Source organism: Flavobacterium piscisymbiosum (assembly GCF_020905295.1).
GTDB classification, from domain to species: Bacteria; Bacteroidota; Bacteroidia; order Flavobacteriales; family Flavobacteriaceae; genus Flavobacterium; species Flavobacterium piscisymbiosum.
The window spans coordinates 3,921,054-4,036,396 of the sequence record NZ_JAJJMM010000001.1 but is presented as its reverse complement, the minus strand read 5'-3'; the positions used below and the strand labels follow the sequence as shown (position 1 = coordinate 4,036,396).

The following is a 115,343-nucleotide window of genomic DNA, read 5'->3' as shown; positions in this document are numbered from 1 at the left end:
TTTCGTTCATAAATATCCACTTCAAAATTAGATTTTCCGGATTCAACCAATCTTTTATACATAAACAGTCCGCTTGGTCCTCCGCCTAAAATTGCAATTCGCTTTTTCATTATTTCCGTTTTCATTTTCGTTCTGTTATCATTATAATTTCGGTATCTTTTATAGTACAATTAGAGATTGCCATTTTTATTGTTTTTAGTAATATCTAAGTCGTTATTTGTTTAGCTTTTATTTAGAAATAAATGTACTTCTGCCCGACTAAATAAATTTACATCCAATCTGTAAATTATTTCAAAATTACAAGTCGATTACTGGGTTAAAATCATTAATAATATATAGTTGTCTTTTCAATATAATTACGATTTAAAGAATCATTTAATTTCCGTATAAAGTAGTTTAGAATATTTAGAAAACTGATAATTAAACAACTCTTGACTATAAATGATATAAACATTTTTAGGTGTTGCCTTATTAAATTTGAATTAGAACATCGTAACTAAAAACCTAATAATATGATAACTACTCACTATAATAATTACCATCAGCAACTATCAATATCTTCAGAATCAAAAATGTTTATGGAAAAACATGAACGCAATCATCTGGAACAGAGCTATGAATTCGTAAACGAACCATTATCCTGCTTTGGTAAAGAATCAAATTATCTTGATAGTGAATTTTGTAATACACTTGAAAAAATGGGGCATGGTGATTTTCTCTTATAAAGATCCTAATCAATGCTATTTTCAATTGATTTCTTACCTAAAAACATTTAGAAAGTTTTCAGGTTTATTTTAAGATGAAAATTTGATAATCCTTCCTGAAAATTGTATAAGTTTTCCTGTGATATAAATTTTAATTTTAAAATATTCTAATGAGGAAAACTTAGATCATTAATACGCTATTAATTTTAAAACTACTATATATGAATTCCGAAAATTACTCTTATATGTCTGATGAATCTTCAGATGATATAACAAATTATGAAGAACAGCTTTTATTAAATTATGATGATTATCTGGACGCTTTTGAAGCAAAATTGAGTGCCGGTAACCATTACAACTTAGAGCTTGGAGACCTGGAAGAAGATCTTGAGGAAGACCTTGATTCAGAATATGATGAAAATGACTGGGAAGAAATAGAATCTGATAATAACATCAGATAATACGATATGAAAAACAAATCAAATCTGGATGAACAGATCTTAAAGTCGATGAATGCTTCATCGGCTTTTTTTATATCAAATCTCGATAACAAAAGCTGTTAATTCAGTCATTTTACCATCGTGAAATCTCCATACATCACTATAATGGTAATCGATCTTTTTTTCTCCTTCAGCATTAAGACTGATCTTGCCAATTGCTGTGACAAAATCACCTTCGGCGATTAGATGATCGACCATAAATTTTGGCGGTTCCAAATATTCTTTTGCCATATATTCGCGAACTGCTTGTTTACCTTCCAAGGTTTTATCTCCTACAAATGTCCATTTTGTATCTTCGGTACAAAACGATAGAAATCCTTCGTTATCTCCTGCAGTAACAGCGGCATTTGCCTTTTCTAATATTTCTTTATTACTCAAACTCATAAACTACTTAGTTTTATTTATTCTTTATAATACTCTAATTCCTTCAATACGCTTTTTTTTATACGAAAAAAGCACCTACCAACGGCAGGTGCTTTATATTCTTTTTCTCAGTAGTTTTAAGCTACAACTACGTTTACAGCGTTCGGTCCTTTTTTACCTTCTGCTATATCGTAACGTACTTCATCGTTCTCACGAATATTTTCTGACAAACCTGAAACGTGAACAAAAATTTCACTTCCACCGTTCTTTGGAGTAATAAATCCAAACCCTTTTTCTTCATTGAAGAATTTTACTGTACCTTCTTGCATCTTAATAATTATTTATTGACAGTAAATATATTAAAATTTATGTCATAATATTGAAATCCAATATTTTAAATTAAAATAAAATTGTAAACTGCTCTTATTTATACTGTTAATTAATAGTTAGTTGTGAAAAATGGAGTACTATATTTCTTATATCAGAAAGCCCTCTAACTAAAATTAGAGGGCTTTTTGTAGTATTTTCAATAAGTTTAACGCCAACCCAGCTCTGGAGCAATGTATTTTAGTATAGAAGATAATATGTGTACATTATACTCAACGCCTAATGTATTGGGTATTGTAAGTAAAACGGTATCAGCTTCCTGAATAGCTTCATCCTGAGCCAGTTCTGCGATAAGCTTATCTGGTTCAGCTGCGTAACTTTTCCCAAAGATTGCGCGTTTATCAGTTTCTATATTACCAAAACTATCAGAACCTTTGCCCTGATCTCCAAAATAATATTTGTCCTGATCATTTACCAGTGCAAAAATAGAACGGCTTACAGAAACTCTTGGCTCACGCTGATGTCCTGCTTTCTTCCAGGCTTCTTTATACAACCTGATTTGCTCTGCCTGTTGAATATGGAAAGGTTTTCCGTTTTCATCGTACTTTAAGGTAGAACTTTGCAGGTGCATTCCGTTTTCAGCTGCCCAAATAGCAGTTGCATTAGATGCTGCTCCCCACCAGATTCTATCTCTCAATCCTTCAGAATGAGGTTCAAGTCGCAATAAACCAGGCGGATTAGGAAACATAGGATATGGGTTTGGTTCTGCAAATCCCTCTCCTTTAAGTTTATCCAAAAATTCTAAAGCTTTTTTGCGTCCCATATCGGCATCGGTTTCGCCGGGCAACGGTTCATAACCAAAAGAGCGCCAGCCGTCAATAACCTGTTCCGGTGATCCTCTACTAATTCCTAGTTGCAGACGTCCTTCTGAAATTAAGTCTGCAGCACCGGCATCTTCGACCATATAGAGAGGGTTTTCATAACGCATATCGATCACTCCGGTACCAATCTCTATTTTACTCGTCTTAGCGCCAATGGCCGAAAGTAAAGGAAAAGGTGATGCCAACTGTCGTGCAAAATGATGTACTCTAAAATAAGCGCCATCCAAGCCAATTTCCTCAGCAGCAACAGCCAAATCTATCGACTGAAGCAGTGTATCGCTTGCGGTACGAGCTTTGTAAGAAGGATGATCAGCCCAATGCCCAAACGATAAAAATCCTATTTTCTTCATAGATAGCATTATTATGATTTACAAACCCAAATATACGCATCATTTTCGAGTGAGTTTGCAGGGTTTGTATAGAAAATCTTTATTATTGAATTTGCATTTCTCTTAGTTTAAATATTACTAAGATTAATTTTATTTCTTATCTAAATGCTCAACTCATTCTGGTTATAACCGTTGCTGTTCTTCGGTTTGAGATTCTTCTTTCTTTTTGTTAACCAGACTCTGATTTCCAAAATTATAACGAAATCCTAATCGAATACTCTGGCTATCTCCATAAGACTTAAAATAATTATACTGGTTAGCATAATCTGTAACGACTTTTTCTTTTTCGCCACGATAAATATCCGAAATGATCGCGTATACTTCCCCATTGCCTTCCCATATTTTCTTGCGAATCGACGCAGAAAGGTTTGAGGTCTGACTGTAAACAAAAGTTCCTTGTACTGATGAAGAATTGTATTGAAAATTTAATTCTGCATTTAGGGTTTTCTTTTTGTTGAGCACAAAACGGTTGCTGATACTGGTATTATAAGTAGGTTTTCCGTTTTTGTACAAGTTGCCATCTCTTCCCTGAAAACGATCTTCGACATAGCTCAATCCTGCCTGTATTCCGGATTCCCAGAAATCATACAAAGTAAGGTTGGTATTGAACTCAAGTCCAAAGGCAAAATCTTTTTTAATATTTGTAAAATGATATACCAGCATTTTAGTGTCGTATTCCTGATAAGAAATTTCCATCGAAGGATCTTTCTCCAGACGGTAAAAAAGATCAAAATTGTATTTATTTTTTAGGGTATAAAGTAAATTAATATTATGACTAATGGTAGGCAATAATTTGGGATCACCCATAAAATAAGAATACGAATTATAATAAGAACGAAACGGATTCAGCCTGCTGTATTGCGGTCTTGTAATTCTCTTGCCGTAAGAAATCCCAATTTCATGACCTTCTGCTGCTTTATAAAGACCATAAAAAGTTGGAAAAAGCTTGAAATAATGCTGCTCGTTAACTTCAGCCGTTGTAACTGAATTTCCTTTCAGGGCTGTATATTCTCCTCGTAATCCGGCCTTTAAACTCCATTTCCCAAATTCTTTGTTGTAACTTCCGTAACCTGCCAATATAGATTCATCATAAAGAAAAAGGCTGGTTCTATTGGGATTATTTACCAGATTGCCATCGATTTCGTCTTTGTAGTCGAGACTGCTTTCGGCTTTTACGTTACCAAATTTTAATCCTGCTTCAAGTGTTCCGTTCTTTTCATTCGAATAATCGGCCTGAGCTGAAAAAAGCTGAATATCCTGTACATTATCACTTATAAAGCGCCCGTTACGATACGGATTTTCATCAGGAAGCGAAAATTCAGAACTAATATCCTGACGCTCCTGACGCCAATATTGGGTATAATCTGCCGCTACAGATACCTTTTCTTTTTCGCTAAACAAATGTTCGTATAACATATTGTACGCATTATTTGTCATAGGATTTGTGCGGTTGTTTCGGGTTACATAAAGCGAATCAAGCGCTCCATTATCTCCATAAATAAGGGTTGGTACTGTAAAGTTTCCTTTCTGTTGTTTTGCGATAAATCCGGTTCCTCCAACAGCAATTGTATTGAGGGAATCAATTTCATAAGAAGCCTGAAGGCGATAAGAATGCTGTGCAAGCGACTTTGACTTGCGTCTCATGATACTTTCCCAGCGGGAATCGACCGAACCATTTTCCTTTAAATAATCGACAACATCAACTCCTTCATTGACATATACACCAGAACCAAAACCATATCTTCCTTCCAGAGATAATTTTTTTCCTTTATAAAACTGGTTTATGGATGCAATTCCTTTTGGGTAAATCGATTGTATGTAAGCTGTGTTTACAGATCCTTTATAGCCTAATACTAAACTCTTTTTTAATTTAATGTTTAAAACTGCACTCCCCTGCGCTTCGTATTTTGCAGGCGGGTTGGTGATAACTTCTATCGATTTTACTTCTTCACCACCGGTATTTTCTAAAAACTGTTTTAATTCTTCCCCGGTAAGATATACCTTCTTGTCATTGATGGTGACCAAAATACTCTGGCTGCCACGAATACTTATTGCTCCTCCTGAACTGGTGATGACACCTGGCGTTTTACCTAAAATTTCCCAGGCATTGTTTGATGCTAGAGATGAATTTTCTACTGCAAACTCAAGCCTGTCAACCTGACGTTTTACAATGGGTCTTTTTGAAGTAATGGTTACATTATCAAGATTGTTTGCTATTTCTTTTAAAGAAAGCACACCCAAAATCGTATCTTTTTCAAGTTTTATCGTCTTGTAATACTCTTCAAAACCTATTGTTTTTATTTTAATGATATAATGGCCTTTCGCTACAGCGGCAAAATTAAAATCTCCGGACTCGTTTGTCTGTGTTGTTTTATAAATTAAAGAATCCTTTGTTTGCAAAAGCAGCGCATCTGCAAAAGGTACGGCTTGATTAGAGCCGTCAACTACCTTTCCAGAAAGGGAAATCTCCTGCGAATATCCCGCAAAAGAACCCAACAACAGTAACATGATTAATTTTTTCATTGATGATTTTTTGATGATTTATCTGGTGCAAATCTCTACAAATCATTTTCCGAAAATGGTTAACAGAGGGTTAACGAAGGGTTAAACACCAAAAGCTGAAAAGTAGATTGTAAACACAAAAAACTTTTGGCAAAAGACTTTTTGCTCCTGACGTGCTTTTGCCTGAATTATTGTTTCTAAATTTGGTTAACGTAGGGTTAACGATAACATTTTTAAATAGAGAAAGCCCGAAATACAATAGCTTTGTCCTCAACAAAACAAACCGGTAGCTTTGTAAATTAAAACTTTAAGTACAGATGAAAAGAAAAATAATGCTCCTGATTGGTGCCTGTATCTTTACAGTAATAGCCCTGACCTCTATACAAGGCTATTTTATCTACAACACCTATCAGTTAAATGAAAAGGAAATAAATACTGCGATTAAAAAACAAATCGCACGTCTGGAAGATACCGAAGAATGGGAAAATCTAAACAATACCTGGGCAGCACGTTCAAAAGAATACTCAAAACAATATCTTAAAGGAGACGTAACAAAGCAAAATTTCATTCAATATCTTAGTTCTAATAAAGATTCGCTTTCTGCGGCCATGAATACTTATATGAAAAAAATGGCGGAACCAGAAGATTATGATATTGATTATTCTATTTATCTCAATTCGATAATAGTCATCAATAATAAAAAAACAGATACTTTATTTAAAGGCAAAGCACTCATATTAGCCAATGACACTTTAAAGAAAAACCAAATCCTCTCTTCTATAGGACGTTGGGAAATTCAAGATAGTGATACCGAACTTTCTATGATTGTAAAAAGCGAACGTTATTATGGTTTTGATAAATTGCAGCAAACCATTATATCTAAGATGGCCGGTTTATTGCTTTTTTCAGTGGTACTGATGGTTTTTGTAGTTTTCTTGTATTATATGTCACTAAAAAATCTGATTACACAAAAGCGAATTGCCGATATCAAGACAGATTTTGTTAATAATATCACGCACGAATTTCAAACGCCACTCGCTACGATGGATATTGCTATAAAAACATTACAGCGAAAGGACAAACAAATGAGTCCGGAACATTATACAAATACTCTCTCGATGATTGCCAGGCAAAATGAAAGGCTTCAAAAATTGTTTCGACAGGTAACGGAAGCTTCTGTGATGCCCATTGCGAATAAAGACATTATTCAGGTTACAGATGAAGAAATTAAGGACATGATTGATGATTTTAAACTTTCAAAACCAAATGCAGTTATTGAATTCAGCTGCCAAAAAGAAGCTTTTAGTATTCCGATGGATCGTTTTCATTTCAATACTATTCTGATCAATCTTTTAGATAATGCCGTGAAATATGGTGCTGACAAAATTGAAACTGATTTAAAAATAACAGACAAAAGTATTATTCTTTCTGTAAAAGACAACGGAAAAGGCATTTCGACTCAGGAACAGGTTTCTATTTTTGATAAATTCTACCGGGTCGAAAAAGGAAATATCCACAATAGCAAAGGTCTTGGTCTTGGTTTATTTTATATTAAACAGTTGGTCGAAACCTATAGCGGAAACATCAGGGTGGTAAGTGCAGAAGCCAAAGGATCTCTATTCATTATTACAATTCCAGTATGAAACAGCACATTTTATTAGCAGAAGACGATTTTGATTATGCTTCTATATTAAAACAATATCTTGAATTTTCAGGTTTCACGGTAACGTGGGCAAAAGATGGCAAGGAAGCCTTAAAGATTTTTTCGGATATAAAACCTGATATCTGCGTTCTGGATGTCATGATGCCGCACATGGATGGTTTTACCCTGGCCGAAAATATTATTGATACGTATCCGGAAACGCCTTTTATTTTTCTCACTGCAAAAAGCCTGAAAGAAGACAAGATTAAAGGACTTAGACTTGGTGCCGATGATTATGTCGTAAAACCTTTTGAAGTGGAAGAACTCATTTTGCGAATTCAAAATATTCTGAAACGAAGTCAAAAACCTGTTGCCGGAATTGCTCAGGAAGCTTTGGTATTTTCTATTGGTACGTATGTTTTTGATGGTGAAAATTATACGCTTTCGCATGAAGAAATTACACATCGAATTACCGAAAAAGATGCGCACCTGATTCGGTTTTTATATGCCAATAAAAATAGGCTTGTCAAGCGGGAAGATATTTTGAAAGAAATCTGGGGCAATGATGACTTTTTTTCCGGCCGAAGCATGGATGTATTTATCAGCCGACTTCGCAAATATTTTAGCAAAGATCCGAATATCTCTATCCCAAGCATACGAGGTTTGGGGTTTCAATTTAACAGCAAAGACGAATAAAAACTTAAAACTTTTACTTATGAAAATCATTTTATTTCTTACCCTGCTCATCTGTAGCACTTTAGCTCAGGCACAAACAGCCGTTGCTACTTCAGGAAATACCACGGCGGTTGCAAAAGCTCCGTCGAAACAATCAAAAACGACAAAGACATCAGTATCTATTTCTAATTCTGATAACTATTATTCATTATTAGCAAACTTTGATGGATGGAAAACCAAAAAACTGGAGAAATTATTGGCTGATAACTTAGACAGCAATTTATTATCAACTGAGGCCGGTACCAAAATTTGGAAAAAAGACAACAATGGCGAAACGGCTTATTCTTTTATATTAAAGGAAGAAAAATTAAAAGTAAGCATCGACAAAGAATTAGTTTCTAATGAAACTTTTGAGAAATTAAAAGCTTTAGGAGAAAAAATTTCTGAAACACTTTCAGAAAAATAAGTTTTACTTTTTGAATTAGTAGAACAAAAAACAGCCTGAGATTTTTTTCCGGCTGTTTTCATCATTTACAGGAAAAAAATTAGAATTAATGATTGTCCGGTAAATATCTACCAAAAATAAGAAATCCCATTCACTATGTAAATGGGATTTCTTTATTCCTTTTTTTTTAATAAGGCTTATTTCACATCAAACCATAGTTTCGTCGTCAGTAAATCTTTTCCCTGCGCGTCTACTGCGGCTTTATAACTAGCTCCATTCAGCGATTGCTCTGTACCAGGATAAAAGAAACGCGAAGGAATTTTTCCTTCCAAAAGCGAATTTGGACCAGCAACCAAAACTGGATAGTCAAGTCTTCTCCACTCTGCAAAAGCATCAAGACCTTGCCCGTAAAACGTAATCCATTTTTGAGTACCTATCGATTTAGCATAGTTGGTCGCATCGTATTTTACAGTTACCTGATTAAGATAAGTAGAAATAACCGCCGCATCTGTAATACCAAATTGGTTGAATGATGCTGTAATAGCACTTTTATATAACGCTTCTGCATCTCCGGCAATGTAACCACGTGCAACTGCTTCTGCAACATTAAACAATGTTTCTGAATAAGAAGCAAATACAGCCGGCGATTGAGAAGTCAGGAAGTAAGTACCTGGCCTTGATGTTTTAGCAAGTCCCTGCGCATTGGCTGCAGCAGCTGATAACCCGTTACCGCCTCCAACATATTTTCCTACGGTTGCATCTGTTGGTAATTGAGCATAAATGGGCAAACGCGGATCTGATAACTCATATAACTTATCTACCATTGTTTTCGAAATACGGTAATCATCACGTGTTTCGAACCAGGCCGAAGCCGGATTTTGCTGTGGTGAACTGATATAAGTAAACTTAAAAATATCATTGGTACTGCTAATTAATCCTCCGGCATCTGTTGTTGCCTCAATAGCAGTTTGTTTAGCCAATGCAGGCTCCCTGTCTGAAATTCTCAACGCTATACGCAAACGAAGAGAATTTACCAGTTTTTTCCATTTTGTAATGTCTCCTTTATAAGACAAATCACCAGTTACAGCTCCGTTTGCTGTACCTAACAAAGACTGAGCTTGTTTCAAATCTTCTAATAATCCTGTATATATTTCTTTTTGAGTATTATACGCCGGATTTACTTTTAGGCCTACTTCTTTATAAGGAACACTTCCGTAAGCATCGGTCAACAATAAAAAAGTCCATGAACGCAAAGCAAGTGCAATTCCTTTATAATTAGAATTTGCCTGAGCATCCGGAAAATTAATAATCGTATTTAAATCCGTAATTAAAGTCGAGTACCCCGTATTCCATAAAGTTACAAAAGAACTGTTTGATAAATTAAACACGTCCGGTTCTGTATATTGGATTTTTGCCCAATGCTGAACAAATAATAATGAGGAGTCAAAGTTATTTGTTGAACCCCAATATAAATCCGCACCCTGCTTTAGTGATCCTGTCAACAGGTAAGGCGCCAATGGAGTTTCGGTAGCATTTGGATTTTTATTTATATCATCCAATGTATCGCTGCAAGAACTAAATGTCAATGCAAAAAGCGTTATATAGGCTATTTTTTTTAGCATGAGTTTGTGTTTTAAAATTTAAGATTAACATTAAGGCTGAAATTTCTCGTAGATGGTAAAGAATACTGTTCCAATCCTTGTGCATTTCCGGTATTGTAAGCCGTTTCAGGATCAATATTTGGTACCTCTTTATAGATAAAAAACAAGTTACGACCTGCTGCAGTAATACTTGCTGATTGTAATCCCAGTTTTCTTACTAAGCTTTTGTTTACATTATAAGTCAACTTAATTTCTCTCATTTTTACAAAAGTAGAACTGTAGATATAAGCTTCACTAATATTGTATGACGCTTTGTAATATTCCTGCGCACTAAGCACAGTAGTATTTGGAGTTCCGTTTGCATATACTCCTTTAAAAATCATTCCATCATCATATATTGGTAATCCGGCCGGAGCATTTCCTCCTGATACCAAATTTTTCACATCTTTTCCGTCACTGCCGGTCGTTACGTAGTAATTTAATCCGCCATTTGCTGCATCACGACCTGGAAGAGTCTGAGCCAGTACACCAGTATAATTACCTATTCTGTTCGTTCCTGAAAAAAGTTCTCCACCTACACTGGCATCAACAAGAAACGAAAGTTCAAGATTTTTATAGGTTAATGTATTTGTAATACCTGCTATATAATCCGGAGTATAATGTCCTAATACCTTTTTATCCGTTGCAGCTTGTGGCAATCCATTAGAACCTACTACGATATTTCCATTGGCATCGCGCTGATAAGCTACTCCATAAAGAGCTCCGTACGCTTGTCCTACAGATGCCAAAACATCAACACCACCAGAAGAACCAATTGTATAATTTTGAATCTGTTTATCATAATCAAGAATATCTACTTTACTTGTATTCTTTGAATAATTTCCTGCAATATTCCACTTGAAATTTTCAGTTTGAACAGGAGTTCCATCCAATTGAATTTCGATACCTCGATTGTTTATTTTACCTGCGTTGATCAATTGCGATGTATAACCACTTCCCGCAGTTGTTTTGATTTCCAGAATCTGGTCGAAACTATTCGTATTATAATAAGCAACATCAAAATGAAGTCTGTTTTTAAAGAAAGTAGCTTCTAAACCAACTTCGGTAGAACGAGTTGTTTCCGGTTTCAAATTCTCATTAAGTTTTCTCTTAGAAGAAGTTTGAATTGGATTTCCGTCGAATGCAGTTTGAAAATCGTAAACTGTATTCAATTGATAAGGATCTGCATCATTACCCACTTCAGACCATCCACCACGAAGCTTTAAAAAATCAAGTGTGTTACCTTTTAGATTAAGTAGTTCGGATAAAATCAAACTACCATTAAAGGAAGGGTAAAAATAAGAGCGGTTGCTGCTTGGCAATGTCGATGACCAGTCATTACGAGCGGTAACGTTTAAATAAGCATAATTTTTATAACCAAATTGCGCTGAAGCATAAGCACTATATACTCTTAATCTTGATAATGTATTTGATGAAGTTAACGGATCTCTTGAATTCGTCAATGTATATAAATCAGGCACAGCCAAACGCGGTGCTTTTTGATAATTGTTTGCGTCGCTATGGTTACGAATATTGAATCCGGCAAGAGCATCTACAGTAAAATCATCGTTTATTTTTTTAGTATACGTAAAAATACCCTCTGTATTTTGTTCGTTTACCGTATAAGCATCTTCAGCATACGATCCAAAAGGAGTTCCGTTTGTACCATATTTTATCGTGTATTTTCTGCGGTCGTTATAATTGTCAACTGAAGTACGGAATCTAAAATTAAGGTCATCTGTAAGTTTTACATCCAAATGGATATCTCCTATTAAACGGTTACGCTGCTGACTTGTAGTATTATAATAAGCAGTCCAATACGGATTGCTGTAATAACTGTTGTTCCAGTTGTTATCTCTGTTATTTCTAAGCGCATTCATATCGACCTGGCGTCCAAACCACGTAAACTGAAGCATCACGCCCGCAGCACGATTACCTGCTGGTCCTCCAGGTAATGTTGGAGCATCTGTAACAATATAATTCCCTGTTACACCTACCTTAACCCTGTCTGATAATTTGTAATTGGCATTTACACTAAAGTTTGTCTTGGTCACTTCACTATTAGGAACTGTCCCTAATTGTTTTTGATTGTTTACTCCCAAACGGAAATCTGATTTTTCATCTGATTTTGCTACAGAAATACTATTATCATAAGTAAGACCAGTATTAAAATAGTCTTTTACATTATTTGGATGAGCCACAAAAGGCACTGCTACACCATTTGAATTAAATTGAGGAATAAGACGTCCGTCCATTTTAGGGCCCCAGCTTTCATCCGTTTGATCATTAATACCGCCACCTTTACCATCAACATAGCTGAATTTTCCGTTTGAACCTTGTCCAAATGTATTTTGATAAGTAGGTAACAGCGAAGCTTCAGTAACTGTTATACCAGAATTCACGGTTACACCTAAACCTTGCTGACCTTTTCCTGATTTTGTAGTAATAAGAACAACTCCATGTGCAGCACGTGATCCGTAAAGCGCGGCAGCATTAGGTCCTTTTAATACATTTATTGATTCAATATCCTGTGGATTCAAATCGGCAATCGCATTTTTGAAATCACGTGTAGCCCCACCAACACTTCCTAACTGCGAGTTATCTACCGGAATTCCGTCTACCACAAATAGCGGCTGGTTATTTCCGGCAATAGATGTTTCACCACGAATAACGATACGTGAAGACCCCATATCTCCTTGTGAATTGGTGATACGAACTCCTGCTAATTTACCACTAAGACCGTTTAGAAAATTGGTTTCCTTTGTAGTTTCCAGATCCTTGCCTTTAACAGACTGGGTAGTATATCCTAAAGATTTTTTTTCCTTAGTAATACCAAGTGCAGTCACTACTACTTCTGACAATGCATTCTGTTCCTGAGTAATACTAACCGTAACAGGATTTGAAGTAACTACAACTTCTGTTCTTTTATACCCCATATAACTTACTACAAGTGTATAAGGAAATTTTTGTCCTGTCTGGAAATAAAACTTTCCATCAAAATCTGTTACAGCTCCGTGTGTAGTACCTTTTATATTTATCGAAGCACCAATTACGGGTTCTTTTGTAACCGCATCTACTACTATTCCTTCAAGTTTAGATTGAATTAATGGCTTAGTTTCTTGAGCTTTAACCCCTATGGAAATCAACAAAATGCATAACCATGCATATCTATTTAATTTTTTTTTCATTACTTTGTTTTAGTTTAATAAATAAGGTGAACCCAAAAAAGGATTTACTCCTTTCTTGCTTTCCTTATAGAGATGAACAATTTCTTTAAGCTTCACCATTTCTGCTGCAACAGGAATGGTTTTTTTTTACCTGCATTGCATTCGTTTTTTCATTTTCATGTATTTTGGATTACTATTATTTTTAATTTATACTTACAAGATCTCTTCTCCTAAAAATTAAGGATTCATCTTATTTAAAATTATATGATGTGAGAGATTGAAGATTTTTAAGGAGCAACAACTTCAAAACAAAATTTATCACAAGGCTCTTCCTGATCAAAAATGTTCTGTGTTTGCTGGGCTTGATTGTTTTATTCTTTAACTATTTTTTAAACTCTACCAATTTGATAGAACAAAGGTAAATTAAAAATATTGTTTCAAAAATTTTAACTGCTTTTTTTGCAAAAAAAATGTTAATTAAAATAATTACAAACTTTAAACTGCTAAAAATAAGATAATTAACACTTAATCAAGTTTTTTTATTGTGTAGGAATTTTTCTAAACCAACAGCATTAAATTAGAATTCTAAAACGTTTTAATAATCTTTTACTGGTAAAGAAATCGCATTATTGTCGAGCAAAACCCCAAAAAAAGGCCAAGAAATGCTTATTTGGCTTAAAATTTAGATCTAATTACGCAGCAAAAAGGCATAAAAAAATCCCCTTTCGGTATGAAAGAGGATCTAATATTTATGGTTGTTTTTTACCCAAAAAGACAAATACGGCTCTATGCAGAAACCGTATTTGTCCAACTAACTAATTCAACTTACTTTTTATAAACTTGCTTTTACCTGGCCGCAAGTCAACATGTTTTTTGGATAATACGGATTTTTGATTTCCTTACTGTCACTTGCCCATACCGCACTCGTCATTGGGCAAACCTGTAGGTACAATGCCGTATCAGCAGCTTTGAATTTAGGTGCCAGCTCCCAAAATTTAACCGACAATGATTCAAATATTTTACGTTGTTTATTGATGTTTTTAGTTGCGCCAACCTCAGCTGCAAGATCTATAACTTCCTTTCTTTTTTTGGTAGCCTCATTCATTTGTTCCAGGTTTAAATGTTTAAACCTGAAGTTCTTTAACGAATTTTGCAAAGCAGCTGCATTTTTGGCCACAGCCACACTATCTGAAATTATAAGGTTATTTTTTAAAATCAGGTAATTGTTTGTAATTTCCTTTTTTTGTGCCTCACGTTTTTCTACTAATTCCGGTGCAACTTCTTCTTTTGATGTTAATTGGGCTTGCGCCAAAGTGCTGAAGCAAATGAATGCTATAACGAATAATTTTCTCATATATCGGTTTTATTTAGTTTTGAAAGGATTTTATCTATTTCTAATAAAATACTTTCGAAATGTTCTTTGTTTAATCCTGTTGCTGTGTTCATTAACTTTGTAACATCTGCTCTTAATTTCACAATATGCTGTTTTGCATACAATCTTACATCGCTTCGTTGTGCTGTATTTAAAGCTTTACCCGGCTCTACTTCTTTCGGTAACAACAACATACTCAGCTTATCAACATAACTGCGCTGTAAACTGCGTCTGTAAAAATCCTGTTTTTCGTTTCCACTAAAGTTTACCCATACAGTTTGTTGTAAATCGTTTAGAAATTCAGGAACCGTATAAGCTCCTTCAAACTGCATCGATTTCAGGTTAATATTGTAAAGCATACCAGAACTCAGCAGCATATTTAAAACCTGATTTTGCTGGTCTGAGATTTCATCTGCAGTTTTTAAAGGAATGAGTTGACCAATTTCCTGCGGATACATCCATAATGGAGCAACAAATAATTGTCTGCCCACATAATCGACAGCTGCTTTTACTTTTGCTTTTGGAATTGGCTGATATACCATACCTTTTTCATCAACCGTTCTTTTGGTTACGTAATTATTGCCAATATATTTTAGTACATGATACAAATACAAACCGTATTGTCTTACCACTGCTTTATGCATATCTGATAAATTATCATAAGCATCGTTAGGCTGATATGTCCATGCAATAAGATTTGGCACTACACGCTTCAGATTTTTAATTCCGTAGTCACTGGCAAGCGCTGCATCATCACCAAGATCTTCTGTCTGGCTGCGGGGATCTTCTTCTTTTCCTTCGCCTCCAAACCATAATTTAGGATTAGCGGCCAAACTATCGGTAGTCATCTTACTGAGTATTTTTTCTTCTTCAAACTCATCTTCGGTTTTTGGAAAATAACGATACCCCCATTCAACGGCCCATTTGTCGTAGATACCAATACGCGGATAAATTCCCTCCGGACTAATATTATCTTCTGGCTGTGCCACATAATTAAGACGTGCATAATCCATTATAGAAACGGTATGGCCATTTGCTTCGACCCATTTTTTATCTCGCAATTTTTCTACCGGAGTAGCACTACTCGCTCCCATATTGTGACGTAAACCAATAGTATGCCCAATTTCATGAGAAGAAACAAAACGGATCAATTGCCCCATTACCTCATCATCTAAATGCATTTTTCTGGCTCTTGGATCTAAAGGCCCAACCTGAATCATGTACCATTTTTGCACTAATTTCATCACATTATGATACCAGCCTACATGACTTTCGATGATTTCTCCACTTCTTGGATCGCTCACTCTTGGTCCGTAAGCATTAGGTGTTTCTGACGCATAATATCTTACTACAGAATATCTCGCATCTTCAAGGCTCATGGTTTTATCATCTTCCGGCCATTCTTTACCCACAATAGCATTTTTAAAACCTGCTGCTTCAAAAGCTTTTTGCCAATCGTTGATTCCTGCAATTAAATACGGTCTCCATTTTTTGGGTGTTGCCGGATCGATATAATAAACGATTTGTTTTTTGGGTTCTACCAATTGACCGCTTAGATATTTTTTTATGTCTTTGTCTTTTGGTTCCAGACGATAACGCTGAATAATATATTTGGTTTGAGCACGTTGTTCATCGTCATCAAACAAAACATATTTATTAGCAAAATATCCTACTCTTTCGTCGGCAAAACGTTTGCGCATTGGAGTTTTGGGAAGCAGAACAATTGAAGTATTTAGTCTTAGGGTTATGCTTCCGCTACTTGCTGTAGTACTTGTGTAGGTTTTTGTCGTTTTTACCTCAATATTTATAGGATACGTATCTATAGTTTCTATAAACGATTTATCATCAGCAAGAGAAGTCAGTTTTTTTTCTGTTTTTTCCTGATTGGCCAAAGAAAACATCGCATTATCTTTTTTGAAAGCATCCGTTACTTCAATGACAACGCTTCCTGTAACAGGATTGATTGTTTTTATGGGAAAAGCAGCAACAATTGGATTTTCGTTACTTCCGGCTAATGCTTTTGCCAACATCGAATCGGCGTTGCGCACATCTTGTCTGTATTGCAATGACCTTAGATAAACAGTATTGTTTGCCCCTTTTTCAAAATAAATAGTCTGCTCATTGGCTTTCTCTCCTCCAAAACGACCAAAACCTTCCGGAGTAGCAAGATATCTGGTAATTACAATCATGTATCTGTTGAACAAACTGTCAGGAATTTGAAAGTAAAATTTAGTCTCTACCTGATTAATAGTAAAGAGACCTGATTTACTTTTAGCCCCCTCTTTGATTATTTTATCATAGGGTTGCAAACCTTTGGGTTGTGTGCTGGTACTGTCGGCTTTTTTTTCGACCGGAGTTTGTGCAAAACCATGCTGATGCAAGACCAGCATGATTGTTAATATTAGTAATTTTTTCATTAGAATTAAAATGGAACTTTTTCGTTGGTGTTTAATGTAAGCTTTGGATTTTTTGACAGAATAGATAAAGGAAATGGTATTATATATAACCTTGAATTAGGTTGTAACGTATACGTTTTTTGCGGAACTGTTTTGTTTACTATAGGAAAAACTCTTGTAATGGTTTTTGCATAATCTGTTTCGTTGTTTAATCTTTTTAGATCGAAAAAACGATTAAAACCCAAAAGCAATTCTTTTCTGCGTTCGTTTATAACAAGCGTCATAGTCTCTTTTCTGGTTGTTGGAACCTCTAAATTTATAGTACCTGATAAAATACGTTTTGCTCTGATTTTATTTAAAACATCAACCGCATCAGCAAATTTGTCTTCTCTGGCATAACATTCGGCCAGCATTAAATAAACCTCGGTAGTTTTCATTCCTACTGTAGAATAAAAAAACTTTGTATATACAGTTGCCCAATATGCCGTATTTGACCCCTGATCCAGATTTGTTGTACTGGTAGAATTGAAAAACAAATTAAAACGGGCATCATTAGTACCAAATAAAGTTCTTAGCTCCGGGCTTATAATATAGCTTTGGGCAAAGTTCATTTCATTATAACCTGTCATGTATTGATAACTCAATACCTCTACATTATTTGATGCCGGTACCGCTACTACGTTTGGTCCGCCTTGTGTGTTGTAGGCAACCATATCAAATATTTGATTGTTATAACTTAGTGATTTTTCTGCAGCTGCCTGAGCACTCGCGATTTCGCGCTTAAACAAGTGAACTTTAGCTTTAAACGCATAAGCAAATGCTAATGAAGGATGATAAACATCAAGTGGTTTTTCCTGAAGATACGGCAACGCCTCCTCAATATCCTTCTGAATAAAATCGTAAACCTGCGCTACTGTAGATTTTGATGGCTGAGCTTCCAGATCATATTTGTCCATGATACAAATACCTCCATCAGTAGCGGCAGTTTGCGGATCAAAAGCTTTTGCATAAGTGTTTATTAACAAAAAATGATCGTATGCTCTGTTAATTTTAGCTTCAGCTTTAGCTAATTGTTTGGTACTTTCGTCTCCTTTACTATTATCGACTAATGTAATAATCGTATTCCATCTGTTGATGTAGTTATACGCCTGATTGTAAAAGCTTGAACCTGTTAATAAGGAAACCCGGTCTGTAGCTTCATCAAAAGTAAAATTGATAATATCGATGTTTGGAGTTCTTCCTACTACGTTGGCTTCTCTCATCCATTGATCGTCTGACAAATACTGAAAGTTATTGATTGGATACCCTCTGTTTGGCAATGATACCATTTCGTAAAATTGTGCAGCGGTTTCGATAACCAAAGCGCCTTTTGGCGTTACGTCTGTGTATTCTTCGCAAGATGTTACAGTTAACATCATTAGCGACAGCACTATAATATATATATGTTTCATTTTTTTAAAGAGTAAGATTAAATCCTAATAAATACGTTTTAGGCAATGGTAAATTACGTGTCCCTGAGTTAGCCGAATAAACCTCTGGATCAATATGATTTCCGGCTGCACTCCAATACCAGATATTATTCATTTGAAGCGTAAACTTAGCAGAAGCAATTTTCATTTTACCGGCAATATTTTTTGGCAAATTATAGCTTAAAGAAATGTTTCTTAGTTTGATATAATCACCATCTACAACATTTACATCCGAATTTCTCCATTGAGAACTGATAGTTCCTGCATAATTTCTAACACTTTCGTCAAAATCTACATACAAACGAGTGTTACCATTTTGATTTGAATCTGTATAACGATCTGCAATACCGGAAAGATTTACAGCATCAGAACTCATATCTATTGTTTCTTTACGCATTACATTTCCGCCTGAGAAAACAAACAACATATTGAAATCAAATTGTCTATAAGAAAATTTTTGAGATAACGAACCTGTGTAAGTTGGTGTAAGGCTTCCCATGTTTACCAAAGCATCAGGGCTATTTATTGTTTTTATACTAGTTGCTACCGGATTACCATTAGTATCAAAAGTAACTGACGGATTTCCGTTTTCATCTAAAACAAAAGGATATCCGTTAACTGTTCCTCCATATTTGTAAGCGTATACGCTATTGTAAACTTCGTTTTCTAAAAAGTAATCGATTGGCGAACTAACATATACTGAAGCAGTCGATTGCGCTCTGGTTACTTTTTTAACCGTAGTTTTATTCAATCCAAAAATTACATTCGATGCAATTTTGAAATTACCATTATTGTACCATTCAGAACCTACACTAAACTCGGCACCTTTATTTTGCAAAGCTCCGGCGTTAATTCTTCTGGTTAAGGCCCCAACGGTAGGATCCAAATCGGTTGTAGCTAATAAATCTGAACTGTATTTACGATACACATCCATACTACCATTTAGTTTTCCACGAAACAAACTATAATCTACACCAAAATTGGTACTCTGTGTTTTTTCCCATCTCAACATCGGATTTGGCTGTGCTGTGATATTGATGTATTGTAAAGATTGGTATAAGACATCATTTTTTCTTGTAGCGGTAACGTACGGAGTTGTAGACTGATCTATATTTCCGTTAATTCCGTAAGTTGCTCTAAGTTTTAACGAAGTAACCCATTTTATTTCTTTCATAAAATCTTCGTTACTTATATTCCATCCTAAACCTGCAGACCATAAAGGGCGGTTTTTATATTTAGGATCTACTCCAAACAAATCTGCTCTGTCTACTCTGTAACTTCCCGTTACATTATATTTAGACAAAAAGGTGTAATTTAAAGTACTAAAAAACGAAAAATAGCGGTGTAAAACCTCAGTCTGTGCTCTGGATACTGTTCCTAAAGTTTTGTTGTTTCCGTATATATAACTTGCAACTCCTGTTTGACTAAGTGCAAGGTTATTGATTACCGCAGAAGTAAGCGTAACGGGATCGTAACCGTATCTTAACTGCTCGATATTACGAGGAACATTGGTTTCTCTCATTTCGAAACCAGCTGCCGCATTGATAGAATGTTTTCCTTCACTAAATTCCTGAGTGTAATCTAATTGGTTTCTAAAAGTATAACTACTTACCTGACTGCTAAGTTGTTTGTATCTTCCTCCGGTAGAAAAACCATCTACATAAGTATAGGCATTTGTAGCTGGATTATATCCTGTTAAGGAATTAATAGCATAACGCATTTTATAAGAATTGATATCGTTAAATTGTTCGTTATCATTTCTTTTTACTTCGTATTGAAATTGTGTATTATAGCTTAAGCCTCTCCACAACTTGGCTTTTATGTTTGCAAAAGCTCTTAAGCTTAGCGATTTTTGTTGTAAAATTCCTTCCTGAAGTGAATTTAAAACATTAAAAGTAACCGGTTTAAAACCACTTAAACTATTTATTTTTGCCGCTACAGCCGGATTAATAACACCTCCGGAAGTAAATCCATCGCTAATACCAACAAATGGCGATATTACAAGATTACCGTTGTCATCAGTAATACGCTCGTATCTTTTTTGAATATCATAATTACCATAACTGGCATCTGTAACATCTTGATTACTTAAAGTTCCATTGATTCCAACGGTTGCTTCTAACCAGTTATTGACCTGGAAACTGCTTTTTGCATAAAGATTAAATGTATTGTTTGTGTTGTATTTGATACGACCTTTTGAATCATCATAATTTAATGAGACATACGTATTTTGTTTTCTTGTACTTCCTGAAAACGTAATATTGTAACGTTGTCTAAATTCATCCTGCCAAACATTATCGCGATAATCTTTATTATAATCGTTCTTTCTCCATTGAGCGATAGTACTGCTGTAATCTGTATTGCTGATTTTCCCGTCCTCCAAATCTCTGTTGAGTTGGTAAAGCGGACTATAATATTTCATGCTGCTGTTTCCAATATCGCCGTAGCTGCTAAACATATTCGCCGTATTGGTAAATCTTGCTCTTTCTCTATTATAAACAGATTGCTCTAAATCGATCAAATCACTTGTCGAAGCATAATTCATATCTCTTAAATTGGGTTTTGTAGAGATAAAAAAATCAGAATTGATGGTCACTTTTAAAGCACCGTTTCCTTTTTTAGTAACCAAAACAATAATACCATTTGCAGCTCTTGAACCATATATAGAAGCTGCCGCTGCATCTTTAAGAACATTTACACTTTCGATATCATAAGGATTAATCTCATCCAGAGTCAATTCTGTAGGAAGACCATCTATTACAATAAGCGGACTATAACCTACTGTATTAGAAAAAGTTCCCATACCTCGTAAAATAGGTTTATCTGCTGCTGAACCGGTTACATTTTTTTGAAACATTAATCCTGCCACACGGCCTTCCAGCGCGCCTGATAAATTACCGTTGATGTTTTCGTTTAAGACTTTTTCACTAACCTGAGCGATTGCCCCCGTAGATTGTACTCTTGACAGCGTTTGATAACCAGTTACTACAACTTCTTTCATTGCCGCTATTTTATCCTCAACAATTAAGGATAAAATATTACGTCCGCCAATGGCAAAAGATTTTTTCTCAATTGTCAATCCAAATACTTCAATGATACCTTCGGCGGGTACATCATGAAAAGAAAAACTTCCATCAAAATCGGTTACAGTTGTTTTGTTTGTACCTGTAATGTTAACAGTTACTCCGGGATAGGGTTCGCCTTTGTTATTTATTACTTTTCCGATTATATCGGTTAATCCGTTTCCCAAGCTCTCCGCCTTTTCTTTTACTGCAGTAACCACAATGGTTTGGTTGGTAATCGTGTACTTTAAATTCTGAGCATTAAAAATCTGATTCAGCGTTTCTTTTACATTCGCATTCTTAACATTAATAGTGACAGGTTTTGAATCTTTTAGCAATTTCTGCGTGTAAAAAACTTCGTAGTTGGCCTGTTTTGCCACTTCTTTCAGTACCGTTTCAAGTGGTGCGCCTTTAAAATTAATTGTAACATTTTGTGCCTGACCTGTAAAACTGCAAAACAGCATAATCACGACACTAAACACTCCTAAATAATGAGAAAAATTAAGTCCCGGAGTTTTCCCCCTAAGTCTCTTGTAAGGTTTTTTTGGTTGTAAATTAAATTTCATACATTTACGTTTGGTTATGGTTAAACAATGGTGAACAACTTATATTGGCTATTAACTATTTTAACAACCAGAGGCATCGCAACTGCTTCTGGTTTTTTAGTTTATAGTCTCAACATAATCGGATAAATATAAAATCAGGGATATACAATAATCGTTTTTCCTTCGACCTTAAATTTTATATTGCTAAGCTCAAGTACTTTAAGCACTTCAGATAAATTTTTATTCATAAACGTACCGCCGTTAAACCTTACATCCGAAACATCGCCGCGGTATTCTGCTTTTACACCATACCAGCGTTCTAATTGTCTCATTACTGTTTTTAAATCGGCATTATCAAATTTAAAACGGCCATTTTTCCAGGCAATAGTTGCTTCTGTATCAACATCCCGAATTGCTATTCTGGCATTTTTTTCAGATACATTCGATTGTTGTCCCGGTTTTAAAATTGCTTTTTGATTTTTATACGTTACCACTACACTACCTTCTAATAAGGTCGTTTTTACCACCGATTCATTATCATACGCATGCACGTTAAAATGAGTTCCTAAAACTTCTATATCCTGCTCGCCTGATTTTACAATAAATGGTTTGTTTTTATTTTTGGCCACTTCAAAATAAGCTTCTCCGTCCAGCTCTACGATTCTTTGATCTCCATTAAACTGTGTTGGATATTTAATAGATGAAACTGCATTTAGATATACTTTGGTTCCATCTGCCAAAACAATATTGTATTGTCCTCCGGTTGGCGTAGAAAGCGTATTAAATGCGTTTGAATTTTCTTTTGAGGCATTGGCATTTGGGTTGATGATATACGTGATCACTCCATTGGCACTCACCTTAATGGTTACTTCTTCTTTCTCCCCTTCTTTGGCAATGGTATCTTTTGCCGAAATATCAGACAGCACAATTTGTTTTCCGTTAGAAAGTGTCAAAATACCGCGGTTTCCTCCGGGAGCAATTTCCTGTGGTTTCTCGGCAACCTGAATAATTTCTGCTTTGGGTTTTGAAAAATAAAATATTCCCGTACCCAGCAATAAAGCTATAGATGCAGCAATTGCGTACTTGTAATAAGGTTTTTTATTTCTTTGTGGAGTTATCTTTTTATTAATGACATTCCATGCAGCATCAAGATCAACATCTTCAATAGTTGTTTCAAAATTGTTTTGTACCTGCTCAAAATACTTCCTGTTAGAAGCAGATTCATTGTACCATGTATCAAAAATTGATTCTTCTTCTGGGGAAAGAGTATCGTTTATTTTCTTTATGATCAGTTTAAATTCCATTTGTAGAATCTCTTTAAATTAACAATTACCTGATGTAATTTATAACTAAGACAAGCGAAACAGAATAATGGGTGACAAAAGATTAAGAAAAAATAAAGAAATAATTAAAAAAATAATATTTAATAAAATGTTTCTTATAAACGATCAAAAAACAAGAGCAATAAAAGCGGGATTGCTTCATTAATTCTAATTCTTGCTCTTTTAAGTTGTGTTTTTACTGTATTAACAGAGATGTCCAATTCATCAGCAATCTCGTTGTACTTATAATTTTCGATAAATTTAAGTTTGAAAATTTGCTTCATACTTTCCGGAAAAGTTTCTATGACTTTTAAAATCTGAACGTACACAATGTTTTTTTCTTCTTCAGAAATAATATCAAGATCGTCTTCTAAAGTTAGTACCGAGTTGAGATCAATTAAATTAAGATCATCCGTAATTTTAATTGATTTAAGGTAATTCAAACATTTATTGCGCACCATAGCATACAAATACGCTTTTAAAGATGTCTTTATTTCGATGTTTTTGGCATTTTCCCATAACGAAATAAATACTTCCTGAACTACATCTTCACTGGTTTGCTGATCAAAAAGAAAATTATTGGCATAAACAACAAGCCCTTTATAAAAATGATTAAAAACGTTTTTATAAACAGTTTTGTTTTGATTTTGAAGTTCTTCTAAGACAATGTTGATATCCAAAGTATGTTTTAATTACCTGTATGGCACAAAAAACAAAACTATACAATTTTAATTTATAAGCAAATTTCAATTCGATTTCTCTGAATAATCACAAAAAACACTTCTGTATTAAAACAATATTAAGAATATGATAATTAAACAATATTTTAATTATTATAAAAAAACAATATTAGTAAATATCTTACTGCGAAAAAATGAAGATTTTTTTACTTTAATACTATTTATCTTAAGTGATTTAATGCCAGTACAACGTGCTAATCGTATTTGTTGTTTTTCCCGAACAAAAACATATTTGTATTTTTATAAAAAAACCTCAAAGTCAAAAACTTTGAGGTTTGAATTTTGTAATAGAATTTACAATAAACGTTCTGTATTCTATATTCTATACTCTATACTCCTTCTTCTTTACTCTTTCTTCTTTCTTCTTTCTTCTTTCTTCTTTCTTCTTTCTTCTTTCTTCTTTCTTCTTTCTTCTTTACTCTTTACTCTTTCTTCTTTACTCTTTCTTCTCTACTCTTTCTTCTTTCTTCTTTACTCTTTCTTCTCCTTCTTCTTAATAAATTTAGTAGCCGCAATATAAATCCCAACCAACACCAAAAAATGGATCAGATAAGACTTAGGTTCACCGTCACCGTTTACTACAGAAAAAACGCGGTTCCATCTTACTTTATTAAGGCCTTTACCATCCTTATCCCAACTGAACCAGATAAATACCGGTTTACCTACAACATGATCAAAAGGCACATATCCCCAAAATCTTGCGTCCAGCGAATTCTGGCGATTATCTCCCATCATCCAGTAATAATCTTGTTTAAAAGTATAAGTTGTAGTTGCTTTTCCGTTTATTATAATATCATTACCCTGAATTTTCAAAGTATTCTTTTCGTATTCTGTTATAATGCGTTTGTAAAAAGGAAGTGATTTGAGGTCTAAGTGTATCGTTTTTCCTTTCTGCGGAATATAAATAGGTCCAAAATTATCGACATTCCAACCCAAAGAAGGAATATGAGGAAACACACCTCCATCCTCACCTTTTGGAGATAAATGTTTTTGAACACCTTTTACAACAGGATTATTTGCTATTGCTGCTGCTTCCTTATCAGTTAAAGTCAGGAAATATTGTCCTGTGTTAGTAAGGGCAAAATCTCCATTTTCGTACTTCATACCTTCTCTGGCACCGTATCGATGCACAAGAGCATCCTGACTAATAGTCTGACCTTTGGTATCTACCAGAAAATTGTATTGTGCCTTAGCACTTGCCGGCAATTTGTCTATTTTCCCATTAATATAAATATTTCCATCACGAATTTCTAAAGAATCGCCCGGCATCCCTACACATCGTTTTACCAAATTTGTTTTTTTATCAATAGGCTTATAATAGTTTCTGTCCGGATTAAAATTATCCATATCACGCAAAGTATCTGCAGGCTGATTAAAAACTACAATTTGATTGCGTTTTATTTTTTCTAATGAAGGAAACCTAAAATAAGGCAATTGAAATTTGTTGAGCAGCGATGTTTCCTTTTTCGTAGCATCATCACTAAATAAATATGATTTTTTACCCGTTAAAGGAATGGAGTCATGCACCATAGGCAATGCAACTGTAGTCATTGGGGTTCTGGCACCAAAGTTTATTTTACTTACAAATAAAAAATCTCCGGTATACAATGTTTTTTCTAATGATGATGACGGAATCGTAAAAGGCTGTACAATATAGGTATGCACCAATGTAGCTACAATAATAGCAAACAACAGAGAAGCAATCGTATCTTCGGTATTTGATTTTGGTTTTAAATCTCTATTCTCAATATAGGTTAGCTTTTCAGCAGTATAATTTAAAAAAGTAATATAGAATCCTAATGTTACTAAAACCAAGGCAATATCCAGCTTTGAGTCTTTTCCAAAACTTCTGATCGTTTCTATCCAGACTACTGGAATCATGATCAGGTTAATAATAGGAACGAAAAGAAGGAAAACCCACCAACGCGGACGGTTTATAATCTTCATTAAAATTACCAAATTATAAATGGGTATAAAGGATTCTAAAGGTTTTCTTCCCGCTTTTAGATACAATTTCCAGGTAGATAAACCATGAATAACCTGCATTATTAAAATAAACACAATCCATTCTGATACATTCATTTTTTGAGTTTTTTTATTGTTTTTTTTATAAAATTTTGAGTGCTGTCAAAGCGAATACCTATCAGAAAATAAACTTGACAATTGTTACTGGAAAACCAAACAATCGATGCAGCAAAATCTACACTGATACTTTATATAGGTAGTTTTTTAATTAAATTGTTACAATAGTCAACAAAAAACTTCTTAAGCTTTTATATCTTTTATTAAATGTATTATTAATGATATTCCGGAAAAGTCCTGTATTTGGTGGTCTTAACTTGTTGAAAGCAGCCTTATTTTAATTTTGGATGAAGAAAAAAAACCCGCAAAATCAGAATAATGTTTACGATTTTTACAAAACTCACACACTTCATAATTACAAATCATCATAATAACAAGGCTTTACAGTTGTATTTTATAATTTTTTCAAATTATTATATAAGTACAAATAGCAGTATTCTAAGTAATTTTAAAATAAATTAAAACTTACAAATTATGAAAACAAATAATCAAAATCCAAACAACGGTACAAAAACCGGTTCTGATAATCGAAGTGATACCAGAAAACATCAGTATAAAGATCATGATGAAGTTTTAACAAATGATGAAAACTACGATGTTGACACTCAAAAATTTAAAGGCCAAGAACCTGACTTCGATGATAAACTGAACAATGAAGAGAAAAAATAAAATTGTAATATCTCAAACTTGTGATATTTAACTCGCGCGAATGTCATTGGCTTCGCGCATTTTTTTTATAAAACTTAAAAAAGTTTATCTTTAAATATCTCAAAATCAATAGGCAAAACAAGCGATCCTAACCACTATTTTTACTTATTTTTGTACATTCAAATTATTTCCTATGAAACGTTCCGGTACAGCAGATCTTCCGTTACATTACGGTCAGGTTCCTTTATGGCTTTCTGAACGAATGGCCAAACTGGGTTTTGCCATTGTAGAAACGATTGCCATGGAATTTTCTACTTCGGAGGTAATTAGTAAACTAAGTAATCCTTTCTGGTTTCAGAGTTTTGGTGCTGTAATGGGAATGGACTGGCATTCATCCGGGATAACTACTTCTGTGCTTGGAGCCTTAAAAAAGTCTGTAAACCCGCATTCAAAAGAACTGGGCATTTATATTTGTGGAGGAAAAGGCAAAAATTCGCTTCTTACGCCACAGGAACTTTTATTTGTAGGCGAAAAAACAGGTCTCGACGGTAATAATCTTGCCAATTGCAGCCGACTTACGGCCAAAGTTGATAACACCGCCATTCAGGACGGATTTCAATTGTATCAGCATAATTTTATTGTAGACAATAAAGGACAATGGGCGGTTATTCAGCAAGGCATGAATCCTAATTCTAAAACGGCACGAAGATATCATTGGCATTCACCGGATTTAAAGTCTTTTATAAACGAACCTCATACGTTTATTTATGGCGAAAATCAAGGCACTATTTTAAATCTTACTGCTCAGGCGGCCACGAAATCCAGAGAAGGTATCCTGGAATTATCAAAAGAATCGCCGACCAAAATCATGAAAGAGATGCAATATCTCTCTATGCCCGCACATCATGATGTAAGAATGGAAGATGTAAACATGAAAAGACTTGGCGCAATGCTCTGGACAACGCATGAAAATAAGCCGGAAGATTTTGAAGAACTCTTACTTTTAAAAGGAATGGGACCAAGAGCTTTGCAATCACTGGCATTGGTAAGTGAAATAATTTATGGTACGCCTACCCGATTTGAAGATCCGGCCCGTTTTTCATTTGCGCACGGCGGGAAAGACGGACATCCTTTTCCTGTTCCGGTAAATATCTACGATGAAACAATTGATACCTTGCAAAGAGCCATTAATAGTGCTAAAATAGGCAACAGCGATAAGATACAAGCCATTCAGAAATTATCTGAAATTTCGAGAAAAGCCGAAGAAAGTTTTACACCCAACGAAAACTTTAATGCCCTGATTCAAAGGGAACGTGATGAATCTCACAAATATGGAGGAAGAACCATTTTTGGAGACGCAAAACCTCCTAAAATTAAACCCATAAATCCCAATAATCAGTTGGAGTTATTTTAAACCGATTAAAATTTTAATTGATAGTAATTTCTTAACTAAACTTATAAAATATTGACGTACATTAGTTTACAAATTTAAAATAAGTTGAAATTTCGAAAAACATCATACGTTATATCTTATTTGAGATCAGGTTTTAATGCCAAATTTTATTTCTTAATCTAGATTAACAGACAGATCTTCCCTTCGTCTGTAAGTTTGTATTAGAAATTCGACAACACAAAAAGTACATTAAAAATTTATATTTAATTGCATCCCAAGTTTGACAATTTTCTTTTAAAATTAATCTAAAACCAAAATAAGATGAGTACAATTACAGTAAAAGACGGAACAGAGATTTATTACAAAGATTGGGGAACAGGACAACCAATAGTTTTTCACCACGGATGGCCTTTATCAGGCGATGACTGGGACAACCAAATGATGTTTTTTCTAAAAAAAGGTTACAGAGTTATTGCGCATGACCGTCGTGGGCACGGTCGCTCAGGTCAAAGCTCAGAAGGAAACAATATGGAAACTTATGCTGCAGACGTTGCTGAACTTACCGCTGCCCTTGATTTAAAAAATGCTATACATGTTGGTCACTCAACTGGCGGTGGCGAAGCGATACGCTATGCTGCAAAATACGGAAAAGGACGCGTTGCAAAAGTGGTTATTATTAGCGCCGTAACTCCCATAATGATAAAAAATGAAGCAAATCCTGATGGTGTTCCTTTAGCTATTTTTGATGAAATAAGAGAAGGTACAGGATTCAGCAGAGCGCAATATTTTTATGATTTCCCAATCGCTTTTTACGGATGGAACCGCGAAGGAACGACAATTCAGGAAGGCATTAAACATAATTGGTGGCGTCAGGGAATGATGGGATCCGTATTAGCTCATTATGAAGGAATTAAAGCTTTCTCTGAATCAGATTTTACAGAGGATCTTAAGAGTTTAGAGATTCCGGTTCTTGTGTTGCATGGCGAAGACGATCAGATTGTACCTTACAATCAGGCACCTAAAGCTGCAAAACTTTTGAAAAACGGAAAACTTATATCCTATCCCGGATTTCCTCATGGTATGCCAACCACAGAAGCAGAAACAATCAATAAAGATATTCTGGAGTTTATAAAATAATTATTGATACTATTTGAATCGATAAAATTAAATAAATTACAATATAAAAAAATCCCAATTCAATGGGATTTTTTTGTGCTTTTACTTTTTCATCCTGACCAAAGAAACATCATCAACATAACAAAATGCTTTTGCTTTTCCTTCTGCCAGAAAACCAACTTCGGCCTTTCCTCCTTTTATAGGAATGTTGGTAATAGTGATGGTTTTCCAGGATTCATTTTTTTCTTTGATATTGTATTGTAGTTTTTTTTCGTTACTTAAAACGTACATTTCCAGATTGCTGAAATCAGCACTGTTTTTTATTTTAGCCGTTAAAGTGTACAATCCGTTTTCGAGTTTTACGTAGGGCGAAGAGCTAATGGTTTGGAATGTTTTTCGTTTAAAATTGATTTTATCACTGATATTCAGGCTTTTTTCGCCAATAACCACTTTTCTTTCGTTTTGAGTATTAAAATGATTTAAAACTGGAGAATGAATGCTGTCTAATCCTATCGGGTTTCCTTCAATAACTTCACTTGCCCAACCCGTTAGTTGTATTTGTACCGGTTTTACAGGGCTCGGAATGTGCCTGCGATCCGCTTCGAAACTTCCGTTTTTAATATAATTATTGTCATCAGCTACTTTCCATATACCGGTTTTTTCTTCCAGATTCCAGGAACTTAATGAATTAAAATAAGGCGTTGTACCATCAAAAGAAAGTGGACACCATTGATTGTATCCTAATCCGTTTCCGGCAAAATTGGCCCATCTGTCACCACAGAAAACGATGGTTTCCTGCTTGTTTCCTTTTACAGAAAAGAAAAATCCTGTTTGCGAAACATGCGCAAAATCCTCCGAAGCGCCATTCATCACCAACATTTCATTTGTTGGAAGATATGGCCCTCTAATATCATCAGCCACTAAGTAATAAGCAAATGATCCATCCCAGCCATAAATATTCGAGGCAAACATATAATACTTATTTTGGTACTTGAAAAGGCAATTTCCTTCGCGGCTTTCACCTTTAAAAACTTCGGTACAATCCAGTAAATTGATTTTTTCGTCTTTAATGCCAATTTCCGAAACGTATATTTTGTTTCTGCCTCTTCCGTACGAATAAATAAGGTACGATTTTCCGGTATCTTCATCTGTAAAAATCGTTTGATCGCCCGTATTACTCGTCCCGATCATTTTTTCCATATTTATTTTCTGATGCCATTCGAACTGACCTGTTGGGGTATCTGAAACAGTAATTAAAACTTCTTTATCATGCTGAACAAACATGGCATATTTTTTCCATTCTTTTATATACGCCACTCCCAAACGGCCGACCCACGTTTTACCGTTTTGATTGACTTTTTCTTTCGATAAAACATCTGCTTCAAAAACCCAATTCACCAAATCGACAGAACTATAACACGTAACCGACTGAAAAGTCGCATTAGGCAAAGTTACCGACGGATCATTTCGATACGTATCCGCTTCGGCATAATGAACGCCGTACCAATAATATTTTTGTTTTCCCGTAACAGGATCAGCAAATTTAAATATTCCTCCACCCTGACTATTAATAGGCTGTTCGTCTTTAGTATACCTAAAAACATCATTTTTAATATTTAATAATTGAGCTGAAACCTTATAAATACTGCATAAATTGATCATAAACAAAAAAATCAATATGGCTTTTAGGGAATACTTTCTTTTGATTTTCATTTTTTTTAAGCTTTTTATTAAAATAGAAATTTTAACCCAATCAATTTTTAGCGACAAAATTCACTACATTTTCATGAATGGATTTTTCACCCGAAACCTTATCAGCAGCAACATTTTTAAGGAAAACATTCTCTACCGGAAGTTCTTTTTGCGCCAAAATCCTGGAAACAAACTTGACATTAGTTGCTTTTATATTTTCGAGATAGACGTTTTTTATTGGTGTCAGTCTGCGTTCAATTGTGGGTACTAAATCTCTCCATTGGTACAAAACATCCGTTTCGATTCCCAGAACTCCTTCGTCGATTTTGCCCGATGTTATGTTACTCATATAAATATTATTTACGTAGCCGCCTCTTCGTTCGTTGGTTTTTATAAATAACAAATGATTGAGTTTTGCCCCATCCACGACAGTGCAATTGTCTATAAATACATTTTCTATTCCGCCCGAAAGTTCGCTTCCTATTGCTACTAATTGATGTCCGTTTTTAACGATACAATTGCGCATTACAATATTTTTCGAAGGTGTATTTAATCGCCATGCATCCTGATTACTTCCTGATTTTATAGCAATGGCATCATCTCCCTGATCAAAAACACAGTTTTCTATCAACACATTTTGGCTCATTTCAGGATCAACTCCGTCGTTGTTATGTCCGTGCGCGTAGACTTTTAGGTTTCTAAGCACCACATCTTTAGACAAAAAAGGATGAATCGTCCAGAACGGACTATTGGTAATCGTAATCCCATCCATCAAAATATTTTCGCAACGATTGAACTGAATAAACTGCGGACGAAAATGCGCCGAATCATTCACCATTTGTCTTTCTTTCATTGGTTTGTTGTACGAAGCCAGATAATACAGTCGTTTCAGGTTTTCCATATGCGGTTTTGGGCGGGCAAACCATTCTTTCCAAACGTCCATTTTTGCTTTCAATTCGCCTTCTCCCGTAATCGCAATATTCTTGCATTGGTACGCATAAATCAAAGGTGAATAATTGTAACATTCGTATCCTTCCCAAGTCGAGCGAACGGCTGGCAAATAATCATTTGGATCTTCTGAAAACAGTAATACCGCACCTTTATTGAGATGAAGATTTACATTACTTTTAAAATGGATTTTCTTTGTAAGCCATTCTCCTTCCGGAATCACCACAATTCCGCCGCCTGCTTTATTGGCTTTGGCAATCGTTTTATTAATCGCTTCTGATGTTTTTTCTTTATTGCCTTTAATAGCTCCAAAATCTGTAATCGAAAATTGTTTGCATTTACTAAAATCAGGAATTTTGATCGCCGGCATTTCAAAAGGCGCTTTTACTACGACTTCTGTTTGAGTTACAGAAGTTGCATCTTTTTTGAAGGATAAAAAAATAAGCGAGACTAAAAGGCAATAGCAAAACGTTATTTTTTTCATGATGGAGTTTTATTTTTTTTTAATTAATTTATTCACAATAAAAGAAAAACCATTTTTTTTAAAACACATAGAAACATAGCTTTTGTTTACTAAAAAAGGCATTTCACTTAATAAAAATGCACATAGCTATGTGAAGAAATATATTTCTTTTTGCTTCCTTTTTCTACACATTAAATCTATGTTTCTATGTGTTTAAATGAAGCTATTCACGATAGTATCCTGATAAAGAATTAAACAGATTAAAAAGTAAATCTGCAACCCGAGCGATAGCGAACAGGCGAAGCAAATCTGCGAGAAAAAATTTTTAACGCTTTGCTAAAAAATATAATGCCCGAAGGATATCGGGCATTAGACCACAAAAAACCACTTTTGCTTTAAACAAACTTAAAAACTTAAACAATCTATCTTTAATTGCCTTATTAAATTTCAGACAATATCATTTTCAACAAATGCATTTTATACAGTAGCAATTATGCTTTGTAATTTGCTTTTGTAAAATAATACAATCAAAAAAAGAAAACTATCCTGTACTATCCTTTCTTATTGATCAATTTTATATTAAAAATTAAAGATTTCATTAAACAAATAATCAAATTGCAAAAGTATATCTCAAGAACAGCCATTATAACAAACGATTTCATAATTTTAAAATTCTGATAAACTTTCAAACAAAAAAATAAATACGTTTTCTTTTTAACATCATAGTACAGGATACTTTATCGAAACAGAAATTTTAGATTTGAAAATCAAATAAATTAAAACCCTGAAAAATTGATAAAAATCAGCACCCTTTTATTTTGTTTTTGTATGCCGGCTTTTTTATTTGCCACGCAGCCAAAAGTAAATTCGACAGCTAATGATAAGGACGCAAAATCTTTGTTGTTTTATTTTGGCACTGCCGCAAAAACTTCAAAAGGAACAATAGTTAAGAACGCAGTTGCATATAATTCAAGTTTAGGTTATGGATTTGATTCTAATTCAGTTTCGAATGTCAACATCAACTCAAATTCTTTTTCTACCACAAAACCTACTTACTTTTCGGTAAAAGTTCCTGAAGGCAATTATCAGATCGAAGTAGTTTTAGGAAGCAATGAAACTCCATCAAATGTCACCATAAAAGCCGAATCGCGAAGATTAATGCTAAGGGAATTCCCAATACAAAAAGGTCAAAAAGTAACAAAAACTTTTAATGTGAATGTAAGAAACATTAAAATCGATGATCAAACGAATATCAGCCTGAAAGACAGGGAAAAAGAGATTTTTAATTGGGATGATAAACTAACCCTTGAATTTTTAGGTGAAGTTACTGTTCACAGTATAAAAATCACTCCAAAAGACAATCTTACAGTTGTTTATCTGGCTGGAGATTCAACGGTTACAGATCAGGATGTAGAGCCATGGGCATCGTGGGGACAATTTATTACCAATTATTTTGATGATACTGTTGTGGTGGCCAATTATGCGTATTCAGGATCTTCATTGAGTTCTTTTAAAGGAGCAAATCGCTTAAAAAAGATACTTTCGCAAATTAAAAAAGGAGATTATTTGTTTGTGGAATTTGGGCATAATGACGAAAAAATCAAAGGCGAAGGAAATGGAGCCTGGAGATCTTATTCAGAATTATTGAAGGAATTCGTTCAATCGGCCAAAGATAAAGGAGCGATTCCGGTTTTGGTAACGCCTACGCAAAGAAGGTTCTTTAATGAAAATGGCACTTTAAAAGAAACTCACGGCGAATTTCCTGATGGAATGCGCGCTGTTGCCCAAAAAAACAACATTGCCCTTATCGATATTACCAAAATGACAACTGTATTATACGAAGCCTGGGGCGACGAAGTTTCAAGAAAAGCTTTTGTGCAATATCCTGCGAATACATTTCCGGGACAGGAAAAAGCGCTGGACGATAATACTCATTTTAATAGTTTTGGAGCCAACGAAATTGCACTTTGCGTTCTTAAGGGAATTCGTGAGCTTGATATTCCGTTACAAAAACAAATTAAAAAAGAAACTCCGGATTACAATCCAAATAAACCTAATTTTATTTCCAGCTGGACTCTGCCTATGAGTGCTCGTTTCGAAATTGCGAAACCAGATGGCAACTAACTAACCTACCAAAGAATTCAAACCAATTATGATGCTCAAAAACACCATTCAAAAGTTTAGTATTATTGCTTTTACGCTTTTTATATCCCAAAATAATTCGGCGCAGCAAACAGATAAAATCTATCTTTCGGGAAAAGATTTCGAACATCCCGTACAATGGGATTTTTATTGTACCGGCGGAAATAACAGTAAAGTCTGGTCTAAAATAAATGTTCCTTCGCAATGGGAATTAGAAGGTTTTGGCGAATATACCTACGGAAGATGGTACAAGGAGCTGAACCAAAAAGAACCCAGCAAAGAAGAAGGTTTGTATAAATATGAATTTGAAATTCCTGCCAATTATAAAGACAAAGACGTTGTAATTGCTTTTGGCGGCGCGATGACGGATACCGAAGTAAAAGTAAACGGAAAACTGGCCGGAGCTATTCATCAGGGCGGTTTTTATGAATTTAAATATGATATTTCATCCTTATTAAAATTTGGTTCCAAAAATATATTGGAAGTTCATGTCTGGAAACATTCTGCTAATAAATCTGTAAATGCTGCCGAAAGAAGAGCCGACTGGTGGTTGTTTGGAGGTATTTATCGCCCGGTTTGGCTGGAAGTTTCCCCGAAATCCCATATCGAAAATATCGCTGTAAACCCAAAAATGGACGGTTCAATAACAGTTGACCTGAACCTGAAAAACATCCCAAAAAACACTACTCTCGAAGCTTCGTTAAAAGGCTCGAATGGAGAAAATTTTCAAACTTTTACTTTTCCTGTTAAAGCAAAAAGCACTAAAGAAAGTATTGCAGCACAATGGAATAAAGTAAAACCGTGGGATCCTGAAAATCCTAATTTATACAATCTGGAATTGGTTTTAAAACAAAACGGAACCATTCTGCATCAATACAACAAACGAATTGGTTTTAGAACTTTAGAGTTTAAAAAACAGGACGGGATTTATGTAAACGGCACTAAAATTATCATGAAAGGAATTAATCGTCATTCATTCTGGCCAGAAGGCGGACGAAGTACCAGCAAGCGTATCAGCGAATTAGACGGTAAATTATTAAAAGACATGAATATGAATGCGGTTCGTGGCCATTATCCGCCGGACGATCACTTTCTGGCAGTTTGCGATTCGTTAGGACTTTTTGTTTTGAATGAATTGGCGGGCTGGCAAAACTCGTATGATACAGAGACGGGAACAAAATTGGTGAAGGAAATGGTGACGCGCGATGTCAATCATGCATCGGTAATTATTTGGGACAATGGTAACGAAGGCGGCTGGAACTACGATGTCGATAAAGTTTTTGCTGATAATGATCCTCAAAAAAGAATTGTGATTCATCCGTGGGCTGATTTTAACGGCTGGGATACACACCATTATCCGACTTATTTAACAGGAATGCACCGTTTTAATGCCGGTGAAAATGTATTTTTCCCTACCGAATTCATGCACGGAACGTACGATAACGGACACGGAGCAGCTCTAGAGGACTTCTGGAACCGTTATAAAGAAAGTCCGTTGTTTGCCGGAGGATTTATGTGGGCCATGCTCGATGAAGCCGTAAAACGCTCTGACTGGACGGGCGATGTAAAATTTGATTCGAAAGGTTCGCTTGCCGCCGATGGAATTCTGGGACCGCATCGCGAAAGAGAAGGAAGTTATTATACGGTAAAAGAAGTTTGGGCGCCTATTCAGTTTCAGCCCAAACAAGTTACAGCAACTTTTGACGGTTCTTTTTTAATCAAAAACGATTATCTTTTTAGTAATCTGAATTCCTGCAAAATGGAATTTAAAGTATTAAAATCAGATAATGACGTACTTTATACAAATGGTGTTGCGAAGGAAATTAGTGCGGGTAAAATTGAAATTCCGGGTATTGATCCGGGAGAAACACGTAAAATTCAATTTGCTGTTCCTAACAATTTTGCCGAAGGAGATATTTTGTCTGTAACTGCTTATGATCAATTCAATAAAGAAATTTATACCTGGACATGGCCTATTCATAAAGCAAAATTTTATGCGGATAAGTTTTTAGCTGTTCAAGATACAAAAACCAAAGCTTCAGGAATTAAAACAGGAAACGAAATTACTTTAAAAGGAAACGATATAACGGTTACAATAGATGCTGCAACGGGTGAAATTGTAACAATAAAAAACAAAACAGCAACGATTCCGCTTACCAATGGTCCTCGCCCAATTGGCATGAAAGCGAAATTAAAAGACATTCAGGTTTCTCAGGAAGGTGATAAAGCCGTTTGTAAAGTCAACTATTCAGGCGGATTATCTTCTATAAAATGGATCATGGAGCCGGACGGAAGATTTAAAATGGAATTGGTTGCCTTAAAAAATGCTTCTGGCGGAGAAGGTTTCGATGGTGCTTTTTTTGAAGATAAAATCAACTCTTTCGGAATCACTTTTAGTTTTCCTGAAAAAGAAGTTACAGGTATTAAATGGTTTGGAAGAGGTCCGTACCATGTCTGGAAAAACAGAATAAAAGGAACGACTTACGGCATTTGGGAGAAAGAATACAACAATACTATTACGGGAGAAAGTTTTGAGAACCTTATTTATCCTGAATTCAAAGGATATCACGCCAATTTATTAGGCGCGAACCTAAAAGCCGGAGCTTCATCATTTAAAGTTTTTAGCGAATCTGATAATTTATTTTTAAGATTATTTACTCCAGATTTGCCTAAAAATGCTTTCACCGGAAGTTATCCTCAACCCGCATTTCCGGAAGGCGATATTTCTTTCATGTACGAAATTCCGGCGATGAGAGATTTCAAACCTTTAGAACAACAAGGGCCTCAAAGTCAGCCAACCAACATTCGTATTAAAAGCGGTGATGATGGGATTAAAATGAATTTATGGTTTGATTTTAGAAACTAGCTGTATGTTTATTTAACCGCAAAGAACGCAAGTTTTTTTTGATCATTGTTTTTTATAAAAATGCAAAGTTCGCAAAGCTGTATATTGATATAGCTTTGCGAACTTTGCATTTTTATAAAAAACAACTAAAAAATCTTAGCGAACTTTGCGTAAACCTTTGCGCTCTTTGAGAGTTTAACCGCAAAGAACGCAAGTTTTTTTAACTTTTAGAATTATATATAAACGCAAAGATCGCAAAGCTGTATGTTGATATAGCTTTGCGATCTTTTCATTCTAAACAAAAAACAACTAAAAAATCTTAGCGAACTTTGCGTAAACCTTTGCGCTCTTTGCGGTTAAATTCTCATTTCAAACCCATAACCCATAACTCATAACTAAAACCCTGTCTTATAAACTGCCAATTGATCCAGTACAATTCCGGTTTGGTTGACTTGTATTGTAACGGTATGTTTTCCTTTTGAAACATTCGAAACAGGAAGTTTTACAATCGCACTATTTCGCAATACATTTTCTTTCCAGGTATTCTCTCTGTCTTTTGTATTGGTTTTAAAAAATTGTATTGCATTTCCGTCCAGTTGAATACCTATTTCATGATCGAAATTGTTAGCGTGTGTGGGCAATAAACGAACCTCGATAGTGTAATTATCTTGTTGATCAATTTCAAATTCATAAGAAACATCAGGTTTTTCATTTTTAAAAATATGCTGATCAAACGGAAATAAAGTAATCGCATTATTACTGTATCCCAAACCGTTAATTGGTTTCCACTTGTATTCTTTTGCATCTTGTTTACCACTGAATTTATTCGCCTGAATATCGATTCGATTCGTTGTTTTAATAGCCATTTCTTTTGAAAAAGTATTTTTTTTAACCGAATCAAAAACGGGCAGATTTCTCGGATGCATCGACATCATATAATTCCATTTTCCATCACTTAATTTCGTGTTGTAAAAATCCGTTAATTCCTTGATTTTCTGATAAGATTCCGAAGCTAATAATTCATATTTATTCTTCTGATTTTCATCTGAAGTTGTGGCTTCTAAATTCCAATACAAAAATTTATGATTCATATAAGCGGATCCTTTTACCGGATATTCCACCAACTGAAACCACGCAGCTTTTCTTTCTGCAGGAACAAAAGCCGACAAACTATCTACTTTTTTAATGAGCGCATCATAGGCTTTTATTCTGTTCAGAGATTCTTCCTTTGTAAAATCAGAAAGTTTTATGGGAGTTGTTGGTTCCGTTTGGCTCCAACCCATATATTCCGGTTTTCTTAGTGAGGCCAATCGGTAATATTCCTCAAAAACAATACTCAAATCAGTTGCAATTTCAGGCGTAAATTCTCTTGAAATCCAATCCTTCAAATATTGGCTAAGTCCGTCTGATTTTATACTGTTGATATTCCATGCCAAATCCAGAAAAAGTTCGGTATCATATTCTGCCGGTTTTATATCGCCCACATTTACAATCCACATTTTTTTTGCACCGTTTTCATAGGCTTTAGTCATTTCATACCAGATCAAACCCGGTTGTGTCGTACTTAACCAAAGATAATCATGCGGCCTTCCCCAATAACTTATATGATAATACACACCACTTCCACCCGACCTTTTTTGTTCTTCACGATTACTCAAACGACGTATATAACCGTAATTATCATCGGGCCAAACCAAAGTTATGTCATCAGGAATTTTAAGTCCGTTATCATATAATTCTAAAACTTCTTTGTACGGAACAAAAGCTTGCGGAATATCTGCCAAAGGCTTTTTGAAGGTATTCGAAAGCATTTCACGCTGATTTACAATGATTTTTTCGACCATAGCAATCGATTCTGCTAAATCTTTTGCGCCTTCCATTTTACTATCATGAACGCCTCGCATACCCAATGTCATAATAGTTTCGTTCTGAGCCAGTTTTAATTCATCCAAACGATCCTGCCAGTATTTATCGACCTGTGTTTTATTCGTAAAATAATTATAATCGCCATGAATTTTTGGTTTCCATTCGTCAACATTGTTACGAAGCATAGGTTCTGCATGCGATGATCCGATAACGATATGGTATTTTTGCGCCATTTCCTTATTTCCCGCAATAGTAAAAAAACCTTTTGTAGACGGATGCATCGCCGGCCAAATGGTATTGGCTTTTAATCTCAGCAACAATTGAAATATTTTCTCGTACGTTTTGGGGCCAATATCTCCCGTTTCTTTTTCGAAAGTTTTAGCGGCCCACGGCTGTAATCCCCAATCTTCATCGTTTAAAAAAATGCCGCGGTATTGTACAGATGGCGATGTTATGATTCCCTTTCGGGGAAGTTGTAATGCCAGATTTTCTTTTTTGATCGAATGAACATCTGCCCACCATTTCCAGGGAGAAACACCCAGTCGTTCTGTTATTTCAAAAATAGCATATACAGTTCCCCGAACATCTGATCCGGCGATTAAAAGATTGTCTTTTTCTTTTTGGATGGAGAATTTTTCCCATTGATTTAAAAGTCCTTTCTGAGTTGCTTTCGATTTAAAAAAAGAAGAAGATACCTGCCCAATATAAATACCTTTTTTAGAAATGGTATTCGTCTGAATAATCTCAGGTCGCTTCCCGGTAATATCTTTTACATCATCCGCCAATTCATTTACCGCCCAAATAATCAAAGGATCGGTATTTTTATCGATATAAATGGATGTTACTTTATTAGAATCTGTAATAGAAAAGTCGCTTAGATTCTTATTTTGACTATAAGAACTTAAAGTTGAGATTGTGAAAATTAATACTGCTATTTTCTTCATTTTGAATTATTTTAAAATGGCTCACGGATGGAACGGATTTTTACGGATTTACGCTGTTTTTTTTGCCGCTAAGGTGCTAAGGCACAAAGTTCTTTTTCTTATTGGGTTAATTAATCTCGCAAAGGCGCAGAGTCGCAAAGCTTTTTTATTTTGACCTTTGCAAAATGCTAAGTGACAAAGTTTTTTATTTGAAATACATTAAATCATTTTGTGATTTTATTCTCACCGTTATTAAAAACTTTGCGACTCTGCGCCTTTGCGAGATTATTTATTCATTACCAGAAGACGCACTGCTGTGCGTCTCTACAATCCAATCTTTGAACCTTTGTTGCTTTGTCACTTTGAACCTCCCTCAATACTTATTTGACTTACAGAAATATAATTCCCTGTACTTCCATAATTTGTTTTCTTTTTATCGGACCAATTGGGTCTTTCTTCTGTATTATAAACGGTTAAAATGTAATTTCCTTTTTTTAAAATCGGAGATCGAAATACCGGTCCTTCAATTGAAAATTTACTGTACATATCGATCGTATTTGTTAGTATGTTACGTCCATTTTCATCTGCTAAAACTACTTTTGCATAACCATTTTCAGGCCCTGAAAAGCTATACAATGTAGTCTGTCGTCCGTTAAATTTGATCGAAAAAGAAGCTTCTTTTTCATCTGATTTACTTTCAGAGTCGGTGTGTTTCCAATTTCCTTTGTATTGAATTTGTTTGTCAGTGTTTTTTAGTACTATTCCTTTATTTTCTAAAGCAGAAGCTATTCCAGTTGAAAGATTAATTTGCCATGCTTCCTGATACTTTGGCATTGAAACTGATGTTCCCGAAATTACAAACGGCTGCCAAACATAAGTAGCTGCAGATCCTTGTTTAGGATAAGACCAGCGATCTCCCATAAACATATAATTGGTTTCTTTTGTTCCCTGAATTGGTAAAACAAAGGTCGATTGTGAGTTCCATGTTAATGTTCCCTCCGGTGCGATTAATCCTCTTGATGTCCAAGGGCCTTTTAGTGAATTTGAGGTATAATAATAGTTATCGTTTTTCTCCCAGCTTGTAAGATGTGAACCTATAAAATAATACAAACCATCTTTTTTAAGCATTGTAGGTGATTCAAAACCTGTTGTAATATTTTCGTTTACCTTTTCTGTAACCGATTTATAATCATCACTTAATTTATAAATTTCGCCACCATGAACCAAAACATAACCCGATCCATCATCGTCCTGAAACGTACCCATATCCCATTTTTTTATGGGTTTCCCCTGAAATAAAAGTGGACCTTTGAACTCGTAAGGTCCTTTTATCTTTTTTGAAACCGCATACCCTACGAACTGATCTTTATAAGTCAGAGTATCGGCGTGCATGTACATAACGTATTCTCCTGTTTTGGGGCTTTTCATTACTTTAACCCTTTCTCCAACTCTGTTAGGACCCAATTTACCGGATCTTTGTACAGGAAGTGCAACACTTTCAAATTTCCAGTTATAAAGGTCTTTCGAGGAATAACAATTAAATCCAACAAAAGCGTTGCTGGTATCTGTGTGTGCTTCTCCAAAAAGATAAAATGTATCTTTCTCTTTTATAATATTTGCTCCATGTGCACTTACTATATTTCCGTTTTGATCCAGCCAGGGAACTCCGGAATAAATGGCATTGTTACTTTTATCACTATAAACATAATAGCCTAATTTACTTTGACTGTAGGAAGCTAAAGTGGAAATAGTAAAAATTAATACTGCTATTTTCTTCATTTTGAATTATTTTAAAATGGCCCACAGATGGAACGGATTTTTACGGATTTACGCTGTTTTTTTTGCCGCTAAGGCATAAAGTTTTTTTTCTTATTGGGTTAATTAATCTCGCAAAGGCGCAGAGTCGCAAAGCTTTTTTATTTTGAGCTTTGCAAAATGCTAAGTGACAAAGTTTTTTATTTGAAATACATTAAATCATTTTGTGATTTTATTCTCACCGTTAGTAAAAACTTTGCGACTCTGCGCCTTTGCGAGATTATTTATTCATTACCAGAAGACGCACTGCTGTGCGTCTCTACAATCCAATCTTTGAACCTTTGTTGCTCTAAAACTTTGTTCCTTTGCCCCTTTGCCCCTCAAAAACCACGTTTTAACCATTCTTTAGGCACATTTACAATACAAATATTCATCGTTCGATTGTCTTTAGAAAGCATTGCCGACTGAATCTGAATTTTTGTTCCGTCTCTGTTGAAAGTGGGATGAATATGATCTGCTGCAGTTTCTTTGTGTCCTGTGGTAAGCATCATCATTTCGTTTGTTTTTCGGTCTATTAAATACAAACTTCTTGAAAAATCATCTCCTACCGCCCATCTTCCGTCAGATGAACCGTGTACGTGCCATAAACCGCTGCCGCTTTTGGTTTGTCCTGCAATAATCATTTCTCTGGTTCTAAGGTTTACAATCGCCAGGCCTGTTGGTTTTTCACGCGTTCCTGAATTTCCCCAATTGCTTTCCTGTCCGGGATTTTCAGGATTGCGTACTTCAGTACTAGTTGTAACTTCTACCGGTTTTTCTTTATGAATATCGATTTTGCGATGCCCCATAATCGCCATTGCCACCTCATCTTTAGAAATTACAGCTTCATGCGTTACCCATTCATAATCAGATTCGGGATACAAAGGTCTTAAACCGGAACCGTCGGCCATGACGGTCCAGGTTCTTTGAGGTGATTTTCCTCCTGTTTCCCAACAAAAAACCAGTTCGCCGGGATTCCATATATTCGACTGAATATGTCCCACCTGAAACGGAACTGAAACAACATGTTTGAATTCACCTGTTTTCAAATTCATACTGCTAATTCCGCCTGGTCCTGCGCCCATGTTTCTTGGACCAAAACTCTTTTCGATTTTAATATTCGGATCTAAGTGTTTCGCTGCTTCTTCTTTCCCTATTCTAAAATAAACTCTTTCTTCATCAGCATCCAAAGCCATATCTCCCGAAGCGCCCATTTCAGGATTAGCCGTACCGCAAACACGCTCGTAAGCTGCAATAGTTTTCATTTTTCCGGCCTGACTGTCTTTAAAAACATCGGCTAAATTAACTTCTATAATCTGCATTTTATCTTCTGGTGCTTTACGCATAAAATACAATTTCATCGACTTTTGCGCCATACATAATGTTCCCGTATAACCGCCTTCTGTTACCTGAACCATTACACCTGATTTTTCATTAACCGCGACGGCTTCTCCATTGGCTCTTTTGGTTCTGAAAATCAGCCATTCGCCATCAGATGTCCATTGCGGATGTGTTGGATAGGTTTTAGAATCTCCCGCTGATGTTGTGGTCAAAAAAATTAATTCCTGACCCGTAACGGGGTCTTTGATGATCTTTTTTTCAGAAGGAAATCTTCTCCCAATCTGACTGAAAGCTGTTATTGTACATAACAGGAAAAGTATGTTTATTGTTGGTTTTAATTTCATATGCTGTTGGTTTATTTGCCGCTAAGTCGCTAAGTTTTTTTTAAATTACTTTATCTGTTTTATTATATTAAGTCTATAAGTTTTGTTGATATACTTTGTCGATTAATCGCGCAATCCCGATAGCTATCGGGAGCAAAGACACAAAGTTTTATTATCATTGCTTTTTTAATTATTCCTTGCGACTCTGCTCCCTATAGCTTACGGAATTGCGAGATTAATTCTAACCCGCTTCCAAAAACTCATAACTCATAATTCATAACCCATAACTCATTAACTTATTAACTCCTAACCTTCAATTGTATCGAACTGTCGTTGATTTCAAACTGATTGTTTTTCAGTAACAGAATCATTTCGGCTCCAGCCAATAAAACAGGACCGTAACCGTGTGCAGCATATAGATTTATGGGGCGATAATAATAGAAAGCGGGATCAAACCCCATTCCGGTACCTACGCAGGTTCCTTCGACCTGACCTTTTGCGTTTACTTTTGAAGCTACTGCATTCCACGCTAATAAAACTGCGGGTGTATAAGCCAGTTTGTCGACATAGCCGCGATTGATGGCTCTGGCAATTGAATAGGCATAAATGGCTGTCGCCGAAGTTTCTAAATAAGTATCATTTCGATCTATTAACTGATGCCAAAATCCGGTTCCGTCCTGATATTGTAATAATCCGGCAATGTGCTTTTGCAATTGAGACAAGACCTGAGAATAGCCCGGATGACCTTTAGGTAATACTTCTAATAATTCGACCATTGTCATTACTGCCCAGCCATTTGCCCTTGCCCAATGAAATTGAGGATGGACCTCCATCGACTCAACCCAACCGTGCATATAAAGTCCTTTTTGAGCATTGAACATTCTTTCAGAAAACTGATTAACTTGTTTTACGGCATCATCAAAATATTTGACATCGCCGGTATAATTGCCCATTTGTGCCAAAGCGGGAACGCTCATAAACATATCATCTAACCACAGCGAATTGTCCTGTGGTCTGTTTCTTGCCAGTGTCCCGTCTTGTAAACGATGCTCTTTTTCGCTTATGTATTTGATGAAATTATTGATTACAGGATCGTAAGGCGCATTTGGGTCGTTCTTTTTTGCTTTTATAAATGCTGCACATAATGCGCCTGCATCGTCTAAAGCTTTGGGCTGTAAAACGGTATGCACGGGAGAATCTTTTATATTTTCGGTTTTATAATTGGCTGCAATTTCTGCGATCAATTTTAAACGTTTGTTGGCATATTCTGCATATTCTTTTTTTCCTGTCGCATCGGCTGCCAAGAGCATTCCGGCATAGGTAACGCCCCATTCGTAACTTGTTAATCTAAAAGCACCGGAAGAAAATGCTATTTTTCCTTTGGCTTTTTTAAAATCTTTTACTTCTGAATTATCGCTTACATAAATCGCTTTTGAAGCCGTGTTTTCTTCCAGAAAAGTATAAACTCTGCTCAATACATTTTCGATATTATTTTTTTCCGGAATAATATATGGCGTTATATAATCCGGTTTCATTAAATGCAATGGTGCCGTTACATCGTTTGTCTGGGCTTTTATATTGGTACAAATTCCGATAGCGAAAACGGTTATAATTTTGGTCAGGTTATAATTCATGATAGTAGTTTTTTGTTAATATGAAAAGTGAATTTCAAAGTATTTTTGCTAATTTTACTCAATAGATAATTTCTATAGTTAATTCATAAATAATTAAAAATAAGATATTTAATAAACTTTAGTTAATGTTTTAGATTAATATAAACTGGTTGATCCCGATTGCAGATAATTTCTCCATTTATATACTCTAACTCGGCAACTTGTATCGAACTTCTTTTGGTTTCATAACTATCTATATCTTTATTTTCAGGTGTTCTTCCGGGATGTGTAAAGTAAAAAATATAAGCTCGATCGTTATTCACAATAACATCCAGATGTCCGCCAATTACTTTATCATCCTCTCCGGTTCCGGGAACTTGAAGAATGTTTTTTTCCTGTCGGTTCCAGTTCAGGAAATCCTCTGAAGAATATACATTCAATCCTCTCCATGAATCCGAAATCATCCAGTTTTTTCCTTTCCATTGAAATACTTTTGGACCTTCACCCCTGTCTTTTACAATTTTCTTTCCGCTGTCAACCCAATTATAGAGGTCTTTACTATCTGCATAATAAATTGATTTCCCGTCGTTTTCGTTGTTATAAAACATTCTCCATGAACCGTTTGGCAATTTAAAAACAGCAGCATCAATACATCTTTCCGAAGCCAGCTTCAATTGGGACTCGAATTTCCAGTCGATTAAATTTTTACTGGTTAAATGAATGATGGATCGTGGATGGTACCAATCGTTAAAAATTCCCGGAACGATTGTTAAATACATGTGATACAAGTTTTTATACTGAATTACATCCGGTGCCCAATGCGTTACCTCTTTAATTTTATAATTGATGTTGCAGGTATCTCTGTATTTCCAATTTGCACCATCAAAAGATTCAGCAATGCCAATTCGGGTTCCGTGTACCCAGGTTATTCCTTTTGCTGTGGTATCTTTTGCTCGTCGATTGGTGTAGAACATGAACCATTTTTTTTCTTTATTGTTCCAAATAATCGTTGGATCGGCGGCTCCGTCAAAAATAGGATCCCTATATAAAGGTTTATTGGCAATATGAGATTTCTCTTTTTTCATATCCTTTTGAGAGAAAACGGGCAGAGAAAACAGCAGTAATGCAATGTTCAATAAAAGATATTTGAGATTAGTTTTTGACATTTTTTCTATTTAATTTTCAATTACATGTGACCGATTTTATTCTTTTTCAACGAATACCAGATATTATACTATGAGTTGAAGTGACTCACTTTATATATATTGTAATTCAATATATTAAAAATAAAAAATAACAGTTAAAGATTGACTTTAAAATTAAAACACTAAGACGATATTAGCATCCTGTGCTTTCCTGCCTAAAAGATTACAAAAAGATAAATTCTAAAAAAAACCGTCTCTTTTGAGACGGTTTCAAAAACAAAAAATAAAAATACTAGTATCCAGGATTTTGCCAGTCTTTCTTTTGAGAATCAGATAAATTCGATCCGTCATCATTTAGCAATCCATCAATAAAGGATTGTGGTATTGGACGAAGTTCGTGTTTATTGGCCGTGATATTTGTTGCTGCTTCAGCATTGAATGCTTTTGCACGTTTGATTAACATTCCTGTACGGGAAAGTGTTTCCCAACGCTGCCATTCTCCTAATAGCTCACGTGTATATTCGTTAAGGATAAAGTTTAAGGCACGCTCGTAATCACTTGCCGCTCCAACTTTAGCAATAATAGCTTCATCTTCTGCCGGTAAATTAGCAGGAAATGATGTTAATCTTAAATCAGATGCCACAGTTGTAACCGGTATTGTTGGATTAGACAAATAATAGGTATTCATATCTAAATTTGAAGCTGTAAAGTTTGTCGCCGAAGTTCCTGTGTTCAAAGCATTTGTTTTAAACGCCTGAGAACCATCGTTATAATACGATCTATTTTCACCGCTTTTCCATTGTGCTCTTGCTCTAATCACGTTGATATCCTGCATTGCATTACCATATTGCTGTAAACGGGCATAACATTCTGCACGTATAAGATACGTTTCACCAAGACGTGCCATGATTACATCACGGTGTGCATCTCCTCTTTCTGCAGTTCTTGTACCATCTTCTGTTTTATTGATTCCGGCAAAGAAATTACAAATTGGCTGATTTTTGAATGTAGGTGCTACGTAAGTTCCGTTTTGGTACAAAACTGATGAGTTAGGCACATATTGTCCTTTAACAGCTGAGAGAGTTCCTGCTGTGGCAGTTTGTCTTTTTCCAGTTGTCCATTCTGGTAAACGGCCGTTTGCATCTGTCCAGGTTGGCGCCTGAACGCTTGCTCCAAATTTTGCACCGTTATACGTATTATCATCTTTAGTATTTAATATCATTACAATACCCGGATCCCCAATTTTTACTCCTGCATTGGCAGTAACTACTGTATTGGCTCCGTAAACAGTTCTAAACGTTTTCCACATACGGGCATCATTTACGTGATCGTAAACTGCATAAGCATATTCAGTTGGACGGCAACGTTGAAAGTCCATACTTCCAATCCAAACACCACGTTTTACCCATCCGCCTGAGAAACTGGAAAATTGTGGCGCAAAATAACTATACGTACGGTTTCCAAAACGACCAACTGTAGCAGCGTCTCCGTTATGTCCTGCAGCCATTAAGATTTCGCTTAATTGTTCGTTAGGGCAATCAATTCCAGTCCAATTCGCATAAAGATCACTATAATTAGGAGTTAGTGCGCCACGGGCAGATATTGCATAACTACAAGCTTGAATTGCTTCTTCAAGGTCCTTTGTTTTATACGCTGAATTCCATTTATCATTACGTTCTGAAGCACGGAATAATAGTGCTTTTGCTAAAAAATGAGCTGCAGTAGCTTTTGTCCATGTAATTCCTTTTCCATAAGTAAAAACTTCACCTTCAAAAAGTTCATACGCATTTCTTAAATCAGATATTACCTGTTCCCAACATTGCTCTTCTGTAGCACGTGTAAAATTACGAACTACTCCTGTTGCAGGTACTGTTTGCAATACCACACCACCGTATTGGGCTGTTAAACGGTAATAGTTGTATCCGCGTAAAAAATAAGCATGTGCCAAACAACGATTACGAATTTTTAAATCTTCAATTTTAGTTGGGGCTTTTGCAATGATAGTATTACAAGATGCAATTCCGTAATACATTTCATCCCAAAGTGCCGCAGGATTTGTAGCATTTCCGTTCGCTGCTCCTGTAGCTGCCGTAGCACCAATAGGTCCAAAACGATTGTCATAAGTATTCCACATTTCATTGGTCAAATCGTTTGCGTTTGTAAACTCATCCGTTCCGTACAATGTATTGGCATACGACCATTCGAAACCAAAATGCCAACGGATATTACCATAAAGCGATACTGCCAAAGATTGCAGCCCTTCTGGTGTGTCAAAATAATCAGTCGAATATTGATTGTTCAATTCTTCGTCAAGAAAGTCTTTTGAACAGGAAGAAATCGATAATCCTATCATGATCAAGAAACTGATTCCGATATTTTTTATAGTATTCATTTTTTTACTTTTTTTGTTATACTTAATTCGTTACAACACATTATTATTAAAACCCAACTTCAAGACCCATAACGAAACTGCGATTAGAGTATGTCGAATTTGTATCCAGATCATACCAATCTAATGATTGATAAATATTACCCGGATTTACCGCTTGTACATAAAGTTTAAAATTGGCCAATCCTACTTTTGAAGCCAGATCTTTAGGGAAATTATATCCTAATGAAATATTACGAATTTTTACAAATGAAGCTTTTGGGAAACCAAGAAGCCCTGAGAATTTATCAGCAGAACCCGATGTTGCTTGTCCCAAAATAGGTTTTTGAAACTCAGCTCCTGTATTATCAGGTCTCCAGTAATCAACCTCTCTTTGATTACTATGTGATGTAAGAGCTTCTCCGCCTAAATCAGCCAAATAACCCATACGTCCGTAAATATTGATTCCCAATTCAATTCCTTTATATTCAAAATTGTTATTCCATCCCATCGTCCAGGTTGGGTTACTGTTACCCAAAACTGTACGGTCAGCAACATCCATTTTGTAATCTCCGTTTTGATCTTTAGGACGAACATTTCCCGGAGTAAATCCGTAACCATTAGCATTCCATTTTGCCATTTCAGCCTGATCTTCAGGAGTATCCTGCCACATACCTAAGTTATCAAAACCATAACGAACAGCGATTTGCTCACCAATAAACCATGTATTGTCCGGCATATCATTTTTACCGTATGCTAATTCCAGAATTTCATCTTTCTGCCACGCTGCATTTAGGTTGGTTTCCCATGTAAATCCACCTTTAGTCTGAATTGGAATTAAATTAAGTGTTACCTCAATACCTTTATTACTTGTTTTACCAATATTGGCAAAAGTCGAAGGAAAACCTGTTAACGTTGGGATTTTAACCGCCATCAATAAATCATTTGTAAATGATCTATAAACATCAATAGCACCACTTACTCTATTATTGAAGAAACTAAAATCTACTCCAAGATTGTATTGTGTTGTTTTTTCCCATCCAAGTTCTTTGTTCGCCATTGATAACTGAGTATCTGTATAATAAGGCTCATTAGTCGTATAAGCAATCTGGTTACTCATACCGTTGAACGGAAGAAATATAGAAGAAATACTTCCTTTTGTTTTATAAGGCTCTACCGATGAGTTACCTGTTGTACCAAAACCTAAACGAAGTTTAAGATTTTCGATCCAGTTTACTCCTTTTAAGAATTCTTCATTATTAACTCTCCAGGCCAAAGCGGCTGAAGGAAAGAAATCCCATTTGTGTCCTTCTGCCAATTGCGAAGCACCGTCCCAACGACCGGACACTGTCAATAAGTAACGATTATCGAAACCGTAATTTACACGAGCCATATAAGAGCTTAACTGACGTTCTGTAAGACCTGAACTCATACGACCATTATTAGCAGGATTGGTAAGATCAACTGTTCCCATTGCGTTCCATAAAAAAGATGGTTTTTGGATATTGTTAGCACTCATCGAAGAGTTTTCAATATTCCATGATGAAGCCGTTTGCAATAAAGTCATTCCTACTTTGTGTCTCGCAGCAAAAGTTCTGTCGTATGTAATGATGTTATCTAAAGTCCATGAAATATCTCTACGGTTTTGTAAACGTGCATAATTAGTACCAGCGCTTCCATCTGAATTAACTTTAAGTGATGAAGTTCCATCAACATAAACACCTTCTCTCCAATGACGGAAATCTGGCCCAAAATTGATTTTATAACTAAGTCCTTCTAAAGGCTGGTATAGTTTTCCAATATTAAAATTGGCAGAAAAATTACCTAAAGCACGAAGCGTTTGAGACTGTTGAGTACTTTTGTCCCATTCGTCTATGATCGTGTAAACACCAGATTCTCCACCCGGATTAATAATCATTTTACCATTTGCATCATAAGGAACTGCAATATTATAAATTGATTTTGCTGCTCCAAGAATGGCATTTGGCGATGTTCCGCTTCTTGCCTGTAAAGTAGACATACCGTAATCCTGTGTACTCCATGAAACGTTTAAAGACGCCGTCATACCAAACCAGTCAACAGGGTTTATGTTTGAACTTAATTTAGCCGTGTAACGCTTGTACCATTGCCCTTTTTGAGTTCCTTCATTATCTAAAAATCCAAGCGATGCGTATGTATTGATTTTTTCTGAACCACCACTGGCACTTAATACATGCTCTTTAGTGATTCCTGCCTGAGTTACAAAATCAGTCCAGTCTGTATTGGTTACTTTAGAAGCATCCCAAGTTCCACTTTGCCATCCTTTCAATACATTATCTCTTGAAGTTTGTCCGTCTAATGCGCTGTCAAAAATCAATTTGTCATTCGCCATAGTCGGAGAATTCGGATGTGCATAAAGCGTTGGATTAAGGTTATAAGCAGCCCAACGTCTGAATTGAATAAAATCTTCCGCATTCATTGATGGTGCTCTGTCTACAACACTAGAAGTTGTTAATGTTCCTGCATAGTTTAATGTAAAAACCCCGGCCTTACCTTGTTTGGTTGTAACAATGATAACCCCGTTTGCTCCACGAGAACCGTAAATAGCGGTTGCAGATGCATCCTTAAGAACATCGATCGATGCAATATCCCTCGGGTTCAGTGTTTCTATAGATGAATCCGACATTAAAGGCACACCATCTACTACATAAAGCGGATTATTACTTGCTGTTAATGAACGAGTACCACGAATACGAACCGTACCAATAGAACCCGGACGCTCGTTGCTGGTAATATCAACTCCGGCAGCTTTTCCTTGTAATGCTTCAAGAGCATTCGAAACTGGTCTGTTCATTAATTGCTCCGCGGTTACACTTGCAACAGCACCGGTTACATCAGATTTCTTTTGTGTACCGTAACCTACAACAACCACCTCGTTAAGCTGAGACACATCATCTGCCAGTTTTACATTGATTTCTGAATTTGTTCCCACAGCAATTTCCTGTGTTTTAGAACCTGTCGAGGAAAAAACCAATACCTGTCCCTGAGTTGCATTTACAGAATACTTACCATCAAAATCGGTGGTAGTTCCTGTCTTGGTTCCCTTAACAAGTACATTTGCGCCCGGTATTGGTAACCCAGATATATCTGTAATGGTTCCTTTAACCACTTTGTTCTGCGAATAAGCTGTAGTATGCAATAAGGCAAACAGAGCCAAAATCAGCAAAAAATTAAGCTTGTTTTTCATAAAAGTTAAAATTTGGTTAATTATTTAGTTAATCCAAATTTATCGAGAACCTCCATGCTCTGTATCCTGTAGTATCCTGTTAGCTTTCAATATCTTATATTATTTTTTATATTTATCTTAACAGAAAAAACACACAACAGCTTGATTTACAACCAGTATTTAAAAGAGAAAACATCAAAATATCATATCAAAAAAAATATTTATTTATTTTTTTACTATTCCTATTTATTTATATAAAAAATTATGGATTGAAAAACAAATACTACAATTTACTATGTATTTAATTCTATAAACAGGATGCTACAGGATGGTAATTTGACTCTATGCTGATACTTTTACTTTAATAATTTTTCAGATTTTGAAAAGTTGAAATTGAATTAGTATTCCAACTGATTCAGATTATTATAAATCAACAATCCCAATGAAAAAAGTTTTTATATACTTTACTATATTCCTGTTTAATTCCGTTTTATTCTCGCAGGAATTTAAGAGAGAAAAGTTTAATTTTAATGCCGATTGGAAACTAAAAACAGGAGATTTTAAAGATGCCGGGACTATAAACTTCAATGATAATTCATGGAAAAAAGTAACCCTACCGCATGCCTACAATCAGGAAGAAGCTTTTGAAAAAGACATCGAACATCTCACCACAGGAATTGTCTGGTATCGTAAAAAATTCAAATTGCCTAAAGGAATTAAGGATCGCAAAATTTTTATTGAATTTGAAGGCATCCGACAAGCGGGAGAAATTTATGTAAACGGACAAAAAGTGGGACTTCATGAAAATGGCGTGATGGCTTTTGGCTTTGATATTTCGGATTTAATTAAACCATTCCCTTCAGAAAATACTATTGCACTCCGAATTGATAATGACTGGAAATACAAAGAAAAAGCCACTGGAGCTTCTTATCAATGGAACAATATTAATTTTAATGCTAATTATGGCGGCATTCCTAAAAACGTCTTTTTGCATATTACTAGTAAATTATATCAGACACTTCCACTCTATTCTTTTCTAAAAACTACTGGCGTTTATATTTATCCCTCTAAAATTGATATTCCAGCCGCAAGCGCTGTAATAAATGCCGAAACCGAAATTCGTAATGAATTCAATACATCTAAAACTGTTGAATATGAAGTACTAATTGAAGATATTAACGGAAAACCAATTGCTTCTTTCTCTGGTGAAAAAATGACTGTTTTACCTAACGAAACTAAAACTTTAAAAGCAAATCATCTCGTTGAGAATCTACATTTCTGGAGTTGGGGATACGGTTATTTATATACCGTAAAAACCATTTTGAAAGTGGATGGAAAAACTATTGATGAAGTTTCGACTAAAACCGGATTCAGGAAAACGGAATTTAAAGAAGGACAATTTTGGTTGAATGACAGGGTACTTCAGGTAAAAGGATATGCGCAGAGAACCAGTAATGAATGGCCGGCAATTGGGATGTCGGTTCCGCAATGGTTAAGTGATTTTAGCAATAAATTAATTGTAGAAGGCAATGGAAATTTAGTGCGATGGATGCACGTAACGCCCTGGAAACAGGATATTGAATCCTGCGACAGAGTGGGATTATTACAGGCAATGCCCGCAGGCGACGCCGAAAAAGATGCGCAGGGCGATACCTGGAAACAACGGGTAAATCTGATGCGCGATGCCATTATTTATAACCGAAACAATCCGAGTATTATTTTTTATGAAAGCGGCAACGAATCGATAAGCGAACCGCACATGCATGAAATGAAAAGCCTCAGGGATACGTATGATCCTTTTGGAGGACGCGCGATTGGTTCCCGTGAAATGCTGGACAGTCAGGAAGCTGAATATGGCGGAGAAATGCTTTATATTAATAAAAGCGCCAGAAAACCTTTGTGGGCAACTGAATATTCGAGAGATGAAGGTTTGCGTAAATATTGGGACGAATTCTCCCCTCCGTATCATAAAGAAGGCGACGGTCCTTTGTATCGCGGCAATCCTGCTCAGGATTACAATCACAATCAGGATCGACATGCTATAGAAAATATTGTACGCTGGTATGATTATTATCGTGAAAGACCCGGAACCGGAAAAAGAGTGAATTCAGGCGGTGTAAATATCATATTTTCGGACTCGAATACGCACCATCGCGGGGAGCAAAATTACAGAACAAGCGGCGAAGTCGATGCCATGCGCATTCCCAAAGACGGTTATTGGGCGCATCAGGTGATTTGGGATGGCTGGGTTGATATCGAAAAACACCGCACTCATATTATGGGGCACTGGAATTATACTGATAAAGTTGTCAAAAACATTTACGTAGTTTCGACAGCTTCTAAAGTTGAACTATTTGTAAATGGAGTTTCACAAGGTTTTGGTAAACAAAGCAGCGAATTCTTATTTACTTTCGAAAATATAGCTTGGAAATCCGGAACAATTAAAGCGATTGGCTATGATGAAAAAGGAACCGTTTTTAGCGAAGATTCTAAAATCACGGCTGATGAACCGGCAGCAATTCAACTAAAATTACACACTCAACCTGAAGGAATGCTGGCAGACGGTAATGATGTTGCTCTGATTGATGTTGAAGTGGTTGACAAAAACGGAAACCGTTGCCCGATCAGTAATGATTTGATCACTTTTACTCTTGATGGACCTGCGAACTGGCTTGGAGGAATTGCACAAGGGCCAAACAATTACATTCTTTCAAAAGAAATTCCGGTCGAAAATGGCATCAACAGAGTCATGATTCAATCTTTGGCGAAAGCCGGAAAAATAAAGGTTACCGCTTCCGCGAAAGGACTAAAAGAAGCCGAAATCAATTTTACAACAAAACCTGTAACGGTTGTAAACGGCATTACGAAAGAATTGCCGGGAATAGATCTTCCTTCGAATTTAGAACGCGGCTCAACGCCAAAAATGCCTTCGTATACGCAAAAAAGAATTGCTGTAAATATCCTGAACGCTGTTTCGCCATCGAATAATAATGATACTTATAAAAGTTACGATGATAATGAATTGACAGAATGGCGAAATGACGGAAACCTTAATACAGGATCGATAACATACACGCTTTCGAAACCAACTATAGTAAACGAATGTGTGGTAAAAATGACAGGATGGAGAACCAAAATTTATCCTATTCGTATTTTAGCGGATGGAAAAGAAGTTTTTAAAGGTAATACAACTCAAAGTTTGGGTTATATTACTATCGCTTTGGAGCCTGTTCTTGCTGAAAAAATCACTGTTGAATTAATCGGATCAAGCAAGGAAAAAGACGGTTTTGCTAAAATTGTTGAAGTAGATGCTAGAAAAGAACTAGATTTATATAAAGATAAAACATCAGTAGATGTAACCGGACAATTACGTATTGTTGAAATAGAATTTTATGAAAAAATCAAATAATTTGAAACCGCTAAAAGCCTTATTCTTTTTGATATCCTTTTGGATGATCACTCCATCATTTGCACAAAAAAAGGAAATTCCGTTATGGGATAAAATCCCTGATGAAATTAAATATTCGGCATATTCAGAAATAACAGACCGCAAAGGCGATATTTCCGAAGGAGTTCGACAAGTCACTTTACCTACTCTTACTGCTTATTTTGCCGATGCCGAAAAATCAAACGGAACTTCGGTTATCATTTGTCCGGGCGGTGGTTACGGCATGCTGGCGATTAATAAAGAAGGTTATAAAGTAGCCGAATGGTTCAATAGTTTGGGTATCAATGCTTTTGTATTAAAATACAGATTACCAAGTGATCTGATCATGAAAAACAAAACAGTTGGACCTTTGCAGGATGCTCAGGAAGCGGTTCGATTGGTACGTAAAAATGCTGCAAAATGGAAACTAAACCCGAACAAAATTGGGATTATGGGATTTTCTGCCGGAGGACACTTGGCAGCAACATTAAGCACGCATTATAATGACAAAGTTTACACGCCAATTGATACAACAAGTGCTAAACCTGATTTTTCTCTTTTAATTTATCCTGTTATTTCCATGCAAAACGGAATTACTCATGAGGGTTCAAGGGATAATTTATTAGGCAAAAATGCGGTAAGTGAAGCCATTGATAAATATTCTACTGAAAAACAGATTAATGCTACCACTCCCCGAGCTTTTTTGGTTCACGCTACTGATGATAAAGCGGTTCCGGTTGAAAACAGCATCAATTATTATCTGGCTTTAAAAAAAGAAAAGGTTTCTGCCGAAATGCATTTGTATGAAGATGGCGGTCACGGTTTTGGTTTAGGCGTAAAAGGAACGAATGCATCCTGGCCAAAAGACTGTGAAAAATGGCTTGCTGCTAACAATTATATTCTGAAACCTGAAGGATATGTATTTACTTATTTTAAAGGAAATGGCGAAGACGGACTTCATCTGGCGTATAGCGAAGATGGTTATAAATGGAATACTTTAAAAAATGACACATCGTTTTTGACTCCCGAAGTGGGCAAAGACAAACTGATGAGAGATCCTTGTGTGGTTAAAGGCGGCGACGGATTGTATCATATGGTCTGGACAGTGAGCTGGACGGATAAAGGGATTGGTTATGCTTCATCAAAAGATTTGATTCATTGGTCGAAACAGGAATTTATTCCGTTAATGGCGCATGAGGAAAAAGCCAGAAATACGTGGGCTCCCGAAATTACTTTCGACGAAAAAAATAAAACCTATATGATTTATTGGGCTTCGACAATAGACGGGAAGTTTCCTGAAACAAAATCGGATGAAGAAAAAGGATACAATCACCGCATTTATTATACGACTACGAAGGATTTTAAAAAGTTTGAAAAAACAAAATTATTGTACGAACCCGGCTTTAATGTTATCGATGCTTCGATTGTAAAACAGGATCAGGGATATGTAATGTACCTTAAAGATGAAACGCGTAATCCGGTACAGAAAAATTTAAAAATCGCCATCAGTAAAAAGCTGACAGGTCCTTATAGTAAAGCCAGCGAACCTATTACAGGAAATTATTGGGCCGAAGGACCAACAGCCATTCAAATCGACAATCAATGGACGGTTTACTTTGATAAATATACATTGAAAAAATACGGTGCTGTACAACAAACTTCAAAAGGCTGGCAGGATATTTCAGACAAGGTTAGTTTTCCATCGGGAACGCGACATGGTACGGTGATAAAAGTTTCTGCTGAGGAAATTAGCAATTTGAAGAAGGAGTAATATTTTTGCTTGGTTTGGATATTTTATACATTTAATCTTCTTAAATTTCGCATTATAAAAGCAGAAGAATCGTTTTTAAATTTTAATCGAAATAACCCAAAATACTAAACATGAAGAATATTCAGGATTTAAATATTAAAAATGAAGTATTACCTATTTTCGATTATTCTTTAAATTCTTTTACTAAAAACAAGATTCTGAATTTATTAGAAACTCCTCTAAAATCTGAGGATGCAATCATTGAACGACAAAATATTCTAATAGGTTTTGCTGCGAATTATAAGGTTTTAAAAGATTATTCCTATACGGTTCTTTATCTCAATGAAGTGCATACTTTTCTACATAATTTTAAAGAAAAAGATGCCGAAAGAAAACGGTTTATATTTTCAAACCCTACTGATGATGACATTCTTCTTCATAATAAAATTCATCAATTAGTATTATTTTTTTATCGATTGGAGTCTACTTGTTTCTCAAGAATTAATTTAAAAGATTTTCCTGAAACGTATCGAGCCGATTTAAAAAGAATTTTAGTTTTTCTTTCTTTTTTAGAATTAAGAAAATACGAAGAAATGATTCGGGAGAGAAAGTTCAAATACAAGCATATTAAAGAAATAACAGCTAAAATTTCTAAACTAAAATCAGATAATAAAATAGATCTTTTTTGGGAAGATTTGTTTTTATTTGAATCGTATTTATCTATTAATAAAGCTATAATTACTAAAAAATTTGTTTTTCCTACTTTCGATAAAAAGGCAATAAATCTAACTGAATTTTACCATCCTATACTTAAAAATCCAATCAAAAATGATTTTAGCTCTACCTGTAATGTGATTGTTCTGAATGGGCCAAACATGTCCGGGAAATCGACTTTTCTTAAATCAATAAGTTTATGTATTTATTTAGGAAACTTGGGATTAGGAATTCCAGCTTCTGCGGGAATAATTCCTTTTTGCAATAATTATTCGATTGGAATTAATAAACGAGATGATATTTTAAACGGTTATAGTCATTTTATGACCGAAATTGTAAATCTTAAAAATGTCGTTGTAAACGCTGCCGAAGGAAAAAGATGTTTCGCTGTTTTTGATGAAATTTTTAATGGTACCAATATCGAAGATGCCTTAGAAATATGCAAAACAACGATACAAGGTCTAAGTCAGTATAAGGATTCCTATTTTTTTATCTCTACACACCTTCAGGAATTAAAGAACTTTACCAACAGTAATGTTTCTACTTTTTATTTAGATTGCGAATTGATTGATAGCACACCCACCTTTACTTATAAATTAAAAAAAGGATGGTCTGACATTAAAGTCGGAAGAATTTTATTTGATAAAGAAGGATTAAATAAATTATTGCAACAAAGCCCAATTGATGATGCGGTTTAAATAAAAAAACACCTGACATAATTATTTATATGCCAGATGTATTTACAAATCAACCTCCAATTAAATTCTTATTTTACTGTATACGACATACGGTTTGCTTCACAAAGCCTGAAGTAGCCTAAAGCAAAATTGTTAGCATCAGTAGTATTGATAATATTTCCTCTTATATTGCCCGGTACTGCACCAAAAGGGTTCGAATTTGTTGCTTCTAAAATCAAATTCATGTAATTATAAAAGTTTTTAGAAATACCACGATGTGTGATATCAAGAACTTTCCCTGGCTTTAGATCTTCATCTGTAAATTTTTCATTGATTTCATTTCCATTCAAAAATTCGTCACTTGTCGATGTGTATTCCGGATAAGGCAAAATATCCGTTTTATAATCTGTTAGATAATAATTGACCTGATCAGCAGGATCTTTATAATAAAATGTTACCACAATAAGATCTTCTCCTGTTACATCGGCCATAAATTCCTGGTCTATTCTTTCAACTTTCGGCACAGAAACTAATTTTTCGGTAGCGGTTAGAGTTTGTCCATCAACTTGTACAAATAATTTATATTCCATATCAATTGCAGGAACAAAATTAGTACACTTATATAAACCCGGTTCAGCTTCATTAAATGTGAAAATATCTCCATTACTATTTTCAACTCTTACCTGTGCTCCTGAAACTTTTGGTGTCGTTGGACTGTAATACGAAGCCATTCTGGTAATTTTTATGGTCTGTTCGTTTCCGCTTGTTCCTTTTTCCCAAATGATCTCGGCATCGACTACTATTTTAGGATCTCCAGTTTCCAGATCAAGTTCAACAACCTTGTCACAGGATGAAAGAAGTAAAACAAAAAGAAGACTAAATAAAGTGAATGCTTTACTTTTTAAGTTGTATTTTTTTAATCGCAACATAACTATTAAAATTTAAAATTATAAGAAACTCCAGGTACTAAACCATAAATAGACAACTGTTTTGACTCATTCCCTCCCGTAGTATCATTTTGAGAAAACGTGATCGATGCAGCATTTTGTCTGTTATAAAGATTATAAATACTAAATACCCAATAGCTTTGCCATCCTTGTTTTTTATCTGGTTTAGGCGTATAAGTTGCGCCAATATCCAGGTGATGATATGCAGGAAGCCTGTCCGCATTTCTCAAGGTATAATTAGGTACATTTCTTCCGCCAAATTCATAATAACCGTTTGGATACGTTACCGGCTGACCTGATTGTAAACTAAAATTAGCATTAAAAGACCATTTAGGATTGAACTCGTAATTTGCAGTAACATTTAGATTATGCAATTTATCGTATCCTGATAAATACCAGCCTCCATTGGCAATACCCGGTTCTTCAGGCGTTCTTCCCGGCGTTCTTTGTTCAGCTTTAGACAAAGTATACGCAACCCATCCTGTAAAACGACCTGTATTTTTTCTGAACAATAACTCCATACCGTATGATCTCGCTTCTCCGTTCAGGATATCCTGCTCGATATTATTGTTACCCAATAAATTTGCACCATCAATATAATCGATACGGTTTTTTATTTTTTTATAAAATAATTCTCCTTCAAATGAATACTCACGTTCCTTGAAATTCTTGAAATATCCTACTGCATACTGATTCAGCATTTGTGGTTTTGTAAAAGGTCCGCTTGGTGTCCAGATCGTCATAGGCAACGGAGCGCGGGTATTCGACAACATATGAATGTATTGCGCCATTCTGTTATAACTCGCTTTTACCGAAGTTTCATCATTGAAAGCATAGGACAAGGCCAATCGCGGTTCAAGGTTATCAAACTTACTGATGGTTTTTCCTTTTCCGTAATATTTACTTCCTATTGGGTCTGCTTCTTCATAAATATGATATAACGGATTGTATACTACCGATTGTCCATTTTCATAAGTACTAATAGTTTCTCCGCCTAAACGTAAAAATGTACTGTATCGAAGACCGTAACGAAGATTCAGTTTTTCTGTAACCTGATTTTCGACATCAAGAAAAGCAGAAGTCTCTAAAGCATATTTTTTATCTAACTGACTGTAATTAAACTGCGAATCGACACCATACGGCTGTACAGTTCCCGGATTAAAATCATAATACAAACCATCGATACCATAATTCAGTTTAAAATTGTCTGATATCGTGTGATTCCAATTGTATTTAAGTCCGTAGTTGGTAATTTTACTATCCCATTCAAATTTTTGAAAAGGTATTTGAAGATTAAATTTATAATCACTGTAAAAAACAGAAAGGTTCGTATTTAAATTGTCTGAAAATTTATGTTTCCAGCTAACCGTTCCCATAGTATTACCGTAAGTACTGGCAAAAAAGTTATTAATATCAAATAAATCATTTCCCATATAACCGGAAAAAGCAATTGTATTATTGGCTCCCAAACGGTAATTAAGCTTAGCATTAATATCATAAAACATTACAGAACTCTTGATATCAGTAAGCTTTAAAAATAAATGCGCATAAGAAGCACGTCCTGCAATAATAAACGAACCCACATCTTTTTTAAGAGGCCCCTGCACTAAAAGTCGGCTTGATATTAGACCAATACCTCCATTTACTTTATAATCATTAAGGTCTCCGGTTTGCTGAGTTACATCAAGAACGGAAGAAACACGTCCTCCAAATTTAGACGGAATCCCTCCTTTATATAAATCTAATCCGTTTACAATATCTGCATTAAAAATAGAAAAGAAACCAAACATATGAGAATCTCCATATACCGGAGCACCATCCAAAAGAATTAAATTCTGGTCAGCGGCACCACCACGAACATTAAACCCTGATGAAGCTTCGCCGGCATTGGTAACACCGGGTAAAGTCAATAATGATTTTAAAGGATCCGGCTCACCCATCGCAGTCGGGAGTCTTTTGATCTCGGCCATCGAAAGTTTATTCACACTCATTTGAGTATTCTTTACATCAACTGCCTTGCTTGTTGTGATGACCACCTGCTCTAATTGCTGACTGCCTGATTCCATGTTAAATTTCATTCTTTCATCATCAGAAATCGTAATACGCTTTTCTTTATTTTTCAGACCTACATAACTAATCTCAACAGTATAAGTGCCATTGTCAAGTTCTATCGAAAAATATCCATTCGCATCAGTTGTAGCACCAGTACCAGCTTCTCTTACATAAACATTAGCACCAATAACCGGCTCTCTGTTATCGTCAAGAACCTGACCGGTTAGCTTGTTTTTTTTTTTAGCCGATGCTGCTTTCGTAATTTTTTGCTTTACGAATATATTATTGCCTACTATCGAAAATTGAATTGATGCGCTCTTATTCAGTTCGTTGATCAATTCTTTTATATCGGTATTGGTAAACGTACGTTTTTGGGTAAAATATTTTTGACTTGTATTAATTTGATCTGTAAAGGCAAATTTAAAATCGGTTTGATTTTCTATCTGCTTAAAAAATTCTTTTAATGTTACAGTCTGGTCTACCGTTACGGTTACGTTTTGGGAAAACATACACCAACTGAATAAAAAAAAGCATGCTGAAATTATATGCTTCATGAAATTTTGTATTTTTGAATATTATTAAATAGGATAGCTTCATACTATCTTGACAATGAGGAGGATGTTTAGTTTCGCGGCTAGTGCATCCTTTTCTTTTCTATTGAAAAGTAATCTGTTTTAAATCTTCATTTATTTCAAAGTTTAGGTTATACATTTCTGATAGTAATTCGAGAATCGTTTTTAATTCTTCTTTTTTATTGATGCGTACTGTAATTTTCTGATTAGTATATTCTGCCGGAAGTATTACTTTATAGCCATAATTCGACTCAATATAAGAAGCAACATCAGTTAGTTTTTGATCATCAAAATCCTTAAATCTTTCAAAATCAACTATAGAAACGGTTTCGTTTCCGTAGGTAAATTTTTCGCCGGGTTTCAGGATCCATTTCTTGTCCTGATTTTTTACATTCATTTGTACACTTCCTTCGTAAAGGGCAACCTCTACTCTATTTTTATTGTATCCCGTAACTGTAAAAGAGGTTCCTAAAACTGTAGTTGTCGTTTCGTTACAAACTACCTGAAAAGGATGTTTTTTATCTTTTTTTACTTTGAAATAGGCTTCACCAAAAACTTCCAGTTTTCTGTTTACCGCAAAATTATCAGCATATACAATTTTAGAATTCGGACTCAACTCTACTCTTGAACTATCCGGTAAAGCAATAATTTTGATGATCGAAGTTGTATTTTCAATCGTATTTCCAGCCACATTTAAACTCGTGCTGTTTATTAAAGAAGAACCATTAAAATAAATTCCGGTTCCTAACAGTACAAAAAGTAAAATGGCTGCCGCTGCTGCATAATGACGCCACGAATTATTTTTCTTCTTTTTTGAAGGAAAGGCTTTCGATTGAAATTCTGCCCACGAAGCTTCTTTTTCGCTATCAGAATGCGAAATGGGGGTTTCGTCCCAGATTTTTTTCAATTCTTCTTCTAATTTTTTTTCATCCATTGCTTGGGGCGTTATATTTTTTGACAATAAAATCCTTGTTTATTAAAAACACCGTAAACCATTTCCTTGATATCCCTGTTGGTTTCGATTCTTAGAATATGATTATTATTTTCTAAGTCGAATTTCATGATACAATCAGAAATGATAAACTGCAGAAGCACCACAATAAAGCTTGCATCTTCTTTGGTTGTAACATCTGTTTTATAAGATTCGATATGCATTTTATGTTTCCGTTTTATAGTATAACAAACGAGAACACAAAAGTTCCTAATGCTCTTCGATTTTTTTTCGAATAAATTTACTGGCAAGATAAATATGATTGGCAATTGTCTTTTCAGAAAGGTCTGTAATTGCCGCAATCTCCTTATAGCTAAGGTTTTCCAATTTATGTAAACTAAATATTTTTTGTTGCTGTTCCGGAAGAAGATTGATAAAATTATGTAGTTTTTCTCTTCTTTCTTCAAAAATTATGGTTTCTGTATCCTCAGGTTCCATTTTTTCGAACTCAGGATCAAGCTGAATTATTCTGTTTTCCCTATTAACATGATTGAGAATAATATTCTTGCAGATTGTAAACAATTGTTTATCAAATAAAACCTCTTCGTTTAATAATTCCCTTTTGTTGTACAATCTTAAAAAAGTTTCCTGAACAAAATCCTGCGGAGTCAGCACCGTAAAATCGAAACGTCTGGCAATGTTTATCAGTTTATCATAATAAGTCAGGTAAACTTCTTTGAAAGAAGCCTCATTACCTTTTTTTAAACTTAATATAAACTTCCTGTTGTCCATAAACGTAAATACGATGATTAATCTTAACTTAAAATACCTAATAATATTGTACTTTCAGTTGGTCGCTAAGACTTGGATTTCGTTACTTTTTTTTGATAAAAACTTTAAGTAGCAAAGAACAGAAATTTAATTAATCTTCGTAAACTTTTTTAAGAATTTTAGTTTCCCAATTACAAAAGAATAATTCTAGTGCTTTTATTACGCATAAAAACCCATCCAGAAAATCCTAAATAAAATTGATCGTTAGAGAAAATCAATTCCCTTAATTCTTTTATGTAAGTTTATTCTTTTATTTACATTATTTGGCCTGTTATTTATTTTTAAAATGAGCTTTAAAATCGAAATAACCTGCGCTATCACTCCTTTTTTACCAATTTATTCCAGAATTGGATAATAGTTTTGCTGCATAATTTATTATCCTGTTTTTTTTAGTTTTTCGATAGTGCTTCTTCAAATTTAAAATGCTAATATCTGATTTAAGATCAAATATTTACTGTTTTATTTCTGAAGATTTAAAGCGAACCCTAAGTAGAATTCTTAAATCAATACGGGATCTTAAAATTAGAATCAGACTAATAATTATCTTCCATTCAATGTTACTAAAACTTAAATTTTTACCGTTTTTAGAAAAAATTAAGAATTGCTTATTTTTCAAATTACTATATTTGGCGCACTATCAAATTTATTTCCTGTCTTTTTTAATGAATCCTTTCAGGGGTCGCAGAATTTTGTTCATGAAACACTTTAAGTTTTTTTGTCTTGTTTTATTACTCTCGCTTTCTTTTATAAGAAGCACAGAGCCTAATAGATATCAGCCAGAACTTATTGATTCTTGTACTCTGGATACTGTTTCTGCCGATGAAATTCCGTATTTTCTATCTTCGGATTTTTCATTGTCTAAAAATCTGGAAATTCATTTCATAGTAAAAAATAAAATAAAACACAGGGCTACAACTTCAGATAGCACGATACTAAAAACGCCTTTTTTTTCTAAGCTTTTACATTTTAAAATTTTAGTAAATAAACTAATTTACAGTGTCACTACGTTTTATCAAATTCAGTGTCATAGTCACCTGCACTTATACCAACTTTTCTAGATTTTAATTTATTTTTTGATGTAAAGAACTGCTGTTCGATTGTCTTTTATTTTTTATAAAGGGCACATTACTTATAAAAATATTTCTCAAAAAACACGGCACAGCTCTTAGGGCTTCTGCCGGCACATCTATTATTTTCCAAACATATTCCCTTGTCTTCCTGTCTATTAATGATCAGGGAGAGAACCTATTTATACACTATTTTTTTAAAAATTAATCATGAAAATTAAAAACAGTTCATTTTTTATCGCCATTTTATCGCTATTCGTTTTAGTCTCGTGTGGAGATAAAACCCAAAAGAATTCAGACAAAGTAAAAACATTTCCTGTTTATAAGGTAACTTCAAAAGATACCATCGTTTCCAATCGGTTTGTTGCCGATGTGCATGCCAAAAACAATGTAGAAATTCACGTTCGTATTCCCGGATTACTCGACAAAGTATATGTAAGCGAAGGCCAAAAAGTAAAAAAAGGCCAGCTTTTATTTAAAATAAGCGATGTAGAACTTCAAATACAACTCTTAAAAGCCCAGGCTGTTTACAAAAGCAGTATGGCCGATTTAAGGATCGCAACCGTAGAGCTGGAACAAGCTCAAACTCTTTTCAATAAAAAAGTAATCGCCGATAAAGAATTAGAATTATCTAAGGCAAAACATGATGCGGCTTCTGCCAAAGTAGCTCACGCTTCCGCGGAAAAAAAAGCCATCAATCAGCAGATTATTTTTACCACGATACGTGCACCGTTTGATGGTACAGTTGACCGAATTCCGTTTAAAGAAGGAAGTTTGGTCGAAAACGGATCGCTGCTTACAACGGTTTCACAGTTAGACGATGTTTATGCCTATTTCTCTATTCCTGAAAATACTTATTTCCAGATGATGGAAGACAAAACCCTTCATACACAAGGCGATATTAAACTAGTATTGCCAAATGGAATGGTTTACGACCAAAAAGGAGAATTAAAAACTGCCGATGGAGATATCGACAGACAAACAGGATCTATTCAATATAAAGCTAAGTTTCATAATCCGCAAGGTTTTATCAAGCATGGTACATCAGGAAAACTTATTATTTCTGAACCAAGAACGAATGTGATCGTAATTCCGCAAAAAGCCGTTTTTTCTATTCAGGACAAACAATTTGTATTTGTTGTTAATAAAGAAGGGATTATTAAAATGACAAACGTAACCATCGGGAGTACTCTTGATGATGTATATATTTTAAATAAAGGTTTAAAAAACAATGATTTAATTGTTCAGGAAGGAATTCAATCCTTACGAGATGGCGATAAAATCAACATTCAACAAACTCAAAGTGTAAACCTGTAATTATTATACATCATAAAAAGATTTCAAAATGATCGAAATGTTTATTAAAAGAAAAATATTATCATTAATCATCTCGGCTATGATAGTACTGCTTGGAATATTAGCCTTATTCCAGCTTCCTATAACTCAATTTCCTGATATTGTTCCGCCTTCTGTAACCGTAACGGCTAAATATACAGGAGCAAATGCCGAAGTTTCTGCCGATGCCGTGGCGCTTCCGTTAGAACGTGCCATAAACGGTGTTCCCGGAATGACGTATATGTCGACCGTTACTTCGAATGATGGTTTAACGCTGATTCAGGTATTTTTTGAAGTAGGAACTGATCCCGATTTAGCGGCGGTAAACGTACAGAACCGTGTAACGACCATACTTGATGAACTTCCTGAAGAGGTAATCAGGGCCGGAGTTACTACAGAAAAAGAGGTAAACAGTATGTTGATGTACCTGAATATTACCAGTACAGATGAAACTCAAGATGAACAATTTATCTTCAATTTTACTGATATTAATATTCTGCAGGAACTAAAACGTATTGATGGTGTTGGCCGTGCCGAAATCATGGGGCAGAAAGAATATTCGATGCGTGTATGGCTGGATCCTCAAAAAATGCTTTCGTATAATATTTCGGCAAATGAGGTTATTGGTTCACTTCAAAAACAAAACATCTCTGCTGCTCCGGGTAAAGTTGGTGAAGGATCAGGACAATTAAACAATGAACTTCAGTATGTTATAAAATACGGAGGAAAATTTTTCGAGCCTAAACAATACGAAGAGATTCCGCTTAGAGCAAATTCTGACGGAACAATTTTAAGATTAAAAGATATTTCGAATATTGAATTCGGTTCGATGAGTTACGGAATGGTTTCTAAAACCGACGGAAAACCCTCAGCTTCAATCATGTTGAAACAGCGCCCAGGCTCTAATGCATCTGAAGTTATTGCCAGCGTAAAGGAAAAAATGGCAGAACTTAAAGGCACTTCTTTTCCTCCGGGAATGAATTTTAACATTGCGTATGATGTATCCCGTTTTCTTGATGCCTCCATCGATGAAGTTATAAAAACCCTTATAGAAGCCTTTATTCTGGTTGCTTTTGTTGTTTTTATTTTTCTTCAGGACTGGCGTTCTACTCTAATTCCTGTTCTCGCTGTGCCTGTAGCACTTATTGGTTCGTTTACCTTTATGTCGATGATGGGATTCTCTATCAACTTGCTAACTCTTTTTGCTTTGGTTCTTTCTATCGGAATTGTAGTTGATAATGCCATTGTCGTCGTCGAGGCCGTTCACGTAAAAATTTCCGAAGAACATATGGATCCGCTCCCCGCCACTATTAGCGCTATGAAAGAAATTACCGGAGCCGTTATTGCTATTACCATTGTTATGGCTGCCGTATTTATTCCCGTAGCTTTCCTTAGCGGTCCGGTTGGGGTTTTCTATAGGCAATTCTCCTTAACTATGGCGATTAGTATTGTGATTTCAGGTATTAATGCTCTTACTCTTACCCCAGCTTTATGTGCGATTATGCTTAAGGCACATGATCCAAATAAAAAGAAAACTTCTTTACTGGATCGTTTTTTCAACGTATTCAATAAATGGTTTGACAATGTTACTTCTAAATACATTAAAGTACTTGTAAAATTTGCAGATCGTACGGTAGTTACCGTTGGTTTACTGGTTTTGTTTTGTTTCTTAACCTGGGGAACAAGCAAGTTTTTACCTTCCGGATTTATTCCTTCTGAAGATCAGGGAATGGTGTATGTAAATGTAACAACACCTCAGGGAGCGACGGTAGAACGTACCGAAAAAGCCCTTGATGAAGTAACCCGTCTTGCCAAAGGAATAAAGGGTGTCGACAACGTTACTACCCTTGCAGGATATAGTATCGTTACCGAAATCGCCGGAGCGTCTTACGGAATGGGAATGATTAATTTGAAAGACTGGAAGGAACGTGATATTTCTGTGAATGAATTTATTGCGCTACTAACTGAGAAAACAAAAGGCATTACAGATGCACAGATCGAAATTTTTGCTCCGCCAACAGTTCCGGGATTTGGAAATACGAGCGGTTTTGAAATGCGTTTACTGGATAAATCCGGCGGAACGATAAGCAATACAGATGAAGTCACTAAAAACTTTATAAAAGAATTAAATGCTTCACCTGAAATTCAGAATTCGTTTACCAGTTTCGATGCGACTTTTCCTCAATATCTAATTCATGTTGATTATGATCTGGCCGCTAAAAAAGGAATTTCGGTAGACAATGCCATGGCAACTTTACAGACCATGCTGGGTTCATTTTATGCGACCAACTTTATTCGTTTTTCTCAAATGTACAAAGTAATGGTTCAGGCCAGTCCGCAGTTTAGAAAAAATCCTGAAAGTATTCTTGATATGTATCTAAAAAATGATGCCGGCGAAATGGTTCCGTTTTCTACCTTCATAAAACTGGAACGTGTGTATGGTCCGGAGGTTTTAACGCGATATAATATGTATATGTCGGCAATGATCAACGGTGAACCTGCCGAAGGTTACAGCTCAGGAGAAGCCATTGCAGCAGTAGAGAAAATTGCAGCAGAAAAACTCCCAAGCCGTTTTGAACTGCAATGGTCTGGTATGACTCGCGAGGAAATCCTGTCCGGAAATCAAACCATTTACATTTTTGCTTTATGTATTTTGTTTGTTTATCTCCTTCTTGCCGCTCAGTACGAAAGTTTATTATTGCCGTTTCCAGTACTTTTAAGTTTGCCGGTGGGAGTATTTGGTTCTTATCTCGCTCTTTTAATGGTTGGTTTAGACAACAACATTTATGCTCAGGTCGCACTCGTCATGCTGATTGGTCTGCTCGCCAAAAATGCCATTTTAATTGTCGAATTTGCCATGGCTCAAAATAAATTAGGACGCGAAATTACACAGGCAGCAATCGAAGGAGCGAGACTTCGTTTCAGGCCAATTCTTATGACCTCATTTGCTTTTATATCCGGACTGATTCCGTTGTGTATTGCAACCGGAGCCGGAGCTGTTGGTAACCGTTCTATTGGTACTGCGGCCGCTGGAGGAATGCTTATAGGAACTGTTTTTGGACTGGTAATAATTCCGGGACTTTACATTTTGTTTGCCAAATTAGAAAAAGCAATGAATAAAAAATAAAACATGAAACAACAAATAAATCGATATATAATCTTTGGCGGTGTTTTGCTTCTTACAGCTTGCTCCGCTCCAAAAATCAATGATAATCTGGCAGCGAAACAGCTGCCGGAAAATTTTGACCTGAAAAGAAAAAAGGCAACTGATAGTCTGCAAAATTTTATTCCTTTAAAAACAGAAACCTATTTTAAAGATGCCAAATTGGAAAATCTTTTAAAGAAAGCTATTGCTCAAAATCCTGACTATTTAATTGTGCAGGAAAGAATTTTAATTGCCAATTCTCATTTAAAAGTAGCAAAACTGGCTTTGCTCCCATCTTTAGATCTTGTTGCAGATGCCTCTGGAACACATTACGGGAAATATACTATGGATGGTGTAGGGAATTTTGATACTAATTTTTCCCAAAACATTAATGAGAAACAAAGAATAAATGAAAGTGTCTCTCCTAACCTCTTTTTAGGCGGAAAAGTTTCCTGGGAAGCTGATATCTGGGGGAAACTGAGCAATCGTAAAAAAGCCGCTCGCGAACGTTTTTTTGCTTCTCAACAAGGAATGCGTTTACTGCAAACCCGATTGTTAAGTGATGTCGCTGATTTGTATTATAAACTCATTGCGGTGGATAAACAGGCTGAGATTTACAAAAAGAACCTTAAAACCCAGCAGAGAGCGCTTGATATTATTTCGGCGCAGCGATCTGTGGGTAAAGCGACGGAATTGGCTGTTCAGCAGTTTAATGCACAGAACAACAATATTTTGGCGGAAGCCGAGCAACTTAATTTAAGTATTGATCAAACCGAAAAAGCGTTATTAAATCTTTTAGGTGAATACGGCGGAAAAATCGAAAGAAGTGCTGATTTCCTTTCCGGTCATCTCGAGGTTTTAAATCAAAAAATAAGCGTTGATTCTATCATTCATAAAAGACCTGATGTCGCTGAAGCCTATCATGAACTGCGTGCCACAAATGCTGATGCAAAAGCTGCACGTGCGGCCTTTTTCCCGACTTTAAACCTGGGAGGTTATGCTGGTTTTAATTCGTTTTCTTTCTCCACATTTTTTGATAACGGATCGTTTGCCTGGCAATTGCTTGGTGGTTTAACAGCTCCGGTATTTAATAAAGGTCAAATTAAGCAGGAATTTTTTGTATCTAATAGAAGACAGCAAATTTCTTTTCTGCAATATCAAAATACGATTACAACTGCATATAATGAGCTGAGTGCTTTACTGCACAGAACAGAATCATTTGTTGGTGTTTTAAAATACAAATCGAAGGAAATTGAGCATCTCGAAATTGCCGTAAACGTTTCGAATGATTTGTATTTGAGCGGTTATGCCAATTATCTGGAAATTATAAATGCGCAAAAAAACAAACTGCAGGCCGAACTGGATTTTGTTGACATTCAATTAAAAAATGCAGAGTCACAGGTTTTATTGTACAAAGCTTTAGGAGGAGGAATAAACTAATCTTAAAGCAACTAATTGGTCGTAAACTTTTGAATTAGTACATAAAAACTGCAGTTATAAGAGGCTGTCTGAAATCTATTCAGGCAGCCTTTTTTTATCAAAAAGTAATATTTTGAAATTATAATAATTTGAAAAATACGCTGATAAAACTCTCGCAGATTTAGCAGATTCGGCAGATTTTTTTGATAAAGTCTGGCAAAGAATAATCTGCCGAATCTGCGAGAGAAAAAATCTTATTCGTTATCCTCTAAGAATTAACCGAAGTTTCGTTTATATTCAATTTTAAAATACTGCCATACGCAACAGCCGCCTTATGAACCTGAACACTCCAGTCTTCAGCTGCATTATCATCGGCACCATCAGAAATATATTTTAAACACAAAAACGGAATGTTTTCTTTCATAGCAATCATAGCCAAGGCGTAAGATTCCATATCTACTACATCATAGATCGTTTCAGAATGCTGCATTTCGAAACTATCTCCTGTACCGCAAATACCTAAAGGCAGTCCGTTCATTTCCAGACCATATTCTAAAACTGGCGACAAACCGGACAAAGGTGTTTCGTACAGAGCAAAACCAAGTCCTCTAACATCCATATCTCTTTGAACAAATTTTGTACAGCAAACTACATCACCTTTCTTAAAATGAGTACTTCCCGCCGAACCCAGATTTACAATTACCGAAGGTCTTTTTAATTGTATCGCTTTGGTTAATTCGTAGGCAGCATTGACCTTTCCAATTCCTGTAATAAGTGCAGTATGATCTTTAAACACTTCGGCTGCTTCAGAAGCCAGGGCAAATGTAAAAAGCACATCTTTGAATGGGTATGTATGTTTTTCGTTAATCTTTATCATAAAAATTGAAGTATTTTTTATGTTGCAAATATCGGGTATTATTTACTTCTATATTTTCAAAATGATTTGATTTTTTTTATTTAATATTTAAGGATTCGTTGTGTTTAGGATCGTAAAGCATGGCTGTACACAAACAGTTTTTTCTTTCTTTACTCAGTAATATGGGGCAATTGACACAGGATTTACAATTCTCCCAGAAAACCTCATCGGTAGTTAATTCTGAATACGTGACGGGTTCAAAACCCAATTCATGATTCATTTTCATTACGGCCAAACCAGTTGTCAGACTGAATATTTTTGCATCAGGATATTTTTGACGGCTCAATTCGAAGATTTTTCTTTTAATCGTTTTTGCTAAACCTGTGTGTCTGAATTCAGGCGCTACAATTAATCCGGAATTAGAAACATATCGTCCATCTTCCCAGGAAGATATAAAAGAGAATCCTGCCCATTTTCCCTCTGATGTAAAAGCGATAATAGCTTCGCCTTTTTTTATTTTTGATTCCAGCAATTCAGGAGAACGTCCCGAAATACCAGTTCCACGGGCTATGGCAGATGATAGCGTGACGTCGCAAATTTCTTTTGTCCAAAAAACATGTTTGGCGCTGGCGACTTCAACCGTAAAATTTGGTATTTCTTCTGCAATCTGACTATTGTGTAATACAATTTGTTTGTTGGGGAACGGATCAGGTTCTGGAAAATCTTTGCCGAAAAAATCTATGGTACGTTGTAGGGTTTTCATATGTAGTTTGATGTATTCCCTATTTTATTAATACTACAATCTATTATGCATTTGGAAATACAAAACAGAATTTCCAATTAATATACCAATTCTCTAAAATCTATTTATTTCAATTATTAAAACCAATATATCAACAACTTAAGCGCAAAACATAAAACTTTAATCTAATAATCTTCCTATCAAAATGATATGCTTTTATCATTCTGATATCAATTGAACTAGTGTTTTAGGGACCACTTCAAAAATCTGTGGAGAGAAAAAAATTACCACAGAGAACGCTAAGTTTTTTTATCTTATCTTTTATAAAAAAACACAAAGTTCACAAAGCTAAGCCAATACAAAGGTTTGTGAACTTTGTGTTTTTGGAAGTATCCTTAAATAATAATCTTTGAATTCTCTGTGGTGAAAAATAATTAATATGTTTAATTTTTTTATATTTTCCACAACATTTAGTGTTGATCCTATATGAGATAAGATTATTAAAACTTTAGCATAAAAAAACCTCTAAAATCAATGACTCTAGAGGTTTGTATATTTTAATGATCGAAACAAATCATCATAACACTTATAAAAATGAAGTATTAAATCGTTCAAAATGACAAGTATACCCATTTGGCTTTTTGACCAGATAATCCTGATGATAATCTTCGGCTACCCAAAATTTACTAATAGGTTCCAATGTCGTAACCACTTTTCCCGGCCATTTTTTAGAATCATCAACAAGCTGAATTACTTCTTTTGCAGCCTCTTCCTCTTCTTCATTCTGAATAAATATAGCCGACCTGTAACTTGATCCTTTGTCATTACCCTGCCTGTCTACTGTTGTTGGATCATGCATTCTGAAAAAGTAATCTAACAATTCTTTAAAAGATGTTGTATTGGCATCATACGTAATCTCCATTCCTTCTGCATGTCCGGGATGATTTTGATAAGTGGGATTATCATTTTCCCCACCAATGTAACCCACTTCAGTGTCGATTACACCTGGACGAACACGAAAAAGGTCTTCCATGCCCCAAAAACATCCTCCGGCTATATAGGCTTTCTTTAAATTCTCCATAATATTTGTTTTTAAAAATCATTTTAAAACTTAAGATTTCGTTAGATTTGGTTCTTAAGTTTTATTGAATCAATGCATTGATAACGGGTAAATAAATTACTGTTTACAATGTTTAATTTTCTTTAGTTCTCTATCAAAGATAATGGATTATTTGTTTATTTTATATAGAGGAAAACATAATTTAAAGTAAGAAGATAATGGCTTATGTTCTTTTTAAGAATCATCTTAAAAAGAATTTATATTAAATTTGAAAATATTGCTTTGCGTTCACGATCAAGATGCTCGCGCCCAATGTCATTAAGTTAAGCTTTTAAAAAATAAAATTATTGCAAATCAAATCTGTTTTTATCCGCGTTTTTACGAAGTAAATCTGTTTTATCCGCGACAAAATTAGACGCTGATTTTACTGATTCGCTAAAGCGAAAACGCTGATAAAAACGGATTTTTCTAATTAAATGGTTAAATGATTTTAACCCGATAGCGCGGATTTGCAATCCGTGCCCGCAACAGTAAGACACAAAACAAATCATTAAAACAAAAGTCTAACAAATTAATGCGTATTTTAGATTTTCAAGGAAACCAAACCAATCTTTGCGGGCACGGATTGCAAATCCGCGCTATCGTTGCTGAGATAAATCTGCGCGATCGGGAGTTCCTGGCTCGAGAACAAAAAAATTTAAAAAAATATAAATAATGAAAATATATATATTAATCATTGCGCTATTAATCCTTTCATGTAATAAGCAAAAAGAAAAGATAAATAGTCAAAAAACTTCTTCTTCATCAAATTATGAGAAGTATTACAACAACAAAATAGAAGCTAAAAAACTTGCTGATAGCGCTTTAAAAAATGGAAATAAAATTTTATACGCCGAAGCATTTAAGAAATATGTTTCCATCAATTGTTATGAAGACTTTTTATATTATTCAATAAAAATGTCTGAAAAATATGATTATGGAGATGCCTACTTTGACACGTTTTATTTATTAACGCTTCGTGAAAATGATAGTGCCATAAGAGTAAACAAATTAGCCAATTATTACCTGTTTAAGGCATACGAAAAGAAGAATATTAATGCCGAGTACGAAGTAAAAGAAATTTATCCAAATTTAAAATCAATACCAAAATCATCTAACTACTTAATTAAAAATGAATAATTAAACATTATGGTAATGTATCAGATGTATTGGTGGTTAATTATTACATCTAACATTTGCAGAAGACCCGATCGCTCGCATATGCGCAACGATAGCGCGGAAATTCTTTCCGTGCCCACAAAGTTAATCGACAAAGAATAGAAATAGAAAACCTCGCCAATCGGCGAGGTTTTTTTATGTTATAGATATTCAATTGACAAATTTACTTTATCAACACACTTTTGTATTTGGCAATATTTTTTAATACAACCCCAGTACCTCTCACTACAGCTCTTAAAGGATCTTCGGCAATATAAACTGGTAAATCTGTTTTTTGAGAAATCCTTTTATCGAGACCACGAAGCATTGCTCCTCCTCCTGCCAGATATAAACCTGTGTTGTAAATGTCGGCAGCCAATTCGGGCGGAGTTAGCGAAAGCGTTACCATAATAGCATCTTCGATTCTAAGAATCGATTTATCCAGTGCTTTCGCAATTTCTCTATAGGTGATTTTGATCTCTTTGGGTTTTCCGGTAAGCAAATCTCTTCCTCGAACCAGCATATCATTAGGGGGTTGTTCGAGTTCTTCCATTGCGGAACCTACTTCAATTTTTATCGTTTCTGCCGTGGCATCTCCAATATACAGATTATGCTGTGTTCTCATATAATATAAGATATCATTCGTGAAAACGTCACCGGCAATCTTGATCGATTTATCGCAAATAATTCCGCCAAGGGCAATAACCGCGATTTCGGTGGTTCCTCCTCCAATATCCACAATAATATTACCCTGAGGCAGCATAACATCAATACCCATCCCTATAGCGGCCGCCATAGGCTCATGAATCAGGAATACTTCTTTTCCGTTTACACGTTCGCACGACTCTTTTACCGCTCGCATCTCAACCTCGGTAATACCGCTGGGAATACAAACCACCATTCGCAAAGAAGGCTTAAAAAGATTTTTTTTAATTTCCGGTATATTATTGATAAACCAGTTAATCATTTTTTCCGACGCATCAAAATCTGCAATTACACCGTCTTTTAGCGGTCGGATTGTTTTAATATTTTCGTGTGTTTTACCCTGCATTAAACTGGCCTCTTTGCCTACAGCAATAATTTTTCCGTTTCTTATATCTCTTGCCACAATCGATGGACTGTCAACTACAATTTTTCCGTCGTAAATTATTAAAGTATTCGCTGTTCCCAAATCCATAGCTATCTCCACTATCATAAAATCAAATAAGCCCATATATATAGTTTTGTTTAAGAACGGTGTTTATTGTTGTTTTATTCTTTTTAAAAATGTTAAAGTATTCCTTAAAAAATACATAATAGTCTTTTACTTACAATATCGTTAAAATAAAAATAAAAAAAGACGAAGCTTTTAATTATGGAACTGTAAATGGTTTTTCTGTAAAAGTTTACTAAATGTCTTCGCTAAATTTGTAAAAAGCACACAAGTTTAGTTGTGTGACAATAATAATTACTTAAATAACAGCGTCATGGAAAAGCAAAACAGCAACGAATACGGTCAGACAGACCCTGATTTTATTGATCAAAATACGCTAGTTGATGGAAATAACATTCAGAGCGACGATCAATATAAACGAACCATTACTACAGAACCTATCCCGGAATTTGTAGAAGGCGACCCTGATTATATCGACCAGGAAACACTTGTTGATCATGACAATTATGCAAGAGATGAAGATCCGTACCGATATGAGGAAAAATTCAAAGAAGATCTAAATACTGAAATTGATCTTGAAAATATCTCTAATGTCAAATCAGAACAGACCGAAGATAAGGATAAAACCATCAATAAAGATACTTCTGTTAATAACAAACAGAATGATCTCAATAAAGAGGACGAATAATCCAATTATTAAATATTAAAATTAAAAAAAATGGCATGCCTATCGTATGCCATTTTTTGTATTTAAAAACAACGATATTATCCTGCTTATTCTGTTATTTTCTGCAATTTGTCGCTTTTTTAAACTCTCTAGAAAGTTTAAAATCCTTACATTTACCCGCTGGCCAATCAAATTACGTTGCATAAACAATCAATTAAAGCAACGTTAAGCCAATTAATTTTAAGCAGTCAAGATGGAAAAACATACTGTATCAGTAGCATCGTTACCCTTAGATGATAATACAATATCGAATACGAAAATAAAAAAAGCTGATTTGTTACCCGATCCGGAATCCCGTCTGGATTCTATGGAAATGAAAGAAAAACCTCTTATGGATTCCACTATTCCGTTTAGAGATTTAACCAATGCTGCGACTAAAAAAGAAAGTATTGCCCAACTGATTGAAAAATTAGATGTCGAACACAACTTAAGATATCAAAAAACAGTCGAAGACACGTATTGCAATGTATACTCGTATGACTATTGCTATTTCTCTAAAGTATACCTCCCAACCGTTTGGTGGACACCTGATTCTCTCGAAAAAGTTTTAAACGGTGAAGATGTAGAACCTGTTTTTGAGCAAACGGTCGATCGTATTTATTCCAGCGCCATACACGATTGGTTCCCGGAATGGGGAGCGAGTTTTGGCTGGGAAAGAATAGCTACTGTTGATGAAATTCAGAATAAGGTAAATACCAATGGCGGAATTGGAATTATTTGTGCCAAAAGAAGAGAAAAAGGACTTTCAGGGCATATTGTTCCTGTTGTTCCCGAAACTGATTTGCATAAAGCCTATCGCGAAAATAATATAGTAGTATATCCGCTACAATCTCAAGCCGGAAAACTGAATTATAATTACTTTGCAGAAATCAGGGAAGACTGGTGGAATGACGAGTTATATTCCTCCTACGTGCTGTATTATCACGAATAAAAACACATTTGGCAGAATCGTTCAGGCATTCAAAAAAAAATATTGATTATCAGTAAGTTAACTACTTGCAAATACGATAATAAAAAACTACTTTTGCAACTTAGAAAAAACAAGAATACTAAAAGTTGTGATTTAGCTATTCTCTTGCTTAAATTATTGATACAAAAGCAATTAATAACAATAGTGATTTTATAACCTTATTATAAAATTGTACTCCTTAATTGATGTTTCAGTCGATAAAATTGCAAAAAATCTAAAATATAAATTCCTATATTTTTAAAAGTAAACGAAAACTTTTATAATGGAGGCAACAATATGCTTAATCCGTTATAGGTTTCTTGTCTCTGGTTTTAACAGATTGAATTTATATTCCTGAATAAAAAATGACTTTATAAATTAAAATAACCTTAAAAAAGAAAGTAAGTATAAATGAAAGACAATCAGACAAAAAAATATTATTGGGGAATAGGATTGGAAAACGAAACCTACATGCAATTTGAAGAATCCCTAATAGTTTCTGGTGAGTTTATACAAGAAAAAATTGGTTTTGAGAAATACAGTATCGATTATAGAAAATGTTACAAACCTGAAAGCTTAGCCCCTATTTTAAAGAAGGCTTTTGGTTTGAATGAAAACTATAAAGTGAGCAGAATGATGAACAGTCATTCACTGGAAAAACTCGATATCAATTATCAGCACAAAATGTTATCTCCAATCAAACCATTAGTAGACACAGCAACTGGTGAAATGATTGCACAACCCACTGAAAATCCTGATTATCTGGGCAAATCGATCATGGAGCTTTTCCTTGAAGATCAGCCGTACAACATTCAGAGTATGATTACCCAGAGAAACAAAACAATGGGATCTGTACACTTTGATGGTGATTCGATCGAATTTGTAACCAAATATTTCGAGAACAGAACTATTGGTGAATCGTGCAAAGAACTAAGAGCAACTAAAAAATTATTCCTTGATAAAATCAATGAATCGTCTGTATTAAACGGAAAATTAAACTTTCCGGATTACAATAACGGACTTAATATGTTCATGACCAATCAGGAAAATCTGGTTTTGTTTAATAACGGAACGTACCATTTTCATATTACTTTACCATCTTTGACTGAAGACAGCAGGATTGTAGATTATACTGAATTTGAAAGAACGCACGCCAATGCCATTTATCTACTGCAATGGTTTGAACCTTTCTTTATTGCTACTCTTGGGAGTCCTGATATTATGGGCGTGATAAGTGATACTTACAGTCTTGACAAAAAATTTACTTTAGGTTCTATGCGAAATGCAATGTCTCGCTACATAGGCGTGGGAACGTATAATAAAGCGATGCCAAAAGGTAAAATCCTGACTTATAATGTGGATGATTTTAGAAAATTACTAAAATTTGAGAAAGAAGAAAACATTTGGTGGAGAGATCAGATTGAAGCTGAAATGGAATATGAAATGCTATCTGAAGTTGGTCTTGATTTTAATCAGGAAAAAATGTACCAAAGCGGTTTCGAATTCAGAAGTTTTGATGAATTTCCGGCAGAATACTTAAACGATGTTCTTTTTGGTATTATCCTAATTTGCGAGCATTCTTTAAACCTTCCTGATGTGCAATGGGCTCATGACAGTAAAGCATGGAATAATCTGGTTTTTAAAACTTTAAAAATGGGTTATGCTACTGAAATTAACGAGGAAGAAAAACAAGAAGTTTTGGATTTACTGCAATTATTAAATCCTTCAGATGTTAATTACAATACATTAAAATCAGAATTTGAAGCCATCACATTATTAGATGAGTTTTTCTTTAAAATTCTGGCAGTTTTGCACGATATGTACAAAGACAATAACATTTGCCTGGATGCGATGTACGGACAAAAAACAAGTTCTCCGCCTCATTGGAACAACTTTAATAAATACCAGACCGAAAAGCATTTACAGCAAATTGGTGCTTTCTGTGAAAACTAAAATTCACAAAGCTGATTTTCAAAATATATCATAAAAAAACATCCCATCAAGAAAAATTTCTTTTTGGGATGTTTTTACATTTAAAAAAGTGCATTACGCTACTTCTTCTACTTTTAAGATTTCCAGTTTTAGATTTCCTTTTTTAGCAGGCCATTCTACAACATTTCCTTCTTTATATCCTACCATTGCTATCCCTTCGTCAGAAAGAATAGAAATTCTGTTTTTACTTACTTTGTTTTTCTCAGGACCTACAAACACAACCGTTTTTTCCTCATTGGTTGTACAATCTTTATAAGTTACTCTTCGGTTTACAGAAACAATATCTTCCGGTAAATCTCTTCTAAGTACCTGTGTGGCTTTTTTAAGTTCATGAAGCAATAATACTTCTTCTTCTACTGTTACTTTTTTTCTTCTTACGTGATCTTTAATTAAATCGTATATTCCTGTTGTTAAAATAATATTTTGTGATTGTGACATAACTTTCTGTTTGCTCCATATTTTCATAGGTAAGATAATAACTCTTCATTGAATGTTTTATAGCTCTTGTGTGTGTTGAATTCAATGATATCTTAATCCCAATGAAAATTGAAGATTAAATAAATGAGCGTTCCGGATGAAAGAATCCCTGTCTAGAGTTTTGACAGGGCTTAATTAATAAACTCTTTCGAACTTTTTAAGAAAGTATCGTCATGCAAATACAATAACGTGCCCATAAGGCTCATCAAGTCATTATTTGTTAAATAAAAATTTGAAATCGTCATTATTAATTGCAATTAATTTTGTGCAAGTTACTTCCTTTTTTTGAAAGAAAAAACACTAAAAAACATAATTAAACGTTAACATCGGAGTTATTAAACACTTATCTAATAACATACAATTACGGAACAAAGAAAAACTCTCCCTGTCCCGTATTTAATTAATGATATAAGTAAAAAAAAATTATTTAATTACCCAATACTCTGGATTCAATAATTACAAAATATCCAATTCGCTCTTTTATGAACCATTTTCCGCTTTCATTTATATATTTATCTTCGTATTTAACGCTATAGTCTGTTAAAACATCTTTGCCTTCAGATTCTCTTATCATTTTTATCTGAGAAAAAGAGACACCACTTGCAGCATCTCCATCTATTTCAACGTTATGTTGTCCGTTTAATGTGAAATAAGTTTTTACCTGAGCTGCGTGACCGTTAAATTCTTTTTCTAAATTATCCCTTCCGGAAACGTTTGCTGCTAAAAAGTCATTCATATAAACCTGATAAACGATATCCGGTGTAAAAACGCTCATTTGTTCGGCAATCTTTTTCTCGTCGCCTAAAATTGCATATACATCTATTAATTGTCTTAATTCTTCTTTTGTTTTTAAAATTTCTAGTGTCATGATTTTGTATTTAATATTCGAAAATTCTTTGTTGTAAATGATTTACAGATTCAAAATTAATTTATATTTGCTTACATTTTATTACTAGTTACTAAAAGGTTATTAGGTAATTTTTTAAAACCACTACATGAAAGATAAAATAGAAAAACCAGAAATGACTAAAGAATTTACCTCAGAATGCACTACAATGCTGGCAGCAGTAAGTGATGCTTTGTATGCTATTGGAGGCAAATGGAAACTAATGATTATTATTGCTATGGCAAGAGGAAATAATAGGTTTAGTGAGTTGCAAAGACAAGTTACCGGAATTTCTGCGCGGGTTTTATCCAGTGAACTCAAAGAACTTGAACTGAATGGTTTTATCATTAAAAAAGTATCTGTAGGATATCCCGTTCTAATAGAATATGAACTTTTACCTTATAGTCATACGCTCGAAGAACTCGTGGGCGCAATGACAAGATGGGGAATTCAGCACCGTCAAAAAATCAGAAGTGATCGCTCCGGCGACGTTTCATAAGCACCTAAAATTTAATTTTATTATAAAAAAAAGGACAATCTTTAAAAGACCGTCCTTTTTTATATTAATGAAGCATCAAAAAGTGTAATAATAGTTGTTGGAATTATCTAATTTTCTAATTACCCAATTATCTAATTAATTTAAGGTATTATTTGATCATTTCGTAACTGAGCAAACAATTCAAAAAACGAATCTTTCGTATCTTTATAAGTAGCAAAACCAAGTTTTCTGCTTCTTGACATATCGGTCATTACTTCTAGAGGGCGCGATAAATCAAGATCTGTATGCCACGCAGAAGCCAATTGGTTTAAATCCTCTTCTATGAGCTGATGTTCATTTGTAATGGTTTTCCAGATCGCATCTTTTTCATTCATTACAGTTTCAAGTGGCTGTATCGTTCCGCTGTATCCTTCGTATTCAATATCAAACCATTCTGCTATTTTTGGCCACAGCCATTTCCATCTAAAAACATCTCCGTTTGCGATATTAAAAGCTTCATTATGAGCTTCAGTACTTGTTGCTGCCCAAATGATCTGATCGGCCAGAATTTTAGCATCCGTAACATCAGATACTCCATTCCATTGTGCCTCAGAACCCGGCCAGATAAACGGCGTTCCTTCTTTTTTGCAAATACTGGCGTAAACAGCCAAAGTGGTTCCCATATTCATGGCATTGCCAATCGTTTTACCAATTAGCGTGTGCGGTCTGTGTATGTTCCAGCTAAAACCATCTCTTTTTGCAGCTTCATACACCTCGTCTTCCTGTGCGTAATAAAAATTAGGCAGGTCTAATCTTGGTTGTTCTTCTCTTAATGGCGTTTCCGGTAAAGTGCCCGTTGTAGCATAAGCATCAAATGGTCCTAAATAATGTTTTAATCCCGTAACTAACGAAACATGCTGAATCGATTTTTTAGGAGATAATACGTTTAATAAATTTCGAACCATAGCGCTATTTACCCTGATATTTTCATCTTCAGTATCATTTCGCATCCAAGTTGTAAAAAAAACATGAGTTGGGGCAATTTCGCTTAAAGCGGAAATTAATGATTCCGTATTTAGTAAATCGGCAGCAATAGATTGTAAACCTTCGATATCATTTTTCGGATTTCGGGAAAGTCCAAAAACGGTCCATCCTTTTTCCAGAAGTTTTGTGGCAAGATTACTTCCGGCAATTCCGGTTGCTCCTACAACTAAGGCTATATTTTCGGCTTTTTCTTGTATTGATTTCATAAGTAAATTATTTTTTCCAAAATTACTTCATCAACCTTCCTCAGAAAGATGACCTGAAACAAGAAATTCGCTTGATCTAGATCAATTATTTGGGATCGAAAATGATATTCTTTTTAAGTCGGCTCAGGGTTTCAGGAGAAAGACCAAGATACGAAGCGAGTAAATTTTGCGGTATTCGTTTGATCAAATCAGAGTTGTTTTCTACAATATGTCGGTATTTTTCTTCTGCCGTGTGGGTATGTGAACTTATTAATCTTCTTTCTTTTGTAATTAAACTATTCTGAAAAAGCAATCGAAAATACCGATCCATCACCGGAACTTGTAGCGTTAAGTTTTCGAAATCTTCTCTGGTAATGAGCAATACTTCTGAATCTTCCATTGCATCAATGCTGTAAAAAGAAATTCCACCGCTAAAAAAACTGCTCATGTCTGATGTCCACCAGCCTTCGGGCGAAAACTGATTAATATGTTCATTGCCTTTTTCATCAACATTATAAGACTTTAAAAGTCCTTTCGAAACAAATGTCAAGTAATTACAAACATGTCCTTCAACCACTACAAATTGCTTTTTCTTTATTTTTTTGGGTTTAAAGAAAGTCTTTATCAGTTCCTTTTCGGCAGGATTCAGAGAAACTTTTTCTTCAAGATGTTTGAAAATTATATCGTACATTTTAAAATATTTACTTTATGAATTATGAAGCATAACAAATGTATGCTATTTATTTTTTAACTTTCATCATCTAAAAAAAATAGAGAATTAAGCTACCTTTTGGACACAAACACGAATTTCACGAATTTGCACAAATTTTAAGAGGCTAATTTAGTGACCCGAGCAATAGCGAACGGCCGCAGCAAATTTGTATTAAATTGATTTATAATATTTGTACCCAGAAGTTAGGAGAATTAAGCCTGTTTTATTGAATTGATTAACAATTTTAAAGAGTAAGAAATGGTATTAGATTTTAAAAATTTCCCTCAGCTCCAAACAGAGAGATTGATATTGAGAAATATCGAAAGTACTGATGCCGAGTTAATTCACAAACTACGTTCTGATGAAGTTGTAAATCAATTTGTTGGCCGGGATAATTCATCAACATTAGAAAAAGCACAGGAGTTTATTCTAAAAATTCAAAATTTAGTCGAAAAAAATGAAGGGCTTTATTGGATCATTCGATTAAAAGAAAACAATGATTTAATTGGATCTGTTTGTTTGTGAAATTTTGATATCGAAAATGAAATCGTTGAAATTGGATATGAAATGTTACCCGAATTTCAAGGAAAAGGAATTATGACCGAAGCCCTCAAAGCAGTTACAGCACATACGTTTGAAGAAATAAAAGCAAAGATAATTACGGCATTTCCGTCATCTGATAATATTAATTCTGTAGCGATTCTAAAAAAACTGAATTTCGAATTCGAAGACAAAAAGTATAATAATACGCATGAAAATGTAAACAATATTGTTACGTATACTTTACGAAACCATGCCTTTATTTAAAAACCAGATCAGGTATAAATACCTATACACCAATCAGTAAAATATCTTTATTTTTATCTTGCCTTAGTATTCATAACTAATATCATCAAAATGGGAACACCTCCTGAATACCGACCGTCAAAAGAATTAAAAAATCGTGCAACTCCAATTAAAGAAGGAATCCCGGTTAGAAATGCAGGAATTGTTCTTTTAAATGACTATATCATTATGCTGTTTGAACGGCTTAAATTTGTTGAGGATAACCGTTTTAGCAGTATCAAAAATCAAAAGAAAGCTGTTCAATATTTGCAATATGTTGTTACCGGACTAACTGAAACAGATCAAATTTATTTACCACTAAACAAAATACTTTGCGGTTTATCACTTACCGATAATGTTCCTGATACAATTGAAATTTCTCCTGAAGATCGAAGCCTTATTGAAGGTTTGATAAACGCTGCTATTTCTTATTGGTCTGAAATTGGTGACTCGTCTATAGATGGTTTTAGAGGTAATTGGCTCGTTCGGGACGGAATCCTTACAGAATTTGATAAAAAATGGGAACTTAGAGTCGACAAAAGAGCTTATGATATGCTTATAAGCAGATCTCCTTTTGCTTTTTCAATTATAAAATATCCGTGGATGAATAAGCCTTTGCATGTTAATTGGCCTTATTAAAAAACTATAAAACCGAAAAAAACTATGTCCTGGATTATTCTTGAAAACCTATGGAAACGTGCCGTAGATCCAACCAGCATATCTCCTGCAGACAGAGATCAAAACTGGAACGAAGAAATTAAAGTTTTATACAAATTGGGTATTGGTATGGAAGATACACTTCAATTTTTATACTTTGAACAACCTGATTTAGAAACTTTTAAAAATTGGGTCAATAATCGAACGAAAAGCCAAAATAGTACAGACGAAGATTTTACAGATATCGTTCTATCAGAAGAAGATCTCGAATTTTGGAACAAAAATGGATATGTAATTGTAAAAGGTGCAATTTCAAAAAAAGATTGCAAAGCTACACAACAAGCAATTTGGAATTTCCTGAAAATGGATCCAGATAAAAAGGAAAGCTGGTACGAAAGACATCCGGATCAAAAAGGATTGATGGTTAATTTTTCGGATCATGAAACTTTAAATAAAAACAGATTTTCACCCAGAATAAAAAAAGCATACGAACAACTTTACAATACAACCAATATCTATAAAACAATTGATAAAGTAAGCTTTAATCCTCCTGAAACTAATGATTTTACTTTTTTAGGAAGTCCGCTTCATTGGGATACCAGCTTAAAACAACCTATCAAATTTGGGCTTCAGGGTCTGCTTTATCTTAGTGATTGTGGTAGTAATGATGGTGCCTTTCATTGTGTTCCGGGATTTCATAACACAATAAGTCATTGGCTCAACAATCTCGATGCCACTGAGAATCCCAGGGAAAAAGCGATTAAAACATTAGAACCAAAACCCATAATTGGTAATGCTGGCGATTTTATAATCTGGGATAACAGATTGCCCCATTGTGCAACACCAAACAAAGGAGAAAAGCCAAGAATGGTGCAATACCTTACCTACTTGCCAAATGATTATAGCATTGCAGGAGAATGGATTTGAATTTTGATAAAAAAGCTCTAAAATCAAATGACTTTAGAGCTTTTATTATTTAAGTATCAGAATAATTAATTCTGATTTTTACCTCGGCAGATTATCATTTTTACTATCAAACCTGACCGTTATATTCTCATTTAATGCAGTTCGCGCTTTCAGAATAAAACTTAGGCCTTTACTTATCAGAAAGCATAAGGTTAAAAACAAGATTATTATAGTAAAAAGTAATCCTTTTATTATTTTCCAACTGTTCATAATGTCTCATTAAAACAAACGAAGACCCAATCCAGCCTGAATTTGCTGACTATTGGCTTTTGCGCCAAAATCGCTTACATCTGAAAATCCCCATACATATCTTGCGTAAATAGTTAATGGCCTGATATTAACTTCGGCTCCGGCAATAAACGAAAAATCGGTTTTTTTGAACAGTTTTTTACCGTTCTCCAGAACGCTTTCGTTGCCACTTGCCAGAAAACTAAATTGAGGTCCTGCCACAACAGTTATCAATCCCTCGCTATTTAAACGAAGTAAAACGGGCACACTTATGTAATTAAGAGTTTTGTTTTTTTTGAAAGCATTATCAAAAATATCTCTGTAATTATCCGTGATTTTAGTATTCGTCTGATTGAATAATACTTCTCCCTGAATACCTAAAAAATCACTAAAATTATAATAAGCAAAACCACCCAGCTGATAACCTAATTCAAAATCACTATTAAAATTTTTACCATCCAGCTTATTCATATTAACACCGGCTTTTGCCCCAAGATGTACCTGACCATAACCCAACACAGACATAAACAAAGTTGCTGCAGCAATTATTTTTTTCATATTTTTTCTATTTTTAATTTAATTTTTTAAACAAACGGCAGGTGAAATATCCCGCCGTTTTACCAATATTTAGTATTTATTTTTTAATGTAATTGGAGTATTCTGTAATCGTTTCTACATTCGTAGCCTGTCCGATGAATTTGGCCTCCATATGAAGTTTTTCATTTATAGGAAGGTATTGTCTTGACTGTTCATCCCATTTGTATTTTACCACAAGATCAAACTTATCAGCAGTAAGAATATTGATTTTTACCGGCTTTTCGTTTAGCGTTTGTATTTGGTCCAGTTTTTTTGATTTTAAATTAATGACCATATAAAATCTACAATCTTTTATAAAACTATTTTCTTTCGTAAGAGAAGAAGGATCGACCTTGTAACTGATAACCAATTGGTCTGCAGATTCTTTCTCAATTTTATAACTGGCATCATCTGCTTGTAAAGCTGGCGAAGGTTTGTTTTGGTTCTTTCTAAAAGAGTTTGTTGCAGATTTAGAAGGTGATTTTCCGTCGATAGAAACAACCGTCCAGCGTTCAGTGTCTGAATTTGAAGGATCGAATTTCGCAATTGTAACCGCCTCACTCGCGCTTGTTATCACGGTTTGTTTAAAATCGAATGCAAAATTATCAGGTCGTTTTGTTTTTTCAGGATTAAGGACACTAGAATCGATACCATATTTAAAAAATACATCTGATATTTTTGATTTCTGTGCAGAAATAGTAGATGCAAAAAGCATCGTAAGAAAAAGAATTAAGGTAGTCATTCTATAATTTTGAAGTGAGCAAGTTGTTTTAAATGTATCGAAATTCGTACTTGCCATTAGCTTTGTTTTTTTCATTTTTAGATCTATTAATTGTTATTATGATGGCGCAAAATTATTCCTCACATCACTTTTACATGAAATTTATTTAGTGAAGCAACGAATCTATCCGGTGAATTGTCGTTTTAGACTATTGAATTGATTTTCTATATCTATTTTTAGCAGAAATCGCTTATATAGCAAGCGTTTAAGAAAACAAGCATATTATAAATACTTCGATTATTTGAGTCAAAACTGCTTCAAAATTCTTTTATTTGTACCCACCAAAATGAATCGAATCGATATTTAGCATCCCATAAAAAACAATTTTGTGAATCATACAGAAGAAACAACGGTAAGAAAGAGTAAACTAAAAACTGTATTGCTAATTACGTTTGTATTTATAGGCTCTTATGCAAGCATATTTATCATATATCCTACTTCGTACTGGAATGATTATGTGAACCTGCCCTATCCCAACCTTATTATAGATATATCATCAAATCTTCTTTTTTGTGTTGCGCTCTTAATGTTAAGTCTTTTTATTGACAGACTTTTAGATAAAAAAATATCCTGGATGATACATCCTATAAGGCGTTTATTGATTCAGATATTATTTCAAATTTTAGGCGCCATACTTATTATTGTCGCATTAGCTATTATTTACTACGCATTAGGAAGGCCTACGGTTACGCCACATGCAAACGTGGGGCTTAGGCAGGCATTATATATTATGATTTCGATCATTCTTTGGTCATTAATGGTCAGTGCTTTAAATACAGGTGATTTTTTGTTGAGAAATTGGAAAAATGCCAACATAAAAGCCGCACAATACAAAATTAATGCTGCCGAAAACAAACAATTATTGGCCGAAATAGAGTTACAATCGCTTAAACTACAGCTTGATCCTCATTTTGTTTTTAATAATCTTAGCGTTCTTTCAGAGTTGATACTAAAAGACCAGCAACTGGGATATGATTTTACAGAAAATTTCGCTAAAGTGTACCGTTATTTATTAGTTAATTCCAAAAAACCTTTGGTACTCCTGAAAGAAGAACTCGAATTTCTAGATGCCTATCTCTTTTTGATAAAAAATAGAATTGGCGATGGATGTGATTTCAAGATCGACATTGATCCATCAAAACTTAATATGTCGATTCCTCCTATTACACTGCAGCTTTTTATCGAAAATGCCTTAAAACACAATCGTACAGAAGAAGAAAATCCTCTGATTGTTCAGGTTTATTCTAATGAAAATGATGAATTAATAGTTTCTAATAATCTCCTGCCGCTGATCAAAAAAGCGCCTTCTACAGGAATTGGTTTAAAAAACATTATCAGTCGCTATGCATTATTAAGTGATCGAGAAGTTTTTGTAGAAGAAAACAATGAAACTTTTACTGTAAAAGTCCCCCTTATCAAATGAATACTATAAAAAAAATACTGATTCTTGAGGACGAAAAATTAAACTCAGAAAGAATAAAGCGTCTAATCCTTAAAATACGTCCACATGTAGAAATTGTCGACGTTCTGGCAAGTGTTAAAAAAACGGTATCGTGGTTATCAGAGAACCATTGTCCGGACCTAATTATGATGGATATTCAGTTAGCAGATGGTTTGTGCTTCGAAATCTTCAATCTTGCTGATGTTACCTGCCCGGTTATATTTACCACAGCTTATGACGAATATGCCATTAAAGCATTCAAATACAACAGTATAGATTATTTACTTAAACCAATTGAAAAGAATGAACTTGAAGCCGCTATCATCAAATTTGAAAATTCTGTACAGCATTCAACCAGCCAGCAACCCAAAATCGAAGAACTGCTTGCTTATATACACCCCAAAGAATACCGTAAACGCTTTCTTATTCCGTATCGTGATGGTTACAGGAAAATAAATACTGAAGATGTTGCCTATTTTTATTCAAATATGAATATTAATTATGCAAAACTGTTTAATGGAGAAGAAGTTGTAGTATCACAAACATTAGAAAACCTGGAACAGGAGTTGGACCCTCAAAATTTCTTTAGGGCAAATCGACAGTATATTATACATGTTAATTCGATTGAGAATGTGAATAATTTTTTTAATGGAAAATTAAAACTCAAAATCAAGCATAGCAAGGATGATGATATTATTGTGAGCAGAACAAAAGCCCCTTCTTTTAAATTGTGGCTGGATTACTAATAAATAATTTAGTATAATACGTTGAGTCAAATTAGTTTTGACACATAATTTTGATCCCTTTCTGACGTATCGGGATACGGACACTGTCTTTAGCGAATCACTAAAATCAGCGGATAATTTTGACGTGGATAAAACAGATTTACTTCGTAAAAATGCGCATAAAAACGGATTTTATTTGCAATAATTTATTTTCTAAAAGCTTAACTTAATGACATTGCACGCAGGGACGTTTAAAAAAATTGTGTACTAATGTAAATGTATGTTTTTGCGATTAAATCAAACGTTCCTACGAAACGTAAAAAATACCGCATTTATTGGGCTACCGATAAAATGTTCCGATGGAACAAAAAGCAAATAAATTGAACATAGGAATGGTATTCAGAACTACCTGCTAAATGATTTTTTAATAATTATACCCCACTGCATATATTATAATACTCTCCATAGCGTATGTTATGCACTTAAAAACACCAATACCATTCGTATTTTGAAATTTAAAATTATCAATTGTTTATAAAACGAAATGCAAAAAGTTTTTTTTTCAATAACAAAAATCACTAACTTGTATATAAATTAGTAATAAGCTTAGGTGTTTTTTACTGTTTAAACAGCTGTAATTCTACATTTAACGAAATAAATTGATGCAGCGACAATGAAGTGATTTTTTCAAATAAACGAAGAATGAGCTTATTTTTATGATAATTAAAAAATAAAACTATGCGAGTACCGGTCATCCGAAAAAATATAAAATTTACCCCAGATTCCAGAAGAGTTGTTGCCCGATATTTTGTAAATGGCGATGAACGAACAAAACAAATGGTGGGTCGGATCATGATGCTCGATGAAAAACAAGTACTGGAAACCCTCGAACAAACACTTCGCGAGTTTGCCAGACGCCATCGAAATATATCTGCCATATTTTTTAGACATTGCGAAAAAATAAAACCTGTAATCGAGGCCATGCAAATTGATTATGAAGCAATGTCACTTGATCGAAAAATGCTTATTGGCTCTTACTGCACGATGGAATATGCGATAGAATCTGCAGCCATTTTTAATCCTTCGATTGTAGAAGATTTTGATCAGTCAGGTCTTGAAGCAGGCGAAAAACGTGTTATAATTTCTTTTCGTGCAACCGGAGAAGGTCATATTTCATCTATCGTTTTTAGAAGAGGAATTCTCGATAAAGACAACAATCTTCAGGTAATGAAAATTGGTCATAATATAGATAAGGCCGAAATTGAACACAAGACTTTATTCAATAAAGAACGGTTTTTACTCAAACTGTCTGAAATGCATACGCAGGACAAATACATCGCACAAATTATGCAGGATTTGCCTGATGAGTTCGAATTTGCTATATTAAAAAGTATGGTCACTACGGCTTTAAGCGATCCCTCTATTCGTCAGGAAAGAAGAACAGCGCTCGAAGAAATAATCTGGCTCGCCGATTCGTTTTATGATTTGCAATTCAAGCACGATTCTGATATTACAGAGCGTGTGATTTTCCCCATATCAGATTCTGAAAGCCGCGGTATCGAGGATGCCCGTTTTGTACGCTTTGATGATGAAGACGGATCAAGCCGTGTTATGGCTACTTATACAGCTTATAATGGTCATGCCATATTGCCTAAACTTATTTCTACAGAAGATTTTTACACCTTTAGAGTAATGCCTTTACACGGTATTGGAGCTCAAAATAAAAACCTTGCCTTGTTTCCAAGAAAAATAAAAGGCAAATACGCCATGCTAGCCCGAATTGATGGTGTAAACAATTATATTATGTATTCTGACCGGGTGACGCAATGGAATACTCCTCTTCTTCTTCAGGAACCTCGTTATACTTGGGAGTTTACACAAATAGGGAATTGCGGATCTCCGCTCTGGACCACAGAAGGCTGGCTCGTTATTACCCATGGTGTTGGCACAATGAGACGTTACTGTATTGGTGCGTCGTTATTTGACCTTGATGATCCATCCAAAGAAATTGGCCGACTAAAAGAACCGTTGCTTTCACCACTTGAGGACGAACGAGAAGGATATGTTCCTAACGTTGTTTATTCCTGCGGTGCCATTATTCATAACAATAGCCTGATATTACCTTACGCAGTATCTGATTATTCTTCTACTTATGCAATAGTTGATATGATAGAACTTATCGATGCTTTAAAAAAAAGTAAATAGTCTGTAAATGAAAAAATATGCGGTCCTTATTTTCTTATTTACAGCAACTCCTTCTGTTTTTAGTCAAATACCAACAGACAGTATAAAGGCAATCATTAAGCGGGAAGTTGCCAACAAAAGAAGCAAAAGTATTATTGTTGGAATTGTAAATACTAATGGCAGGCAAATATTTGCAGAAGGAAAAATAAGTGACAGCAATACCGCTTTGCCTGATGGCAATACTATTTACGAAATTGGATCTATTACAAAAGTTTTTACTTCGCTGGTATTGGCAGATATGAGTTTAAAACAAGAACTCAATCTTAATGATCCTATCTCTAAGTTTCTTCCTAAAACAGTAAAAACACCTATTAGAAACGGAAAAGAAATTTCATTGCTGAGTTTATCAACACACAGATCCGGAATGCCCCGGTTTCCTTATAATGTTGATCCAAAAAATTTAGACGAACCTTATGCAGATTATACTGTAGAAAAGCTGTACGAATATGTATCTCACTTTGAACCTGCTTTTGATATTGATTCAAAGTGGCGGTATTCAAACGTTGCTTACGGATTATTGGGTAATATATTGACATTGGTTGCAAAAAAGGATTTCGAGACTTTAATACAAGAAGACATTTTTAAACCCTTAAACCTCAACAACACGGTTATTTCATTAACGAAAAAACAAAAATCAAATTTGGCGGTAGGACATGCAGAAACCGGAGCGGTTGTGGGTTTAACTGATTTAGGCGCTATTGGTCCCGGCGGATCCATTCGTTCCAACGTAAATGATCTTCTGACTTTTGCAGAAGCCAATATAGGCAGCATCAAAACAAATTTATCCCCTGCTATGGAACTCACCCATGTCATGCAGGCAAAAAAAGACGGAAACGATACGTTTACCACAATGGGCTGGACTCTTGTAGATGAAAACGGAAAAAGTTATCTGTTTAAAGATGGCGGAATGCCCGGATATTCTTCCTTTTTAGGAATCGACAAAAAAAATAAAATTGGCGTTGTTGTTTTGTCCAATTCTCAAAATTCAGTTTCAGATATTGGCTGGCATATTATGGATGCTACTCATACAATAGACTCTTATAAATACCCTTGGACATTGCTGGATACCCTTAGAACAACCAATAAAACTAAAGGAACAGATGCTGCCATTGCTTTATATCAAAAACTTAAAGCTTCGAAAAACGCATTATTTATTTTTAATGAAAATCAATTGGATTACTTAGGGAATGAATTGAGAAAAGAAGGAAAAATAAAAGAAGCTATAAAACTCCTGAAACTCAATGTGCAGGAATATCCCAATTCAACGCTTGTTTATGAAAGCCTGGGTGAAATTTACAAACGAAACAAGAATCCAAAAACAGCGATTTCTTATTTTGAAAAAGCGCGCGAACTGGATCCTGAAAACCAACACTGGAATTATATCCTCGAGAAACTCAAAAATCTTCAAAAAGACAAAAATAACATGTGACTTTTTTTAACTAAATTATTTTAATTCAAAAAGTACATTTTGTTCCCTTTTTCCCCTTTTTCCTATTTTACTGTAACATCGCCGCTAACTTTGTGTCTTTATTGTAAAAAGACCCAAAATGCTTATTATTAAATTACTTTACAATATCGATGATACAAACTATTTACTGAGGTAATAGTTCTTAGCTTCTTCAGTAATTTTGACTACAAAATCTGTTTTGGCAACTCTATATCCTACCCGATCGTATTGAAATTCCTGCGCAAGTTTCAGTTTTAAGGCTTCGTATTGTTTTGCTATTTCAGAAAATTCAATCAAATAATTTCTAAAAATAAATCCTGTCCCATAATTTATGATTCCCTGATCCCATATATGAATATGAAACGTTTGTTTGTGATTATTAACTCGTGTAACCTTTTAATATCATTAAATTACAGTCTAAGATTACCCTAAAAAATACTTTTCAATTCGCATTTATACAATTATAATTCAATTTCGAAACCTAGCTTTGGCGCATATAAAAACATTAAAATGAATTTCAAAACCATATTTTCAAAATTGCCTGTACTGTTTGCATCACAAAAAAATATGATTGCAAAAATAATCGCACGATTGGGTATAATTGTGTTACTATTTTTTAGTTCTAATAATCTAAAAGCACAAACAGTTGCTTCTACTATTGGCAAAGCAACCTTTGGAGATTGGGGAATTGAAACTCAATTTATCAGTAAGGAAATAGTGCCGGGCAATGATTTTTATAAATATGTTAATGAAGGATGGCTGGAGTCGAAAACCATTCCGGCAGGTTCTTCGGGATTTAGTAATTATAGTGAAGCTAAAAATAGAATTGACGAAAGAATAGCGCATATTATTCATGACGGTGCTGACAAAATCAATACCAGCAAAGGAACGCTAAAACAAGTTGGAGCACTTTATCTGGGTTATATTGATACCGATAATATCGAAAAACTGGGATTAAAACCAATTCAGCAGGATTTAAAACAAATACTTGCCTTAAACAGTTATGAAGGTGTTGCAAAATGGATGGCCAATCCAAAATCTTTTTCGATCATCTCTATTCACACTGCCCCGGATATTAATGATAGAAGCCGATTTCTTGTTGCACTTGGCGAGAGCGGCATAGGTTTACCCTCACCAGAATATTACGAAAAACAAGATGGTCTTTATCCCGGTTATCGCAAAGCGTATAAAGAACATATTGTACGCACTTTTGAACTTGCCGGTATCTCTAACGCTGAGCAACGCGCTAATGATATATTGGAACTTGAAACAAAATTAGCAGCGGTACAATGGACGCCTGCGCAAATGCGTGACAGTAAGATTAATTCACGTCTGCTTTCTGTTTCAGAACTCTCTGCTTACGCTCCCGGTTTTCCCTGGAAAGTTTTTTTGGCCAGCAGACAAGTAGATCATGTAAACGAAGTAATATTACAAGCCGACTCTGCAATAAAGGCAAAAGCTGCATTATTTGAAAATACATCAATAGCCATTTGGTCATCTTATATTGCATTTCACTGGATCGTAAATCATTCTACGGTATTACCAGAGAAGTTTCGCAAGAATCAGTTTGATTTTTACTCCAGTACTTTAAACGGAATTAAGAATGATGTTTTAAGAGAAAAAAAATCAATTTTATATGTAAACAATCGTTTAGGACAAGCTGTTGGCAAACTTTATGTCGAAAAATATTTTCCTACTGAATACCTTAAAAACATTAAAGATCTGGTAGATTACATCAAAAGAGCATTCTCTATTCGATTGCAAAAACTGAATTGGCTGGATGATAGCAGCAGAAAAGAGGCAATAGCCAAACTGGAAGCTGTGACGGTGAGAATAGGATATCCCGAAACCTGGCGTGATTATTCTTCAATGAAATTTGACCCTAAGAATCCTGTTGGCAATGAGCAGCTTATTGCAAAATCAAATTGGGATAATGAACGGTCGTTGCTTCAAAAGGTTTATACAAGTAAAAATTGGTATCAGGTTCCGCAAACTGTAGATGCAACAAGCAGTAAATTATATAATTCTATTGAATTTCCGGCAGGTATATTGCAGGCTCCTTTTTTTGATCCGTTTGCTGATCCGGCGGTAAACTTTGGCGCAATAGGCGCAATTATCGGACATGAGTTGGGGCATTGTTTTGATGATGAAGGCTCAAAGTTTGATAGCAATGGTTTAATCCGTGACTGGTGGACTCCTCAAACCCGAAAATCATTTGAAGAACGTACCAAACAACTTGTTGAGCAATACGATACCTTTTCATCAGATGGAACACATGTAAACGGAAAACAAACGCTTGGAGAAAACATTGGCGATCTAACCGGCGTAGTTGTTGCTTATGAAGCTTCCCAATTATACCGTGCTGATCATCAAAATATTCCGTTGGTTTTAAATAATTTTACAGATGATCAACGCTATTTTTTATCTTTTGCCCAAACGAATCGCAGTCTTTATACTCCCGAAATGTACCGCATGACATTATCACGAGATTATCATGCTCCTGCAGATTTTCGTGTAAATGGTGTTGTTCGCAATATTGATGAATGGTACAAAGCTTTCAATGTAAAACCAGAAGACAAACTCTACTTATCTCCTGAGGAACGCGTACGTATTTGGTAATTTTAAAAGATCTAATCCAAAACCTGATAAAGTTTAAACTAAAATTTTATCGTTGTATCAACTGATTACAACAGAAAACTTCTGTCTTTAGATCTCAATAATAAGCGATCATCCTGACTAATTTCTGGATGTTTTGCATATTGTATTGCTGATATCACAATTTTATTTTCGTTAAAATATCAGCAAATTATAGCCTTAAATCCCAAACAAACCCATCCTAAATAATTAAAATCACTTATTCTTTAACATTATATTAATATTTTTCTTATCATTGTAGCACAGTATAGTATAGTACTGCATCTTAACTAATTAAAATGATTTATTATGCAAGAAAAAATTACAAAAGAAAAATTATCATTTAAAGTCTTCCTCACCACAATATTGCTATTATTGGCAATATACAGCTCTGCGCAAACCTATGAATTCGAAAATGGAACGCGCACCAACAATGCAGACATCCAAAATTGTGATTCATGTTCAGGCAAAATCGTTGGTAATTTAGGAGGTAATAGCAGTGTTTCGGTAAACGTTACTGTAGCGGCAACAGGCTGGTACAATCTCCAGTTATTTTATTGTACAGGCGATCCGCGAACCATTAAATTAACTGCCGGTTCAGCTACAACAATAGCAATTCCGTGCGAACCCAGCGGAGGATGGAGCACCGCTGCTGCTAAAAACGTAAGTGTATATCTGAATAGCGGAACCACTACCCTGCTTTTGGACAATACGAGTTCATGGGCACCTAATCTGGACAAATTTGTGTTAACTCCGCTAGCTTCGCCTACACTTCAAACCATTGCTTTTGGTTCAAACAATAGTATCGTGTACAACTTAACCAATAAAACCTATACTATAAAATTCAATGGAGCCACGGCTATTACAAATGCCTCAGCTTATGCCTTTAGTGATCAGCAATATACAAGCAGTAATTTTGCATCGGCTGTTTATACTTCAGAAACCTTTACGGATAACATTGGCAGCGGTACCAAACATATTTTCACTTTAAGTGGAAATTATTCGTTGGGTATGCAGCAAGTTTTTTATACTTATTCTAATAAAAACTATTTGGCCGTACAAGTTGTCCTCACCGGAAATGGCTCGAATAGTTACAAAATGTCGCCTTTGACCAGTTATCAGGTTACACCAAATTTTGGCAGCGGAGATACCAGAGCCGTATTTGTTCCTTACGATAATGACGCATGGATTCGCTACGATGCACAACCTCTTAACTCGGCCGACTTTACGGCATCTGAGGTGACTAATATTTACAACAATACCAATCGTAAAGGCTTGCTAATTGGTTCTGTAGAACACACCAAATGGAAAACCGGAATTACCGTATCTGGTGGAGGATCTTCGTCAGCCTATGTTTCGGTTATTGCAGGATGGACAAAAGAAAATATTACCAGGGATAAACGTGGTCACGGCTGGGTAAATGTTGGACAAAACAGTTGCGCTTCGCCTAAAGTTTTAATAAGTTCTAATGACGATTGGCGAACTGGTTTCGAAGAATTTGCACAAGCCAATGCTGCCATGCAACCCAAATATATTTTCGACTGGACGGCTCCTAAACCTATTGGCTGGAATAGTTGGGGCGCGATGCAAACCAACATTAATTTAACGAAAGTTAAGGCAGTTGTCGACTTTTTTCATGACGACTGTCCAGCCTACAAAACCGAAGACAATACGCTATTCATTGACCTGGATTCGTATTGGGATAATATGAGCGATGCAGAGTTGGCTCAATTTGTTACTTATGCAAAAAGCAAAGGCTTTAAAGCAGGAATTTATTGGGCACCTTTTGTAGATTGGGGCAAATACAATCGTCAGGTCGAAGGAAGTTCTTATAACTACGATCAATGCTGGACAAAAGTAAACGGAAATCCGCTTGAGCTTGACGGAGCTTATGCCATGGATCCTACAAGTCCGGGGACTAAGGCAAGAATAAAATATTTTATGAACCGTTTTAAAACTGCCGGATTCGAAATGATAAAAATCGACTTTTTGACACATGCCAGTATCGAAGCGGATAGTTTTGCAAATAATCAACTGCATACCGGTATGGAAGCTTATCAGGAAGGAATGAAATTTTTGATAGATGAAATCGACGGAAAAATGCTGGTTCAGGCGGCAATATCGCCCAATTTGGCCACTGGTCCTTATGTGCATATCCGCCGTATTGCCTGCGATGCTTACAGTAGTATTAACGAGACAGATTATACGCTTAATAGTACTACTTACGGTTGGTGGCAAAATCAGATTTACGATTATTTAGATGCTGACCATATTGTTTTTGGCAATGTTACCGCCGGAGAAAATCGCGCACGATTACTAAGTAGTGTCGTTACAGGAACTATTACAAGCGGTGACGATTTCTCTGTTGCAGGCCCCTGGAAAGCTAAATCGCAGGATCTTTTACAAAATAATGATGTTATGAATGTTGCCCGCGCTGATATGCATTTTATTCCTGCCGATGGGAATACAGGTTATAATGCAGCAAACATTTTTTCGGCTACAGATAACAACGTCACTTATGTAGCTGTATTTAATTATACTAATTCTGCAACAACCAACAATGTAAGTCTAAATCGTTTAGGATTAGGATCCGGGAATTATACCGTAAAAGAGTTATATTCAGGAACACTAAGTTCTACACAAGGAACTTTAAATGTACAACTCCCAAAGGCTGATGCAGCTTTGTTTGCTATCTATGACGGATCGATATTGAGCGCACCCGGATACAATTGGAAAACAGCTACTAATTACATTTATCCAAATCCTGCATCAACCAATTTCAGAATACGATTTGATAAAACCATTAATGGTCCTGTTAACATCTTTATTTATGATGTTGCAGGTAAAGAAGTGTCCAAAACTACTATTTTGGCCGAAGATATGATTAGTTCAGAAATCCCTGTAAACAATTTACGCAAAGGCGTTTATATGGTAAAAGTTTCGTCTTCGGGAAATCCGGTTCAAAACTTTAAATTTTTCAAGGAATAAAATTTTAAAAACTAAAAAATCCTGATTTTCAACTTACTTAGAAAATCAGGATTTTTTTTTAGATTACATCTTCTTTTTCATCACAACAATCGTATTTCCTGCTATTTGTTTCATTGTTAAATTCAATCAACATTCAATATCTAAAATTAATTTAACCATTCATAAAAAAAAATCTGGCATCACAAATAATACATTACAAAGGCAATAAATATGTTAATTGAATGTTTTAATACATAAGAGTTAATTGGTTTAAAATTTAATGATTAACTTGTATATACTTATTAATATATCTAAGATTTATGAAAAAAATATTGTTTTTGGTCACTATATTGGGGATTTCTTTACAAGGATATTCTCAAAAAGAAATAAAAGATAAATACAAACCAATTCCGGCTAAAAATTCTGAAATAAAAGAACCGCTGCCGCCAACGGAAACTCCGCCAAACGACCCTCCGCCTTTAAAAGAATCAACCGTTTTAAAAATAGATCCGAATGAACTTTATAAAAACAATACGCTGTACAAGCCCGAAGCAAATGTAGAAGGGATCTTTTATAGAAGAAATGAATATTTAGGAGGTTTTGTAACCAATACAGCTACTTCTACCATTCGATATCGCGATGCGGCTTTTGTAGATGGAGATAAAATCAAGGTGTATTTGAATGATACAGTTATTGAAACCGAAGTAATCTTAAATGGCGATTTTCAGGGTTTTAAAATAAATTTGGTAAAAGGAATCAATAAAATCGATTTTGAAGCCTTAAACGAAGGTTCAGCCTCACCAAATACAGCTGAATTTCAGGTTTATGATGACAAAGGAGCTGTTATTCAGGCCAGCCAATGGAATGTTGGTACAGGATATAAAGCTACTATTATTTTGTACAAAGAATAAATATTAGCAAGCCCATAATTAACCCGACAAAGAAAATTTTACCGCAAGGTTCGCAAAGAATTACGCAAAGTTCGCAAAGTTTTGTGAATTACGCTTTGCTCTAAGATCACAAAGGGATTGTGTTTAAAGCATAACTTAATAACATTGAACATAGGGACGTTTGAGTGAATCGTGAGAATATCGTCCCGTTGGCAATGCTATCAAGTTAATCTTTTACAAAATAAAATTATTGCAAATCAAATCCGTTTTTATCCGCGTTTTTACGAAGTAAATCTGTTTTATCCGCGTCAAATTAGACGCTGATTTTACTGATTCGCTAAAGCGAAAACGCTAATAAAAACGGATTTTATAATTACTTTCCTGATTAAGGGCTATCGATGAGATGTTTCGATGGAACAAAAAGCAAATAAATTGAACGAAGGAACGGGATCACGTCTATCTGCTAAATGATTTTTTACTAATTACACCCAACGGGTTAAGATATAGCAAAAATAGATGGTAACTCCTATAATGATTGGCGCCACGCTAAGTAAATTGAGCCTGACACGATCATGATGACGCTCGATTTTAGCGATTCTTTCATTTAATCTTTCGTTTTCCTCGTCCATCATTTTCTGATATTTGTCCTCCATACTTCCAATATTATCCATTTTTACCGTACTTACGAAGTATTACACTTCTGGGTTTTAAACTATTTTAAAGTATTGGAGTTTTTATTCAAAACCAAAGAACAATCCTTACTCCTTTATATTCAATCCTTTATTAGATTTAGAATATATCTTAAATAAGCCTGCAATACACTTTTGTAAAAATCTTATTGAATAGACTGATTTTATACCTGTATTTCCCATAATAAATGATATATTTATATCCCTAATTTTAGTATGGTATCCTTATTTCCGGACACTTCTTTAGGCGTATTACAGAAAAGCGAAAGTAAAATCTTAAGCTACCTCAACACTTTATCAAACAAGTTTTGATATGGGGTTTTAATTAATCATCAAAAACAAATTATTCAATAAAAATGGAAAAAGATTTACTTTTAATGGGAGCCAATGCTTTACGAAAAGCGGCTTTGAATGAACAGGCAAAAGATTATATTTTATCTAATGAAGTGCTGTTTAAAACCATGAAAAAAGCGGCAGATCGCTATATTGGAGGTGAAACTCTCGAAGAAACCATTATCAAAGTCAAAGAACAAAATAAACAGGAGTTTAAATGTTCTATGGAATTTATGGGTGAAAATACATTAACAGAGAAAGAAGCTTCTGAAGCTACTAATGAGTTTATTAGAATCGCTCAGGAAATTAAATTACAGCAACTCAATTCGACAATCTCTCTTGATCTTTCGCATATTGGTTTAAAGATATCAAACGAATTATGCCTTAACAATTTGACTTCTATATGCCAGGAAGCCGAAAAAAAGAATATCGAAGTAACGATTAGTGCAGAAAACATCGAAATAACAGATTCGGTTATCGACATTTATAAAACGGCTGCTAAAACTTTTACCAATACATCAATCACACTTCAGGCTTATTTGCACCGATCAAAAGATGATTTTGAGGATTTAATAAAAGAAAACGGAAGAATCAGAATCGTTAAGGGCGCTTTTGAAACTCCTGAAAATTTTTCGATACCAAGAGGAGCTGCTCTTGATGAACGCTATTTGTATTATATCGATCAATTATTGTCCAGAAATCACCGTTGCGCTATTGCAACCCATCATGATCTCATTCAGAAAGAAGTTGTTGCATTAGTTGAAAACTATAAAACGAGCAAGGATTTATACGAATTTGAAAGTTTATACGGAATTCAGACACAACAACTTATCAATTTAAAAGAACAAGGATATCCTACAAAACTATATTTTGTTTATGGTAAAGAGTGGTATTTGTATTTGTGCAATAGAATTGCAGAATATCCATTGAATATATTTCAGGCTTTAAATGATATTGTAAATTAATGATTTAAGATCAATGGCCTTTTTGCTGTTGGATTGTATCCTTATAAATTTCTTTCCAGACAATGCCCAGTTTCTCACTGTCATTTTTTCTGATCTGATTGGCTAAGGCAATATTATCAGATAATTTTTGTCCGTATGACGGAATCATTTCTTTAATTTTAGCTTGCCATTGCGGAGTTTCAAGTTTAGTTTTATAGCATTTCTCAATTACTTTGAGCATAATAGAAACTGAAGTTGAAGCTCCCGGCGAAGCGCCCAATAAAGCCGCAACACTCCCATCTGATGCTGTAACAACTTCGGTACCAAATTGCAATATTCCGCCTTGAGTGGTTTCGTCAATTTTTATGACCTGAACTCTTTGTCCGGCAACTTTTAGATCCCAGTCTTCCATTTTTGCTTTCGGAAAATATTCTCTTAAAGCTGCTAAACGCTGTTCCGGTGTTAATACCACTTGTTGTACCAAATATTTGGTAAGCGGCACATTGTCCAGTCCGGCTTCTAACATGGGTCTGATATTATAAAAATTAAAAGATGCAGGTAAATCGCCCCAGGTACCATTTTTAAGAAACTTGGACGAAAATCCTGCAAAAGGACCAAACAGGAGTTCCTTTTTTCCGTTAATGATTCGCGTATCCAGATGCGGAACAGACATTGGCGGCGAGCCTACAGAAGCTTTTCCGTATACTTTTGCCTGATGCTGCGCTATGATTTCAGGATTGTTACAAACCAGCCACTCCCCGCTTACCGGAAATCCGCCGTAACCTTTTGCTTCCGGAATATGTGTTTTTTCAAGCAAAGGCAATGTCGCACCGCCCGCACCAATAAAAACAAATTTAGCATCGATGGTTTTGGTGGTATTGTTTTTTAAATCCTTTACATACACTTTCCAGGTTCCGTCGCTATTTCTTTTAAAATTAGTCACCTCGTGATTAAGTTCTAATTTCATTTTGCCTGCTTTCAGTAAATTCGAAGCCAGTTCTGCGGTTAAAGATCCGTAGTTTACATCGGTACCAATATCTATTTTGGTTGCCGCTACTTTTTGCGAAGGATCACGGCCGTCCATTACAAGCGGAATCCAGCTTTTGATTTGTTTTTGATCATCAGAAAATTCCATTCCGGTAAAAAGCGGTTCTTTTTGCAAGGCCAAATATCTTTTTTTCAGGTATTTGACATTCTCATCACCAATAACAAAACTCATATGAGGCGTAGGATTGATAAATGTTTTGGGAGGTCCGATTTTTCCTTTGGATACTAAATACGACCAGAATTGTTTTGAAATTTCAAACGATTCGTTAATCTCAACCGCTTTATGGGTATCGATAGTTCCGTTACTGAGTTCCGGAGTATAGTTCAGTTCGCAAAGTGCCGAATGTCCTGTTCCGGCATTGTTCCAGGCAGATGAACTTTCTTTGCCCACAGCATCGAGTCTTTCGTAAGTAACAATAGACAACTCTGGATCAAGTTCGTTAAGCATATTGGCCAGGGTTACGCTCATAATTCCGCCGCCTACCATAACCACATCGACGGTTTCTTCGGGATTACTTTTTTTCTCTGTGCAGGATCCTAAAATCAAGATGCACAACAAACAGCTAATGCCCCTTTTCATTTGTAACTGATTTCTATTAAAATAGTGATGATTTTCGAGATGGAAAACAAAAACAGAAACACAATTAATCCTGTCAAAAAGCTAAAGGCTGGTAAAATCCATCCACCAATTCCTCTTGGTGTAAACAATAGATAAAGTGTTCCTATTAAAGCGCCTAAACCAATGAGATAGGATAAAAACAAAAATATTGAAGCTAATATTTTTAGAGTTTTTTGTTGTTTCAAAATGTCAGCGGAAGTAAAAGTAGTCATAGTATATTTTTATAAGTTATTAATAATAAACATTTTATATCCTTATAAAGATAAATAAATATTTAACTACTTCTTACAAAATGCATTACGGTTTATTCTCCTGCTGATTCTTCTTACTGCTTTTTTCAATTAAATACTATCACCAGCCTCTTTCCATCGCTTTTCTTCTACAGCTATTAATTCTAATTTTGCGATGATTCTTGAAAGATTATTTTCTAAAGAAATTTTGCCGTCGCACCATTCTTTTTTATAAGAATCCTTTTTGATCTGTAAAATAAAACATCTGTCTGAACATACTTATAAGTATAAAATTTTTAAAACAAAAAAAATTCATCACCTATACATAATTTGTACAGATGATGAATTATTCAAAATACCGGCTTACTCTACTCCGCCACCCAGGGCACGATATAGATTGATGGCTGCATTTAGTTTTTCTAATTTAATCGCAACAACATCAAGATCATTTTGCAAAGCGCTGTTTTGCGCTACAATAACCTCAAGATATGTTGCCATTCCGCTTTTGTACAACAAGTTGGCGTCGTGGGTTGCTTTATCTAACGAAACCGACTTTTCGGTAGCCAATTCCATTCGTTTATCTGCATTTTTTAGTTTTGACATCGCATCAGAAACTTCTCCAACCGCTGTAATAAATGATTGCTTGAACTGAACAACTGCCTTTTCCTGCTCCAGAATTGCAATTTCATACGCTGTTCTTAACTGGCGTTTTTTGAAAATTGGCTGCACTAAATTGGCTGCAATAGTTTTGGTCACCGATCCCGGAAAATTAAACCAGGTGTCAAATTCAAAAGAGTTAATCCCAATTGACGGACTCAGACTCAATGTTGGATACATAGTTGCTTTTGCAAGTCCCGTTTTAGCATTGGCAGACATAACGGCATATTCAGCCGCTTTTACATCCGGTCTTCGGCTTAAAAGCGCTGCCGGAACTCCTGAAGGTAAAGCCATATTAAGTTCTGCTACGTTAAGATTTCCTGAACGTGTGATGCTGTCAGGATACTCACCGCATAAAATCTGCAATGCATTTTCCTGAACCGCTATATTTGCCTCTGCTAAAGGAACCAACAATTCTGCTGTTTTTTTCTGAGCTTCTGTCTGATAAAGTGCCAATGAACTAATCAATCCTGAATTATACTGCATTTTCATCATTCCTAACGTACTATTGCTCAAATCAATGTTTTTCTGTGCAATTTTAAGCTGCTCGTCAAGTCCTAAAAGATTATAATAAGACTGCGCAACCTGAACAATAATTCTCGTTTTCAAAGCCGAAAGATTTTCTTTTTGGGCAAAATAACCCGCTTTGGCATCTCTCTTTTGCATGGCAGCTTTTCCCCAAATATCAGCTTCCCACGATAATCTAAGATTGGCACTGTAATCGTCCAGATAATCTTTACTGGTAAATTGTGCACTCAAAGAACCGTTAAGCGAATTTTTAGACTGATAACTTCTGCTTGCTCCTGCATCAAAATCAAGTGTTGGCAATAACGACAATTTTGCCTGTTTGTAAGTAAGATCAAGCTGCTCCATACTTTTTATCGCGATAAGCACCTCGTTGTTTTTAACGAGGGCTTTTTCGATTAAACTCACCAGCATAGGATCTTTATAGTAACTTTTCCAGGGATGCAAAATGGTATCTCCGGTCAATGTTATTTCTTCACGATATTTCTCAGGCGCATTTAAATCTGTTCGGGAATATTTTTTCCCTACTACGCAGGATGTCAGTAAAACACCTGCAAATAAAGAAATTCCAATTTTATATAGTACGCTCATTATTCTTCTTTTATAGTTTGAATTACAATCTTTTTACCGGATACTTTTTCCTGTAAATACTGAAAGAGGATAAAAAGTAACGGGATTACAAAAACTCCCAAAACCACTCCGCTAAACATCCCGATAGCAGCACTTACACTAATAGACCTGTTTCCTACTGCTGTTCCTCCGGAAGCAAACATCAACGGAATCATACCTACAATAAAGGCAAGGGATGTCATGATGATAGGTCTTAATCTTGACCTTGCTCCTTCTATCGCTGCTTCGGCTATAGACAAGCCTGCGTAACGTCTCTGAAGGGCAAATTCAACAATAAGAATCGCATTTTTGGCCAAAAGTCCGACCAGCATGATTAACCCGACCTGAACATAAATATTATTATCCAGTCCTACAGCTTTAACTCCTGCAAAAGCACCCAGAATTCCGGTTGGAATAGAAAGTAATACAGCAAGTGGCAATAAGTAACTTTCGTATTGAGCTGCCAGTAAAAAGAAAACAAACAAAAGACATAATCCAAAAATGGCTATGGTTTGGTTTCCTCCTGCTTTTTCTTCAAGACTTAATCCCGTCCATTCGTAACTGTAATCAGATGGTAATTTGTCCAGAACCGTTTCAAGATTCCCCATAATTTGTCCGTTACTAAATCCCGGTAGTGCTACAGCGGTAATATTCACCGAATTGTAAAGATTGTAACGGTTTACCGATTCCGGACCATACACTTTACGCAATTTGACAAGGGATTTTACAGGCACCATTTCCATTTTGGCATTTCGAACAAATATTTCGTTGAATGCATCCTGATCTGTTCTGAAAATTCCATCCGCTTTGACATTCACTCTGTAAAACTTTCCAAATCTTGAAAAATCTGCCGATTGATCTCCGGCAAAATAAGTCTGGATATTGCCTAACATTTCACGAATATTCACGCCCATTTGGCTTGCTTTTTCTTCATCCACTTCCAATTCAAGCTGCGGATAATCTGCCCTGAAAGTCGTGTACGCATATTGTACTCCGGGTTGCTGCATGATTTGCCCAATCACTTTATCAGCCATAGCTTTTAGTGTTGCCGGATCACGTGCCGTTCTGTCCTGAAGTACTATTTCAGCACCACTTGTTACACCAAATCCTTCTACAGGCGGCATTCTCAAGACCATTATCTGCCCTTTTTTAATTACAGACAATTTACCATTTACGATATTCATGATTTCATCTATATCCTTAACGGCTCCTCTTTCTTTTTTAGGTTTTAATTTTATAAATCCTAATCCGTAAGCAGTACTGGCACTGTTACTCAAAATGTTGAAACCTGTAATACTGGTATTTACATCAATAGCCTCAACAGTCGACAGCTCTTTTTCCAGTTGTTGTATCACTTCTGTAGTTCGATCTAAAGCTGTACCTGGCGGCATTGATAAACTATAAAGCATAAATCCGTCATCTTCCATTGGTACAAAACTTTTTGGAGTAGCCATCATCATCATTACAGCAATGGCAGTAACTCCCAAAACTAATCCTCCTGCAAGCCATTTTCTGCCAATAAGAAAACGAACTCCTTTGATGTATTTACCTGTTAAGTTGTTGAAACCTGAATTAAAACCAACAAAAAAACGTTCTTTAAATCCGTTTTTATGTTCTTCTCCATGTTTGCCGTTATGGCTGTTCTTTAACAAAAGAGCACATAATGCCGGAGTAAGTGTCAATGCATTTACTGCCGATATAATAATAGCAATCGCCAATGTATAAGCAAACTGCTTGTAGAAAATCCCTGATGATCCCGTCATAAAACCAATCGGGATAAATACTGCCGACATCACCAGCGTGATCGAAACAACAGCTCCTGTAATTTCTGCCATTGCGCTATGCGTCGCTTCTTTAGCCGAAAGGCTCGAATCTTCCTCCATTTTACTGTGAACTGCTTCGACGACCACAATCGCATCATCGACGACAATACCAATGGCGAGAACCAATGCAAAAAGAGTCAGAATGTTGATGGTGAATCCAAATACCAACAGGAAGAAAAAGGTTCCTACAATCGCTACCGGAACTGCAATAGCCGGAATAATCGTAGAACGAATGTCCTGAAGAAATATAAAAACCACGATAAAAACCAGAATAAAAGCTTCTAGCAAGGTCGATTTTACTTGTCCGGTTGCTTCGTCCAGTCTTTCTTTGGTACTCATTACATTGACATACTTAATACCGGGAGGAAAAGATTTCGATAATCTTTCTACTTCCTTGTTGATACCAATTTCGATATCATTGGCATTTGAGCCTGATGTTTGTAAAATTGCCATAGTTACGGCATTCTTAGAGTTCGATTTGTTGTCGCCACTGTAAGAAATTGAACCAAATTCTACGCGTGCTACATCTTTAAGCCTTAGGATATTATTGCCATCCGTTTTAACGACAATATTTTCATATTGCTCAGGTTTGTTTTTCTTTCCTTTATATCGAATAACGTATTCTAAAGCTGCTTTTGATTCTTCTCCCAGTTTTCCCGGAGCCGACTCTAAACTTTGATCTGCAATGGCGCGGGTAACATCTGAAGGTACTAAACCTGCATTGGCCATTTTTCGCGGATCAAGCCAAACACGCATCGAATAATCTTTTTGTCCAAAAATTTGCACTTGCCCTACTCCCGGAACACGTTTTATTTGCGGTACCAAATTGATGTTGGCATAATTCTGCAAAAACAATTCGTCGTATTTTTTATTATCGTCTGTATAAAGGTTGAAGATAACAATCATACTATTTTGCTGCTTCGAGGTCGTAAGCCCCATTCTGATTACTTCCTGCGGCAATTTTGGCGTTGCCTGCTGTACTCTGTTTTGTACGTTTACAGCAGCCTGATCAGGATCGACACCTTGTTTAAAAATGACACTGATCGAAAAAGATCCGTCATTACTCGCAGTAGATTTAATATACTGCATGTTCTCTACTCCATTAATTTGTTCTTCAAGTGGTGTCACCACAGAACGTATAACGGTTTCACTATTTCCTCCTGGATAAGAACCGCTTACCATTACGGTTGGCGGCGAAATATCAGGAAACCTGGTTACCGATAATCTTGTAAGACCTATGATACCCAATATCACCAATACAATGGAGATAACTGTAGCCAATACAGGCCTGTCTATTATTTTTTTTAACATGGAAAATGTTATTTATATTAAAACCAAAATTTTATTTATTGCTTACCGCTTTTGCTGCTGTTTTTGGAACAACTTCACTATTATCGTAAAGCAGGTCAATATTGTTTATCGCAATCTTATCACCTGATTTTACTCCGCTTTTTACAAAATAATCTGTACCGGCGCTGCCTGCAATTTCTATAGGGACCATTGCTACTTTGTTTCCTTCTTTTAGAACATAAACAAAGAATTTATCCTGTATGTCTTTTACGCTTGCCATTGGAACAGAAATTACCGAAGACAAACTACTGTTTAACACTACTCGGCCCGAACCGCCTGAACGCAATTGCTTTTTAGGATTTGCAAAAACAGCTTTCAAGGCAATAGTTCCTGTCGTACGGTCGATATTACCACTTGCTACTTCAAGTTTTCCCTGATGTTCGTATACGCTGTCATCAGCCAGAATTAAGCTTACGGTTTGGTTTGATTTTGAATCTTTAGAAAAAGCAAGATAATCTGCTTCGCTTAAAGAGAAATAAACAAAAACGGTATTGATTTCTGAAAGAATAGTAAGAGGAACAGCATCCGTTGGCGTAACCAGATTTCCAACACGATTCGGAATCCTGCTGATGTAGCCGCTTACCGGTGCTTTTATCAAAGAAAAATCGGCGTTAAGCTGAGAAGATCCCAATGCTGCTTTTGCCTGAGCTGCCTGAGCAGATGCTGCATCGTAATTGGCCTGTGCTGTTTTTAGCTGCATGTCTGAATATACTTTTGCATCCACAAGCGGTTTGATTTTTTCGATTTCCAGCTTGGCATTGGCAAGGTTCGCCAAAGCACTTTTATATGCTGCACGGCTGTTATTTACCTGCTCTGCATACACATCTGCTTTGATTTTAAACAGCGATTGTCCTTTGGTAACATAATCTCCTTCTTTGACATAAATCGCTTCAAGATAACCTGAAACCTGCGCTTTTATGTCAACATTTACGGTACCTTCGATAATACCCGGATATTTTTTTTCTACTTCGCCCGTAACTGATTTAGCCTGAAAAAAATCTACTTCAGGTTTTGGCGGTGCCATACCTTCCGGTCCGCTTTTACCGCATGAAGAAAAGCTAATGATAATTAATAAAACTACCATTTTGCTGAGTGTTTTATTATTTTGAAAAAATTGTTTTGTCATTTTATTTCACTTTTAATGAATAGATAGGATTCGATGACAAAATAACAACCCAAAAGCCCCTTAAATCAACGGAACTTTACCCAACCGTATTTTTTTGATGCTGAAACGAACAATAGAACAACCGAGAAAAACAGTACGCTGACAGTACTGTAAGGAAGATTTAATCGAAAGATTTATAAATGGTAACGGGTCTTTTTTTACCGCGCAAAATGATGGTTTCTATTGCTGTAAAATTATCCTGATCAAAAGAAGTTAATTGTTCGAAAAAGGACTGCGTGATCAGAAGATTTGTTTTATAATCATTGCATAAGTCACGAACTCTCGCTGCCGTGCTAAGGACATCTCCGTGATAGGCGATTTCGGTTTTAATTTGTCCAATTTCGGCAACGGTTACAAGTCCTTCGTTAATGGAGGCTTTGAACCTTGGAACCAAACCAAATTTACGTTGATACACCTCTTTTTTTTCTAATAAACGAACGGCAAAAGCTTCATAAAGTTCAATACATTGCTGTCTTTTAAAACCTTCTTTTACTTTCCAGGTAAGCACGGCTTCGTCGCCTACATATTGGTAAACTTCGGCATTATACTCTACTAATATTTCTGATAAATCGGTAAAGCATTCCTGCAATAAAAGACTGTAATTATAATGACCTACTTCTTCTGCAACTGTAGTCGAAGAACACATATCCAGGAACATAAAAACCCTGTATTCTACAACAGGAATCATATAATTGCCTCGCAAAAGATTTTTGAAATAATTACGTCCTAACCTACGGCTAAAAGCCTGTAAAAGGGTAATAAAAATATGAACGATTAAACAATAGACCGTAAAGCAAGTCAGCCATTTTGCATTGACCTGAATTGTAAACCAATTATCGATTATGATGTAATGCACTTTATTAAGTTCGATTATGATCAAAAGGCCAAGAAAACAGACTATTAAAAACAAAAGACTTCGGAGTAATGTAATCAGTAAAATCCCGTAACTGCGAAAAATTCTTGGATAAACTAATTCCTGTAAAAGAAAAAGAATGGTTCCCATAAAAACACCAACGGTTAAAGCTCCCGTTATTTCTGATAATAAAAAATCCCTTACGCTAATTTTACGGGTAATAAAAAATTCATCCTCGATCATACTGAACGTCATGAAGACATAGAACAAAAAAGCAGCAATCCAGAGTGCTATAATCTGCAGGTATTCTTTAAATTTTAAAAATGTTTTTAGGGAGTATTTCATTAAAGATAATTTTGATGCAACTCAAACCAAAAAAGATCGTTTTGATTCGAAATAATATGCAGCAAAATTAATCCCGTAATAAACGTAAATGCAGGAAAGTATTACCCAAACGGTGATTAAATGAACCGAATAGTAAGTTATACCGCCTAAAATGAAGTTTCGAAAGTTATTTTAGCGATCCATCCATTGCTTGAAAAAAGGTGCTTTTTCCCTGCTGATGATCACTTCACGCTCAGGATCTGCTTTAAGCTGAATCTTGAGTTTGGCATTAAAATAATTGGCAATCGATTTGATGCTTTCGGCACGAATAAAAAACTGCCTGTTGGCGCGAAAAAAAACATCAGGATCAAGTTCTTCCTCCAATTCTTCCATAGTTTGAGGAATGGGGATTATAGTGCCGTTTTTAAGAAAAAGATGCGAAGTTTTAAATTCTGAATACACAAAATCGATATCGGCTACATCAATACTTTTATAACCATCGCGATAGGTAACTAAAAATCGCAATCTAAAAGAAGGTTTGTTCATGAACCCTTTTAAAATTGCAGCAATATCTTCGGTGTTATTTTTAACTTTCGATACTGATTTAAATTTGGTTAAAGCCTGTTCGAGTTCTGTTTTTTCGATAGGTTTCATCAAATAATCAATGCTGTTTACCTTAAATGCACGTACTGCATATTCATCATAAGCTGTCGTGAATATTATTGGACAAGTAATTTTTACTTCTTCGAAAATGGAAAAACTAATACCATCTGCCAAACGAATATCCATAGTGATTAAATCCGGCATCTCATTCGAATTCAGCCATTTTACTGCACCCTGAACAGTATCTATGATGTCGAGGATTTCGCAATCAGGTTCTAATTCTTCCAACAATCTTTTTAGACGGTTGGCATTGATACTTTCATCTTCTATAATTAAAATTTTCATACTATTAAATTAAGGGCAGACGTACACAATAAAAACCATTAGACTCTGAAAAAACAGGCATTCGATCAAACAAAATTTTATATCTAAACTCTATATTTTTATTCCCCACTCCTGTAGAAATAAAATTTTTACCGGAAGTTGCCTGTAAATTGTTGCGCACCACAAGATCTCCTACATCAGAATAAATAGCGATAACAAGCGGATTTGCTATTGTTGCACTATTATGTTTTACGGCATTTTCGACCAATAATTGCAGCGTTAAAGGCGGCAAATGAAGATCGAGACAAGTCATATCTATTTGCAATTTTAGCTCGACTTTTTCACCCAAACGTTTTTTTAAAAGATAAAAATAAGCATTCAAAAACTCAATTTCTTCCCTTACCGTAATGGTGTCTTTATCGAGATTCGAAATCATATAACGATACACACGCGTAATATTCTCCAGAAAAGATGCCGCAGATTGCTGGTCTTCATGAATTAGCTCTGTAAGTGTACTAAAATTATTAAAGATAAAATGAGGATCGAGCTGTAGTTTTAAAGATTCTAACTCTGATCTGGTAACAGCTTCCTGCAATTCAGAAGCTTTGATTTTTAGCTCGGCCGCTTCTTCAGAAGTTACGCGCCAGCGGTTCAGTAAAAAGATACTGGTATGAATGAAACTGATAAAAAGAGACAATATAGCAGCCATTAAATTTGACTGCCATATTTGTACCAGTTCGCTTTCTTTTAATGGTGTCCAGGAATAAAAGAACTGCCATAAATGCGAAAAAGAATAATTCAAGAGAATATTCCCCGCAATAAGACATATAAATTGGGCAAAAGCCCTAAAAATAGGCTTTTGTTCCCAGCTAATCCAATAATTAAGGCTTCGACCTACAAAAAGACTTAACTCTGTAAGGACGGCGCAATACACCAGAATGATAAAAATATCAACCGTCCAGTCTAAAACCAGTAGCGTATTTTGCTCAAAATCCTGATAGGGATTCAAAAAATAATACGACGATAAATAGAGAAAAAAAACAACCGGTATTACGATAATCCTATAATACTTATAGAAAAAGTTCTTTCCTCTGGTTTTATTTTGCACGTTTGAATCCATAGTCTAATATATTGACAATAGGCGCATTAAAAACCACACCTTACTATTTTTTATTGACACATCAAATCATGTTTCAATATTTTTCCAACTGTTGAAGATTCTACTGCTTTAAGCGCTCTCATCACGCCCCATTTTATACAAGTTGCTCCCCATGAAAATCCGGCTCCAAAAGTGGTGATCAATATGTTCTGACCTTCTTTGAAATCGTCTTTAAAATCCCAAAGACATAACGGGATCGTCGCTGAAGTTGTATTACCGTATTTATCGATATTTACTTTAACCTTCTCGATACCAATATTCAAATGTTCACTCACCGATTTAATAATTCTTAGATTAGCCTGATGCGGTACCACCCAATCAACATCTTCTACAGTCAAATTATTACTGGCAAGAGTCTCTTGCGAAACGCTTGACATCGATTCAACAGCTTTTTTAAATACAAATGAACCTTCTTGTTTGATAAAATGTTCTCTGTGTATAATGCTTTGCATCGTTGCCGGTGTTTTTGAACCTCCTGCAGGTACTAAAAGCGCAGATGTGCCACTTCCGTCTGTTCTTAGAATACTTTTCATCATTCCGTGTTCTAAATCTGTTTTTTCTAAAAGAACCGCTCCTGCCCCGTCTCCAAAAAGGATACAAGTATTACGATCTTCATAATCTACAATAGAACTCATGGTATCTGCTCCTACTACAACCACTTTTTTGTAGCGTCCGCTTTCGATCATTGTTGTTGCCATTTCAAGCGCATAAAGAAATCCGCTGCAGGCACCGTTAAGATCAAATCCAAATGCATTTGTAAATCCGCTTAATTCGCATACTTTACTTGCTGTAGGAGTTAAAAGATGATCTGGCGTTGCAGTTGCCAATACAAGAGCATCAATTTCCAGTCGGTCTATTTCATATGTATCAAATAAATTTTCTATTGCTGCAGTGGCAAGATCAGATGTTGCCAGATTTTGATCTGTGGCTAATCTTCTCTCTTTTATTCCTGTTCTTTTTACTATCCAGTCGTCAGTTGTATCAACCATTCTTGAAATCATCTCATTACTTAATATGGAGTTTGGTACAAAACCTCCTATAGCTGTAATTGTTGCCTTCATTTTTATTTGTTTTTGTTATTTTGAATCTTTTCTTTTGCTGTTTTTTTTTGGAATAAAAAGCAGACTGCAAAATAACGTCAGAAATTTGGAAAAGACAAGAGTGGCACGTCTAAACCTGCGGCCATTATTCTAGTTTTGCTTTTATGTACCAAAGAATCCCAAAAACCATACTTTTGTGGCACCATTACTAGAATATCAGCATCATAATTGTTAATTTCCTTCTTAATCTCATTAATCACTGCATTCGATTTAACAGTTTTATAGAGGTATTTTACCTCTTGAAACTCTTCTTCGAGGGTAGAATGCAATAATAATTTGCCTTGCTCCTCCTTAAGGTCGTCCATTTTTTCATTTACGCTAAAAAATTCTACCTCTGCCCCAAGATTTCCAACCATGCTTTTTAACCAGCTAAATCTTCTTATAGCCGAGAAGCTTAAAGTGTCGCAAGCATACAGTATTTTCTTAATATTTTGAAAACGGGCGTTTGCAGGAACAGCTAATACCGGCGTATTTAAATTCTTTATAACCGATGTGGTAGAATTGCCCATAAGTTCTTGTTCGAAAGAGCGTTCAGCCATCCCCATTACTACAAGTTCTGCATTGTTAAGATCGATTAATGACGAAAGTTCCTCTTCTAAAAACGAATAACTGCAAGAACAGCTTACTTCGATACTAAAAGCTGCTGCAATATCCTGGCCTAAGGCATCTAATCTGGCAGAAGCTTTATCTAACTGCTTTTGCATAGCATCTGCAGTAATTTGTGAATTAGCGCTGTGAACTGTTAGCGTAAAAGAATTAAAAAGAATAAGTTTGGCGTTGGTTCTTTTTGCAAGTCCGGCAGCATAATTAACCGCGTTATTTGCAATAGCAGAAAAATTGGTTGCCGCTATAATCGTAGGATGTACATTCATAAAAAATCAATTAAGCAATTATTCTCGTAAAATTGCCTAATTATTTTTTTGAGTTATTATAAAAAAATACTGTAGAATCATTTTTTAGTACTGAAACGTATTATTTGGCTTCTGAAAATAATCGAAGCCTCAGGAAATGTTTATTTTTAAACCAATTCAATCAAAAAATAACTCTTTCCAAAAATTCAATTACTTCTCCATTTGGGCTATAAACCAAACTATTGCTCACAGTTACCGATTTTCTATGATTTTTAAGTTCCAAAGTTTCTTTTGCAGATAATGGTTTTGCACCATTTTTAATTGCTTCATCGTAGGCTTTTTTAGCGTCAAGAACGGTAAAACAAATGTGCAAAAGCGAATTTT

General features: G+C 35.1%; 81 protein-coding genes and 2 pseudogenes (2 of these 83 cut by a window edge). 32 read left to right on the top strand and 51 right to left on the bottom strand.

Annotated elements, in window-relative coordinates; all coding sequences use genetic code 11:
- A protein-coding gene (locus LNP81_RS17365; RefSeq protein ID WP_230038020.1) for an FAD/NAD(P)-binding protein crosses the window boundary here: on the bottom strand, positions 1 to 110 show its beginning. It extends 1,603 nt beyond the left edge of the window; 110 of the gene's 1,713 nt are visible here — the first part of the coding sequence; its start codon is at positions 108 to 110; its stop codon lies beyond the left edge, outside the window.
- A 402-nt stretch (positions 111 to 512) separates the two neighbouring features.
- Between LNP81_RS17365 and LNP81_RS17360 the strand changes: the two genes are divergently transcribed.
- Together LNP81_RS17360 and LNP81_RS17355 are read left to right on the top strand one after the other, a co-directional pair.
- Positions 513 to 725 carry a hypothetical protein gene (locus tag LNP81_RS17360; RefSeq protein WP_230038019.1) on the top strand — a complete coding sequence of 71 codons (213 nt, stop codon included), beginning with the start codon at positions 513 to 515 and terminating at the stop codon, positions 723 to 725.
- Positions 726 to 925: 200 nt separating this feature from the next.
- On the top strand, positions 926 to 1,165 hold the full coding sequence (locus LNP81_RS17355) for a hypothetical protein (RefSeq protein ID WP_230038017.1): 240 nt from the start codon (positions 926 to 928) through the stop codon (positions 1,163 to 1,165).
- Between the two features lie 75 nt (positions 1,166 to 1,240).
- Here the strand turns inward: LNP81_RS17355 and LNP81_RS17350 are convergent, their stop codons facing one another.
- The 4 genes from LNP81_RS17350 to LNP81_RS17335 all read right to left on the bottom strand — a co-directional run bounded on the left by LNP81_RS17350 (position 1,241) and on the right by LNP81_RS17335 (position 5,687).
- Positions 1,241 to 1,588 carry a nuclear transport factor 2 family protein gene (locus LNP81_RS17350; protein WP_230038015.1) on the bottom strand — a complete coding sequence of 116 codons (348 nt, stop codon included), beginning with the start codon at positions 1,586 to 1,588 and terminating at the stop codon, positions 1,241 to 1,243.
- 116 nt (positions 1,589 to 1,704) lie between these two features.
- Positions 1,705 to 1,896: a cold-shock protein gene (locus LNP81_RS17345; RefSeq protein ID WP_072958530.1), complete on the bottom strand. Its 192-nt coding sequence runs from the start codon at positions 1,894 to 1,896 to the stop codon at positions 1,705 to 1,707.
- A gap of 206 nt (positions 1,897 to 2,102) precedes the next feature.
- Positions 2,103 to 3,125: an LLM class flavin-dependent oxidoreductase gene (locus tag LNP81_RS17340; protein ID WP_230038013.1), complete on the bottom strand. Its 1,023-nt coding sequence runs from the start codon at positions 3,123 to 3,125 to the stop codon at positions 2,103 to 2,105.
- 162 nt (positions 3,126 to 3,287) lie between these two features.
- On the bottom strand, positions 3,288 to 5,687 hold the full coding sequence (locus LNP81_RS17335; protein ID WP_230038011.1) for an outer membrane beta-barrel family protein: 2,400 nt from the start codon (positions 5,685 to 5,687) through the stop codon (positions 3,288 to 3,290).
- A gap of 296 nt (positions 5,688 to 5,983) precedes the next feature.
- On the opposite strand from LNP81_RS17335, the gene LNP81_RS17330 reads away from it, so the two are divergent.
- From LNP81_RS17330 to LNP81_RS17320, 3 genes are read left to right on the top strand one after another with little or no spacing between them, the layout of a single operon-like run.
- Positions 5,984 to 7,309 carry a sensor histidine kinase gene (locus LNP81_RS17330; RefSeq protein WP_230038009.1) on the top strand — a complete coding sequence of 442 codons (1,326 nt, stop codon included), beginning with the start codon at positions 5,984 to 5,986 and terminating at the stop codon, positions 7,307 to 7,309.
- Positions 7,306 to 8,004, top strand: a complete 699-nt coding sequence (locus tag LNP81_RS17325) for a response regulator transcription factor (protein WP_230038007.1) — start codon at positions 7,306 to 7,308, stop codon at positions 8,002 to 8,004. Before LNP81_RS17330 ends, LNP81_RS17325 begins: the two co-directional genes overlap by 4 nt.
- A gap of 19 nt (positions 8,005 to 8,023) precedes the next feature.
- The gene (locus tag LNP81_RS17320; RefSeq protein WP_230038005.1) at positions 8,024 to 8,449 is read left to right on the top strand and encodes a hypothetical protein; all 426 of its coding nucleotides are present in this window, start codon (positions 8,024 to 8,026) and stop codon (positions 8,447 to 8,449) included.
- Positions 8,450 to 8,625: 176 nt separating this feature from the next.
- Here the strand turns inward: LNP81_RS17320 and LNP81_RS17315 are convergent, their stop codons facing one another.
- The 9 genes from LNP81_RS17315 to lepB form a co-directional block, all read right to left on the bottom strand.
- Positions 8,626 to 10,050 (bottom strand): SusD/RagB family nutrient-binding outer membrane lipoprotein, encoded by a 1,425-nt coding sequence (locus LNP81_RS17315; RefSeq protein WP_230038003.1) that lies wholly within the window; start codon positions 10,048 to 10,050, stop codon positions 8,626 to 8,628.
- A gap of 11 nt (positions 10,051 to 10,061) precedes the next feature.
- Positions 10,062 to 13,256: a SusC/RagA family TonB-linked outer membrane protein gene (locus tag LNP81_RS17310; protein ID WP_230038002.1), complete on the bottom strand. Its 3,195-nt coding sequence runs from the start codon at positions 13,254 to 13,256 to the stop codon at positions 10,062 to 10,064.
- An 811-nt stretch (positions 13,257 to 14,067) separates the two neighbouring features.
- Positions 14,068 to 14,589 carry a DUF3347 domain-containing protein gene (locus LNP81_RS17305; protein WP_230038001.1) on the bottom strand — a complete coding sequence of 174 codons (522 nt, stop codon included), beginning with the start codon at positions 14,587 to 14,589 and terminating at the stop codon, positions 14,068 to 14,070.
- On the bottom strand, positions 14,586 to 17,024 hold the full coding sequence (locus tag LNP81_RS17300) for a zinc-dependent metalloprotease (protein ID WP_230037999.1): 2,439 nt from the start codon (positions 17,022 to 17,024) through the stop codon (positions 14,586 to 14,588). The genes LNP81_RS17305 and LNP81_RS17300 overlap by 4 nt, the downstream gene beginning before the upstream one ends.
- Before the next feature lie 5 nt (positions 17,025 to 17,029).
- Complete coding sequence (locus LNP81_RS17295; RefSeq protein ID WP_230037997.1) at positions 17,030 to 18,454, bottom strand: RagB/SusD family nutrient uptake outer membrane protein; 1,425 nt, start codon at positions 18,452 to 18,454, stop codon at positions 17,030 to 17,032.
- A gap of 4 nt (positions 18,455 to 18,458) precedes the next feature.
- Positions 18,459 to 22,100 (bottom strand): SusC/RagA family TonB-linked outer membrane protein, encoded by a 3,642-nt coding sequence (locus tag LNP81_RS17290; RefSeq protein WP_230037995.1) that lies wholly within the window; start codon positions 22,098 to 22,100, stop codon positions 18,459 to 18,461.
- Positions 22,101 to 22,234: 134 nt separating this feature from the next.
- Positions 22,235 to 23,383 carry a FecR family protein gene (locus tag LNP81_RS17285; RefSeq protein WP_230037993.1) on the bottom strand — a complete coding sequence of 383 codons (1,149 nt, stop codon included), beginning with the start codon at positions 23,381 to 23,383 and terminating at the stop codon, positions 22,235 to 22,237.
- Positions 23,384 to 23,517: 134 nt separating this feature from the next.
- Complete coding sequence (locus LNP81_RS17280) at positions 23,518 to 24,081, bottom strand: RNA polymerase sigma-70 factor (protein WP_230037991.1); 564 nt, start codon at positions 24,079 to 24,081, stop codon at positions 23,518 to 23,520.
- A gap of 531 nt (positions 24,082 to 24,612) precedes the next feature.
- Positions 24,613 to 26,223, bottom strand: a complete 1,611-nt coding sequence (lepB, locus tag LNP81_RS17275; protein ID WP_230037989.1) for a signal peptidase I — start codon at positions 26,221 to 26,223, stop codon at positions 24,613 to 24,615.
- Positions 26,224 to 26,697: 474 nt separating this feature from the next.
- On the opposite strand from lepB, the gene LNP81_RS17270 reads away from it, so the two are divergent.
- The 3 genes from LNP81_RS17270 (at position 26,698) to LNP81_RS17260 (ending at position 29,401) form a co-directional block, all read left to right on the top strand.
- Positions 26,698 to 26,892 (top strand): hypothetical protein, encoded by a 195-nt coding sequence (locus tag LNP81_RS17270; RefSeq protein ID WP_230037987.1) that lies wholly within the window; start codon positions 26,698 to 26,700, stop codon positions 26,890 to 26,892.
- Between the two features lie 172 nt (positions 26,893 to 27,064).
- Positions 27,065 to 28,285 carry a DUF763 domain-containing protein gene (locus LNP81_RS17265; RefSeq protein WP_230037985.1) on the top strand — a complete coding sequence of 407 codons (1,221 nt, stop codon included), beginning with the start codon at positions 27,065 to 27,067 and terminating at the stop codon, positions 28,283 to 28,285.
- Between the two features lie 300 nt (positions 28,286 to 28,585).
- Positions 28,586 to 29,401: an alpha/beta fold hydrolase gene (locus LNP81_RS17260; RefSeq protein WP_230037983.1), complete on the top strand. Its 816-nt coding sequence runs from the start codon at positions 28,586 to 28,588 to the stop codon at positions 29,399 to 29,401.
- Between the two features lie 81 nt (positions 29,402 to 29,482).
- On the opposite strand, the gene LNP81_RS17255 is transcribed toward LNP81_RS17260, so the two are convergent.
- Both LNP81_RS17255 and LNP81_RS17250 read right to left on the bottom strand, forming a co-directional pair.
- On the bottom strand, positions 29,483 to 31,093 hold the full coding sequence (locus LNP81_RS17255; RefSeq protein ID WP_230037981.1) for a family 43 glycosylhydrolase: 1,611 nt from the start codon (positions 31,091 to 31,093) through the stop codon (positions 29,483 to 29,485).
- 40 nt (positions 31,094 to 31,133) lie between these two features.
- Positions 31,134 to 32,504, bottom strand: coding sequence for a glycoside hydrolase family 28 protein (locus LNP81_RS17250; protein ID WP_230037979.1), 1,371 nt, complete (start codon positions 32,502 to 32,504; stop codon positions 31,134 to 31,136).
- An 807-nt stretch (positions 32,505 to 33,311) separates the two neighbouring features.
- Between LNP81_RS17250 and LNP81_RS17245 the strand changes: the two genes are divergently transcribed.
- Together LNP81_RS17245 and LNP81_RS17240 are read left to right on the top strand one after the other, a co-directional pair.
- Complete coding sequence (locus LNP81_RS17245) at positions 33,312 to 34,607, top strand: rhamnogalacturonan acetylesterase (RefSeq protein ID WP_230037977.1); 1,296 nt, start codon at positions 33,312 to 33,314, stop codon at positions 34,605 to 34,607.
- A 28-nt stretch (positions 34,608 to 34,635) separates the two neighbouring features.
- Positions 34,636 to 37,491, top strand: a complete 2,856-nt coding sequence (locus LNP81_RS17240) for a glycoside hydrolase family 2 protein (RefSeq protein ID WP_230037975.1) — start codon at positions 34,636 to 34,638, stop codon at positions 37,489 to 37,491.
- A gap of 374 nt (positions 37,492 to 37,865) precedes the next feature.
- Here the strand turns inward: LNP81_RS17240 and LNP81_RS17235 are convergent, their stop codons facing one another.
- The 7 genes from LNP81_RS17235 to LNP81_RS17205 all read right to left on the bottom strand — a co-directional run bounded on the left by LNP81_RS17235 (position 37,866) and on the right by LNP81_RS17205 (position 52,069).
- Positions 37,866 to 40,280, bottom strand: coding sequence for a glycosyl hydrolase 115 family protein (locus LNP81_RS17235; protein ID WP_230037973.1), 2,415 nt, complete (start codon positions 40,278 to 40,280; stop codon positions 37,866 to 37,868).
- Between the two features lie 336 nt (positions 40,281 to 40,616).
- A complete protein-coding gene (locus LNP81_RS17230) occupies positions 40,617 to 42,038 on the bottom strand; it encodes a family 43 glycosylhydrolase (protein ID WP_230037971.1) in 1,422 nt (473 codons plus the stop codon).
- 356 nt (positions 42,039 to 42,394) lie between these two features.
- Complete coding sequence (locus LNP81_RS17225) at positions 42,395 to 43,738, bottom strand: TolB-like translocation protein (RefSeq protein ID WP_230037969.1); 1,344 nt, start codon at positions 43,736 to 43,738, stop codon at positions 42,395 to 42,397.
- Between the two features lie 278 nt (positions 43,739 to 44,016).
- Positions 44,017 to 45,351 (bottom strand): glycoside hydrolase family 88/105 protein, encoded by a 1,335-nt coding sequence (locus LNP81_RS17220; RefSeq protein ID WP_230037967.1) that lies wholly within the window; start codon positions 45,349 to 45,351, stop codon positions 44,017 to 44,019.
- 122 nt (positions 45,352 to 45,473) lie between these two features.
- Positions 45,474 to 46,415 (bottom strand): glycoside hydrolase family protein, encoded by a 942-nt coding sequence (locus LNP81_RS17215; protein ID WP_230037965.1) that lies wholly within the window; start codon positions 46,413 to 46,415, stop codon positions 45,474 to 45,476.
- A gap of 352 nt (positions 46,416 to 46,767) precedes the next feature.
- Positions 46,768 to 48,867: a RagB/SusD family nutrient uptake outer membrane protein gene (locus tag LNP81_RS17210; RefSeq protein ID WP_230037963.1), complete on the bottom strand. Its 2,100-nt coding sequence runs from the start codon at positions 48,865 to 48,867 to the stop codon at positions 46,768 to 46,770.
- Between the two features lie 46 nt (positions 48,868 to 48,913).
- Positions 48,914 to 52,069: a SusC/RagA family TonB-linked outer membrane protein gene (locus LNP81_RS17205; protein WP_230037961.1), complete on the bottom strand. Its 3,156-nt coding sequence runs from the start codon at positions 52,067 to 52,069 to the stop codon at positions 48,914 to 48,916.
- A 421-nt stretch (positions 52,070 to 52,490) separates the two neighbouring features.
- Between LNP81_RS17205 and LNP81_RS17200 the strand changes: the two genes are divergently transcribed.
- The 3 genes from LNP81_RS17200 to LNP81_RS17190 all read left to right on the top strand — a co-directional run bounded on the left by LNP81_RS17200 (position 52,491) and on the right by LNP81_RS17190 (position 58,637).
- Positions 52,491 to 55,457: a glycoside hydrolase family 2 protein gene (locus tag LNP81_RS17200; protein WP_230037959.1), complete on the top strand. Its 2,967-nt coding sequence runs from the start codon at positions 52,491 to 52,493 to the stop codon at positions 55,455 to 55,457.
- Complete coding sequence (locus tag LNP81_RS17195; protein WP_230037957.1) at positions 55,441 to 57,246, top strand: alpha/beta hydrolase fold domain-containing protein; 1,806 nt, start codon at positions 55,441 to 55,443, stop codon at positions 57,244 to 57,246. Before LNP81_RS17200 ends, LNP81_RS17195 begins: the two co-directional genes overlap by 17 nt.
- A 110-nt stretch (positions 57,247 to 57,356) precedes the next feature.
- Positions 57,357 to 58,637 (top strand): MutS-related protein, encoded by a 1,281-nt coding sequence (locus LNP81_RS17190; RefSeq protein ID WP_230037955.1) that lies wholly within the window; start codon positions 57,357 to 57,359, stop codon positions 58,635 to 58,637.
- Positions 58,638 to 58,705: 68 nt separating this feature from the next.
- On the opposite strand, the gene LNP81_RS17185 is transcribed toward LNP81_RS17190, so the two are convergent.
- The 5 genes from LNP81_RS17185 to LNP81_RS17165 form a co-directional block, all read right to left on the bottom strand.
- Positions 58,706 to 59,545 carry a DUF4249 domain-containing protein gene (locus LNP81_RS17185; RefSeq protein WP_230037953.1) on the bottom strand — a complete coding sequence of 280 codons (840 nt, stop codon included), beginning with the start codon at positions 59,543 to 59,545 and terminating at the stop codon, positions 58,706 to 58,708.
- A 5-nt stretch (positions 59,546 to 59,550) separates the two neighbouring features.
- Entirely contained in the window at positions 59,551 to 62,169 is a 2,619-nt protein-coding gene (locus LNP81_RS17180; protein ID WP_230037951.1) for a TonB-dependent receptor, read from the bottom strand.
- Positions 62,170 to 62,269: 100 nt separating this feature from the next.
- The gene (locus LNP81_RS17175) at positions 62,270 to 63,121 is read right to left on the bottom strand and encodes a FecR family protein (protein ID WP_230037949.1); all 852 of its coding nucleotides are present in this window, start codon (positions 63,119 to 63,121) and stop codon (positions 62,270 to 62,272) included.
- Between the two features lie 11 nt (positions 63,122 to 63,132).
- Positions 63,133 to 63,342, bottom strand: coding sequence for a hypothetical protein (locus LNP81_RS17170; protein ID WP_194614862.1), 210 nt, complete (start codon positions 63,340 to 63,342; stop codon positions 63,133 to 63,135).
- Positions 63,343 to 63,388: 46 nt separating this feature from the next.
- Positions 63,389 to 63,910, bottom strand: coding sequence for an RNA polymerase sigma factor (locus LNP81_RS17165; RefSeq protein WP_230037947.1), 522 nt, complete (start codon positions 63,908 to 63,910; stop codon positions 63,389 to 63,391).
- 1,316 nt (positions 63,911 to 65,226) lie between these two features.
- On the opposite strand from LNP81_RS17165, the gene LNP81_RS17160 reads away from it, so the two are divergent.
- The 3 genes from LNP81_RS17160 to LNP81_RS17150 are packed head-to-tail and all read left to right on the top strand — an operon-like array spanning position 65,227 to position 70,936.
- The gene (locus tag LNP81_RS17160; protein ID WP_230037945.1) at positions 65,227 to 66,333 is read left to right on the top strand and encodes an efflux RND transporter periplasmic adaptor subunit; all 1,107 of its coding nucleotides are present in this window, start codon (positions 65,227 to 65,229) and stop codon (positions 66,331 to 66,333) included.
- 28 nt (positions 66,334 to 66,361) lie between these two features.
- Positions 66,362 to 69,478: an efflux RND transporter permease subunit gene (locus LNP81_RS17155; protein ID WP_230037943.1), complete on the top strand. Its 3,117-nt coding sequence runs from the start codon at positions 66,362 to 66,364 to the stop codon at positions 69,476 to 69,478.
- A 3-nt stretch (positions 69,479 to 69,481) separates the two neighbouring features.
- Positions 69,482 to 70,936: a TolC family protein gene (locus LNP81_RS17150; protein WP_230037940.1), complete on the top strand. Its 1,455-nt coding sequence runs from the start codon at positions 69,482 to 69,484 to the stop codon at positions 70,934 to 70,936.
- Positions 70,937 to 71,183: 247 nt separating this feature from the next.
- On the opposite strand, the gene LNP81_RS17145 is transcribed toward LNP81_RS17150, so the two are convergent.
- The 3 genes from LNP81_RS17145 to msrA all read right to left on the bottom strand — a co-directional run bounded on the left by LNP81_RS17145 (position 71,184) and on the right by msrA (position 73,594).
- Positions 71,184 to 71,792, bottom strand: a complete 609-nt coding sequence (locus LNP81_RS17145) for a 5'-methylthioadenosine/S-adenosylhomocysteine nucleosidase family protein (protein ID WP_230037938.1) — start codon at positions 71,790 to 71,792, stop codon at positions 71,184 to 71,186.
- Positions 71,793 to 71,868: 76 nt separating this feature from the next.
- Positions 71,869 to 72,534 (bottom strand): GNAT family N-acetyltransferase, encoded by a 666-nt coding sequence (locus LNP81_RS17140; protein ID WP_230037936.1) that lies wholly within the window; start codon positions 72,532 to 72,534, stop codon positions 71,869 to 71,871.
- A 565-nt stretch (positions 72,535 to 73,099) separates the two neighbouring features.
- Positions 73,100 to 73,594 carry a peptide-methionine (S)-S-oxide reductase MsrA gene (msrA, locus tag LNP81_RS17135; RefSeq protein ID WP_230037934.1) on the bottom strand — a complete coding sequence of 165 codons (495 nt, stop codon included), beginning with the start codon at positions 73,592 to 73,594 and terminating at the stop codon, positions 73,100 to 73,102.
- A gap of 693 nt (positions 73,595 to 74,287) precedes the next feature.
- Here msrA and LNP81_RS17130 point away from each other — a divergent pair.
- Positions 74,288 to 74,752: a hypothetical protein gene (locus LNP81_RS17130; RefSeq protein WP_230037931.1), complete on the top strand. Its 465-nt coding sequence runs from the start codon at positions 74,288 to 74,290 to the stop codon at positions 74,750 to 74,752.
- A gap of 202 nt (positions 74,753 to 74,954) precedes the next feature.
- Here the strand turns inward: LNP81_RS17130 and LNP81_RS17125 are convergent, their stop codons facing one another.
- Entirely contained in the window at positions 74,955 to 75,983 is a 1,029-nt protein-coding gene (locus LNP81_RS17125) for a rod shape-determining protein (RefSeq protein ID WP_230037929.1), read from the bottom strand.
- 253 nt (positions 75,984 to 76,236) lie between these two features.
- Between LNP81_RS17125 and LNP81_RS17120 the strand changes: the two genes are divergently transcribed.
- From LNP81_RS17120 to LNP81_RS17110, 3 genes are all read left to right on the top strand, one after another.
- Positions 76,237 to 76,611, top strand: a complete 375-nt coding sequence (locus LNP81_RS17120; RefSeq protein ID WP_230037927.1) for a hypothetical protein — start codon at positions 76,237 to 76,239, stop codon at positions 76,609 to 76,611.
- A 232-nt stretch (positions 76,612 to 76,843) separates the two neighbouring features.
- Positions 76,844 to 77,581 carry a hypothetical protein gene (locus LNP81_RS17115; protein WP_230037925.1) on the top strand — a complete coding sequence of 246 codons (738 nt, stop codon included), beginning with the start codon at positions 76,844 to 76,846 and terminating at the stop codon, positions 77,579 to 77,581.
- Positions 77,582 to 78,010: 429 nt separating this feature from the next.
- The gene (locus LNP81_RS17110; RefSeq protein WP_230037923.1) at positions 78,011 to 79,552 is read left to right on the top strand and encodes a hypothetical protein; all 1,542 of its coding nucleotides are present in this window, start codon (positions 78,011 to 78,013) and stop codon (positions 79,550 to 79,552) included.
- A 93-nt stretch (positions 79,553 to 79,645) separates the two neighbouring features.
- Here LNP81_RS17110 and LNP81_RS17105 read toward each other — a convergent pair whose 3' ends face one another.
- Together LNP81_RS17105 and LNP81_RS17100 are read right to left on the bottom strand one after the other, a co-directional pair.
- Positions 79,646 to 80,029: a GreA/GreB family elongation factor gene (locus tag LNP81_RS17105; protein ID WP_230037921.1), complete on the bottom strand. Its 384-nt coding sequence runs from the start codon at positions 80,027 to 80,029 to the stop codon at positions 79,646 to 79,648.
- A 466-nt stretch (positions 80,030 to 80,495) separates the two neighbouring features.
- The gene (locus LNP81_RS17100) at positions 80,496 to 80,936 is read right to left on the bottom strand and encodes a nuclear transport factor 2 family protein (protein WP_230037919.1); all 441 of its coding nucleotides are present in this window, start codon (positions 80,934 to 80,936) and stop codon (positions 80,496 to 80,498) included.
- 127 nt (positions 80,937 to 81,063) lie between these two features.
- On the opposite strand from LNP81_RS17100, the gene LNP81_RS17095 reads away from it, so the two are divergent.
- On the top strand, positions 81,064 to 81,453 hold the full coding sequence (locus LNP81_RS17095; RefSeq protein WP_230037917.1) for a winged helix-turn-helix transcriptional regulator: 390 nt from the start codon (positions 81,064 to 81,066) through the stop codon (positions 81,451 to 81,453).
- A gap of 140 nt (positions 81,454 to 81,593) precedes the next feature.
- Here the strand turns inward: LNP81_RS17095 and LNP81_RS17090 are convergent, their stop codons facing one another.
- Positions 81,594 to 82,682 carry an SDR family oxidoreductase gene (locus LNP81_RS17090; protein ID WP_230037915.1) on the bottom strand — a complete coding sequence of 363 codons (1,089 nt, stop codon included), beginning with the start codon at positions 82,680 to 82,682 and terminating at the stop codon, positions 81,594 to 81,596.
- 85 nt (positions 82,683 to 82,767) lie between these two features.
- Entirely contained in the window at positions 82,768 to 83,352 is a 585-nt protein-coding gene (locus LNP81_RS17085) for a Crp/Fnr family transcriptional regulator (protein ID WP_230037913.1), read from the bottom strand.
- Positions 83,353 to 83,631: 279 nt separating this feature from the next.
- On the opposite strand from LNP81_RS17085, the pseudogene LNP81_RS17080 reads away from it, so the two are divergent.
- The 3 genes and pseudogenes from LNP81_RS17080 (at position 83,632) to LNP81_RS17070 (ending at position 85,782) form a co-directional block, all read left to right on the top strand.
- A pseudogene (locus tag LNP81_RS17080) lies at positions 83,632 to 84,180 on the top strand (GNAT family N-acetyltransferase).
- Positions 84,181 to 84,270: 90 nt separating this feature from the next.
- Positions 84,271 to 84,837 carry a contractile injection system tape measure protein gene (locus tag LNP81_RS17075; protein WP_230037911.1) on the top strand — a complete coding sequence of 189 codons (567 nt, stop codon included), beginning with the start codon at positions 84,271 to 84,273 and terminating at the stop codon, positions 84,835 to 84,837.
- Positions 84,838 to 84,861: 24 nt separating this feature from the next.
- On the top strand, positions 84,862 to 85,782 hold the full coding sequence (locus LNP81_RS17070; RefSeq protein ID WP_230037909.1) for a phytanoyl-CoA dioxygenase family protein: 921 nt from the start codon (positions 84,862 to 84,864) through the stop codon (positions 85,780 to 85,782).
- A gap of 258 nt (positions 85,783 to 86,040) precedes the next feature.
- Here LNP81_RS17070 and LNP81_RS17065 read toward each other — a convergent pair whose 3' ends face one another.
- The gene (locus LNP81_RS17065; protein WP_230037906.1) at positions 86,041 to 86,607 is read right to left on the bottom strand and encodes a porin family protein; all 567 of its coding nucleotides are present in this window, start codon (positions 86,605 to 86,607) and stop codon (positions 86,041 to 86,043) included.
- 76 nt (positions 86,608 to 86,683) lie between these two features.
- On the bottom strand, positions 86,684 to 87,442 hold the full coding sequence (locus LNP81_RS17060) for a hypothetical protein (RefSeq protein ID WP_230037904.1): 759 nt from the start codon (positions 87,440 to 87,442) through the stop codon (positions 86,684 to 86,686).
- A 292-nt stretch (positions 87,443 to 87,734) separates the two neighbouring features.
- Here LNP81_RS17060 and LNP81_RS27470 point away from each other — a divergent pair, with 292 nt between their 5' ends.
- From LNP81_RS27470 to LNP81_RS17040, 4 genes are all read left to right on the top strand, one after another.
- A complete protein-coding gene (locus LNP81_RS27470; RefSeq protein WP_230037902.1) occupies positions 87,735 to 88,829 on the top strand; it encodes a sensor histidine kinase in 1,095 nt (364 codons plus the stop codon).
- On the top strand, positions 88,826 to 89,593 hold the full coding sequence (locus tag LNP81_RS17050) for a LytR/AlgR family response regulator transcription factor (RefSeq protein ID WP_230037900.1): 768 nt from the start codon (positions 88,826 to 88,828) through the stop codon (positions 89,591 to 89,593). The genes LNP81_RS27470 and LNP81_RS17050 overlap by 4 nt, the downstream gene beginning before the upstream one ends.
- 717 nt (positions 89,594 to 90,310) lie before the next feature.
- On the top strand, positions 90,311 to 91,777 hold the full coding sequence (locus LNP81_RS17045) for a glycoside hydrolase family 130 protein (RefSeq protein WP_230037897.1): 1,467 nt from the start codon (positions 90,311 to 90,313) through the stop codon (positions 91,775 to 91,777).
- Positions 91,778 to 91,784: 7 nt separating this feature from the next.
- The gene (locus LNP81_RS17040; RefSeq protein ID WP_230037895.1) at positions 91,785 to 93,245 is read left to right on the top strand and encodes a serine hydrolase; all 1,461 of its coding nucleotides are present in this window, start codon (positions 91,785 to 91,787) and stop codon (positions 93,243 to 93,245) included.
- A 159-nt stretch (positions 93,246 to 93,404) separates the two neighbouring features.
- Here the strand turns inward: LNP81_RS17040 and LNP81_RS17035 are convergent.
- Positions 93,405 to 93,632 (bottom strand): annotated as a pseudogene (locus LNP81_RS17035) (GrpB family protein); the annotation flags it as partial.
- Between the two features lie 141 nt (positions 93,633 to 93,773).
- Here LNP81_RS17035 and LNP81_RS17030 point away from each other — a divergent pair.
- From LNP81_RS17030 to LNP81_RS17020, 3 genes are all read left to right on the top strand, one after another.
- Positions 93,774 to 95,882: a M13 family metallopeptidase gene (locus LNP81_RS17030; protein WP_230037893.1), complete on the top strand. Its 2,109-nt coding sequence runs from the start codon at positions 93,774 to 93,776 to the stop codon at positions 95,880 to 95,882.
- 324 nt (positions 95,883 to 96,206) lie between these two features.
- A complete protein-coding gene (locus LNP81_RS17025) occupies positions 96,207 to 98,885 on the top strand; it encodes a T9SS type A sorting domain-containing protein (RefSeq protein WP_230037891.1) in 2,679 nt (892 codons plus the stop codon).
- 299 nt (positions 98,886 to 99,184) lie between these two features.
- Complete coding sequence (locus tag LNP81_RS17020; RefSeq protein WP_230037888.1) at positions 99,185 to 99,775, top strand: hypothetical protein; 591 nt, start codon at positions 99,185 to 99,187, stop codon at positions 99,773 to 99,775.
- A 461-nt stretch (positions 99,776 to 100,236) separates the two neighbouring features.
- On the opposite strand, the gene LNP81_RS17015 is transcribed toward LNP81_RS17020, so the two are convergent.
- Positions 100,237 to 100,407, bottom strand: coding sequence for a hypothetical protein (locus LNP81_RS17015; protein WP_230037886.1), 171 nt, complete (start codon positions 100,405 to 100,407; stop codon positions 100,237 to 100,239).
- A 392-nt stretch (positions 100,408 to 100,799) separates the two neighbouring features.
- Between LNP81_RS17015 and LNP81_RS17010 the strand changes: the two genes are divergently transcribed.
- Complete coding sequence (locus tag LNP81_RS17010) at positions 100,800 to 101,741, top strand: proline dehydrogenase family protein (protein WP_230037884.1); 942 nt, start codon at positions 100,800 to 100,802, stop codon at positions 101,739 to 101,741.
- Positions 101,742 to 101,751: 10 nt separating this feature from the next.
- Here the strand turns inward: LNP81_RS17010 and mqo are convergent, their stop codons facing one another.
- The 11 genes from mqo to LNP81_RS16955 all read right to left on the bottom strand — a co-directional run.
- Positions 101,752 to 103,347 (bottom strand): malate dehydrogenase (quinone), encoded by a 1,596-nt coding sequence (gene mqo / locus LNP81_RS17005; RefSeq protein WP_230037883.1) that lies wholly within the window; start codon positions 103,345 to 103,347, stop codon positions 101,752 to 101,754.
- Positions 103,344 to 103,598, bottom strand: a complete 255-nt coding sequence (locus LNP81_RS17000) for a hypothetical protein (RefSeq protein ID WP_208686684.1) — start codon at positions 103,596 to 103,598, stop codon at positions 103,344 to 103,346. The genes mqo and LNP81_RS17000 overlap by 4 nt, the downstream gene beginning before the upstream one ends.
- Positions 103,599 to 103,979: 381 nt before the next feature.
- Positions 103,980 to 105,389, bottom strand: a complete 1,410-nt coding sequence (locus tag LNP81_RS16995; RefSeq protein WP_230037881.1) for an efflux transporter outer membrane subunit — start codon at positions 105,387 to 105,389, stop codon at positions 103,980 to 103,982.
- Positions 105,389 to 108,541, bottom strand: coding sequence for an efflux RND transporter permease subunit (locus LNP81_RS16990; protein ID WP_230037878.1), 3,153 nt, complete (start codon positions 108,539 to 108,541; stop codon positions 105,389 to 105,391). The genes LNP81_RS16995 and LNP81_RS16990 overlap by 1 nt, the downstream gene beginning before the upstream one ends.
- Positions 108,542 to 108,572: 31 nt before the next feature.
- Complete coding sequence (locus LNP81_RS16985) at positions 108,573 to 109,706, bottom strand: efflux RND transporter periplasmic adaptor subunit (protein ID WP_230037876.1); 1,134 nt, start codon at positions 109,704 to 109,706, stop codon at positions 108,573 to 108,575.
- A 160-nt stretch (positions 109,707 to 109,866) separates the two neighbouring features.
- Entirely contained in the window at positions 109,867 to 110,943 is a 1,077-nt protein-coding gene (locus LNP81_RS16980; RefSeq protein WP_230037874.1) for an adenylate/guanylate cyclase domain-containing protein, read from the bottom strand.
- 171 nt (positions 110,944 to 111,114) lie between these two features.
- Positions 111,115 to 111,870 carry a LytR/AlgR family response regulator transcription factor gene (locus LNP81_RS16975; protein ID WP_230037872.1) on the bottom strand — a complete coding sequence of 252 codons (756 nt, stop codon included), beginning with the start codon at positions 111,868 to 111,870 and terminating at the stop codon, positions 111,115 to 111,117.
- Positions 111,871 to 111,874: 4 nt separating this feature from the next.
- Positions 111,875 to 112,969: a sensor histidine kinase gene (locus LNP81_RS16970; protein WP_230037870.1), complete on the bottom strand. Its 1,095-nt coding sequence runs from the start codon at positions 112,967 to 112,969 to the stop codon at positions 111,875 to 111,877.
- Positions 112,970 to 113,019: 50 nt separating this feature from the next.
- A complete protein-coding gene (locus LNP81_RS16965; protein WP_230037868.1) occupies positions 113,020 to 114,069 on the bottom strand; it encodes a beta-ketoacyl-ACP synthase III in 1,050 nt (349 codons plus the stop codon).
- Positions 114,070 to 114,146: 77 nt separating this feature from the next.
- A complete protein-coding gene (locus tag LNP81_RS16960; RefSeq protein ID WP_230037866.1) occupies positions 114,147 to 114,980 on the bottom strand; it encodes a universal stress protein in 834 nt (277 codons plus the stop codon).
- Positions 114,981 to 115,140: 160 nt separating this feature from the next.
- Positions 115,141 to 115,343, bottom strand: partial view of a VOC family protein gene (locus LNP81_RS16955; RefSeq protein WP_230037864.1) — the end only. 241 nt of this gene lie beyond the right edge of the window; only the last 203 of its 444 coding nucleotides appear in the window; the start codon falls outside the window, past its right edge — the gene reads right to left on this strand; it ends in the stop codon at positions 115,141 to 115,143.

What these genes read in the sequence shown, in the direction of transcription:
- LNP81_RS17360 (WP_230038019.1), top strand. Translation starts at nt 513, where the DNA reads ATGATAACTACTCACTATAATAATTACCATCAGCAACTATCAATATCT.
- LNP81_RS17355 (WP_230038017.1), top strand. Translation starts at nt 926, where the DNA reads ATGAATTCCGAAAATTACTCTTATATGTCTGATGAATCTTCAGATGAT.
- LNP81_RS17350 (WP_230038015.1), bottom strand. Translation starts at nt 1,588, where the DNA reads ATGAGTTTGAGTAATAAAGAAATATTAGAAAAGGCAAATGCCGCTGTT.
- LNP81_RS17345 (WP_072958530.1), bottom strand. Translation starts at nt 1,896, where the DNA reads ATGCAAGAAGGTACAGTAAAATTCTTCAATGAAGAAAAAGGGTTTGGA.
- LNP81_RS17340 (WP_230038013.1), bottom strand. Translation starts at nt 3,125, where the DNA reads ATGAAGAAAATAGGATTTTTATCGTTTGGGCATTGGGCTGATCATCCT.
- LNP81_RS17335 (WP_230038011.1), bottom strand. Translation starts at nt 5,687, where the DNA reads ATGAAAAAATTAATCATGTTACTGTTGTTGGGTTCTTTTGCGGGATAT.
- LNP81_RS17330 (WP_230038009.1), top strand. Translation starts at nt 5,984, where the DNA reads ATGAAAAGAAAAATAATGCTCCTGATTGGTGCCTGTATCTTTACAGTA.
- LNP81_RS17325 (WP_230038007.1), top strand. Translation starts at nt 7,306, where the DNA reads ATGAAACAGCACATTTTATTAGCAGAAGACGATTTTGATTATGCTTCT.
- LNP81_RS17320 (WP_230038005.1), top strand. Translation starts at nt 8,024, where the DNA reads ATGAAAATCATTTTATTTCTTACCCTGCTCATCTGTAGCACTTTAGCT.
- LNP81_RS17315 (WP_230038003.1), bottom strand. Translation starts at nt 10,050, where the DNA reads ATGCTAAAAAAAATAGCCTATATAACGCTTTTTGCATTGACATTTAGT.
- LNP81_RS17310 (WP_230038002.1), bottom strand. Translation starts at nt 13,256, where the DNA reads ATGAAAAAAAAATTAAATAGATATGCATGGTTATGCATTTTGTTGATT.
- LNP81_RS17305 (WP_230038001.1), bottom strand. Translation starts at nt 14,589, where the DNA reads ATGAGAAAATTATTCGTTATAGCATTCATTTGCTTCAGCACTTTGGCG.
- LNP81_RS17300 (WP_230037999.1), bottom strand. Translation starts at nt 17,024, where the DNA reads ATGAAAAAATTACTAATATTAACAATCATGCTGGTCTTGCATCAGCAT.
- LNP81_RS17295 (WP_230037997.1), bottom strand. Translation starts at nt 18,454, where the DNA reads ATGAAACATATATATATTATAGTGCTGTCGCTAATGATGTTAACTGTA.
- LNP81_RS17290 (WP_230037995.1), bottom strand. Translation starts at nt 22,100, where the DNA reads ATGAAATTTAATTTACAACCAAAAAAACCTTACAAGAGACTTAGGGGG.
- LNP81_RS17285 (WP_230037993.1), bottom strand. Translation starts at nt 23,383, where the DNA reads ATGGAATTTAAACTGATCATAAAGAAAATAAACGATACTCTTTCCCCA.
- lepB (WP_230037989.1), bottom strand. Translation starts at nt 26,223, where the DNA reads ATGAATGTATCAGAATGGATTGTGTTTATTTTAATAATGCAGGTTATT.
- LNP81_RS17270 (WP_230037987.1), top strand. Translation starts at nt 26,698, where the DNA reads ATGAAAACAAATAATCAAAATCCAAACAACGGTACAAAAACCGGTTCT.
- LNP81_RS17265 (WP_230037985.1), top strand. Translation starts at nt 27,065, where the DNA reads ATGAAACGTTCCGGTACAGCAGATCTTCCGTTACATTACGGTCAGGTT.
- LNP81_RS17260 (WP_230037983.1), top strand. Translation starts at nt 28,586, where the DNA reads ATGAGTACAATTACAGTAAAAGACGGAACAGAGATTTATTACAAAGAT.
- LNP81_RS17255 (WP_230037981.1), bottom strand. Translation starts at nt 31,093, where the DNA reads ATGAAAATCAAAAGAAAGTATTCCCTAAAAGCCATATTGATTTTTTTG.
- LNP81_RS17250 (WP_230037979.1), bottom strand. Translation starts at nt 32,504, where the DNA reads ATGAAAAAAATAACGTTTTGCTATTGCCTTTTAGTCTCGCTTATTTTT.
- LNP81_RS17245 (WP_230037977.1), top strand. Translation starts at nt 33,312, where the DNA reads ATGCCGGCTTTTTTATTTGCCACGCAGCCAAAAGTAAATTCGACAGCT.
- LNP81_RS17240 (WP_230037975.1), top strand. Translation starts at nt 34,636, where the DNA reads ATGATGCTCAAAAACACCATTCAAAAGTTTAGTATTATTGCTTTTACG.
- LNP81_RS17235 (WP_230037973.1), bottom strand. Translation starts at nt 40,280, where the DNA reads ATGAAGAAAATAGCAGTATTAATTTTCACAATCTCAACTTTAAGTTCT.
- LNP81_RS17230 (WP_230037971.1), bottom strand. Translation starts at nt 42,038, where the DNA reads ATGAAGAAAATAGCAGTATTAATTTTTACTATTTCCACTTTAGCTTCC.
- LNP81_RS17225 (WP_230037969.1), bottom strand. Translation starts at nt 43,738, where the DNA reads ATGAAATTAAAACCAACAATAAACATACTTTTCCTGTTATGTACAATA.
- LNP81_RS17220 (WP_230037967.1), bottom strand. Translation starts at nt 45,351, where the DNA reads ATGAATTATAACCTGACCAAAATTATAACCGTTTTCGCTATCGGAATT.
- LNP81_RS17215 (WP_230037965.1), bottom strand. Translation starts at nt 46,415, where the DNA reads ATGAAAAAAGAGAAATCTCATATTGCCAATAAACCTTTATATAGGGAT.
- LNP81_RS17210 (WP_230037963.1), bottom strand. Translation starts at nt 48,867, where the DNA reads ATGAATACTATAAAAAATATCGGAATCAGTTTCTTGATCATGATAGGA.
- LNP81_RS17205 (WP_230037961.1), bottom strand. Translation starts at nt 52,069, where the DNA reads ATGAAAAACAAGCTTAATTTTTTGCTGATTTTGGCTCTGTTTGCCTTA.
- LNP81_RS17200 (WP_230037959.1), top strand. Translation starts at nt 52,491, where the DNA reads ATGAAAAAAGTTTTTATATACTTTACTATATTCCTGTTTAATTCCGTT.
- LNP81_RS17195 (WP_230037957.1), top strand. Translation starts at nt 55,441, where the DNA reads ATGAAAAAATCAAATAATTTGAAACCGCTAAAAGCCTTATTCTTTTTG.
- LNP81_RS17190 (WP_230037955.1), top strand. Translation starts at nt 57,357, where the DNA reads ATGAAGAATATTCAGGATTTAAATATTAAAAATGAAGTATTACCTATT.
- LNP81_RS17185 (WP_230037953.1), bottom strand. Translation starts at nt 59,545, where the DNA reads ATGTTGCGATTAAAAAAATACAACTTAAAAAGTAAAGCATTCACTTTA.
- LNP81_RS17180 (WP_230037951.1), bottom strand. Translation starts at nt 62,169, where the DNA reads ATGAAGCATATAATTTCAGCATGCTTTTTTTTATTCAGTTGGTGTATG.
- LNP81_RS17175 (WP_230037949.1), bottom strand. Translation starts at nt 63,121, where the DNA reads ATGGATGAAAAAAAATTAGAAGAAGAATTGAAAAAAATCTGGGACGAA.
- LNP81_RS17170 (WP_194614862.1), bottom strand. Translation starts at nt 63,342, where the DNA reads ATGCATATCGAATCTTATAAAACAGATGTTACAACCAAAGAAGATGCA.
- LNP81_RS17165 (WP_230037947.1), bottom strand. Translation starts at nt 63,910, where the DNA reads ATGGACAACAGGAAGTTTATATTAAGTTTAAAAAAAGGTAATGAGGCT.
- LNP81_RS17160 (WP_230037945.1), top strand. Translation starts at nt 65,227, where the DNA reads ATGAAAATTAAAAACAGTTCATTTTTTATCGCCATTTTATCGCTATTC.
- LNP81_RS17155 (WP_230037943.1), top strand. Translation starts at nt 66,362, where the DNA reads ATGATCGAAATGTTTATTAAAAGAAAAATATTATCATTAATCATCTCG.
- LNP81_RS17150 (WP_230037940.1), top strand. Translation starts at nt 69,482, where the DNA reads ATGAAACAACAAATAAATCGATATATAATCTTTGGCGGTGTTTTGCTT.
- LNP81_RS17145 (WP_230037938.1), bottom strand. Translation starts at nt 71,792, where the DNA reads ATGATAAAGATTAACGAAAAACATACATACCCATTCAAAGATGTGCTT.
- LNP81_RS17140 (WP_230037936.1), bottom strand. Translation starts at nt 72,534, where the DNA reads ATGAAAACCCTACAACGTACCATAGATTTTTTCGGCAAAGATTTTCCA.
- msrA (WP_230037934.1), bottom strand. Translation starts at nt 73,594, where the DNA reads ATGGAGAATTTAAAGAAAGCCTATATAGCCGGAGGATGTTTTTGGGGC.
- LNP81_RS17130 (WP_230037931.1), top strand. Translation starts at nt 74,288, where the DNA reads ATGAAAATATATATATTAATCATTGCGCTATTAATCCTTTCATGTAAT.
- LNP81_RS17125 (WP_230037929.1), bottom strand. Translation starts at nt 75,983, where the DNA reads ATGGGCTTATTTGATTTTATGATAGTGGAGATAGCTATGGATTTGGGA.
- LNP81_RS17120 (WP_230037927.1), top strand. Translation starts at nt 76,237, where the DNA reads ATGGAAAAGCAAAACAGCAACGAATACGGTCAGACAGACCCTGATTTT.
- LNP81_RS17115 (WP_230037925.1), top strand. Translation starts at nt 76,844, where the DNA reads ATGGAAAAACATACTGTATCAGTAGCATCGTTACCCTTAGATGATAAT.
- LNP81_RS17110 (WP_230037923.1), top strand. Translation starts at nt 78,011, where the DNA reads ATGAAAGACAATCAGACAAAAAAATATTATTGGGGAATAGGATTGGAA.
- LNP81_RS17105 (WP_230037921.1), bottom strand. Translation starts at nt 80,029, where the DNA reads ATGTCACAATCACAAAATATTATTTTAACAACAGGAATATACGATTTA.
- LNP81_RS17100 (WP_230037919.1), bottom strand. Translation starts at nt 80,936, where the DNA reads ATGACACTAGAAATTTTAAAAACAAAAGAAGAATTAAGACAATTAATA.
- LNP81_RS17095 (WP_230037917.1), top strand. Translation starts at nt 81,064, where the DNA reads ATGAAAGATAAAATAGAAAAACCAGAAATGACTAAAGAATTTACCTCA.
- LNP81_RS17090 (WP_230037915.1), bottom strand. Translation starts at nt 82,682, where the DNA reads ATGAAATCAATACAAGAAAAAGCCGAAAATATAGCCTTAGTTGTAGGA.
- LNP81_RS17085 (WP_230037913.1), bottom strand. Translation starts at nt 83,352, where the DNA reads ATGTACGATATAATTTTCAAACATCTTGAAGAAAAAGTTTCTCTGAAT.
- LNP81_RS17075 (WP_230037911.1), top strand. Translation starts at nt 84,271, where the DNA reads ATGGGAACACCTCCTGAATACCGACCGTCAAAAGAATTAAAAAATCGT.
- LNP81_RS17070 (WP_230037909.1), top strand. Translation starts at nt 84,862, where the DNA reads ATGTCCTGGATTATTCTTGAAAACCTATGGAAACGTGCCGTAGATCCA.
- LNP81_RS17065 (WP_230037906.1), bottom strand. Translation starts at nt 86,607, where the DNA reads ATGAAAAAAATAATTGCTGCAGCAACTTTGTTTATGTCTGTGTTGGGT.
- LNP81_RS17060 (WP_230037904.1), bottom strand. Translation starts at nt 87,442, where the DNA reads ATGAAAAAAACAAAGCTAATGGCAAGTACGAATTTCGATACATTTAAA.
- LNP81_RS17050 (WP_230037900.1), top strand. Translation starts at nt 88,826, where the DNA reads ATGAATACTATAAAAAAAATACTGATTCTTGAGGACGAAAAATTAAAC.
- LNP81_RS17045 (WP_230037897.1), top strand. Translation starts at nt 90,311, where the DNA reads ATGCGAGTACCGGTCATCCGAAAAAATATAAAATTTACCCCAGATTCC.
- LNP81_RS17040 (WP_230037895.1), top strand. Translation starts at nt 91,785, where the DNA reads ATGAAAAAATATGCGGTCCTTATTTTCTTATTTACAGCAACTCCTTCT.
- LNP81_RS17030 (WP_230037893.1), top strand. Translation starts at nt 93,774, where the DNA reads ATGAATTTCAAAACCATATTTTCAAAATTGCCTGTACTGTTTGCATCA.
- LNP81_RS17025 (WP_230037891.1), top strand. Translation starts at nt 96,207, where the DNA reads ATGCAAGAAAAAATTACAAAAGAAAAATTATCATTTAAAGTCTTCCTC.
- LNP81_RS17020 (WP_230037888.1), top strand. Translation starts at nt 99,185, where the DNA reads ATGAAAAAAATATTGTTTTTGGTCACTATATTGGGGATTTCTTTACAA.
- LNP81_RS17015 (WP_230037886.1), bottom strand. Translation starts at nt 100,407, where the DNA reads ATGGAGGACAAATATCAGAAAATGATGGACGAGGAAAACGAAAGATTA.
- LNP81_RS17010 (WP_230037884.1), top strand. Translation starts at nt 100,800, where the DNA reads ATGGAAAAAGATTTACTTTTAATGGGAGCCAATGCTTTACGAAAAGCG.
- mqo (WP_230037883.1), bottom strand. Translation starts at nt 103,347, where the DNA reads ATGAAAAGGGGCATTAGCTGTTTGTTGTGCATCTTGATTTTAGGATCC.
- LNP81_RS17000 (WP_208686684.1), bottom strand. Translation starts at nt 103,598, where the DNA reads ATGACTACTTTTACTTCCGCTGACATTTTGAAACAACAAAAAACTCTA.
- LNP81_RS16995 (WP_230037881.1), bottom strand. Translation starts at nt 105,389, where the DNA reads ATGAGCGTACTATATAAAATTGGAATTTCTTTATTTGCAGGTGTTTTA.
- LNP81_RS16990 (WP_230037878.1), bottom strand. Translation starts at nt 108,541, where the DNA reads ATGTTAAAAAAAATAATAGACAGGCCTGTATTGGCTACAGTTATCTCC.
- LNP81_RS16985 (WP_230037876.1), bottom strand. Translation starts at nt 109,706, where the DNA reads ATGACAAAACAATTTTTTCAAAATAATAAAACACTCAGCAAAATGGTA.
- LNP81_RS16980 (WP_230037874.1), bottom strand. Translation starts at nt 110,943, where the DNA reads ATGAAATACTCCCTAAAAACATTTTTAAAATTTAAAGAATACCTGCAG.
- LNP81_RS16975 (WP_230037872.1), bottom strand. Translation starts at nt 111,870, where the DNA reads ATGAAAATTTTAATTATAGAAGATGAAAGTATCAATGCCAACCGTCTA.
- LNP81_RS16970 (WP_230037870.1), bottom strand. Translation starts at nt 112,969, where the DNA reads ATGGATTCAAACGTGCAAAATAAAACCAGAGGAAAGAACTTTTTCTAT.
- LNP81_RS16965 (WP_230037868.1), bottom strand. Translation starts at nt 114,069, where the DNA reads ATGAAGGCAACAATTACAGCTATAGGAGGTTTTGTACCAAACTCCATA.
- LNP81_RS16960 (WP_230037866.1), bottom strand. Translation starts at nt 114,980, where the DNA reads ATGAATGTACATCCTACGATTATAGCGGCAACCAATTTTTCTGCTATT.